109 protein-coding genes and 1 pseudogene (1 of these 110 only partly in view) are annotated in these 112,438 nt (G+C 67.9%); 45 read left to right on the plus strand and 65 right to left on the minus strand.

Going from position 1 to position 112,438, the window contains the following annotated elements; translation table 11 throughout:
• Window positions 1–126: 126 nt before the first annotated feature.
• The 3 genes from BMY69_RS05680 to BMY69_RS05690 all read right to left on the minus strand — a co-directional run bounded on the left by BMY69_RS05680 (window position 127) and on the right by BMY69_RS05690 (window position 2,950).
• The gene (locus BMY69_RS05680; protein ID WP_090175937.1) at window positions 127–1,137 is read right to left on the minus strand and encodes an NAD-dependent epimerase; all 1,011 of its coding nucleotides are present in this window, start codon (window positions 1,135–1,137) and stop codon (window positions 127–129) included.
• Window positions 1,138–1,151: 14 nt separating this feature from the next.
• Entirely contained in the window at window positions 1,152–2,429 is a 1,278-nt protein-coding gene (tviB, locus tag BMY69_RS05685; RefSeq protein WP_090175939.1) for a Vi polysaccharide biosynthesis UDP-N-acetylglucosamine C-6 dehydrogenase TviB, read from the minus strand.
• Window positions 2,430–2,533: 104 nt separating this feature from the next.
• Window positions 2,534–2,950 (minus strand): hypothetical protein, encoded by a 417-nt coding sequence (locus tag BMY69_RS05690; protein ID WP_090175940.1) that lies wholly within the window; start codon window positions 2,948–2,950, stop codon window positions 2,534–2,536.
• A gap of 167 nt (window positions 2,951–3,117) precedes the next feature.
• Here BMY69_RS05690 and BMY69_RS05695 point away from each other — a divergent pair, with 167 nt between their 5' ends.
• The 5 genes from BMY69_RS05695 (at window position 3,118) to mfd (ending at window position 9,739) form a co-directional block, all read left to right on the plus strand.
• The gene (locus tag BMY69_RS05695) at window positions 3,118–3,654 is read left to right on the plus strand and encodes a DUF6630 family protein (RefSeq protein WP_090175942.1); all 537 of its coding nucleotides are present in this window, start codon (window positions 3,118–3,120) and stop codon (window positions 3,652–3,654) included.
• A 50-nt stretch (window positions 3,655–3,704) separates the two neighbouring features.
• Window positions 3,705–4,604, plus strand: coding sequence for a 23S rRNA (adenine(2030)-N(6))-methyltransferase RlmJ (rlmJ, locus tag BMY69_RS05700; protein WP_090175944.1), 900 nt, complete (start codon window positions 3,705–3,707; stop codon window positions 4,602–4,604).
• Window positions 4,605–4,632: 28 nt separating this feature from the next.
• Window positions 4,633–5,139 carry a Slp family lipoprotein gene (locus tag BMY69_RS05705; RefSeq protein WP_090175945.1) on the plus strand — a complete coding sequence of 169 codons (507 nt, stop codon included), beginning with the start codon at window positions 4,633–4,635 and terminating at the stop codon, window positions 5,137–5,139.
• 61 nt (window positions 5,140–5,200) lie between these two features.
• A complete protein-coding gene (locus BMY69_RS05710) occupies window positions 5,201–6,109 on the plus strand; it encodes a cation diffusion facilitator family transporter (protein ID WP_090175946.1) in 909 nt (302 codons plus the stop codon).
• A gap of 180 nt (window positions 6,110–6,289) precedes the next feature.
• Window positions 6,290–9,739 carry a transcription-repair coupling factor gene (gene mfd, locus BMY69_RS05715; protein ID WP_090175947.1) on the plus strand — a complete coding sequence of 1,150 codons (3,450 nt, stop codon included), beginning with the start codon at window positions 6,290–6,292 and terminating at the stop codon, window positions 9,737–9,739.
• A 98-nt stretch (window positions 9,740–9,837) separates the two neighbouring features.
• On the opposite strand, the gene egtD is transcribed toward mfd, so the two are convergent.
• Together egtD and egtB are read right to left on the minus strand one after the other, a co-directional pair.
• Complete coding sequence (gene egtD / locus BMY69_RS05720) at window positions 9,838–10,821, minus strand: L-histidine N(alpha)-methyltransferase (RefSeq protein ID WP_090052669.1); 984 nt, start codon at window positions 10,819–10,821, stop codon at window positions 9,838–9,840.
• Window positions 10,818–12,086 (minus strand): ergothioneine biosynthesis protein EgtB, encoded by a 1,269-nt coding sequence (egtB, locus tag BMY69_RS05725; RefSeq protein ID WP_090175948.1) that lies wholly within the window; start codon window positions 12,084–12,086, stop codon window positions 10,818–10,820. The genes egtD and egtB overlap by 4 nt, the downstream gene beginning before the upstream one ends.
• Window positions 12,087–12,272: 186 nt before the next feature.
• On the opposite strand from egtB, the gene BMY69_RS05730 reads away from it, so the two are divergent.
• Window positions 12,273–12,719: a DUF6491 family protein gene (locus tag BMY69_RS05730; RefSeq protein ID WP_090175951.1), complete on the plus strand. Its 447-nt coding sequence runs from the start codon at window positions 12,273–12,275 to the stop codon at window positions 12,717–12,719.
• 71 nt (window positions 12,720–12,790) lie between these two features.
• Here the strand turns inward: BMY69_RS05730 and BMY69_RS05735 are convergent, their stop codons facing one another.
• The 7 genes from BMY69_RS05735 to BMY69_RS05765 all read right to left on the minus strand — a co-directional run bounded on the left by BMY69_RS05735 (window position 12,791) and on the right by BMY69_RS05765 (window position 21,364).
• On the minus strand, window positions 12,791–14,095 hold the full coding sequence (locus tag BMY69_RS05735) for an adenylosuccinate synthase (protein WP_090175952.1): 1,305 nt from the start codon (window positions 14,093–14,095) through the stop codon (window positions 12,791–12,793).
• 50 nt (window positions 14,096–14,145) lie between these two features.
• Window positions 14,146–15,015, minus strand: a complete 870-nt coding sequence (gene hflC / locus BMY69_RS05740) for a protease modulator HflC (protein WP_090052661.1) — start codon at window positions 15,013–15,015, stop codon at window positions 14,146–14,148.
• Complete coding sequence (locus BMY69_RS05745) at window positions 15,012–16,142, minus strand: protease modulator HflK (protein ID WP_090052659.1); 1,131 nt, start codon at window positions 16,140–16,142, stop codon at window positions 15,012–15,014. Before BMY69_RS05745 ends, hflC begins: the two co-directional genes overlap by 4 nt.
• Window positions 16,143–16,307: 165 nt before the next feature.
• Window positions 16,308–17,615: a ribosome rescue GTPase HflX gene (gene hflX / locus BMY69_RS05750; protein ID WP_090175953.1), complete on the minus strand. Its 1,308-nt coding sequence runs from the start codon at window positions 17,613–17,615 to the stop codon at window positions 16,308–16,310.
• A gap of 97 nt (window positions 17,616–17,712) precedes the next feature.
• A complete protein-coding gene (gene hfq, locus BMY69_RS05755) occupies window positions 17,713–17,973 on the minus strand; it encodes an RNA chaperone Hfq (RefSeq protein ID WP_090052656.1) in 261 nt (86 codons plus the stop codon).
• Between the two features lie 88 nt (window positions 17,974–18,061).
• Window positions 18,062–19,042, minus strand: a complete 981-nt coding sequence (miaA, locus tag BMY69_RS05760) for a tRNA (adenosine(37)-N6)-dimethylallyltransferase MiaA (protein WP_090175954.1) — start codon at window positions 19,040–19,042, stop codon at window positions 18,062–18,064.
• 165 nt (window positions 19,043–19,207) lie between these two features.
• Window positions 19,208–21,364 carry a S46 family peptidase gene (locus tag BMY69_RS05765; RefSeq protein WP_090175955.1) on the minus strand — a complete coding sequence of 719 codons (2,157 nt, stop codon included), beginning with the start codon at window positions 21,362–21,364 and terminating at the stop codon, window positions 19,208–19,210.
• Window positions 21,365–21,522: 158 nt separating this feature from the next.
• On the opposite strand from BMY69_RS05765, the gene tdh reads away from it, so the two are divergent.
• The 3 genes from tdh to kbl all read left to right on the plus strand — a co-directional run bounded on the left by tdh (window position 21,523) and on the right by kbl (window position 27,510).
• Window positions 21,523–22,557, plus strand: coding sequence for an L-threonine 3-dehydrogenase (gene tdh / locus BMY69_RS05770; RefSeq protein ID WP_177191086.1), 1,035 nt, complete (start codon window positions 21,523–21,525; stop codon window positions 22,555–22,557).
• Between the two features lie 83 nt (window positions 22,558–22,640).
• Window positions 22,641–26,231, plus strand: a complete 3,591-nt coding sequence (locus tag BMY69_RS05775; RefSeq protein ID WP_090175956.1) for a DUF748 domain-containing protein — start codon at window positions 22,641–22,643, stop codon at window positions 26,229–26,231.
• A 79-nt stretch (window positions 26,232–26,310) separates the two neighbouring features.
• Window positions 26,311–27,510, plus strand: a complete 1,200-nt coding sequence (kbl, locus tag BMY69_RS05780; protein ID WP_090175958.1) for a glycine C-acetyltransferase — start codon at window positions 26,311–26,313, stop codon at window positions 27,508–27,510.
• 154 nt (window positions 27,511–27,664) lie between these two features.
• Here kbl and BMY69_RS05785 read toward each other — a convergent pair whose 3' ends face one another.
• From BMY69_RS05785 to BMY69_RS05800, 4 genes are all read right to left on the minus strand, one after another.
• Complete coding sequence (locus BMY69_RS05785) at window positions 27,665–28,447, minus strand: pseudouridine synthase (RefSeq protein ID WP_090175960.1); 783 nt, start codon at window positions 28,445–28,447, stop codon at window positions 27,665–27,667.
• Window positions 28,448–28,557: 110 nt separating this feature from the next.
• Complete coding sequence (locus BMY69_RS05790) at window positions 28,558–29,256, minus strand: C40 family peptidase (protein WP_090052646.1); 699 nt, start codon at window positions 29,254–29,256, stop codon at window positions 28,558–28,560.
• A 260-nt stretch (window positions 29,257–29,516) separates the two neighbouring features.
• On the minus strand, window positions 29,517–30,227 hold the full coding sequence (locus BMY69_RS05795) for a YggS family pyridoxal phosphate-dependent enzyme (RefSeq protein ID WP_090175963.1): 711 nt from the start codon (window positions 30,225–30,227) through the stop codon (window positions 29,517–29,519).
• Window positions 30,224–31,666, minus strand: coding sequence for a M20 family metallopeptidase (locus BMY69_RS05800; RefSeq protein ID WP_090175966.1), 1,443 nt, complete (start codon window positions 31,664–31,666; stop codon window positions 30,224–30,226). Before BMY69_RS05800 ends, BMY69_RS05795 begins: the two co-directional genes overlap by 4 nt.
• A 193-nt stretch (window positions 31,667–31,859) precedes the next feature.
• Between BMY69_RS05800 and BMY69_RS05805 the strand changes: the two genes are divergently transcribed.
• The 3 genes from BMY69_RS05805 to BMY69_RS05815 all read left to right on the plus strand — a co-directional run bounded on the left by BMY69_RS05805 (window position 31,860) and on the right by BMY69_RS05815 (window position 33,347).
• Window positions 31,860–32,186, plus strand: a complete 327-nt coding sequence (locus BMY69_RS05805; protein ID WP_090175968.1) for a ComEA family DNA-binding protein — start codon at window positions 31,860–31,862, stop codon at window positions 32,184–32,186.
• Window positions 32,187–32,327: 141 nt separating this feature from the next.
• Entirely contained in the window at window positions 32,328–32,789 is a 462-nt protein-coding gene (locus BMY69_RS05810; protein ID WP_090175970.1) for an SET domain-containing protein, read from the plus strand.
• Between the two features lie 15 nt (window positions 32,790–32,804).
• Entirely contained in the window at window positions 32,805–33,347 is a 543-nt protein-coding gene (locus BMY69_RS05815) for a GNAT family N-acetyltransferase (RefSeq protein WP_090052637.1), read from the plus strand.
• 29 nt (window positions 33,348–33,376) lie between these two features.
• Here BMY69_RS05815 and BMY69_RS05820 read toward each other — a convergent pair whose 3' ends face one another.
• The 8 genes from BMY69_RS05820 to BMY69_RS05855 form a co-directional block, all read right to left on the minus strand.
• On the minus strand, window positions 33,377–33,949 hold the full coding sequence (locus tag BMY69_RS05820) for a hypothetical protein (RefSeq protein WP_143070389.1): 573 nt from the start codon (window positions 33,947–33,949) through the stop codon (window positions 33,377–33,379).
• On the minus strand, window positions 33,918–36,944 hold the full coding sequence (locus BMY69_RS05825) for a hypothetical protein (RefSeq protein WP_143070390.1): 3,027 nt from the start codon (window positions 36,942–36,944) through the stop codon (window positions 33,918–33,920). Before BMY69_RS05825 ends, BMY69_RS05820 begins: the two co-directional genes overlap by 32 nt.
• Window positions 36,944–37,534 carry a hypothetical protein gene (locus BMY69_RS05830; RefSeq protein WP_143070391.1) on the minus strand — a complete coding sequence of 197 codons (591 nt, stop codon included), beginning with the start codon at window positions 37,532–37,534 and terminating at the stop codon, window positions 36,944–36,946. Before BMY69_RS05830 ends, BMY69_RS05825 begins: the two co-directional genes overlap by 1 nt.
• Before the next feature lie 197 nt (window positions 37,535–37,731).
• The gene (locus BMY69_RS05835; RefSeq protein WP_143070392.1) at window positions 37,732–38,157 is read right to left on the minus strand and encodes a hypothetical protein; all 426 of its coding nucleotides are present in this window, start codon (window positions 38,155–38,157) and stop codon (window positions 37,732–37,734) included.
• A gap of 40 nt (window positions 38,158–38,197) precedes the next feature.
• The gene (locus tag BMY69_RS05840) at window positions 38,198–38,719 is read right to left on the minus strand and encodes a hypothetical protein (RefSeq protein WP_143070393.1); all 522 of its coding nucleotides are present in this window, start codon (window positions 38,717–38,719) and stop codon (window positions 38,198–38,200) included.
• A gap of 472 nt (window positions 38,720–39,191) precedes the next feature.
• Window positions 39,192–40,103: a hypothetical protein gene (locus BMY69_RS05845; protein WP_090175986.1), complete on the minus strand. Its 912-nt coding sequence runs from the start codon at window positions 40,101–40,103 to the stop codon at window positions 39,192–39,194.
• On the minus strand, window positions 40,100–42,340 hold the full coding sequence (locus tag BMY69_RS05850) for a M1 family metallopeptidase (protein ID WP_177191087.1): 2,241 nt from the start codon (window positions 42,338–42,340) through the stop codon (window positions 40,100–40,102). The genes BMY69_RS05845 and BMY69_RS05850 overlap by 4 nt, the downstream gene beginning before the upstream one ends.
• Window positions 42,341–42,387: 47 nt before the next feature.
• Window positions 42,388–43,245, minus strand: coding sequence for a 2OG-Fe(II) oxygenase (locus BMY69_RS05855; RefSeq protein WP_090175989.1), 858 nt, complete (start codon window positions 43,243–43,245; stop codon window positions 42,388–42,390).
• A 129-nt stretch (window positions 43,246–43,374) separates the two neighbouring features.
• On the opposite strand from BMY69_RS05855, the gene BMY69_RS05860 reads away from it, so the two are divergent.
• Window positions 43,375–43,773: a DUF3224 domain-containing protein gene (locus tag BMY69_RS05860; protein WP_090176932.1), complete on the plus strand. Its 399-nt coding sequence runs from the start codon at window positions 43,375–43,377 to the stop codon at window positions 43,771–43,773.
• A gap of 11 nt (window positions 43,774–43,784) precedes the next feature.
• On the opposite strand, the gene BMY69_RS05865 is transcribed toward BMY69_RS05860, so the two are convergent.
• The gene (locus BMY69_RS05865) at window positions 43,785–44,033 is read right to left on the minus strand and encodes a GIY-YIG nuclease family protein (RefSeq protein ID WP_090052619.1); all 249 of its coding nucleotides are present in this window, start codon (window positions 44,031–44,033) and stop codon (window positions 43,785–43,787) included.
• 24 nt (window positions 44,034–44,057) lie between these two features.
• Here BMY69_RS05865 and BMY69_RS05870 point away from each other — a divergent pair, with 24 nt between their 5' ends.
• Complete coding sequence (locus tag BMY69_RS05870; RefSeq protein WP_090175992.1) at window positions 44,058–45,128, plus strand: aminotransferase-like domain-containing protein; 1,071 nt, start codon at window positions 44,058–44,060, stop codon at window positions 45,126–45,128.
• Here BMY69_RS05870 and BMY69_RS05875 read toward each other — a convergent pair whose 3' ends face one another.
• Complete coding sequence (locus tag BMY69_RS05875) at window positions 45,129–45,947, minus strand: tRNA threonylcarbamoyladenosine dehydratase (protein WP_090052615.1); 819 nt, start codon at window positions 45,945–45,947, stop codon at window positions 45,129–45,131.
• A 64-nt stretch (window positions 45,948–46,011) separates the two neighbouring features.
• Between BMY69_RS05875 and BMY69_RS05880 the strand changes: the two genes are divergently transcribed.
• The 4 genes from BMY69_RS05880 to cqsA all read left to right on the plus strand — a co-directional run bounded on the left by BMY69_RS05880 (window position 46,012) and on the right by cqsA (window position 50,381).
• The gene (locus tag BMY69_RS05880; protein ID WP_090175995.1) at window positions 46,012–46,401 is read left to right on the plus strand and encodes a cytochrome c; all 390 of its coding nucleotides are present in this window, start codon (window positions 46,012–46,014) and stop codon (window positions 46,399–46,401) included.
• 16 nt (window positions 46,402–46,417) lie between these two features.
• The gene (locus BMY69_RS05885; protein WP_090175997.1) at window positions 46,418–47,827 is read left to right on the plus strand and encodes a sensor histidine kinase; all 1,410 of its coding nucleotides are present in this window, start codon (window positions 46,418–46,420) and stop codon (window positions 47,825–47,827) included.
• Complete coding sequence (locus tag BMY69_RS05890; protein WP_090052608.1) at window positions 47,827–48,864, plus strand: response regulator; 1,038 nt, start codon at window positions 47,827–47,829, stop codon at window positions 48,862–48,864. The genes BMY69_RS05885 and BMY69_RS05890 overlap by 1 nt, the downstream gene beginning before the upstream one ends.
• Before the next feature lie 254 nt (window positions 48,865–49,118).
• A complete protein-coding gene (gene cqsA / locus BMY69_RS05895; protein WP_090176000.1) occupies window positions 49,119–50,381 on the plus strand; it encodes an alpha-hydroxyketone-type quorum-sensing autoinducer synthase in 1,263 nt (420 codons plus the stop codon).
• 18 nt (window positions 50,382–50,399) lie between these two features.
• Here the strand turns inward: cqsA and BMY69_RS05900 are convergent, their stop codons facing one another.
• From BMY69_RS05900 to BMY69_RS05920, 5 genes are all read right to left on the minus strand, one after another.
• Entirely contained in the window at window positions 50,400–50,705 is a 306-nt protein-coding gene (locus tag BMY69_RS05900; protein ID WP_090052604.1) for an Mpo1-like protein, read from the minus strand.
• A 14-nt stretch (window positions 50,706–50,719) separates the two neighbouring features.
• Window positions 50,720–51,601: a pirin family protein gene (locus BMY69_RS05905; RefSeq protein WP_090052603.1), complete on the minus strand. Its 882-nt coding sequence runs from the start codon at window positions 51,599–51,601 to the stop codon at window positions 50,720–50,722.
• Between the two features lie 82 nt (window positions 51,602–51,683).
• Window positions 51,684–52,547, minus strand: coding sequence for an alpha/beta hydrolase family protein (locus BMY69_RS05910; RefSeq protein ID WP_255364472.1), 864 nt, complete (start codon window positions 52,545–52,547; stop codon window positions 51,684–51,686).
• A gap of 97 nt (window positions 52,548–52,644) precedes the next feature.
• Window positions 52,645–52,848 (minus strand): transcription antiterminator/RNA stability regulator CspE, encoded by a 204-nt coding sequence (locus BMY69_RS05915; protein WP_090052602.1) that lies wholly within the window; start codon window positions 52,846–52,848, stop codon window positions 52,645–52,647.
• Window positions 52,849–53,218: 370 nt separating this feature from the next.
• Entirely contained in the window at window positions 53,219–53,428 is a 210-nt protein-coding gene (locus BMY69_RS05920) for a cold-shock protein (protein ID WP_046967385.1), read from the minus strand.
• A gap of 327 nt (window positions 53,429–53,755) precedes the next feature.
• Between BMY69_RS05920 and BMY69_RS05925 the strand changes: the two genes are divergently transcribed.
• Window positions 53,756–54,226 (plus strand): hypothetical protein, encoded by a 471-nt coding sequence (locus BMY69_RS05925; RefSeq protein WP_090176003.1) that lies wholly within the window; start codon window positions 53,756–53,758, stop codon window positions 54,224–54,226.
• Here the strand turns inward: BMY69_RS05925 and BMY69_RS05930 are convergent, their stop codons facing one another.
• Window positions 54,227–55,495 carry a winged helix-turn-helix domain-containing protein gene (locus BMY69_RS05930; protein WP_255364473.1) on the minus strand — a complete coding sequence of 423 codons (1,269 nt, stop codon included), beginning with the start codon at window positions 55,493–55,495 and terminating at the stop codon, window positions 54,227–54,229. It abuts the gene before it with no gap.
• 114 nt (window positions 55,496–55,609) lie between these two features.
• On the opposite strand from BMY69_RS05930, the gene BMY69_RS05935 reads away from it, so the two are divergent.
• Window positions 55,610–56,149 (plus strand): hypothetical protein, encoded by a 540-nt coding sequence (locus BMY69_RS05935; protein WP_090176006.1) that lies wholly within the window; start codon window positions 55,610–55,612, stop codon window positions 56,147–56,149.
• Between the two features lie 237 nt (window positions 56,150–56,386).
• Window positions 56,387–57,397 carry a phospholipase A gene (locus BMY69_RS05940; RefSeq protein ID WP_255364502.1) on the plus strand — a complete coding sequence of 337 codons (1,011 nt, stop codon included), beginning with the start codon at window positions 56,387–56,389 and terminating at the stop codon, window positions 57,395–57,397.
• Window positions 57,398–57,944: 547 nt separating this feature from the next.
• Here BMY69_RS05940 and BMY69_RS05945 read toward each other — a convergent pair.
• On the minus strand, window positions 57,945–58,427 hold the full coding sequence (locus tag BMY69_RS05945) for an FKBP-type peptidyl-prolyl cis-trans isomerase (protein ID WP_090052594.1): 483 nt from the start codon (window positions 58,425–58,427) through the stop codon (window positions 57,945–57,947).
• Window positions 58,428–58,614: 187 nt separating this feature from the next.
• Between BMY69_RS05945 and BMY69_RS05950 the strand changes: the two genes are divergently transcribed.
• From BMY69_RS05950 to BMY69_RS06000, 12 genes and pseudogenes are all read left to right on the plus strand, one after another.
• Window positions 58,615–60,609, plus strand: a complete 1,995-nt coding sequence (locus BMY69_RS05950; RefSeq protein WP_090176012.1) for an acetyl/propionyl/methylcrotonyl-CoA carboxylase subunit alpha — start codon at window positions 58,615–58,617, stop codon at window positions 60,607–60,609.
• A 12-nt stretch (window positions 60,610–60,621) separates the two neighbouring features.
• Complete coding sequence (locus tag BMY69_RS05955) at window positions 60,622–61,521, plus strand: hydroxymethylglutaryl-CoA lyase (protein WP_090176014.1); 900 nt, start codon at window positions 60,622–60,624, stop codon at window positions 61,519–61,521.
• Window positions 61,522–61,584: 63 nt separating this feature from the next.
• Window positions 61,585–62,070, plus strand: a pseudogene (locus BMY69_RS19860) (GNAT family N-acetyltransferase); the annotation flags it as partial.
• 87 nt (window positions 62,071–62,157) lie between these two features.
• Window positions 62,158–62,556 carry a GNAT family N-acetyltransferase gene (locus tag BMY69_RS19750; protein ID WP_255364503.1) on the plus strand — a complete coding sequence of 133 codons (399 nt, stop codon included), beginning with the start codon at window positions 62,158–62,160 and terminating at the stop codon, window positions 62,554–62,556.
• Window positions 62,553–63,122 (plus strand): GNAT family N-acetyltransferase, encoded by a 570-nt coding sequence (locus BMY69_RS05965; protein WP_090176017.1) that lies wholly within the window; start codon window positions 62,553–62,555, stop codon window positions 63,120–63,122. The genes BMY69_RS19750 and BMY69_RS05965 overlap by 4 nt, the downstream gene beginning before the upstream one ends.
• Before the next feature lie 93 nt (window positions 63,123–63,215).
• Complete coding sequence (locus tag BMY69_RS05970) at window positions 63,216–63,983, plus strand: SDR family NAD(P)-dependent oxidoreductase (protein ID WP_090176019.1); 768 nt, start codon at window positions 63,216–63,218, stop codon at window positions 63,981–63,983.
• A 29-nt stretch (window positions 63,984–64,012) separates the two neighbouring features.
• A complete protein-coding gene (gene yeiP, locus BMY69_RS05975) occupies window positions 64,013–64,579 on the plus strand; it encodes an elongation factor P-like protein EfpL (protein ID WP_090052584.1) in 567 nt (188 codons plus the stop codon).
• Window positions 64,580–64,690: 111 nt separating this feature from the next.
• Window positions 64,691–66,760, plus strand: a complete 2,070-nt coding sequence (locus BMY69_RS05980; protein ID WP_090176021.1) for an FUSC family protein — start codon at window positions 64,691–64,693, stop codon at window positions 66,758–66,760.
• Between the two features lie 53 nt (window positions 66,761–66,813).
• Complete coding sequence (locus BMY69_RS05985; RefSeq protein ID WP_090052581.1) at window positions 66,814–67,839, plus strand: amidohydrolase family protein; 1,026 nt, start codon at window positions 66,814–66,816, stop codon at window positions 67,837–67,839.
• A 96-nt stretch (window positions 67,840–67,935) separates the two neighbouring features.
• Window positions 67,936–68,436: a hypothetical protein gene (locus BMY69_RS05990; protein WP_090176024.1), complete on the plus strand. Its 501-nt coding sequence runs from the start codon at window positions 67,936–67,938 to the stop codon at window positions 68,434–68,436.
• 20 nt (window positions 68,437–68,456) lie between these two features.
• On the plus strand, window positions 68,457–69,737 hold the full coding sequence (gene kynU / locus BMY69_RS05995; protein ID WP_090176026.1) for a kynureninase: 1,281 nt from the start codon (window positions 68,457–68,459) through the stop codon (window positions 69,735–69,737).
• Entirely contained in the window at window positions 69,734–70,435 is a 702-nt protein-coding gene (locus BMY69_RS06000; RefSeq protein ID WP_090176029.1) for a hypothetical protein, read from the plus strand. Before kynU ends, BMY69_RS06000 begins: the two co-directional genes overlap by 4 nt.
• Window positions 70,436–70,551: 116 nt before the next feature.
• Here the strand turns inward: BMY69_RS06000 and BMY69_RS06005 are convergent, their stop codons facing one another.
• Window positions 70,552–71,196, minus strand: a complete 645-nt coding sequence (locus BMY69_RS06005; protein ID WP_143070394.1) for an ABC transporter ATP-binding protein — start codon at window positions 71,194–71,196, stop codon at window positions 70,552–70,554.
• Window positions 71,193–72,104 carry a hypothetical protein gene (locus BMY69_RS06010; RefSeq protein ID WP_143070395.1) on the minus strand — a complete coding sequence of 304 codons (912 nt, stop codon included), beginning with the start codon at window positions 72,102–72,104 and terminating at the stop codon, window positions 71,193–71,195. The genes BMY69_RS06005 and BMY69_RS06010 overlap by 4 nt, the downstream gene beginning before the upstream one ends.
• Before the next feature lie 4 nt (window positions 72,105–72,108).
• On the opposite strand from BMY69_RS06010, the gene BMY69_RS19250 reads away from it, so the two are divergent.
• Complete coding sequence (locus BMY69_RS19250; RefSeq protein ID WP_143070396.1) at window positions 72,109–72,327, plus strand: hypothetical protein; 219 nt, start codon at window positions 72,109–72,111, stop codon at window positions 72,325–72,327.
• 251 nt (window positions 72,328–72,578) lie between these two features.
• On the opposite strand, the gene BMY69_RS06015 is transcribed toward BMY69_RS19250, so the two are convergent.
• The 9 genes from BMY69_RS06015 to BMY69_RS06055 form a co-directional block, all read right to left on the minus strand.
• Window positions 72,579–73,835 (minus strand): glutamate-5-semialdehyde dehydrogenase, encoded by a 1,257-nt coding sequence (locus BMY69_RS06015; RefSeq protein WP_090176037.1) that lies wholly within the window; start codon window positions 73,833–73,835, stop codon window positions 72,579–72,581.
• A gap of 11 nt (window positions 73,836–73,846) precedes the next feature.
• Window positions 73,847–74,965 (minus strand): glutamate 5-kinase, encoded by a 1,119-nt coding sequence (gene proB, locus BMY69_RS06020; protein ID WP_090176040.1) that lies wholly within the window; start codon window positions 74,963–74,965, stop codon window positions 73,847–73,849.
• Between the two features lie 61 nt (window positions 74,966–75,026).
• On the minus strand, window positions 75,027–76,322 hold the full coding sequence (locus tag BMY69_RS06025) for an argininosuccinate lyase (protein ID WP_090176043.1): 1,296 nt from the start codon (window positions 76,320–76,322) through the stop codon (window positions 75,027–75,029).
• 18 nt (window positions 76,323–76,340) lie between these two features.
• Complete coding sequence (argC, locus tag BMY69_RS06030) at window positions 76,341–77,288, minus strand: N-acetyl-gamma-glutamyl-phosphate reductase (protein WP_090176046.1); 948 nt, start codon at window positions 77,286–77,288, stop codon at window positions 76,341–76,343.
• A gap of 6 nt (window positions 77,289–77,294) precedes the next feature.
• On the minus strand, window positions 77,295–78,611 hold the full coding sequence (locus BMY69_RS06035) for an acetylglutamate kinase (RefSeq protein ID WP_090176049.1): 1,317 nt from the start codon (window positions 78,609–78,611) through the stop codon (window positions 77,295–77,297).
• Window positions 78,601–79,698 (minus strand): acetylornithine deacetylase, encoded by a 1,098-nt coding sequence (locus BMY69_RS06040; RefSeq protein ID WP_090176053.1) that lies wholly within the window; start codon window positions 79,696–79,698, stop codon window positions 78,601–78,603. Before BMY69_RS06040 ends, BMY69_RS06035 begins: the two co-directional genes overlap by 11 nt.
• A 9-nt stretch (window positions 79,699–79,707) precedes the next feature.
• Entirely contained in the window at window positions 79,708–80,913 is a 1,206-nt protein-coding gene (locus BMY69_RS06045) for an argininosuccinate synthase (protein WP_090052558.1), read from the minus strand.
• A 43-nt stretch (window positions 80,914–80,956) separates the two neighbouring features.
• Window positions 80,957–81,988, minus strand: coding sequence for an N-acetylornithine carbamoyltransferase (locus tag BMY69_RS06050; protein ID WP_090052557.1), 1,032 nt, complete (start codon window positions 81,986–81,988; stop codon window positions 80,957–80,959).
• Between the two features lie 367 nt (window positions 81,989–82,355).
• A complete protein-coding gene (locus tag BMY69_RS06055; protein ID WP_090052555.1) occupies window positions 82,356–82,913 on the minus strand; it encodes a glycine zipper 2TM domain-containing protein in 558 nt (185 codons plus the stop codon).
• A 224-nt stretch (window positions 82,914–83,137) separates the two neighbouring features.
• On the opposite strand from BMY69_RS06055, the gene cysS reads away from it, so the two are divergent.
• On the plus strand, window positions 83,138–84,517 hold the full coding sequence (cysS, locus tag BMY69_RS06060) for a cysteine--tRNA ligase (protein ID WP_090176057.1): 1,380 nt from the start codon (window positions 83,138–83,140) through the stop codon (window positions 84,515–84,517).
• The gene (locus BMY69_RS06065; RefSeq protein WP_090052551.1) at window positions 84,514–84,948 is read left to right on the plus strand and encodes a SufE family protein; all 435 of its coding nucleotides are present in this window, start codon (window positions 84,514–84,516) and stop codon (window positions 84,946–84,948) included. The genes cysS and BMY69_RS06065 overlap by 4 nt, the downstream gene beginning before the upstream one ends.
• Window positions 84,949–85,078: 130 nt before the next feature.
• Here BMY69_RS06065 and dksA read toward each other — a convergent pair whose 3' ends face one another.
• Complete coding sequence (dksA, locus tag BMY69_RS06070) at window positions 85,079–85,567, minus strand: RNA polymerase-binding protein DksA (protein ID WP_090052550.1); 489 nt, start codon at window positions 85,565–85,567, stop codon at window positions 85,079–85,081.
• A 748-nt stretch (window positions 85,568–86,315) separates the two neighbouring features.
• Between dksA and yidD the strand changes: the two genes are divergently transcribed.
• Genes yidD through BMY69_RS06085 form a run of 3 tightly spaced genes read left to right on the plus strand, consistent with a single transcriptional unit; the run spans window position 86,316 to window position 88,643 of the window.
• A complete protein-coding gene (yidD, locus tag BMY69_RS19865) occupies window positions 86,316–86,522 on the plus strand; it encodes a membrane protein insertion efficiency factor YidD (RefSeq protein WP_255364504.1) in 207 nt (68 codons plus the stop codon).
• Window positions 86,515–87,855, plus strand: coding sequence for a dihydroorotase (locus BMY69_RS06080; protein WP_090052548.1), 1,341 nt, complete (start codon window positions 86,515–86,517; stop codon window positions 87,853–87,855). The genes yidD and BMY69_RS06080 overlap by 8 nt, the downstream gene beginning before the upstream one ends.
• Complete coding sequence (locus BMY69_RS06085) at window positions 87,852–88,643, plus strand: M23 family metallopeptidase (protein ID WP_090052546.1); 792 nt, start codon at window positions 87,852–87,854, stop codon at window positions 88,641–88,643. The genes BMY69_RS06080 and BMY69_RS06085 overlap by 4 nt, the downstream gene beginning before the upstream one ends.
• Before the next feature lie 108 nt (window positions 88,644–88,751).
• Here the strand turns inward: BMY69_RS06085 and folE2 are convergent, their stop codons facing one another.
• The 6 genes from folE2 to efp form a co-directional block, all read right to left on the minus strand.
• Window positions 88,752–89,678, minus strand: a complete 927-nt coding sequence (gene folE2 / locus BMY69_RS06090; RefSeq protein WP_090052545.1) for a GTP cyclohydrolase FolE2 — start codon at window positions 89,676–89,678, stop codon at window positions 88,752–88,754.
• A gap of 97 nt (window positions 89,679–89,775) precedes the next feature.
• The gene (locus BMY69_RS06095; protein WP_090176062.1) at window positions 89,776–90,612 is read right to left on the minus strand and encodes a squalene/phytoene synthase family protein; all 837 of its coding nucleotides are present in this window, start codon (window positions 90,610–90,612) and stop codon (window positions 89,776–89,778) included.
• A complete protein-coding gene (locus BMY69_RS06100) occupies window positions 90,609–91,289 on the minus strand; it encodes an HAD family hydrolase (protein ID WP_090176066.1) in 681 nt (226 codons plus the stop codon). Before BMY69_RS06100 ends, BMY69_RS06095 begins: the two co-directional genes overlap by 4 nt.
• Window positions 91,286–91,990 (minus strand): bifunctional 2-polyprenyl-6-hydroxyphenol methylase/3-demethylubiquinol 3-O-methyltransferase UbiG, encoded by a 705-nt coding sequence (gene ubiG / locus BMY69_RS06105; RefSeq protein ID WP_090052539.1) that lies wholly within the window; start codon window positions 91,988–91,990, stop codon window positions 91,286–91,288. The genes BMY69_RS06100 and ubiG overlap by 4 nt, the downstream gene beginning before the upstream one ends.
• Before the next feature lie 23 nt (window positions 91,991–92,013).
• Window positions 92,014–93,351 (minus strand): TRZ/ATZ family hydrolase, encoded by a 1,338-nt coding sequence (locus BMY69_RS06110; protein WP_090176069.1) that lies wholly within the window; start codon window positions 93,349–93,351, stop codon window positions 92,014–92,016.
• A gap of 93 nt (window positions 93,352–93,444) precedes the next feature.
• Entirely contained in the window at window positions 93,445–94,026 is a 582-nt protein-coding gene (efp, locus tag BMY69_RS06115; RefSeq protein ID WP_090052535.1) for an elongation factor P, read from the minus strand.
• An 87-nt stretch (window positions 94,027–94,113) separates the two neighbouring features.
• On the opposite strand from efp, the gene epmB reads away from it, so the two are divergent.
• Window positions 94,114–95,139, plus strand: coding sequence for an EF-P beta-lysylation protein EpmB (gene epmB / locus BMY69_RS06120; RefSeq protein ID WP_090176072.1), 1,026 nt, complete (start codon window positions 94,114–94,116; stop codon window positions 95,137–95,139).
• Window positions 95,140–95,239: 100 nt separating this feature from the next.
• Window positions 95,240–97,306: an EAL domain-containing response regulator gene (locus BMY69_RS06125; RefSeq protein ID WP_090176075.1), complete on the plus strand. Its 2,067-nt coding sequence runs from the start codon at window positions 95,240–95,242 to the stop codon at window positions 97,304–97,306.
• A gap of 127 nt (window positions 97,307–97,433) precedes the next feature.
• On the opposite strand, the gene rplS is transcribed toward BMY69_RS06125, so the two are convergent.
• The 5 genes from rplS to ffh form a co-directional block, all read right to left on the minus strand.
• A complete protein-coding gene (gene rplS / locus BMY69_RS06130; protein WP_090052532.1) occupies window positions 97,434–97,835 on the minus strand; it encodes a 50S ribosomal protein L19 in 402 nt (133 codons plus the stop codon).
• A 48-nt stretch (window positions 97,836–97,883) separates the two neighbouring features.
• Entirely contained in the window at window positions 97,884–98,627 is a 744-nt protein-coding gene (gene trmD, locus BMY69_RS06135) for a tRNA (guanosine(37)-N1)-methyltransferase TrmD (protein ID WP_090052531.1), read from the minus strand.
• 20 nt (window positions 98,628–98,647) lie between these two features.
• Complete coding sequence (rimM, locus tag BMY69_RS06140; RefSeq protein WP_090176079.1) at window positions 98,648–99,163, minus strand: ribosome maturation factor RimM; 516 nt, start codon at window positions 99,161–99,163, stop codon at window positions 98,648–98,650.
• Window positions 99,163–99,414 carry a 30S ribosomal protein S16 gene (rpsP, locus tag BMY69_RS06145; protein WP_029213716.1) on the minus strand — a complete coding sequence of 84 codons (252 nt, stop codon included), beginning with the start codon at window positions 99,412–99,414 and terminating at the stop codon, window positions 99,163–99,165. Before rpsP ends, rimM begins: the two co-directional genes overlap by 1 nt.
• Window positions 99,415–99,546: 132 nt before the next feature.
• Window positions 99,547–100,926, minus strand: coding sequence for a signal recognition particle protein (ffh, locus tag BMY69_RS06150; RefSeq protein WP_090052526.1), 1,380 nt, complete (start codon window positions 100,924–100,926; stop codon window positions 99,547–99,549).
• Window positions 100,927–101,039: 113 nt separating this feature from the next.
• Here ffh and ccsA point away from each other — a divergent pair, with 113 nt between their 5' ends.
• Window positions 101,040–101,837 (plus strand): cytochrome C assembly family protein, encoded by a 798-nt coding sequence (gene ccsA, locus BMY69_RS06155; protein WP_090052525.1) that lies wholly within the window; start codon window positions 101,040–101,042, stop codon window positions 101,835–101,837.
• A gap of 183 nt (window positions 101,838–102,020) precedes the next feature.
• On the opposite strand, the gene radA is transcribed toward ccsA, so the two are convergent.
• From radA to BMY69_RS06200, 9 genes are all read right to left on the minus strand, one after another.
• The gene (radA, locus tag BMY69_RS06160; protein WP_090176082.1) at window positions 102,021–103,412 is read right to left on the minus strand and encodes a DNA repair protein RadA; all 1,392 of its coding nucleotides are present in this window, start codon (window positions 103,410–103,412) and stop codon (window positions 102,021–102,023) included.
• A gap of 68 nt (window positions 103,413–103,480) precedes the next feature.
• Entirely contained in the window at window positions 103,481–104,569 is a 1,089-nt protein-coding gene (gene alr / locus BMY69_RS06165; RefSeq protein WP_090176085.1) for an alanine racemase, read from the minus strand.
• 109 nt (window positions 104,570–104,678) lie between these two features.
• Complete coding sequence (locus BMY69_RS06170) at window positions 104,679–105,647, minus strand: CsgG/HfaB family protein (protein WP_255364474.1); 969 nt, start codon at window positions 105,645–105,647, stop codon at window positions 104,679–104,681.
• A 160-nt stretch (window positions 105,648–105,807) separates the two neighbouring features.
• Window positions 105,808–106,563 (minus strand): SGNH/GDSL hydrolase family protein, encoded by a 756-nt coding sequence (locus tag BMY69_RS06175; protein WP_090176088.1) that lies wholly within the window; start codon window positions 106,561–106,563, stop codon window positions 105,808–105,810.
• Window positions 106,564–106,713: 150 nt separating this feature from the next.
• Entirely contained in the window at window positions 106,714–108,129 is a 1,416-nt protein-coding gene (locus BMY69_RS06180; protein WP_090052515.1) for a replicative DNA helicase, read from the minus strand.
• 171 nt (window positions 108,130–108,300) lie between these two features.
• Window positions 108,301–108,747 (minus strand): 50S ribosomal protein L9, encoded by a 447-nt coding sequence (gene rplI / locus BMY69_RS06185; protein ID WP_090052513.1) that lies wholly within the window; start codon window positions 108,745–108,747, stop codon window positions 108,301–108,303.
• A gap of 106 nt (window positions 108,748–108,853) precedes the next feature.
• Window positions 108,854–109,084 (minus strand): 30S ribosomal protein S18, encoded by a 231-nt coding sequence (gene rpsR, locus BMY69_RS06190; RefSeq protein WP_045830959.1) that lies wholly within the window; start codon window positions 109,082–109,084, stop codon window positions 108,854–108,856.
• Window positions 109,085–109,099: 15 nt separating this feature from the next.
• Window positions 109,100–109,519 carry a 30S ribosomal protein S6 gene (gene rpsF / locus BMY69_RS06195; RefSeq protein WP_090052511.1) on the minus strand — a complete coding sequence of 140 codons (420 nt, stop codon included), beginning with the start codon at window positions 109,517–109,519 and terminating at the stop codon, window positions 109,100–109,102.
• A 136-nt stretch (window positions 109,520–109,655) separates the two neighbouring features.
• The gene (locus tag BMY69_RS06200) at window positions 109,656–109,982 is read right to left on the minus strand and encodes a HesB/IscA family protein (RefSeq protein ID WP_090052510.1); all 327 of its coding nucleotides are present in this window, start codon (window positions 109,980–109,982) and stop codon (window positions 109,656–109,658) included.
• 121 nt (window positions 109,983–110,103) lie between these two features.
• Here BMY69_RS06200 and asnS point away from each other — a divergent pair, with 121 nt between their 5' ends.
• The 3 genes in view from asnS to BMY69_RS06215 are tightly spaced (at most 15 nt apart) and all read left to right on the plus strand, a layout consistent with a single transcriptional unit that may run on beyond the window.
• Window positions 110,104–111,507, plus strand: a complete 1,404-nt coding sequence (gene asnS, locus BMY69_RS06205) for an asparagine--tRNA ligase (RefSeq protein WP_090052508.1) — start codon at window positions 110,104–110,106, stop codon at window positions 111,505–111,507.
• A gap of 15 nt (window positions 111,508–111,522) precedes the next feature.
• Window positions 111,523–112,335 carry a MalM family protein gene (locus tag BMY69_RS06210; RefSeq protein ID WP_090052506.1) on the plus strand — a complete coding sequence of 271 codons (813 nt, stop codon included), beginning with the start codon at window positions 111,523–111,525 and terminating at the stop codon, window positions 112,333–112,335.
• A 9-nt stretch (window positions 112,336–112,344) separates the two neighbouring features.
• Window positions 112,345–112,438 carry the 5' end (the start) of a hypothetical protein gene (locus BMY69_RS06215; protein WP_090052504.1) on the plus strand. 239 nt of this gene lie beyond the right edge of the window, so only the first 94 of its 333 coding nucleotides appear in the window; it begins with the start codon at window positions 112,345–112,347; its stop codon lies beyond the right edge, outside the window.

Here is a 112,438-nt window from a genome sequence, read left to right on the forward strand (position 1 = left end):
AAAGCTGTCGCGGCCGGGTCCGCTCCCACAAGCTACCTGTTGGAGCGGCCCTGGCCGCGACGCCGTTGGAGCCGTGGGCCGCAGGGCCTGATGCGGCCGGGTCCGCTCCCACCAAAGCATGCCGGGTCAGGCCTTGTAGTAATCGCGGTACCAGCGGACGAAGCGATCGACGCCCTCTTCCACCGACACCTGCGGCGCGTAGTCGATCGCGCGTTGCAGCTCGCTCACGTCGGCCGCCGTGTCGGGCACGTCGCCGGGCTGCAGCGGGAGCATCTCCAGGATCGCCTCGCGGCCGAGGCACTGCTCCAGCCGGCGGATATAGTCGAGCAGCTCGACCGGCTGCTCGTTGCCGATGTTGTAGAGCCGGAACGGCGCCACGCCGCTGGACGACGGATCGGGCGAGGCGCCGTTCCAGTCGGTGTCGACGGTCGGCGGCCGATCGAGGCAGCGGATCACGCCTTCGACGATGTCGTCGACGTAGGTGAAGCTGCGCCGATGCCGGCCGTGGTTGAACACGCGCAGCGGTTCGCCGGCGAGGATCGCGCGGGTGAACAGGAACAGCGCCATGTCGGGACGGCCCCAGGGGCCATACACCGTAAAGAAGCGCAGCCCGGTGCTCGGGATGCCGTAGAGGTGCGCGTAGCTATGCGCCATCTGCTCGTTGGCTTTCTTCGTCGCGGCGTACAGCGTCAGCGGATGCTCGGCCGAATCGTGCTCCGAGAACGGCATCGTGCGGTTGGCGCCATAGACCGAACTCGTCGACGCGAACACGAGGTGTTCGACGCCGAGGTCGCGGCAGCCTTCGAGCACATGCAGGAAGCCGGTGACGTTGCTGGACACGTAAACATGCGGATTCTGCGCGGCGTAACGCACGCCCGCCTGCGCCGCGAGGTGCACGACCCGTCGCGGCCGGTGCGTCGCGAACACCCGGGCGACGGCCTCGCGGTCGGCGAGGTCGGCATGCACGTGGGTGTAGCGCGGATGATCGCGGAAACGGTCGAGGCGCGCCTGCTTCAGCGTCACGTCGTAGTAGTCGTTGAGGTTGTCGAGGCCGATCACCTCGTCGCCCCGCTCGAGCAGCCGCATGGCCACGTGCGACCCGATGAAGCCCGCCGTGCCGGTGACCAGTACCTTCATCGATCCGCTCCGCTTCAGAGTCTGCCGTCCACCGCGTCGCGCGGCAGCACGTATTTGACGTCGTAGATGACCGCGCCCGGCTTGCCGAAGGCGCGGATGCCCTCGGCGCCCAGCGCGTGGAACTGCCGGTGTGCCACGGCGACGACGATGGCGTCGTACGCGCCGGCGTCCGGCGCCGCGACGGTCCGCAGGCCGTACTCGTGCTCGGCCTCCGCGGCATCCACCCAGGGGTCGTGGACGTCGATCGTCGCGTTATAGGTTTTCAGCGACGCGATGATGTCGACGACACGCGTGTTGCGCAGGTCGGGGCAGTTTTCCTTGAAGGCCAGGCCCAGCACGAGCACGCGCGCGCCGACGGGGTTGAGTCCCTTGCAGACCATCAGTCGGATCAGCTCACCGGCGATGTACGGACCCATGCCGTCGTTGGTGCGACGACCGGCGAGGATGACGTCCGGATGGTGGCCGACCTCCTGCGCCTTGTGCGTGAGGTAATACGGATCGACGCCGATGCAATGGCCGCCGACGAGGCCCGGTCGGAACGGGAGGAAATTCCACTTCGTGCCCGCGGCTTCCAGCACTTCCAGCGTGTCGATGCCGAGCTTGTTGAACAGGATCGCCAGGTCGTTGACCAGCGCGATGTTGAGGTCGCGCTGCGTGTTCTCGATGACCTTGGCGGCCTCGGCGACCTTGATGGCGCTCGCCTTGTACGTGCCCGCGTCGATGATGCTGGCGTAGAGGGCGTCGACGAACTCCGCGGTCGCCGGCGTCGATCCGGACGTGACCTTGCGGATCGTCGTGACGCGATGCTGCCGGTCGCCCGGGTTGATGCGTTCGGGGCTGTAGCCGACGAAGAAATCCTCGTTGAACACGAGACCCGACTCGCGTTCGAGGATCGGGACGCAGACCTCTTCGGTGCACCCGGGATAGACCGTGGATTCGTAGACCACCACGTCACCGCGCTTGAGCACTTTCCCCAGCGTCTCGCTGGCACGCGTGAGCGGGGTCAGGTCGGGGCGCTTCGCCCTGTCGATCGGGGTGGGCACGGTGACGATGTAGACCGTGCACTCGCGCAACGCGTCCAGGTCGCTGGCGTAGGTCAGCCGGGCCGCGGCGTCGAGCGCGGCCTTGTCCACCTCCAGGGTGCGATCGGTGCCGGCACGGAGCTCCTCCACGCGGGAGGCGTCGATGTCGAACCCAAGGGTCGGATAGCGCTTGCCGAACTCGACGGCCAGCGGGAGCCCGACGTATCCGAGGCCGATCACCCCGACCCTTACCTTGTCCAGCTGCTGCATCGGGCATCCGTTGGCGAAAACGGCGCGACCGGGCTCGAACCCGGCATGGCCGTGGAGCCCGGAAGCCTAGCGGATCGTCCGTGCGGCGCGCCAGCGCCGCACGGTCAGCCGCCTTCCGCGGCCGGCAGCTCGTTGACGTCGCGCACGCTGTAGACGTCGATCCCGTAGGGCGCCTTCGCGTCCCCGGTGGCCTTGAAGCGCCCGAAGACGGTGGCATCGGCCCTCACGCCCTTCTCGCCGACGGTCCGGCGGAACGCCGACACGTCGCGTTTCTTGCTGGCGTTGTCGTCCATGCTCAGGCTGAGCGAGGCGGCGCACTGGGTGTCCGAGAGCGTGGTGACCTTGCCCTCGGTGCTGGCGACGCCCCTGACCGTGACCGTGGTCCCGACGTAACGCTGGGCCGTGCCGACGACGCTGCAGATCGAGTCCGGCGGCGTGTCGTCGGACCGGGCCGCGGCGACGCCGCTGGCGAACAGCAGGATGGCGACGCCCGTCGCCCGTGCGAAAGTGACGGCTTTCATAGGTATTCCCCCTTGATACCGGCCCTGCGCGGACCGAGCCGAATGGATGGCTAAACCAAGGACACCGCGTTTTCGGCAAGGGGTCAATAAGAAAAATGGGTAGACGGAGGGCCCGCGCCGGTGCGGTTGCCACATAATGGGCGTCCCCACCCGATCACTGGAACGCCATGGCCTCCTGGGAAGACGACGACTACGACGACCGCTTCGACCACGACGACGACGAGGATGCCGAGGACACCGTCGAGAAGCAGGTCTGGCAGTTGCTGCTGCTCATCAATCCGGGCGACGAGGACGGCGCGCTCCAGCAGTTCAACGCCTACCGCGAGACGGCGGAGGAAGAAGGCGACGACGACCCGATGCACATCGTGGCGCGGGTGACGGACTGGCGCTCGGGGTTCGAGGTCGACGAAGACGACACCCGCACGCTGGTGGAGGCCATCAACGAGCTGGTCAGCCGCTGGAACCTCACGATCGACTGGGACGGGGACCCGGACGACGACGAGTTCCACGAGGACCTCGATGGCGCCGAGGTGTTCGCGCGCGCGTTCGATCAGCTGAACCAGCACGGCTACACCCTCTGGTCCCGCGAGGCCGACGACGAGGTGCTGGCCGGCTGGATCACGTCGTCGCGCGACGACGAAGCGATGCGGATCGTCGCCACGCGGCTCGGCATCAACCTGCGGTTGGGCAGCCAGCTGGGCTGAGCCGCCCTTCCGGGGCGGCGGGCGGGAGTGGCGCCCGCTATACTCCGCCGATGAACTACCGCCACGCGTACCATGCCGGCAACTTCGCCGATGTCCTCAAGCACATGGTGCTCGTGGCCCTGATCGACTCCCTCGAGCAGAAGGCCTCGCCCTTCTGCTACATCGACACCCACGCGGGCCGGGGCCGCTACGACCTCAAGGGCTCCGAAGCCCGCAAGACGAACGAAGCGGATGCGGGATTCGGCGTCCTCCGGACCGCGACCGGCCTGCCGCCCCTGTTGTGGAAATGGCTGGAAATCGTCCGCGCCTGCAACGAAGGCGACGAGATGCGCTTCTACCCGGGCTCGCCGTGGATCGCCGCGCACCTGATGCGACCGACCGACAGCGCGCAGTTGTGCGAGCTGCACCCCGAGGAGGCCGGCGCGCTGCGCCAGCTGTTCCACCACGACAAGCGCGTGCACGTGCACCAGCGCGACGGATACGAGGCGCTCAACGCGCTCGTGCCGCCGAAGGAGAAGCGCGGGCTGGTGCTGATCGACCCGCCGTTCGAGGCGCAGGAAGCCGAGTTCCGAACGATCGAGAAATCGCTGAAGGCGGCCATGGCGAAATGGCCCACCGGCGTGTTCGCCGTCTGGTATCCGATCAAGCTGCGCAGCCACGTGCAGCCGTTCCACCGCTGGCTCGGCAAATGCGGCGCGAAGCGCGTGCTGGCGGTCGAGTTGCTGTTGCGGCCGGACGACTCCCCGCTGCGCCTCAACGGCACGGGCATGGTGATAGTGAACGCCCCGTGGAAACTCGATGACGCCCTTCGCGACTCGCTGCGCCTGCTGCCGAAGCTGCTCGGCACGCCGGGCGAATCCGAATACCGGCTGACCTGGCTGGTGGAAGAAGGCAAGGATGAAGCTCCCGCCCACGGTCCGCACGCGCCGCATTCAGTCCGGAGGCGCTAAAGTCGCTCCACACGCCAGGAGTCGACCCATGCGCCCGACCAACGCCCGTCTCGCCCTGTCCGCCGCCGTCTTCGCGGCCGCGCTCGCAGGCTGCGCACCCGCCCCCATCTACAAGCCCACGCCCAACAACGCCGCGGTGCCGCCGGCACAGGTCGCGCGCGAGCCGGAGCGCTACGCCTCGGCCGACGTGATCTGGGGCGGCCGTATCGTCAACGTCCGCAACTTCGCGGACCACAGCGAGATCGAAGTCCTCGCCTATCCGCTCGACGGATCGCAGCGGCCGCAGTCGAACGACACCGGCAACGGCCGCTTCATCGCCGCCATGCCGGGTTACGTCGAAAGCCTCGACTACCCGGCCGGCGGCCTCGTCACCATCGCCGGCCGTCTCAACGGCACGCGTACCGGCAACGTCGGGCAGGCGCAGTACACCTTCCCGCTGGTCTCGGTGAACCAGTCGCACGTCTGGACGGCCAAGGAGATGTCCGGCGGCCATCCGAACGTGAGCTTCGGCGTGGGTGTCGGCGTCATACGGTAAGATCCTGCGGATCGGCCCGCGCGGAAGATGCCGCGGGCCTTCCTTCGACGCTAGGAACCTCATGTCCGGACATGCCGACTCGAAGCGCGCGATCTTTCTCGCGCTCGGTGCCAACTTCGCCATCTTCGTCGCCAAGCTGGTCGCGGCGATCTTCACGGGCTCGGGCGCGATGCTGGCCGAGGCGGTCCACTCGCTGGCCGACTGCGGCAACCAGGGCCTGCTGCTCCTCGGCATGCGACAGGCGAAGCGGCCGCCCTCGCCGGATTATCCGCTGGGCTGGGGTCGCGCGCTGTATTTCTGGTCGTTCCTCGTCGCCATTCTGCTCTTCAGCGTCGGCGGCATGTTCTCGGTCTACGAGGGCATCCACAAGCTGACCCACCCGGAGCCCCTGCGTTACGCATGGCTGGCCGTGGGCGTGCTCGCCTTCTCGATCGTGACCGAAGGCATCTCGATGCACGGCTGCATGCAGGAGGTGAACAAGGCGCGCGAGGGCCGGCCCCTCTGGCAGTGGTTCCGCGAGACCCGCGCCAGCGAGCTGCTGGTGATCTTCGGCGAGGACCTCGCCGCGCTCGTCGGCCTGTGCCTGGCGCTGGTCGCCGTCCTGCTGACCATGCTCACGGGCAACCTGCTCTTCGACGCGCTGGGCACCATCGCCATCGGCGTCCTGCTGATCGTGGTCGCCGTCGCCGTCGCCCGTGAGGTGAAGGCGCTGCTGATCGGCCAGGGCGTCGAGCCGAAGCAGCGGGCCGCGATGCTCGCGTTCCTCGAGGCCCGCCCCGAGATCGACACCGTCTACAACGTCCTCACCCTGCAGATGGGTACGGACGTCATGGTGGCGATCAAGGCGAAGATGGCGCCCACACCCACGGCCCGCGCCATGGTCGAGGCCATCAACATCGTCGAGGCCGATTTCAAGGCGAAGTTCCGGGACGTCCGCTGGAGCTTCTTCGAGCCGGATATCGCCGACTGAGGGAAGTCTTCCTATCGCCGATGCGATCGGCTCCCACCCCTCCGGTAGATGGCTTGCTACCGGAGGGGTGGGAGCCGATCGCATCGGCGATGGCCGCGCAGCGGCCTTCCCCGAGTGCCGGGACCTTCACCTCCGGGTAGTACAATCGACGACTTGTCCGCAAGGCCGTCGCCCGATTCCATGCCCGTAGCGCTTCCCCGCCCTCCGCTCCCCGTCAACGCCAAGACCCGCCGCTACTGGGCCGCGCCGCACGGCTCGTCCTGGGCGCTGGAAATCGCCGAGGCGGCGCGCGCCCACGACGGCCTGCTCGTCGTGGTGGTGCGCGATACCCGCAGCGCCGACAACCTCGAGAGCGAGCTGGCGGTCTTCGCGGGCGAGCTGCCCGTGCTGCATTTCCCCGACTGGGAAACCCTGCCCTACGACGTCTTCAGCCCGCATCCGGAAGTCGTCTCGCAGCGCGTCGCCACCCTGTACCGCCTGCCGACCACGCGCCGCGGCGTGCTCGTCGTGCCGGTCGCCACGCTGATGCAGCGCATCGCGCCGCGTACGCACATCACCGGGTCGGGCCTCGTGCTGCGCAAGGGGCAGAAGCTCGATCTCGCCGCCGAGCAGCGCCGCCTGGAGGCCGCCGGCTACCGCAACGTGCCGCAGGTGACCGAGCCGGGCGACTTCGCGGTGCGCGGCGCGCTGATCGACATCTACGCGATGGGCGCGAGCGAGCCCTACCGCGTCGAACTGTTCGACGACGAAGTGGAGTCGATCCGCACCTTCGACACGGAAACGCAACGCTCGCAACAGCAGGTCGACGGCGTGGACCTCCTGCCCGCCCGCGAATTCCCGCTGACGGAAGACGCCGCGAAGAACTTCCGCGCCAACCTGCGCGAACGCTTCCCGATCGACATCCGCCGCTGCCCCCTCTACCAGGACATGAAAGAAGGCATGACGCCGGGCGGCATCGAGTACTACCTGCCGCTGTTCTTCCCGGTGACGGAAACGCTGTTCGACTACATCGCGGGCGACGCGCTGTTCGTCCTCGGCGAGGGCACGCTGGAGTCCTCCGAACAGTTCTGGACCCAGACCGCCGAACGCTACGACCAGCGCGCGCACGACATCGAGCGCCCCGTGCTTCCCCCGGCGGAGATCTACCTGCCGCCGGAACAGTTGCGCGAGCGCCTGAACCGCCAGGCCCGCGTCGACGTCGTGGCGAAGGGCCACGAGCACGCCGTCGACCTCGGCACGCAGCCCGCGCCCGAGGTGCCCCTCAACCGCAAGGGCGAGGAACCCGGCACCGCCCTGCGCCATTTCCTCGCCAGCTACCCGGGACGCGTGCTGATCGCCGCCGACTCCGCCGGCCGTCGCGAGGCGCTCATCGAGCAGCTGGCCGGCGCGGGGCTGAAGCCGGTCATCGTCGACGGCTGGAAGGATTTCCTCGCGAGCGGCGAGGCGCTGGCCATCACCGCCGCGTCGCTCGAACAGGGTTTCGCCCTGACGGAGCCGGCGCTCACGGTGCTCACCGAGCGCGAACTGTTCGGCGAGCGCGTGCGCACCGACCGCAAGCGCCGCGCCGGCGCCGCGCGCGATCCCGAGAGCATCATCAAGGACCTGACGGAGCTCTCCGTCGGGTCGCCGATCGTTCATATCGATCACGGCGTGGGCCGCTACCAGGGCCTCGTCTCGCTCGACGTCGGCGACATGCCGGGTGAATTCCTCACCATCGAATACGCCAAGGGCGACAAGCTCTACGTCCCCGTGGCCCAGCTCGGCCTTGTCAGCCGCTACACGGGCACCGCGCCGGAACTGGCGCCGCTGCATTCGCTCGGCGGCGACGCGTGGGAGCGTGCCCGCAAGAAGGCCGCCGAGAAGGTGCGCGACGTCGCCGCCGAGCTGCTGGCCATCTACGCCCAGCGCGAAGCGCGCCAGGGCGAGTCGCTGCCCGTCGACCGGCAGATGATCGAAGAATTCGCCGCGACGTTCCCGTTCGAGGAAACGCCGGACCAGCAGGCGGCCATCGATTCGGTGATCGTCGACCTGGCCGCGCCGCGCGCCATGGACCGCGTGGTGTGCGGCGACGTGGGCTTCGGCAAGACCGAGGTCGCGCTGCGCGCGGCGTTCGCGGCCGCCACGGCCGGAAAGCAGGTGGCGGTGCTCGTGCCCACCACCCTCCTCGCGCAGCAGCACTACCGCAACTTCGCGGACCGCTTCGCCGACTGGCCGGTGCGGGTCGACGTGCTGTCGCGCTTCAAGTCGAAGAAGGAAGTCGACGCGGCGCTCGAACGCCTCGCCGACGGCCAGGTCGACGTCATGGTCGGCACGCACAAGCTCCTGCAGCCGGACATTCGTTTCAAGAACCTCGGCCTCGTCATCGTCGACGAGGAACAGCGCTTCGGCGTGCGCCAGAAGGAGCAGCTGAAGAAGCTGCGCGCCGAGGTCGACCTGCTCACGCTGACCGCCACGCCCATCCCGCGCACGCTGAACATGGCGATGAGCGGTTTGCGCGATCTGTCCATCATCGCCACGCCGCCGGCGCATCGCACCGCCGTGCGCACGCTGATCTCGACCTGGCAGCCCGCGCTGATCCGCGAAGCCGTCCAGCGCGAGCTCGCGCGAGGCGGCCAGGTGTACTTCCTGCACAACGAGGTGGAGTCCATCGAGCGCACGGCGCGCGAGCTCGGCGAACTGGTGCCCGAGGCGCGCATCCGCGTCGCGCACGGACAGATGCCCGAGCGCGAACTGGAACAGGTGATGGCGGACTTCCACCGCCAGCGGTTCAACGTGCTCGTGTCGACCACGATCATCGAGTCGGGCATCGACATTCCCACCGCGAACACCATCATCGTCAATCGCGCCGACCGTTTCGGCCTGGCGCAGTTGCACCAGCTGCGTGGCCGCGTCGGACGCTCGCACCATCGTGCCTATGCCTACCTGATCGTGCCGGACCGCAAGGCGATGACGGCCGACGCGGAGAAGCGCCTCGAAGCGCTCGCGTCGCTGGAGGAACTGGGCGCCGGTTTCACGCTCGCCACGCACGATCTCGAGATCCGCGGCGCGGGCGAGATGCTGGGCGAGGAGCAGTCGGGTCAGATCCAGGAGATCGGCTTCGGGCTCTACACCGAGTTGCTCGATCGCGCGGTGCGTGCGCTGAAATCGGGCAAGGTGCCGGACTTCGACCTCACCTCGGAACACGAGACCGAGGTCGAACTGCATCTGCCGGCGCTGATTCCCGAGGATTACCTGCCCGACGTCCACACGCGCCTGACGCTGTACAAGCGCATCGCGAGCGCACGAAACGAGGAAGGGCTGCGCGAGCTGCAGGTGGAGATGATCGACCGCTTCGGCCTGCTTCCGGACCAGACCAAATGCCTGTTCGCCGTGGCGCAGCTGAAGCTGATGGCGACGCCGCTGGGCATCCGGAAACTCGACTTCGGCGCCAATGGCGGACGCGTCACCTTCCGCGAGAAGCCCGACATCGACCCGATGGCGCTGATCAAGCTGATCCAGCAGCAGCCGCGGGTGTTCAAGATGGACGGGCAGGACAAGCTGCGCGTGATCCTCGATCTGCCGGGTTCGGCGGAGCGGGTGCGCACGGCGCAGGATCTGCTGGTGTCGCTGGGGGCGCCGAGGCCGGGCTAGTCCCCCGGGTCACCTGCTCCCATCGCCGATACGATCGGCTCCCACCCTTCGGTAGGGAGCTCTTCGAAGGCCTTGATCGCATCGGCGATTACGCTAGCTCAAGCCACCGGGCTGGACCGCACCAGGTACTGCACGCTGAAGCGGCGGTCCTCGTCCATCCAGACCTTTTCCACCGCGAGTCCGGCCTTGCTGGCCATCTGCGCGAAATCGTCGAGCGAGTACTTGCAGCTGTATTCCACATGCATGGCTTCGTCCTCGCGGAAGGCGAAGGTCTCGCCGCCCACGCGCACGTCCTGCCGCTTCGTGCTGACGAGGTCCGTCTCGATGCGACCGGCGAGCGCGTTGTAACGCGCGCGGTGGCGGAACGATGCCACGTCGAAGTCGGCGCCGATCTCGCGATTCAGCCGCACCAGCATGTTGAGGGTGAAGTCGCGCGTGACGCCCGCGGCGTCGTTGTAGGCGGCTTCGATCTGCGCCGTGTCCTTTTTCAGGTCCACGCCCACGACCACGCCACCGCCGTCGCTCATCTCGGCGCGCATCTGGCGCAGGATCCGGATGGCGTCCTTCGTCTCGAAGTTGCCGATGGTCGAGCCCGGGAAATAGATCACGGTGCGACGCGGTGAGCGCGACGCGACCGGCAGGCGCAGCGGCTGCGTGAAGTCGGCGCACACCGGCTGCATCGGCACGTCCGGGAAACGCGTCGCCAGTTCCGCGACGCTCTCCATCAACGCCGAGCGGGAGATCTCCACCGGCACGTACGCGACCGGCGTCTCGAGATGCTCCAGGAGCATGCGCGTCTTGATGCCGCTGCCGCTACCGTACTCCACCAGGCGGACATCCGGACCGAGCGTCGCGGCGATGTCCGCGGCATGGTCGCGCATGATCGCGATCTCGGTGCGCGTGAGGTAATACTCCGGCTGTTCGCAGATCGCCTCGAACAGGGCCGATCCGCGTTCGTCGTAGAAGAGTCGCGACGGCAGCCGCTTCGGCGTCGCCGCCAGACCGCGACGGACGGTTTCGAGGGTGTCCTCGACATCCGGATGACGGTCGTCGACGCGGATGTCTTTCGGTTGAGCGCTCATCGATCGGTTCCCAGTCGTATCCCCGTGAACTGCCAGCGGGCATGGGGAGGAAAAAAGTTGCGGTACGTCGGGCGGACATGATCGGCGGGCGTGGCGCAGGATCCCCCGCGAAGCACCCACTGGCCGTTCATGAATTTTCCGTTGTACTCGCCGAGGGCGCCGGCCAGGGGACGGAAACCCGGATAACTGACATAAGGGCTCATCGTCCATTCCCAAACGTCGCCATACATCTGGCCCAGGGATGTCTCGAACGATGTCGCGCGCGGGTGGAACAGGCCCGATTCCTGGAAGTTGCCCTGAACGGGAATGCCGGCGGCCATCGTTTCCCATTCGGCTTCCGTCGGCAGCCGCGCGCCGGCCCAGCGCGCGAAGGCATCGGCTTCGAAATAGCTGACGTGGCAAACGGGGGCGTGCGGGTCGATGGCACGGCGCCCGTGCAGGGTGAATTCGGTCTCGCAGGCCTCGTCCCAGTACAGGGGCCGCGACCAGCCCTCCGCCTGCACCGTCGCCCAGCCGTCGGAGAGCCATAGCGTCGGCTCGCGATAGCCGCCGTCCTGGATGAAGGCCAGGAACTCGGCGTTCGTCACCGGACGATTGGCCAGCGAGCCCGCCTGCCGGTAGGTGCGGTGACGCGGGCCCTCGTTGTCGAAATGGAAGCCATCGCCGGCGTAACCGACCTCGACCACGCCCTCATCGAACGGCACGTAGCCCAGGGCCGGCGCCGCCATCGACAGGGCCCGCGGCGCGTCCGGAGCGAAGGCCGGCTCGAGCGGATTCTGCGCGAACGCGTGCTTGATGTCGGTCAGCAGCAATTCCTGATGCTGTTGCTCGTGCTGGCAGCCCAGCTCGATGAGCGTCGCCAGTTCCGGATCGCCATGGCGCACGATGCGTTCCGCGATCGCCTCGTCGACGCGCGACCGATAATCCCGCACTTCGTCGAGCGTGGGCCGGGTGAGCATGCCGCGTCGCGGCCGCGAGTGCATCGGCCCCACCGACTGGTAGTACGAGTTGAAGAGGAAGTGCCATTCCGGATTCGGCGATACGTAGGCCGGATCGCGTTCGAGGATGAACTGCTCGAAGAACCAGGTGGTGTGGGCGAGATGCCACTTCGTGGGACTGGCATCCGGCATCGACTGCACGACCGTGTCTTCCGGTCGCAGGTGCGCGGACAGCTGCACCGTACGTTGGCGTACGCTGGAAAAACGATTCAGAAGCTCCGTGCTGGCCGATGGGTGGGGGGACGTGCCAAGCGGGCGGACGGTCATGACGCTACGGTTCCGGTGCCGCCGGGGACGCGACGGCCAATGCGCGAAACGATGCCGGAGGAAACGTTCAACGGACGTGAGCGGAGCCGTCCGCCACCTTAACGAGCGGTGCACCCAGGCCGCATGGATACTCGCAACCTCGCCGATTCAGGCTTAACGTGGGACACCCCACGAAAGGACAGCGCCATGAACGTCCGACATCTTCTTTCCGCATCCCTGCTCGCCCTGAGCGCCCTCTCCGCCGGTTGCGCCTCGTCGGGCCTGCAGGCGCGCGACGAGCTTCCCTACGCCGACTGCATGCGTGCCGACCAGATCAACCGCTGGGCGGTCGTCGACGGCAGCACCTTTGCCGTGGCGAACGGTCCCAACTACTACCGCATCCGCACCACGACGGATTGCCCGCGCGCCGATCTCGGTGGCGGCATCCGCTTCCGCCAGTCGAACAGCGACAAGGCGGTGAGCGGCCCTGACATCCGCATGTGCGGCGGCATCAACGAGCAGATCGTCCGCCGCGACGATCCGCCGTGCCAGATCAAGTCCATCGAGAAGGTCGACAAGGGCATCTTCGACAAGATGCTCGACGCGGCGCAATCCAAGGGCTCGGGCGCCGGCCCGACCGGCGCGGTGCCGTAACCCGGTCGATCCGCTCCAATGAAAAACGCCAGCCTTTCGGCTGGCGTTTTTTTTCGCTTACCGCTGGAATATCAGCAGTCGTCGCCGCCGAACGGGTCGTCGAGGACGATCGTGTCGTCGCGGTCGGCGCCCGTGGCCACGAGGGCGAGCTTGCAACCGGAGAGTTCCTCGACGGCGCGGAGGTACGCGCGCGCGGCCGGCGGCAGCTTGTTCCAGTCGCGGATGCCGGCGGTGGATTCTTCCCAGCCCGGGAACTCGAGGTAGACCGGCTTGCACTCGGCCCAGCCGTCGGCGTCCAGCGGCGCGAGCTCGCGACGCTTGCCGCGGTACTCGTACGCGATGCAGACCTTGATGGTTTCCAGGCCGTCGAGGACGTCGAGCTTCGTGATCGCCAGGCCGTCGATGCCGTTGATCTGCACCGCGCGCTTCAGCGCCACGAGATCGATCCAGCCGCAGCGGCGCGGGCGGCCCGTGCTGGCGCCGAACTCGTTGCCCTTCTTGCGCAGGAGCTCGCCCATGTCGTCGTTGAGCTCGGTCGGGAACGGACCGCCGCCCACGCGCGTGGCGTACGCCTTGCAGATGCCCAGCACGTAGTCGATGTCGCGCGCGCCGACGCCGGTGCCGGCGAGCGCGCCGCCCACCGTCGTGTTCGACGAGGTGACGTACGGGTAGGTGCCGTGGTCAATGTCGAGCAGCGCGCCCTGCGCGCCCTCGAACAGGATGTTGCCGCCTTCCTGGCGGACGTCGTGCAGGATCGTGGCGACGTCGTCGACCATCGGGCGCAGGTACTCGCCCCAGGTCAGCGCTTCGTCGAGGACGGTCTGGTAATCGACCGGCTCGGCCTTCAGCCACTGGGTGAGCACGAAGTTATGGAACTCGACGGCGGCCTGCACCTTCTCGGGCAGCTCGTGCGGGTACATCAGGTCGGCGACGCGGATCGAGCGGCGGGCAACCTTGTCCTCGTATGCCGGACCGATGCCGCGGCCGGTGGTGCCGATGGCCTTGGCGCCGGAGGCGACTTCGCGCGCCTTATCGACGGCGATGTGGTACGGCATGATCAGCGGCGTGGCCGGGGAAATCTTCAGGCGCGGGCGGACGTCGACGCCCTGCTCTTCCAGCTCGGCGATCTCGCTCATCAGCGCCGCGGGCGAGAGCACCACGCCGTTGCCGATCAGGCAGAGCGCGTCGTCGCGCAGGATGCCCGACGGGATCAGGTGCAGGACGGTCTTCTTGCCCTTGATCACCAGCGTGTGGCCGGCGTTGTGACCGCCCTGGAAACGAGCGACGGCACCGACGCGCTCCGTCAGGAGGTCGACGATCTTGCCCTTGCCCTCGTCGCCCCATTGCGCGCCGAGAATGACGACTGACTTACCCATGTGATGGTTCTCTTCGTTGCGGTTGCCCTTGCGGGCGATGTGGATCGGGATCAGCGCTGGCGGCCGGGGCCGTCGTTGAGATAGCGCAGGAATTCGGAGTCGGGCTTGAGCACGAACGTGCCCTTGCCGTCGGCGAAGGCCTTCCGGTAAGCGGAAAGGCTGCGGTAGAAGGCGAAGAATTCGGGGTCCTGGCTGTACGCCTGGGCGTAGATGGCCGCGGCCTGCGCGTCGCCGTCGCCCTTGACCTTCGTCGCGTCGCGATTGGCGTCGGCGAGCAGGACGAGCTTCTGCCGATCGGCGTCGGCGCGGATCTTCTCGGCGCTCTCCTGTCCCGTGTAACGCAGCTCGTTGGCGAGCTGGAGGCGCTCGGCGCGCATGCGCTTGTACACCGAGCCGCTGACTTCGTCCGGGAGGTCGATGCGCTTGATGCGGACGTCGACCACGGCGATGCCGAGGTTCTTGCGCGCCACGGTGTCGGTCTGCTGGCGCACGCGCTCGGTGATGTCCTTGCGGCCGCCGGCGATGAGGTCTTCCAGCGGACGGGCGTTGAACTCATAACGCAGGGCGTCCTTCACGATCGGCGTGAGGCGCTGCGTGGCCTGCAGCTGCTCGCCCGACGTGGCGCGATAATAGGCGGCGTTGTCGGCGATGCGCCACTTCACGTAGAAGTCGACGTTGACGCTCTTCTTCTCGAGCGTGAAGTAACGCTCGGGCTGGGAATCGAGGCCGAGGATGCGGTTGTCGAAGCGCATCACCTGCTGGACGACCGGGATCTTGAAGTGCAGCCCGGGCTTGTAATCCGCGCGCACGATGCGCCCGAACTGCAGGAGCAGCGCGTTCTCGCCTTCCTTCACGATGAAGGCGCTGTTGAAGCCGAGCAGGACGAGCGCGACGACGATGAGGCCGGAAACGATCTTCACTGGGCGCTCCCCTGCGGATTCGGATTGGCGTCGGTGGTCGCGGACTGGATGACGGTGCCGACGCCCGGCACGTTGCGGACGGTGCCGTTGTTGGGCTCCACCGGGAGCTGGACGATGTTCTTGCCGTTGCTGCCATCGACGACCTTCGGATTGCCGGCCATGACTTCCTCGACGGTTTCCAGCCACAGGCGCCGGCGCGTGACCTCCGGCGCGGCGCGGTATTCCTTGAGCAGCAGGCTGAAGCGCTCGACGTCGCCGTTGGCGCGCGCGATGCGCTCGACGCGTTCGGCGTCGGCTTCCGCCGCGATGCGCGCGGCTTCGCCGCGGGCCACCGGGACCACCTGGCTTTCGTAGGCGCGGGCCTTGTTCTCTTCGCTCTGCTTGTCCTCGCGCGCGGCGTTGACGTCGTCGAAGGCGTCCTTCACCTGCGCGGGCGGCGACACGTTCTGGAAGCTGACGCCCGTCACCAGGATGCCGGCGTCGTACTTGTCGAGCGTGGCCTGGAGGATGTCCCGCGTCTGCTGCTGCAGCGTTTCCTTCGCCGCGGGCGCCACGCCGGCCACGGGGGCCTGCGCCGGTGCCGGCGTGTCCACGCCGGGCGTCGTCAGGATGTTGTCCATGATGTTCGCGCCGACGACGGAGCGAACGGCCGCCTCGGCGGCGTTGTGGATGGTGGTCTCTTCGCGATCGGCGTTCGAATACAGGAACTTCCGGGCATCGGAGACCTGGTACTGCACGTTGAAGTCGATGGCGATGATGTTCTCGTCGCGCGTGAGCATCGAGACGTTGTCGGACACCGAACGCACCTGCGTGGTCTCGACCTTGGTGACCGTCTCGACCGGGCTCGGCGCCTTGAGATGGAAGCCCGGCGGGAGCACCCGCGAGAACTGGCCGAAGCGCAGAACCACGCCGACCTGGCGGGCGTCGATCACGGTGTAGCTGGACACCAGCAGCCAGGCCACGATGAAGACCACGACGATGGCGAACACGCCGCCGCTGCCTGCGCCGAACCGGCCGAAACGCGCCTTCAGGTTCTTGATGGCGGCATCGATGTCGGGCTTGCGCCCGCCCGGCCTGTTGCGGTTCCAGGGATCCTTCTGGCCGTTGCCGGGTTCGTTCCAAGCCATGGGCGACAGTCTCCTTCGGGGACCGGAGGGTGGGCGGCTGGCAAGCCAATGGGGGTGAACCCGCGACGGTGGGGGTAGGCTCCGGACGCGCGAGCGCCCGGGACCGCGCCGTTGGGGCACGCAAACGATGTGAATTCTACCAGATGGGTACCGCCGAGTGGTCGCTCAGAACTCGGCGTGCGGGGGATCGATCAGGTCGCGCAGCGGCCGGGCGTGCACATCGTCCCCCAGCAAGGGGGCCAGCACGGAGCGCGGCGCGTCGATGTCGAGGTGCCAGCCGTGCTCGTCCACGGCCTCGCCGGCGATGGCCCCGGCCGCCTTCAGACGGGCATGCAGGCGCCCGGCCGTGAGAGGAAGCTCAAGGCCCGCCCGGATGCGGTCGCCGCCCAGCAGCTCGCCGAGCGCCTCGCGCAGGCCGTCGATGCCGAGGCCGGTCGCGGCGGAAAGCCAGACCTGGCGGGGCTTGCCATCGTCGCCGCGGTCGACGCGCGGGGCGGTGTCGACCAGGTCGATCTTGTTCATCACCGACAGCTGGGGCACGTCGCCCGCGCCGATTTCCTCGAGCACCTCGTTGACGACGCGCTGGAGCAGCTCGCGCTCCTCGTCGGCGGCGTCGCTCACGTGGATCAGAAGATCGGCGTCGCGCGCCTCGGCCAGCGTCGCGCGGAAGGCGGCCACCAGGTCGTGCGGGAGCTCGCGGATGAAGCCGACGGTGTCGGCCACCACGGCCGGGCCGCACGCGAGCCCGTCGATCTTGCGGACCGTCGGGTCGAGCGTGGCGAACAGCTGGTCGGCCGCGTAGACGCCGCCGGTGGTCAGGGCATTGAACAGCGTCGACTTGCCGGCGTTGGTGTAACCGACCAGCGCGACGCGCGGCACGGTGTTGCGCAGACGGGCGCGACGCTGCTGGTCGCGCTGGACCTGCACCTTCTCCAGCCGCTTCGTCAGCATCTTCACGCGTTCGGCGAGCAGGCGGCGGTCGGTTTCGAGCTGGGTCTCGCCCGGGCCGCGGTTGCCGATGGCACCGCCGCGCTGGGCGTCGAGATGGGTCCAGCCGCGGACCAGCCGGGTGGCGATGTGCTTGAGCTGGGCCAGCTCGACCTCGAGCTTGCCTTCGTGCGAACGGGCGCGCTGGGCGAAGATGTCGAGGATCAGCCCGGCGCGGTCGACCACGCGGGCCTTCAGATGCTTCTCGAGATTGCGCTCCTGGACCGGCGTGAGCACGTGGTCGACGAGGACCAGGTCGGCCTCCAGCGCGCGGACGGCCTCGGCGACCTCGTCGGCCTTGCCGCTGCCGATGTAGAAACGGGGGTTCGGCTCGGCCACGCGAGCGGAAATGCTGGTGAGGATCTCGGCACCCGCCGAGGACACCAGTTCGGCGAATTCCTCGCCACGGCGGATCGCGTCGCCCTCGCCCCGCGAATGCGGAAGCACCAGGATGGCGCGGTCGCCTTTCTTTTGTCTATCGAACACTTAGTGGTGTGACCTCATGGATGAGAAACGGGGCGCGCGCAGCGGAAAGCATACGCGCCCCCGTCCTTGTTCCATATGGGACTCGACGAAGGGCCCCTCAACCCTCGCCGTCACCCGACGACGCGTCCGAATGATTCTCGTGACCGCCGACCCGGACGTTCCGGCTCGGCACCACGGTCGAGATGGCGTGCTTGTAGACCATCTGGCTGACCTGGTTGCGCAGCAGCACGACGAACTGATCGAACGACTCGATCGTGCCCTGCAGCTTGATGCCGTTCACCAGGTAGATGGCGACCGGCACGCGCTCACGACGCAGCGCATTCAGAAACGGATCCTGCAACGATTGCCCTTTGGACATTTCTTGTTCTCCCCTACGCCTCTCGAGCGGGTCCGGGAAAAAACGCCTGACGGCGCCCCGGCCCAAGTGTCTTGAATCTTAACTGCATTTAAATGCCCGCTGGAAGCGCCGAGCGTGACGCCCTCGGCATTCCCAGGAACTGCTCCACCGCGCGCTCCACCTCGGGCAACGGATCCCCCCGGTCCGGGTCGAACGTGCGGGCGTCGAGCTCGGCCCGGAGCCACGTGATCTGGCGCTTCGCGAGCTGACGCGTTGCATAGATACCACGGTTGCGGAATTCCGTGGCGTCGCCGTCGCCATCGAGGTACTCCCACGCCTGTCGGTACCCCACCGCGCGTATCGCCGGGAGGTCCGGATGAAGGTCGCCGCGCTCGCGCAGCCCACGCACTTCGTCGAGGAAGCCGTCCGCCAGCATCGCGTCGAAGCGTGTGGCGATGCGCGCGTGCAGCGTGGTCCGGTCGGCGGGAAGCAGCGCCAGCTTGAGCGCCCGCCAGGGCAGGCGCTCGCGACTCCCGCCCGTCTGCAGTTCGCTCAGGGTGCGCCCGCTGAGCGTCATCACCTCGAGCGCCCGCTGGATGCGCTGCGCATCGCCTGGCCGGATCCGCGCACCGGCGATGGGATCGAGTGCGGCCATGCGGGCATGCATCGCCTCCCAGCCGATCGTCGCGGCTTCGGCGGCCAGCGTCTCGCGCAGCGCCGGATCGGCTTCGGGCAGATCGGAGAGGCCGCGCTGCAACGCGCGGAAATACAGACCGGTGCCACCGACGAGCAGCGGCACCCTGCCCTGCGCGGTGATCCGCGTCATGGCGGCCAGCGCGTCGGCGCGGAAATCGGCGGCGGAATACGGTTGCGACGGATCGCGGATGTCGATCAGCTCGTGCGGATAGCGCGCGAGCGTCGCCGCGTCGGGCTTCGCCGAACCGATGTCTAGCCCGCGATACACGAGCGCCGAATCGACGCTGACCAGACCCACGGGAAAGCGATCGGCCAGTTCGCAGGCGAGCGCCGTCTTGCCCGAGGCGGTCGGGCCCATCAGGAAGATGGCGAGGGGGCGTGTATCGAGACTCATGACGGCACTGCGCTGGCGAACGGCCGCAAGGGTAGCGCATGCGCGCTGGTCAGATACTGACCAGCGCGACGCAAGTGCGTGCCACGCAAGGGCGAAACGGACTTGTCCACACGGTTATGCAGGCGGTATCCACACCGGTTGTGGATAAGCGACGGACGCCTGCGCTCAACGCGACGCGGGGACGCCAAGCTCCTTCAGCAGCGCGGGCGACGGATACACCTTGTCGATCAGCCAGCGCATGTAGCGCATGTCGACATGGATGGCGCGCTTGTACCGCGGGTCGTACATCCAGCTCGCGCTGACCGCCTCCCAGTTGCTGTCGAAGTTCAGGCCGACCAGCTCGCCCTTCGCGTTGAGCACCGGAGAGCCGGAGTTGCCGCCGGTCGTGTCGAGGTTGCTGAGGAAGTCGACGGGCATCGCGCCGGTCTTCGGGTCGGCGTAGCCGGCGAAGTCACCCTTCGCGATCGCGTCGAGCAACGGCTTCGGCGCGTCGAACGGCGCCTTGCCGGTGTTCTTCTCGACGATGCCGGCGACGGTCGTCAGCGGCGCGTAGGTGACCGCGTCGCGCGCGACGAGCGGCGTGACCTTGCCGTAGCTGACGCGGAGCGTGGAGTTGGCGTCCGGATAGACCGCCTTGCCCTGCGACTCGCGGTAGCCGATCAGCGCCTGCATGTACGCCGGACGCAGGCGCAGCAGGTCGCCCTCGCGTGCCTTGCGCTCGTCGTCGAGCCGCAGCAGCGCCGGGCGCAGCGTGCGCGCCGCGACCAGCAGCGCGTCGTCGCTCTTGCCGACGTCCGCCGGGCTCGCCGCGAACAGACGCATGCGCTCCGCCTCGTCGCCGAGCTTCGTCGATCCGTAGATGCGGTCGAGCGCCGACGCCAGCTCGGCGGGCGTGCGGCCGAAGACCTTGTCGAACTCCGGCAGGTGCTGGACGGCCGGCAGCGCCTGGTAGCGAAGCATGAGCGAGGTCACCAGCGCTTTTTCCACGCGCGGATCGTAGCGGCGCTGCGCCTGCTTCAGCTGGCTCTTGATGAGCTCCTCGTCGCGCGTCTGGTAACCCGTCTCGCGCGCGGCGTCCGGCTTCGGCCGCTCGACCGAGAGGCGATCGATGGCGAGCGCGCCGCGCATCAGCTGCGTCTGGCTGGCCAGCAGCGCGAGCACCATGTCGCGATCGCGACTGTCCTTGCCCTGCGCGATGAGCGCCATGACCTGGTCGATCTCCGGCTTCAGGGCGGCGCCGTCGGGTTGTTTCGCCAGCCACGCCAGCATGGCGGCCTCGTCCTGGCGGCGCACGTCGACGGCATCGCTGCGGCGCAGGCCCTCGAGCTCGCCTTCGAAGCGCTTGATGCCGTTCTTCAGCGACTGCAGCTGCGAGGCATAGCGGATGCCGGCCTCCTTGTCCGTCCTGCCCTGTGTCTCGATGACGTCCTGCAGCGCCTTCATCGCGGCGACGTAGGTCGGCAGGCGCCACTCGATCTGGTCGGCGAACTCCGCGGCGGTCCGGTGACGGTAGGTGATGCCGGGATAGCCCGCGAGCATCACGAAGTCGCCCTCCGCCACGCCGGCGGTCGCGAGCGTCAGGTGCGACGGTGGACGATAGGGTTTGTTTTCCGGCGAGTAGTCGGCCGGCTTGCCGTCCGGTCCGACGTACGCGCGCAGGATGGTGAAGTCGCCGGCGTGACGGGGCCAGACGAAGTTGTCGATCTCGTCGCCGTAGTTGCCGATGGCCCGCGGCGGCGCGTAGACGAGGCGCAGGTCGCGAAGCTCGAGCTGCTTCACCAGATAGAAGTCGCGCCCGTAGAACATGTTGGCGACGCTGCAGCGGATGCCGTCGCCCTTCTCGCACTCGGCCACGAGCGCCTTGCTCGCGGCGTCGACCGCGTCGTAATAGGCCTTGCCGGTCTTGCCGCGCGCGGCGGCGAGCACGGTGTCGGTCACCTTGTCGAAGCCGACCGTCACGCGCAGGCGGTAGTCCGGGTTCGCCGGGAGCTCGCCCGCCCGGTCGGGAGCGACGTAGCCGTTCGCGATCAGATCGCGGTCGGGCCGGGAGTTGTACTGGATGACGCCGAAGGCCACGTGGTGGTTGGTGACGACCAGGCCCTCGGCGGAGACGAAGGCGCCCGTCCCGCCACCGATCCGGACGACCGCGTTCAGCGGCGCGCGGGTGAGGTCGGCGAGGTCCCTGGGATCGCCCCGGAAGCCGGCCTCCTTGAGATTCTTCGCAATCGAAGGCAGCTGCGAGGGCATCCACATGCCCTCGTCGGCCTTCGCGTCGATCGTCAGCGCCATGGCGGCTCCCAGCATCATCGAGCGGATTCGCATGTTTCTCATGTCCCCTGTGGGTCGTGCAGAGCGGTCCGACCATAGAGGGCCTCCCCGCCGCTGGCAATGGCGCGACGCACCACGAAAAGCACCCGCCCCGGCATATAATGGCGGTTTGGGTCCGCGCCGCGGGCCGCTCGCAGGAACCCCCGATCCCCATGCAGCAGACGATGAAGGCGCTGGTCAAGCGCAAGCCCGAACAAGGCATCTGGATGGAAGAAGTGCCGGTGCCGCAGGTCGGCCCGAACGAAGTCCTGATCAAGGTCGAGAAAACCGCCATCTGCGGCACCGACCTGCACATCTACAAGTGGGACGAGTGGTCCCAGCGGACGATCACACCGGGCCTCACGATCGGCCACGAGTTCGTCGGCCGCATCGCGGAGATCGGCCCCGGCGTCACGGGCTACAAGGTCGGCGACCGCGTCTCGGCCGAGGGCCACATCGTCTGTGGCCACTGCCGCAACTGCCGCGCGGGCCGCCAGCACCTGTGCCCGAACACGATCGGCATCGGCGTGAACCGCAACGGCGCGTTCGCCGAGTACATGACCATGCCGGCCTCGAACCTGTGGCCGATCCCCGACCAGATCCCGTCCGAGCTGGCCGCGTTCTTCGACCCCTACGGCAATGCCGCGCACTGCGCGCTGGAATTCGACCTGATCGGCGAGGACGTCCTGATCACGGGCGCCGGCCCGATCGGCGTGATCGCCGCGGGCATCGCCAAGCACGTGGGCGCCCGCAACGTGGTGGTGACGGACGTCAACGACTACCGCCTCAAGCTCGCCGCCGACATGGGTGCCACGCGCGTGGTGAACGTCGCCAACCAGTCGCTGCGGGACGTCGTGAAGGACCTGCACATCGAGGGCTTCGACGTCGGCCTGGAGATGAGCGGCAACCCCCGCGCCTTCGCCGACATGCTCGACTGCATGTACCACGGCGGCAAGATCGCCATGCTCGGCATCATGCCGCGCGGCGCCGGCATCGACTGGGACAAGGTCATCTTCAAGGGCCTCACCCTGCAGGGCATCTACGGCCGCAAGATGTACGAGACCTGGTACAAGATGACCCAGATGGTCCTCACCGGCTTCCCGCTGCAGAAGGTGCTGACCCACCAGATCGCCATCGACGATTTCCAGAAGGGTTTCGACCTCATGGACGCCGGCCAGAGCGGCAAGGTCGTCTGTTCCTGGACCTGAATAACCGGCGTTGACGCCACGCTCACGAAGGCCTCCGCCGGGTAGACTCCGGCGGGGGCCTTTTTGATTGCGGGAGCGGCGGCATGGAATCGCTGAGAGAGAGAAGCAGGGCCCACTGGCGCCGGGCGCGCGCGCATGGGATGACGGTCTACCGGTCACGTCGCGCACGCCGCATCGCGGCATGGTGCGCCGGCGTCGTGCTGGTCTTCGCGCTGCTCGGCTTCCTCGCCGCGCCGCCGCTGATCCGCGCGCAGGCCGAGAAGCACGCCAGCGCGGCACTTGGCCGGCCCGTCACGATCGGCGACATCGACCTCAACCCGTTCACGCTCGACCTGACCGTCGAACGGCTGCACATCGCCGAGGCCGACGGACGCACGCCGTTCGTCGACGTCGACCGCATCGACGCCAACGCCTCGTGGGCGTCGCTGTTCCGCGCGGCGCCCATCCTCGACGCGCTGACGATCGACCGCCCGCGCATCCACCTGCGCCGCGACACGGCACGACGATTCAACATTTCCGACATCCTCGACCGCTTCGCCGGCGATCCGAAGGCACCCGACACGGGTCCGGCGCGCTTCGCGCTGTCGAACATCGCCGTCCACGACGGCCGGATCGACTTCGACGACCGCGTTCTGGACGCGACGCATCGGGTCGATCGCATCGAGCTCGGCATCCCGTTCATCGCCAGCCTGCCGAGCGCGACGGACATCTTCGTCGAACCGCTGCTGGCGATGACCGTCGACGGCAGTCCGCTGCGCGCGCAGGGACACACCAAACCCTTCGCCAGCAGCCGCGAATCGAGCGTCTCGTTCCGGCTCGACCATCTCGACCTCTCCCGCTACGTGGGCTTCGTCCCGGGCCCCCTGCCCGTCCGTGTTCCTGCCGGTAAGCTCTCCGGCGTGCTCGACCTGCGCTTCCTGATGGCGGAATCCCATCCGCGCATCGTGCTCGGGGGACGGCTGGTGCTGGACGACCTGCGCATCGAGGACGCGCAAGGCAAGCCGTTCGTCGCGCTGGCGCACGGCGATGTCGCGCTGACCGCGCTCGAGCCACTGACCTCGCGCTACCGCTTCGGCACGATCGCCCTCGACGGACTCGACGTGCGCTACGCCCGGCTGCCTGGCGGAAAGAGCAGCATCGACGCCCTGCTCCCGGCCCCCGACGCGACGCCGGCCGCCGACGCCCGGCCGACCGACGTGCGCGTGGACGGCCTGGTCGTGAAGGGGTCGCGGCTCGAGTACGCCGACCTCGCCGCGCCGGCGCCGGCTCGCCTCGTGCTCGACGACCTCGCCGTGAACCTGCGCGGCCTGAGCACCGTCAAGGCTCCCGTCGCCACGCTCGATGCCACCGCGCGCATGGCGGGCGGCAGCCTTGCCACGCAAGGCAAGCTCGACGTCGCCGCGAGCCGCTACCTCGGGCGCCTCACGCTGAAGGACATCTCGCTGGCCGCGCTGATGCCACTGGCACCGCCACTTCTCGATGCCGACATCACCGGCGGCACGCTCGGCGCCAACGGCGACCTCGCGCTCGAGTGGCACGACGCCGCCACGGTCCGCGTCACGACGGCGAAGGCGAGCCTCGACGGGTTCCGCCTCGTGCCGCGCGACGGCCGCATCTCGCCCGTCAACTGGCGCTCGCTCGCCGCCGACGTCGCGTCGCTCGACCTGGCCACGAGCGAAGCACGGCTCGACCGGCTGACGCTGGACGGCCTCGCGGTCGACCTCCGACGGCTCGCCAGCGGCGACCTCGACCTGCCGGCGATCCTGCGCACCAGCGCGCCCCCCGCCACGCCCGCGCCCGCCGCGACGCCATGGCGCTGGAGCATCGGCCACCTGGGACTCGGCGACGGCATGGTCACGCTGCGCGACGCGGGCGCGGCGAAACGCCGGCCCATCGCACTGCGGGCGACGGCGTTCGGCATCGACGGCCTGTCCGACGACCTGACGAAGCCGCTGCGCCTCGACCTCGCCGGCGAACTCGGCAAGGGCGCCGCGTTCGCGATCGCCGGCCAGGTCACGCCGCGACCGCTCGGCGCCGACCTCACCGTCAAGGCGACGCGCCTCGACCTCGCGCCGTTGCAGGCGCTGGTGACCGTCCCGCTCAACGTGCGCATCGCCAGCGCGCTGCTCAGTCTCGACGGGCGCCTGCGCGCCGTGCTGCGTGGAAACGCGCCGGCGCGGATCGATTACCAGGGCGACGCGACGCTCGGCCGCGTGCGCATCCTCGACAAGCTCACCGACGCCGATTTCCTCCGCGTAGGTTCGCTCTCCGCCAGCGGCATGGGCGTGCATCTCGGCAACGGCGCGCCCAAGGTCGACATCGCCGGTATCGCGCTGGACGATTTCTACGCCCGCGTGATCGTCAACGCGAGCGGCCGGCTGAACCTGCAGGACGTCGTCGCCAGCCCCGAGGCGCCTCCAGGTGCCGTGTCCGTCACCGAAGCCCGCGGCACGACGGCGCCACCCGCCGAAGCCGCACCGTCCGACACCGCGCCGTCCGGGCCGGCGCCCGAGATCCGCATCGGCCGCGTCAGCCTGACGCGGGGACGACTCAACTACACCGACAATTTCATCAAGCCCAACTACACGGCCGACGTCACCGGCCTCACCGGCAACGTGGGTGCGTTCGGCACGACGGGCGGCGCGGCGCCGGCCGAACTCACCCTGCAGGGCCAGCTCGACGACAACGCGCCGGTCGACATCCGCGGCACCATCAATCCGCTCACGCCGGTGGCCTTCCTCGACATCGCCGCGAAGGCCGAGGGCATCCCGCTGGCGAACCTGTCGCCCTACTCCGGCAAATACGCGGGCTACCCGATCACCCGCGGACGCCTCAACGTGGACGTCCACTACCTGCTCGACCAGCGCAAGCTCACCGCCGAGAACCATATCTTCATCGACCAGCTGACCTTCGGCGACCGCATCGAAGGCCCGGGCATCACGCACCTGCCGGTGAAACTCGCCGTCGCGCTGCTGAAGGACAGCCAGGGCCGCATCGACGTGCGGATACCGGTCTCCGGCTCGCTCGACGATCCGCAGTTCAGCGTCGGCGGGCTGGTCTGGCGCGCCATCGGCAACCTCATCGTGAAGGCCGTCACCTCGCCGTTCCGGCTGCTCGCGTCGATCGGCGGCGGTCGCGAGGACCTCGGCTACATCGGCTTCGCGCCCGGCTCCGCCGAACTCGACGCCGGCGCGCAGGCGAAACTGGCGGACGTGGTCAAGGTGCTGAACGACAAGCCCTCGATCAGCCTGGACATCGTCGGCCGGATCGATCCGGCGAAGGACGAAACCGGCCTGCGCCAGGTGATGGTCGACGACCTGATCCGCCAGGAACAGGTCAACGACAAGGGCGACGACCCGGCGCCGCCCACGGACGAGGAACGCGAGAAGTACCTCGAACGCGCCTACCGCCACGCCTCGTTCCCCAAGGCGAAGAACCTGATCGGCCTGACGAAGTCGCAGCCGCCGGAGGACATGCGCCGCCTGCTCGAGACGAACATGCCCGTGGATGCCGACGCCCTGCGCCACCTCGCGGAACGACGCGCCAACGCCGTGCGCCAATGGCTCCAGGGGAAGGTGGACGACAAGCGGGTCTTCGTCGTCGCCCCGAAGACGGACGCCAGCGGAATCGACGACGGCGGACCCACGACACGGGTGGATTTCGGCCTTCATTGATACGGGGCGATATCGAGGTTTTCTCACTCGCCCAAAGGCCTCACAATCGGGGGCTTCTCCGTCCCGGAAGCTCCCCGCCATGACTTACCCCGGCCAGAACCGCTTCGCCAGCGAACTCGAATCCATCCGCGAACAGGGTCTGTTCAAGCAGGAGCGGATCATCGTCTCCCCGCAGTCGGCCGAGATCGAACTGGCCGACGGTCGAAAAGTTCTCAATTTCTGCGCGAACAACTACCTTGGCCTCGCCGACCACGCCGACGTCATTCAGGCGGCGAAGGACGCCCTGGACACCCACGGCTTCGGCATGGCGAGCGTGCGCTTCATCTGCGGCACGCAGGACCTGCACAAGGCCCTCGAAAAGCAGATCGCCGAGTTCTTCGGCACCGAGGACACGATCCTCTACGCCGCCTGCTTCGACGCCAACGGCGGCCTGTTCGAGCCGCTGCTCGGCGAAGAGGACGCGGTCATCTCCGACGCGCTGAACCACGCGTCCATCATCGACGGCATTCGCCTGTGCAAGGCGAAGCGCTTCCGCTACGCCAATTGCGACATGGCCGATCTCGAGGCGCAGCTCCAGGCGGCCGACGCCGCGGGCGCGCGCACCAAGCTCATCACGACCGATGGCGCGTTCTCGATGGACGGCTTCATCGCCCCGCTCGACGAGATCACCGCGCTCGCGAAGAAGTACAACGCGCTCGTGCACATCGACGAATGCCACTGCACCGGCTTCCTCGGCGACACCGGCCGCGGCTCAGCCGAACACCATGGCGTGATGGACAAGATCGACATCTTCACCGGCACGCTGGGCAAGGCGCTCGGCGGCGCGCTCGGCGGCTTCACCACCGGTCGCAAGGAAGTGATCGAGATGCTGCGCCAGCGTTCGCGCCCCTATCTCTTCTCCAACTCGCTGCCGCCGCACGTCGTCGCCGCGGGCAGCAAGGTGTTCGACATGCTCGCGTCCGCGGGCGACCTGCGCGAGCGCGTGAAGGAGAACACCCGCTATTTCCGCGAGAAGATGACGGAGGCCGGTTTCGACATCCGCCCGGGCGAGCATCCGATCGTGCCCGTCATGATCTACGACGCGAAGCAGGCGCAGGCCATGGCCAGCCAGCTTCTCGAGGAAGGCATCTACGTCACCGGTTTCTTCTTCCCCGTGGTCCCACAGGGCAAGGCGCGCATCCGCACCCAGATGAGCGCCGCGCACACCCGAGAGCACCTCGACCGCGCCATCGCCGCGTTCACGAAGGTGGCGAGGAACCTGGGCATCCTGAAGGCCTGACCAACCCGGGCATCGGGGCCTCGGCGCCCCGCGAAAAGATGTCGCGCGCAGGGCGCGCTCCTACGAGGGGCCATCGGCGGCACAATGGTTCACGGGATGCCGCCGTGGCCCCGGTAGGAGCGCGCCCTGCGCGCGACATCTTTTCGCGAAGAGCTCACTTCCGCCGCTGCGCCTGACGTCGCCGCAACATCGCCACTTCCGCCTCGGTCAGGGGCCGCCAGTGGCCTTTCGCCAGTTCGCCCAGTGGCAGATCGCCGATCGCCACGCGCACGAGGCGCTGCACGTCGAAGCCAAGCGCGGACATCAATCGGCGGATATGGCGGTTCCGGCCCTCGTCGAGCGTCACTTCCAGCCAGGCGTTCTTCTCGCCCTGCCGCAGCAACGACGCCGCGCCCGCGCGGAGCGTCTCGCCCGCGTCGACGACGCCCGTGAGCATGGCGGCAAGCGTGGTCTGGTCCGGCTGCCCCGCGACCTGCACGTGGTAGGTCTTCGGCACATGCGTCGCCGGATCGGTGATGCCCGCCGCCCACACCGTATCGTTGGACAGGAGCAGCAACCCCTCGCTCGCCTTGTCGAGGCGGCCCACGGGGCCGAGCCAGGGCAAGCCCGCGTCGGCGAGCAGCGAATACACCGTGTCGTGGCCGCGCTCGTCGGACGCGGAGACCACGATGCCGCGCGGCTTGTTCATCGCCACGTACACGGGCGCGGCCGCCTGCGCGGCACCACCGTCGATCTCGATCCGCTCCGGACCCGCGATCGGGAACTCGGGATCGCGCACGATCTTTCCGTCCACCCGAACCCTGCCCTCCCGCGCCAGCTTCTCGCCCTGGCTGCGCGAACAGAGGCCGCGCTTCGAGAGAACGCGGGCCAGGCCGAAGACGGGAACGGAGGGACGGCGCGATCGCGTGGCGGGCGCACGAGGAGGCTGACGGGGCATGGCGCATAGGATACATGCGCCACCGACAGCGCCACCGCCCCTGGAAACGCACAAAAAAAAACGGCATGCCGGAGCATGCCGTTTCGGAAATATACGTTGAAGGGCTTCCGTCAGATCTTGGCGATGCCTTCGGGGCGCTTGGCGCCGACGAAGTGCTTGGACCAGTAGGCCTCGTTGAGGCTATCCACGCGGACGGTCTTGCCGGCCGACGGCGAGTGGATGAACTGGCCGTTGTCGATGTAGATGCCGACGTGCGAGATCGCCTTGCCGCGGGTGCGGAAGAACACGAGATCGCCCGTCTTCATTTCGTTGCGCTTGACCTTGAGGCCGGCGAGGAACTGGCTGGCCGAGTTGGTCGGGAGGTCGAGACCGATGCTGTGCATGAACACGTAGCGGACGAAGCCGCTGCAATCGAAGCCGGTGGACGGTGCGCGGCCACCACGGCGGTAGCGGATATCGCGGAGCTTCATGGCGAAGGCCATCAGGGCCTCGCGGGCGTGACCGTCGACATGACCGGCCAGCTTGTCGGTCGCGGCGGCGACCAGGCTGTCGTCTTCATCGTCGGCATCCGGCGCGGCGGCGTCGTTCACGGCGACGGCGGCGGTCTGCGGGGCGATGAGCGAAGCGACATCGGGGATGGTGGACTGCGCGAGACCCGTGGCGGGCGCGAAGACCGGGAGATCGGTGAGCAGGAGCGTGGCGGACTGGTCGAGACCCTGTGGAGCGGTGATCGTGTCGGCGACGGCGGGTGTAACGATGGCGATACAGCAGGTGGCTAACGCGAGAGCGGTCAGTCGCTTTAAGTGCATGAGCGAGAAGGCCTATTCATCGTGGAGTTAAGCCGCCGTGAAGGTGAGACGACCGTGAACGAGTGGTGAAGTTACCAAACCCGTTTGGTCCTGTTGTTGGCATAAAGTTAAAAAACGCCGTTCCTAGGAAACATTCAGACATCTCGCAGAAACCTGCGGGCTGTGGGACGAAATCCTGAACGGATTGAGCCACTTGCCTTCACAAACGTGAGGCCGCGACCGTGTCCGGGCGTCTTTTCCTTGCCGAAAATGTGTAGGGGTTACCGCGCGGGCTTGTAAGCCCTTGCCCCGAAGATCGAACTGCCGATCCGCACCTCGGTACTGCCCTCGGCGATGGCCAGAGCGAAGTCCCCGCTCATGCCCATGGACAGCCGGTCGACGGCGTGGCCGGCCTGCCGGGCACTGTCACGCAGCCGATACAGGGTACGGAAACAGGCCCTCACCCGGGCTTCGTCCTCGCTCGCCTCGGCCAGCGTCATCAGACCCCGCACGCGCAGGCTGGAGAACGCCCGTAGGGCGTCGAGGAAGGCGGGAAGTTCGTCCGGATCGAGGCCGGACTTGGTCTCCTCGGGCGAGGTCTTCACCTGCACCAGCACGTCGATCCCCCGCCCCGCCGCCTGCAGCGCCTTGTCGAGCGCCACGGCGAGGTCGAGCCGGTCGAGCGACTGGACCTCGTTCGCGAACTTCGCGACCGCCTTCGCCTTGTTGGTCTGCAGGTGGCCGATGACGACCCAGTCCAGAGCCTCGGCGGCGAGGGCCGTGGCCTTCGCCTGGATCTCCTGGACCTTGTTCTCGCCGAAGCGGCGCAGCCCGAGCGCCACCGCCTCGCGCACCACGTCCTCGCCGAAGGTCTTGCTGACGGGCAGGAGCGTCACCTCCGCGGGATCGCGCCCGGCGAGCCGGCAGGCCTCCGCGATCGAGGACCGCACGGCGGCAAGGCGCCCCGCGAGGGTGTCCTGCCCGGCCGTCATGCCTTCGACGCTTCCTGGAAGTGACGGGCGACGACGTCGGCGACCACCATGCTCACGCGCTTGCCGGTGGGAATGTGCAGGAACTCGTTCGGGCCATGCGCGTTGGAATGCGGGCCGAGCACGCCGGTGATCAGGAACTGCGCCTGGGGGAACTTCTCGCCCAGCATGCCCATGAACGGAATGCTGCCGCCTTCGCCCATGTAGGCGGCGGGAGCGCCGAAGTAGTGCTGCGACGCCTGCGCGACGGCGTCTTCGAGCCACGGCGAAAGGGCCGGCGCGTTCCAGCCGCTGCCGTCCTTCTCGAGATCGAAGGTCACCTTCGCGCCGTACGGCGGATCCTTCTCGAGCAGCTGCTTCAGGAACCGGCCGGCTTCCGCGCCCGACAGCGTCGGCGGCACGCGCAGGCTGAGCTTCACCGCCGTCTTCGGACGCAACACGTTGCCGGCGCTGTCGAGCGGCGGCATGCCGCCGATGCCCGTCACCGCGAGCTGCGGGCGCCACGTGCGGTTGAGCACCAGCTCGGAGAGGTCGTCGGTCACGGGCTTCATGCCTTCGACGAACGGGAACTTGTCGTAGACCGCCGTGCCGAGCACCTCGGCCGAACGACGCGCCTGCTCCACGCGCTGCGGCGGGATGTCGACGTACAGCTCGCGCGGGAGGATGGTGCCGGTCTTCGGATCCTCGAGGCGACCCAGGATGTCGCGCAGGATGCGGAAGCTCGACGGGACCACGCCCGAGGCGTCGCCCGAATGCACGCCCTCTTCCAGCACCTGGACGGTGAGGTTGCCGCCGGTCATGCCGCGCAGCGAGGTGGTCAGCCACAGCTGGTCGTAGTTGCCACAGCCCGAATCCAGGCACACGACGAGCGCCGGGTTGCCGATGCGGTCCGCGAGGTGGTCGACGTAGTACGGCAGGTCGTAGCTGCCGGACTCCTCGCAGGCCTCGATCAGGATGACGCAGCGCGCGTGCGGCACGCCCTGGTCGCGCAGCGCGAGCAGCGCGGCGAGCGAACCGAAGATGGCGTAGCCGTCGTCGGCGCCGCCGCGGCCGTACAGCTTGTCGCCCTTGATCACCGGCTTCCACGGACCGAGGTCCTCGGCCCAGCCCGTCATCTCCGGCTGCTTGTCGAGATGACCATAGAGCACGACGGTCTCATCCGTGCCCTTGCCCTGGACGCCCTGCGCCGGCACGTCGATGTAGATGAGCGGCGTACGGCCTTCGAGGCGGACGACCTCGAGCGTCGCGCCTTCGAACGCCGAAAGCTTGCCGCGCGCCCAGGTCTCCATGAGCGTCACGGCCTGGTCCATGTAGCCGTGTTCCCGCCACTGCGCGTCGAACATCGGCGACTTGTTCGGGATGCGGATGTATTCGACCAGCTGCGGGACGATTTCCGCGTCCCAGAGGCCGCTGACGAAGGAAGTGATGCGGGAGGTATCCATGGGGAACGGACTCGTGGGGGACAAAGACCGATTGTAACAGCGCCGACAGCCGCGCCCGTGGCGCCGTGGGTGCCGGCGAGGCGCCGGCGGTGCGCGCGCCCACATGGGACGGCGCGCGCCGCCGGTTCGCGAAAACCGCGGCGCGCCGCAGAGTGCCCCGGCGTCATTCGACGCGTCGATGAGGAGTACCACCATGAAACGCCACCTCGCCGCGCTCGCGGCACTGCTTTTCGCGCCGCTCGCCTTCGCCTCCACGCCGGTGAACATCAACACCGCGGACGCTTCCACCCTCGCGGAATCGCTCGACGGCGTGGGCCTCTCCAAGGCGAAGGCCATCGTCGCTTACCGCGAGGCGCACGGCCCGTTCGAGTCGGCCGACCAGCTGACCGAGGTCAAGGGAATCGGCGCCGCGCTGGTCGACCGCAATCGCGACGCGATCCAGGTCGACGGCGGTAAACCGGCCAAGAAAGCGAAAGCGCCTCGCGCGGCCAAGGCGAAAGCGGACGCCGACGAGGGCTGACGAGGCCGTCCGGCCGTTCACGACCCCGCCTGGCGCCGGGCGGGGTCCTCCCCTCTTTCATTACCGGACGATCGCGCTACACTCGCGCCCCATGCCGGGCAGGCACTTGCCTTCCCGCGGGTAGAGGGGCGTCATGCAGCAATGATCCTTCCGCGTTACCGCATCGCCGATTCCGCCATCCCCGGCGCCGGCAAGGGCTTGTTCGTCGACGAATTCGTGGCCGCCGGCCAGATCGTGACCGCCCCCGACGGCATCGATGCCACCTACAGCTGGCAAGACATCACGTCGTCGCCCGAGCTCTCCGCGAACCTCTTCGCCGTCGCCCGCTGGTTCGGGGACCGCTACACCGTGTCGCCGGACTGGCCCGACGAGTGCTACGTGAACCACAGTTTCGAGCCGACCGGCCTCTGGCACCTCGGCTTCATCTTCGCGGCGAAGGACCTTCCGCAAGGCGCTGAAATCACAGTCGATTATCGCCACCTTCTCGCACCGGGCCAGGAAGAGAGCTTCCAAGACGCCGCCACTGGTGGGAAAATAACGGGCTTGTCCTGGCAGGACAGCCTCGCGCAGAGCACCCGCGCCCTGGCGCGCCTGCTCGGCTGACACCTGGTCACTTCGATGCCATTTGCAGACATTCCCGTTCTCGAAACGCCGCGCCTGCGGCTCACCGCCCTCACCGAACGCCACTTCGACGATTACGCGGCCATGCTCGCGGACGCCGACAGCACGCGCTGGATCGGTGACGGCCAGCCGCTGGATCGCATGAACGCATGGCGTTCGATGGCGATGCTGCTCGGTCACTGGGCGCTTCGCGGTTGCGGCATGTGGGCCATCGAGCTGAAGGACACCGGCGAATTCATCGGCCGCGCAGGTCTGATGAAGCCCGAAGGCTGGCCCGACCTCGAACTCGGCTGGATGCTCAAGCCCGAGCATCGCCACCACGGCTACGCGACCGAGGCCGGCGAAGCCATCCTCGACTTCGCGTGGAAGGAGATGCACGCGCAGCGCGTGATCAGCCTCGTGCGTATCGGCAACGAGGCGTCTGACCACGTGGCCGAACGCCTCGGTGGCGAACACATCGACAACATCGATTTCCTCGGCGGTGCGACGCACCTGTTCGCTTACTACCCGCCGCACCGCGAAGTGCGCCGCGCGGGCTGAGCGCCGCCGACGGTGTCACGGCTCGTCGGCTACTTGCGCAGCTCGACGAGCCGATAGTCCTTCTTCTCCCCGAAACGCGCGCCGCCTTTGACGATGCGCGCGCACAGCCGCCCGTCGCCGCACGGTGCGACGTCGGCTTCGTCCACCGTTTTCAGGTACGCCACCTCCTCGATCAACCGGGAGTACTCCTGCCGGTAATGCCCGAAGAGCACCTGATACACGATCACGAGACTGACGATCGCCAGGATGAGAAGACTGCCGATACCAACGTAGAGGCGCCGGCGGAAGCGGAAGAACGTGTCGTGCGACGCCTCCACCTTGCTTACAGCGGCCTTCAGTTGCCCGAGAACGACCTGCTGCTCGTCGCGTGCCGTCCTGAGCGATGCCGCGACCTGCACGTCGAAGAGTCGCGCGGCCGCTTCCGCCTCGTTGCGGATGGTCCGCTCCAGCCGCATGATCTGGCTGTCCGCCATTTTCTGCAGCGCGACGATTTGCATGGCCGGTGCCATCGCGCCCCGTTCGTTTCGATAACCGTCCATTGAAGACCTCGCTCCCTCGCCACTGAAAAACTCAACCGCCGCCGTCGCCGCCGCCGAACGCACCGCCCATGTCCGCCGCCGTCAGGGGCTGCAGGTCGAGCGTGAGTACCTTCCCTCGCGGCCCGTGCTGCAGCGACTCGGCCTCCTGTTGCGCGCGTATCATCTCGTCGATCCTGCGTTGCTCGGCGAGCTCCGCCTCACGCTGCGCGGCCAGTTCGACGCGCTCGCGCTCGATGATGTCCGCCGCCTCCTGCAATAGCTGCTGGACCTCGGGCCGCTCACCCAGCTTGTCGAACGCCTTATCGATCGCCTGGGTGTCATTGGACTGCAACGCCAGCCACATGTCGGCCATGTCCTTGTCTTCCTCGGGCATGCCGGGAAGATAGGGGTTGTACGAAAACGGGTCGGACGGATCGAGGTTGGCGTAGGGATCGGGCGCGGGCGGGCCGACGAGATAGTGCATCGGCGTCGGAAAGGGGTCCTCATAGGTCCTGCCGCGGCCATGACTGTCACTGGTGTCCCGGTGAAACACGATGCTCTCGGCCTCCCGGGCGTCGTCCCAGCGTGGCGTGTCGAGGCTCATGAACCATGCATCGTGGATCGTCGAGGGATCGTGTGATGTTTCGGCGTTTCGTGCGTCGTGCATCAGCGGATCGTGCCCGGACGTATGGGCGTTCTGCCATGGAGGCGTGTTGTCCCATGAGCGATCCGCGGATGGACTACTCTCGATCCCGTCGTGCTCCCGTTCGAGATGCGACGCGTGGCGCCATGCGTCGTCATGCGCGAATGGCGGGCTGTGGGTCGCCGAATGTGCACTTCGCGCCGCCTCGTTCTCGCCACGCAGGCCATGCTCGTCGGGCGGACCCGGGGCGAATCGCTCATCGTCGTGTCGTCGCTCACGCTCCGACGCCTCGCGATCCTCCCAGTACCTTTCTTCATGAACGCGCGCGCGATCGGCCCGTGCGCGTTCGTCGATGACGCGATCATTCTCGTGTCGCCTTTCGTCGCGTGCTTCCCGCGCACGTTCCACCGCCTCCGCCTGCTCTTCCCGATGGCGATTCATCGCTTCGCGGAACAAACGGTGGTGTTCCGCTGCGTCGAAAATGGGAAAACCTTCAGGAAGGCCCGATGCGTCATGGGCTTCATGAAGCGGCGACACGCGCCTGTCGCGGGCGGATGCGGATTCAGCAGCGCGCACGTCGCCACCACGGCCGACGCCCCGCCCTGCCGGTCCGATAAACCGATGCGCGACGACGACGTTATCGATCGATGCGCCACGCTTCGGCACCAAGGCGCCGATGGACGCTCCGTTACCCGAATCGCTCGAGCCGGATGCCGTGGACTCATCGTCCGCCGCGGCAGACGGCCGCTGGAGACGTTCGTACGCCACGTCCAGCTGGTGCTGGAGGCCCACTTCGGCCGGATTGCGACCGAAGAGCGCGCCGGGCGTAGTCCACCGGCCGTCGTCACCGCGCGTGTAAGCGTGGCCATCGGAAGCGAGCAGGCGCCCGGGATGCTGGATGGCGTCCTGGACCGCGGGCGGCAAGTCGCCATGCCGCGACCAGCCGAACCGGTCGTAGGCCGTCTTGTATTGCGTGGCTATCGCTATCGGCGTCGTTTCGAGGTTCGCCGCGACGATGTCCTGCGCCTGCCGGTCCAGCGCCGCGGCGCGCTCGCGCGACGCGATCTCGACCCCGAAGCGCTGCATGCTCAACCCGACATGGCTATCGGTCACCTGACGCGACCATCGACCGCTCCGCGCGTCGCGCTGCCAGTCGCCTTCGTAGACGTTCGCCGGCCGATGATCCTCCGGCGTCGAGGCGACGCGGTACGGATTCACCGGCGCAGGCGGCGACGCGAGCGCCAGTTCCACCGCCCGGCTGGACGCCTGGTAGTTGAGCCGATCGGCCAGCTCGGGTGCTGCCGTCAGCGTGCGCGAGGTGTAGATGGGGACGCCACGGTCCACGGTGGCCTGCGCATCGAGTTCGCCGTCGACGCGACGCGTCCAGCCCTGCGCCGGGTGCGCGGGATCGAACGCCCAACGATGTCCTCGCTCATCGGTCTGATGGTTGATGCGATGTCGATCGATCCACGCCGCCAGCCGGTCGCCAGCGACCGCAACCGCGATACCGCCGATGGCACCGCCGAGAAACGCACCCGGCCCGGTCTCGGCCGTGAGCGCCGCGCCTGTCGACGCGCCCAGCGCGGCACCGCCCCACCCACCGACATTGCGCGCCACCGCCCCGACGATGTGCGACTGCGCGCCGATGTCGTTACCCCGGTCGCTTAGCTGCATCGCCTCGCGAACCGATGCCACGCCGTCGTAGACCGTGGTCGCCGCTCCAAGCGCCTTGGTCGCGACCTGCCCCACATGGAACGTCGCGCCCGGCGCGCGGCGCACGCCAGCCACCGGCGCGGCAGCGGGCGTCGACAGCAGGCCAGCAAGGGACGCTTCCCTGACATAGGAAGCCTGTACCTGCGGAAGCACACCTTCCACGCCATGCCGCGCATACGTCTCGCGCAGCAACTCCACCGGCACACCACCAAGGCTGCGCACAGCGGGATTGCGCAACGCCGTGGGAACTTCCACCTGCGCGAAGACCCGCTGCGGATTCGCATTGACGGCGATGACTTTTACATCGCCGCGAAGCGACGAGGCGAAGTCGCGCGAGGCTTCGCACCAGAGGCAGTTCTGGATGCTGGCGGGGCTGTATGCCGGCGCATTTGCATCGCCATAAAGAAAGGCCCCTACGATTTCCTTCGCAAGCCGATCGGGCACGCCCTGAGATTGAAGAATTCGCTTTGCCGACGACTTTATCGCCTCGTCGACCTGAGCGTTCGCTAAGAACTGGCCGCGCGGCGTAGCATCGATAATCGAAGCAGGCGCGATCCTGGCGTACTCGATAGCGAGAGCATTCGACGACTTTTCTCCCACCGAGCCGCTGTATAAAGCTGCGGCCCGCCCGGATGACGTCGCCGGATACGCACGCACGACTGCCTGAATCTCGTCTAAGGTAACTGCTCGTTCAATGCGCGATATGTCGGATCTGATATCCACTAGATCCGGTTCTCGTCCCGGATAAGTGCCCAACCATCCCGGAAAATTAACTCACCCATGAAACGAGCCTCGAAGAACTCGCTCAGCAAGGATGGGCGATCTTCAAGGCTGCGCCATACCGGAACTGCCTGACAAAGAATGGCCTGAACTTCTTCGAGATCCTTCACTGTGAACGCTGCGCAATACTTCGCGTTCGGCTCGGTGCCGAGCCAGTCATGCTTGGTCCATCCGAACGACACGATCTCCAGGTTGTAGCGATTCCCATCAGCCAGGTGCAGCTGAGTAATCTCTCCGTAGTAGACTCGCCCGCGAAGTTCTACGGCGAACGTATCGATAGGCGGTTCGTCCCTCCCGCGCCTCCCGCCCGCATAACGAACCCTTCCCTGCGGAAACTCGATCCATTCGAATGTTTTGCTGTAGTCGCCCACGAAACTCTCCTTGGCGGCAAAGCGAGTCGTCGCGAATGCCGCAAATCCATGAAGCAAGACAGGCACGGACGTCGCAAACACATAGATCTCGATCCCGTTGCGTCGTGGCGGCAGCGAAAGCAACGCTTCACCGTGTCGCCGACAATGCGGAGTGTGCCTCATGGCAACCAGTTCGTGCGCGGCAGGATCAACTTTTCAGAAAACTTCTATGTTTCGTGCCCCTGACACGCACCGACCATTCACCCGTGCCTGCGCATCCAATTCTCCGCGGTCCGACTGCGCAGTATTCAAACGCTCGACGTCCAGCATCTGGATCCCAGCGCGCTTGATGCGATCAACATCCTGTAACAGATCCACTACTACGAACCGTTCTCCTCCTTGAGCAGAGCCCAGCCAACCTGAAAGACGACGTCGCCCGTGAAGCGCGACCTTGTGCTAAACAAAAAGCTAGGCTTGTCTTCCAGTTCGTTCCAAGCAGTAATGCCCTGACATATCAGTGTTTGCGCATCCTCCAATTGCGACGGGAGGAAGGAAGCACAGAAACGCGGATCCGGCTCCGATCCGTACCAGTCCTTCTCAAGCCGCCCAAATGACACGACCCGAACGAAGTAGGTCTTGGCATCAGGCAAGAAATCTCTTCGTATCTCACCGTAGTAAGTCGAGCCAAAGGCCTCTATGGCGAACACTTCGATTGGAGGTTCGTCCCTTCCTCGCGCCCGTCCTTCATAGCGAATCCTTCCTTGCAAGAAGTCGAACCAATCGAACGTTTTTACGTAGTTAACCAAGAAAGTGCTCTCCGCCGCGTCTGGTCCAGATTGGCGCGATTCATCGGACGCCGCCCTCTTCACTGATCAAAGCCCATCCATCTCTAAAAACAATCTTGCCAGTAAAGTGAGTTTGAAGAGACTCGTACAGAATGGCTGGCCTGTCCTCAAGCCTTCGCCAGATCGACACCGCCGCACAAAGCAAAGACTGTACGTCGTTCAGATCGTTCAGAGTAAAGGACGCGCAATGCTCGGGGTCTGGCTCATTGCCAGACCAGTCGTGCTTTATCCACCCAAACGAAGCGACTTCCATGCTGTAGTCGTTCTTCTCAGGCGGGAATACTTCACGAATTTCGCCGTAATAGACAGCTCCGCGAAGCTCAACAGCGAACGTCTCTATCGATGGCTCATCCCTGCCCCGCATCCCTCCTGCGTATCGAACCCTCCCCTGCGGGAGATCAATCCATTCGAATGTTTTGCTGTAGTCGCCCACGAAACTCTCCTTGGCGGCAAACCGAACCATCGCGAATGGCGCGAATCCTTGAAGCAGGTCGGGCACGATCCTCGCGAACATATAGATCACGACGGCATTGCGTCATGCCAGCCATCAACGCAGCGCATGACGGCGTTGCCGAGGATGCGGAGTGTGCCTTATGGCAACCGATTCGTGGGCGGCGACGGCAACTTTTCAGAAAACTTCTATGTTTTCGGTTGACGGCGTTGTGGGGCGGGTGCCGTGCGGTGTGGGGTGATTTGTAGGTGATGTTTGGCGGCTCATGCTGCGTCGCCTCGCGCCGGCGCTGAGGGCGCGGAGATCTCGGGGCTTCACTCGTGGGGTGCCCGCTGCGTGGGATCGCCGATGCGATCGGCTCCCACCGTTCCGTAGGGGGATGCCCGCGAGATTGCCCGCTGCGCGATCGCCGATGCGATCGGCTCCCACCGTTCCGTAGGGAGATGCCCGCGAGATTGCCCGCTGCGCGGGATCGCCGATGCGATCGGCTCCTACCGTTCCGTAGGAGGATGCTCGTCTGCGATCCCGCGCGGGGAGGCCTTCGTCACAGCGCCGGGGCGAAGTCCGTGCGGCGGCGGCGGTGGGGGCTGATCGCGGCGAGGCCAGCGAGTGCGAGAAGGCGTGCGGTGCGCATCCACGCCGTGACGATCACGCCGATCTGCACGATCAGGAACCCGGTCCAGAAGCCGGAGCCGGTCGCGGTGGTGTGGCCGCGCCACGATGCGATGGTGACGAGGAGGACGCTGCCGACGAGCGTGATCACGAGATAGACGAAGAGCGTCGCGAACGGTCGGCGCAGGCATTGCGCGAATCCACGACCCAGCGCGACGAATGCGGAGCGCAGGCCGATGTCCGCGATGAACTGGGCGCGTGCCGATTCGACGATCGCCTGAGCGACGACGAACAGCAGGACGGCGACCGCCAGCGCGCCGTGCTCGTACATCTCGGCACGCGATGCCAGCAGGCTCGTCTCGACCCGGTCGTCGGCCAGCGACGTCACGCCGTACGCCGCGGCGATGAACAGGCCATACGGAATCAGGGCCAGGATGCCGAGGCGGAGCATGCGGCCGTACTCGGTCGCCCCGCCCTGCAGCAGCCCGCCAAAGCCGAGTGCGCGGTTGGCGCGTCCGCCGGCGACGACCATGCCGGCGAGGAACGGCGCGAACACCAGTGTGACCAGCGTGCCGGCGACGAGCGCCATGCCGGTCCATGGATTGTCCGTGGTCAGTGCCGTCCAGGTATCGCCGAACATCAGCCCGTCGAAGTGCGACGCCCAGGCATCGGCGTGCACGGAGTGGCCGAGGAGGCCATCCAGCACGCGCCACAACGGCAGCGCGACGACCGCGGCCGGCAGTAGCGTCACGAGGATCCACAGCAGCGCGAGGCGCCATTGCAGGCCCCCGAGCGCACCCTGCGCCAGCGCGCCCAGCGACGAACGTTTGCGATCGGTGTTCATAGCGTCCCCAGCAACGCGTAGAAGCCCTGCAGCAGGGCGGCGAAATCCGAACCCCAACGGCGCGAGGCCGCGTGATTTTCCTCGACCGTGCGGCTGTCGTTGAGCTTGTCGAGGTCGAGGTAGATCTTCCGCTCGGGATCCAGTTCGGCGGACTTCGCCTTCACCGAGCCGGTGAAGGTGAAGCGCGCCCAGCGGCGATCGTCGTCCCAGCGCACGGTCCGCTCCGAGCCATCCATGAAGGTCACCTTCAGCGTCTGCGGCACGCGGGCGCCGTCGCGCCAGACCGTCACGGTGGTCTTCCAAGGAAACGGCCCCGTGCCGGGAGCCGCGTCCTTGTGCGCTTTCTTCCAGTCCGCACGCTGCTTCTCGACGGAGGCATCGATCGACTCGCCATCGACTTCACCGCGGCGCCCGTCCTTCACGACGGTGCCAGCCAGCGGCAACACCTCTTCGCTGACGATGTCGCTCACGCGGTCGTCGATGCGGTCGGTGCCGAACACGAACTGGTTGAACACCTGCGCGACGACCTCCGGCTTGCCGGATACGTCGCTGAGCGTCGCCTGCAGGTCGGCGATGGACGGATGACGGAAGTGCCAGGTCGCGTAGTACTGGCGGAAGGCCTTTTCCATGACGTCCTTGCCCAGCCGCTCCTCGAGATCGTGCATGGCCGTCGCCGTGCGCGAATAGACGGTGGCGTAGTTGGCGCTGGAAAGCCGGTTCCACGCGTTCTGACCGAGCGGATCGGCCGGGCGGCGCAGCCTCGCCAGCATGCGTTCGAGCTGGAACGGAGCGATCGGCGCCTCGACGCCGAAGAACTTCCATAGCGGCGTGGTGAGGTACACCGACTGGTTCCGCTCGCGCAGCATGCGATCGTCCCAGTATTCGTTGAGCCCCTCGTCGAGCATCGGCTCCTCGAATTCGTTCGACGCGAGCAGTCCGTAGAAGTAGCCGTGGCCGAACTCGTGGATCGTCACGAAATCGAGCAGGAACTCGTCGAGCGTCTTCGGCGCCACCTTGCGGTAGCTGTCGGCCGTGAAGAACGTCGGATATTCCATGCCGCCCGCTTCCGTCGCGTTGAACGGGGGAATGATCGCCGTCAGCGTCTTGTACGGGTACGGCCCGAGCGTCGAGGAGAAATACGCCAGCGAATCGAGCGACGCCTTCAGCGCCGGCGCGGCGCTCGCCTCGTACTCCGGCGGGTAGATCACGCGCACCTTGACCTTCGGGCTGCCGGGGCCGGTGTATTCGCCGTCGAGCGTCGCGTAGCCCGGGGCCGCCATCCACGCGAAGTCGTGCACGTCGCCCTGGATGAAGTGCCAGGTGAGCTCGTTGCCCTCGGGCGTCGGTTCGCCCTGCTGCTCGCCCACCGCGCCGACCACGTAATCCTTCGGCAGCGTCATGCGGACGTCGTACTCGCCGAAATCGGCGTAGAACTCGCTGTTGAAATGGAACTCGTGCACGTTCCAGCGTGGCTCGGTGGCACCGCGCTCGCCCGGCAGTTCCAGTACGCCGATCTTCGGGAACCACTGGGCCACGAGATGGAAGCGGCCGACGTAGCCGGTGCGTTCGATCACGCGCGGCAGCTGGCTGTGGAAGTTCATGTCGAGCGTGACGCTCGCGCCCGCGGGCACGGGCTGCGCGAGATCGACGCGAACGACGGTGTGGTCCGTCTCGGGGCCGCCGTCGGGATGTACGTAGCGCCACTTCAGCGGCGCGCCGTCCTGTTCCACGTCGCCCAGGTCGATGTAGCCCCACTCGCCTTTCTTCACGGCGTCGGTGCCGCGCGAACCGCCATGCGCGGCGAGCGTGCGGCGCTCGGTGAAGAACGTGCTGCCCTCCCCTTCGAAGGCGTTCAGATACAGGTGGAGGAACACCGCCGATACGGGGCGGTCGCTTCGGTTGCGCCACGTCAGCTGCTGCTGGCCATCCACCGTGTGCTTCTCGGGATCGAGCCGCGCCTGGATGCGGTACGACACCACGCGATCCGACAGCGTCGCCTCGCTACCGGTGCGCGGCCCGCCCCATGCATCGGGCGCGCTGGGCGTCGATACCCAGGCGGCATCGCGCGATGCGAAGGGAATCTCGACGGGCGGCGGAGGCGGAGCCGCGGAAGTGGCGGGCGCGGGAAGCGTCGCCGGTGGCACGGACGGCGGCGCCTGTTGGCCCCACGCGGCGTGAGCGCACAGCAGGCATCCCGCCGCGACGAAACGAACGACCCTGGCAGCCTCGCGGCGCATTGTTCCCCCTTCCCCCTGGACGACGAAGCGTCGACCTTACACCAACGTCAGCCGGGAAAGGCGTGCTCGCGCATCCATTTCGTCAGGATCCACTTCTCGCCCCGGAGCACCGGCGCGCCGCCATGCAGCGACAGCGGATCGAGCGCGCCTTCGGGCGTGGTGTACTCGAAATAGAGCGCCTGCCCCAGGCGTGGGACGTAGCTGAAATCGATGCGCGGGAAGATGGTCTCGCCGCCCGCTTCCACGTCGTTGAGGTACATGATGAGCGTCGACACGCGCTGCCCGCCGCTCGCCAGATGCGCCCTGCTGCCGGGGTCGTCGGGCGGGAAGTAATCGTAGTGGGCGACGTATTCCGCGCCGACGCCGTAACGCATCGCCTGCAGGCCTTCGCCGTGCTCTTCGCCCAGTCGCATGAGGAGCGCCGCGCGCGCGTCGACGCGCGCGATCAGTTCGTTTTCGGAACGGCCGAAGTTGGCCCCCTCGCTGGTGCGGATGGACTGCACGACACCCTGCCCCGTGCCGGGGCTGACGACCTGCGAGCGCGCGAGACGCGACGTCGCCATCTCGCGCAGCGCCGCGCACTCGTCGGCGTCGAGCACGCCATCGAGGATGGCGATGAGCGGACGCGCTACCCGCGCGAGGACGCGGACGCGGCGATCGCCGGCGTCGAGGACGTGCCCCTCGCCCAGGCGGCTGCGGAAGGACGCCGGCACCGCGTCGGACGCCTCGCGCGGCGCGGCCCCGCCGAACACGGCGTCGGCGATCGCGTCGCGCGCGGCGCGCTCGTCGAACCGGTGCTCGCGCATCGTGGTCAGGAGATCCGCGGGACCGTGGCCGGCGGCCAGCGACTCGCCGATCCAGCGATGCCAGTCGGGGGTGATCTTCGTATGGGGGCGGGCTTCCATGGCAGTATCTTCGTCGACGGTGGAAGCCGTAAGGGCTCCATTTTCCGACCGGAGGACGTCATGCGTTTCCTGCGCCGGAGCGTGCTTGTCGCGCTCATCCTAAGTCACTCCATCGCCTACGGGTACCCTATGTCACAGCAAGCGCACGGTTCGTTCGACGTCACCATGACGCCTTCCGGCAAGCCGGACGAGCGGGACGGGTCGGCACTCGGGGCGATGACCCTGACCAAGGTCTTCCACGGCGACCTCGATGGAGCTTCCGCCGGCACCATGCTGACCGCCTCCAGCACGGCGACCCCGGGCTCCGCGGCCTACGTCGCGGTCGAACGCTTCGAGGGCACGCTGGGCGGCAGGAAGGACGCGTTCGCGCTCGTCCATCGCGGCGTCATGTCCGCCGCGGGCCGCGACCTGTCCATCACGATCGTGCCGGACTCAGGCAGCGGCGACCTCAAGGGGATCAGCGGGACGCTGACGATCGACATCCGCGACGGCAAGCACTTCTACGACCTGAGCTACGCGTTGCCCTGATCCACGCCTGGTCACGCAGGCTGCGTCCCGAGCCACGCGAGCTTGCGTGCCTTCGGCAGCCGCTTGACCTCGTGCTCGGCCTTCGACGCGGCCGAGCGATCGGGGAACGGGCGCGAACCGAGCAGGCGCACCGGCGGATTGGCGCGCGTGTAGCGGGCACCCTTTCCGGCGACGTGGGCGGCGTAGCGCGCCTCCAGGTCGTTGGTGATGCCCGCGTACCAGGCGCCGTTACGGCATTCGATGAGATAGACGCACCACATGGTGGGCAAGCCTACAATGCCCGCATGGCGCCGAACTACGATCTTGCCGTCAACCTGCCCCTTCGCCTGAACGCGGCGACGCTGCTCAACGCGCGACTCGCCCGGACCACGGTGGACGCCGACGCGCTGGCCTATCCCGATCTCGCCGGTCCCCTCGACGTCCGCGAAGCGATCGCGCGCTGGCTCGCGCGGGCATCGGGGCACGCGGGGGTCGATCCGGCGCTGATCGCGCTGACCATCGGCGCGCGGCATGCACTGGGGCTCACCCTGCTCCACGCGGCAATGCCGCGGAACCGGGTCGTGCTGGTCGAGGAGCGCACGTACCACGGCTTCCGGACCGCCGCGCGGGGCATGGGCATCCAGTGCGTCGACGTCGCGGCGGACGAGCACGGCGCCCGGCCCGAGGCGCTCGCCCAGGCCGCGCGCCGTCACGCCGCGCAGGTCTTCTACGTCCAGCCCACGTATCAGAACCCCACGACGGTCACCATGCCGCTCGCGCGGCGCCAGGCGATCGTCGCCACGGCGCGGGAGCTCGGACTGATCCTCATCGAGGGGGACGTCTATTCGCCGCTGGCGACGTTCAGCGGCGAGGCGCTGCCGTCGCTGGCGTCGCTCGCGCCCGACCGCGTCTTCCACGCGGGCGGCATCGGCAAGATCCTCGGCCCCGGCCTGCGGGTCGGCTGGCTGCTCCACCCGGACCGCGAATCGCACGCGTCGACCACCGCGTTGATCCAGCGGGAGCAGGATGGACTCCCCACCCTCTGGCCGCGCATCGTCGCGCGTTGCATGGACGACGGCAGCCTCGACGCGCACCTGCAGGGGCTGGCCGGAAGCATGCGCGAACGCGGACGGCTCGCCCGGCGCATCGTCGGTGACGATCTGATCGTGAACGGCGCGTGCCTGCATGCCTGGCTTCCGGCGACGGATCCCTTGGGCGTGGAGCGTCGCCTGCTCGCTCGCGGCGTGCGCGTGGCGCGCTCGTCGAACTTCGTGTCGCGGCCCCGACGGCCGCAGGGTGTCCGGCTGTCGCTCGGCGCCGAGGAAGACGTCGGCCGGCTCGAAGAGGCGCTGTCGATCGTCGCCGAGGCGCGCTGATCAGGCCTTCGGTTTCGCGGTCAGTTTCTCGAGCGCCTTGCCCACCGCCGCGAACGCGAAGGCACCGGTGACATGCGTCGCCGCGCCCAGGCCGCCGCCGCAGTCGAGCTTGAGCGCATCGCTGCCCGGCGGACGCACGCCGCATACCGTGCCGTCCGCCTGCGGGTACTGCACGTTCTGCATCGAGTACACGGCCGACACGCCGAAGAAGCGATCCGGATTCCGCGGGAAGCCATGCTCCTGGCGGAGCTTCTTGCGGATCATGCTGAGCATCGCGTCGTGCTCGGTGCGCGAAAGGTCGCGCACGCGGATCTGCGTCGGATCGGTCCGGCCTCCCGCCGCGCCCACGGTGACGAGCGGCACCTTCCGGCGGCGGCACCACACGATGGTCTCCAGCTTGACCTTGAGCGCGTCGCAGGCGTCGATGACGACGTCGTAGCCGCGGTCGAGCAGTTCGTCGAGCGTCGACGGGGTGAGGAAACGCTCCATCGCCTCGAGCCGGATCGTCGGGCTGATGGCATGGGCGCGCTCCGCCACGACGCCGACCTTCGGCTTGCCGTACTGACCGTCCAGCGCGTGCATCTGGCGGTTCGTGTTGGAGAGGCACACGTCGTCGCCGTCGATCAGCGTCAGCCGGCCGATGCCGCTGCGTGCCAGCGCCTCGGCCGCCCACGAGCCCACGCCACCCACGCCGATCACGCAGACGTGCGCATGGGCGAGGCGGTCGAGGGTGCCGCGACCGTACAGTCGCTCGATGCCGGCGAAACGTTCGGCCTGGGCCGTGCTCACGGGGGACTCGCTGGGGGAATAGGTGCTCATTGTCTCATATTGAACAAACGTGACCGTGGGCTATGCTGGCGTCCTCGTATGCGATGGACCACCAATGCGCCCGCTGCTACTCGTCATCCTCGGCCTCGTGACAGGCGCGATGGGGGCGACCTTCGCCCTGTCCGCCCTTCACCAGGGCACCCCTTTCCATCGGGGCGTGATGGCCGTGATGCAGCACCACATGGGCGTACTGCGCGCCAACGTGCGGGCGAACCAGTGCGATGCCAAGGCCTCCGTGCTCCGGTTCGGGCGGATGCGCTCCGCGGCCACGGACGTGCGCGACGCCTTCCCGGACATGGACGCGGCGTTCTATGCGGCGGCCGACCATCTCGGCACGGCGCTGGACGCCGCCGTGGCGGCGGCACCCGCGAACTGCGAGGCGCTGACGGCCACGCTCGCGCCGGTCGGCGAGGCGTGCCAGTCCTGTCACCGGCAGTACCGATGAGCGGCGGTGCCCAGCCGTGAGCGACGACCGAACGACGGACGCCTTGCCGGGCACCGCCGCGACGCCGGACACCACCCGGCCCCGGCAGTTCTTCCGGCTGCAGTTGTGGCTGCTGATGCGCGCGCTCGAGCGCTTCGAAACCACGATGTTCCTGCGGACGCGGTACTCGCAGCCCAAGATGGTGGCCATCGGCGTCGTCGGCAGCTTCTGCCTGGCCGTGTACTACCCCATCTGGGCGTACCTCTTCCCGCAGCCGTACGAAAACCTGCCCATGCGGCTGATCTGCAGCGCCACGTTCATCCCGCTGGCCCTGCTGCCCTGGTGGCCGCGGCGGCTGCGGACGCACCTGCCCACCTACTGGTACTTCGCGATGACCATCGCGATGCCCTTCTTCGTCGGTTACATGACCCTGCGCAACGCGACGCCGGCCTGGCTGATGACGCACCTGGCGTGCGTGATGCTGCTGATGATGCTGTTCGACATCGCCAGCTTCCTCGTCGTCTTCACCATCGGCAGCGCGCTGGCCGCGCTGGTCTTCGCGCTGTCGCCGGAGGCCCACCTGCACGCGCGGACGATGCTCGAATACATCCCGCTGCTGATGTTCGGCATGGTCGGCGGCGCGACGTGCACGGTCTCGGCCAACATGGCGGAACAGTCGCGCATCGACGCCCTGACGGCCGCATCCAACAACATCGCCCACGAGCTGCGCACGCCGCTGGGGTCCCTGCGCATCGCCGCCCGCGCCGTGGCCCGGTTCATGCCCGACCTGATCCGCAGCCACCGGCTCGCGGAATCCGAGGGGCTGCCGGTGCCGGAAGTCCGCGCGCAGAACCTGCACGCACTGGAGCGCAGCATCGGGGTCATGGAGCGCGAGGTCACCTACGCGAACACGATCATCGACATGCTGCTGCTGGCGGCCCGGCCGATCGGCGAGGTGCCGCTCAGCCCCCTCGCGGCCCGCGAACTGGTGGACCAGGCGCTGCGACGCTTCCCCTACGGCTCCCGCGCGGAGCGCGAGCGCATCACCCTCTCGGTGGCGGGCGACTTCCGGCTGCTCGGGGAGGAGGCCCTGGTGGTCCACGTCCTCTTCAATCTGCTGCGGAATGCACTTTTTCATACCGATCGGGCCGGCAAGGGCGACATCCGGGTCTTCGTCGAGCCGGGCGAACTGGTCAACCGGATACGGGTCCACGACACCGGCCCGGGCATCCCTCCGGACGTTCTTCCCCGCATTTTCAACCGGTTTTACTCCCACGCCAGCGACAGCGCGGGGACGGGCAACGTGACCGGCCTCGGCATAGGACTCGCTTTTTGTCGCGAGGCGATGGAGCATATGGGCGGAGGCATCTCGTGCCGTACCAATCTGGGGGAATTCACGGAGTTCACCCTCTCCTTTCCGCATCCGGAGACCGGGGACCGGCAGTGATGACGTTGAACTCGCAGGGCGACATCCAGCCCTTCCATTTCCCGACCACCACCGTGCTGGTCGACGACCACGAGGAATACCTCGACGTGGTCCCGTTGCTGCTCGACCCGATGATGCGGGTGCGGACCTTCAGCTCGCCGCGCAACGCGCTGGCGACGCTGGGCAACAACGGCAGCCGGCCCGTTCCCGGCGGCGGCTGGCTCTACCGCTGGAAGGACCGCCCGTCCGAGACCCAGGAACTGGTCGCGCTGGACATCGATTCCATCCACCGCGTGGTCTACGATCCGGAGCGCTTCGCCGAGATCTCCGTCGTGGTGGTCGATCAGGCGATGCCCGAAATGGACGGCATCAGCTTCTGCAAGCGCCTGCCCAACCCGCACATCGGCAAGATCCTCCTGACCGGCCGCGCGGACGACGCCACCGCCATCGACGCCTTCAATTCGGGCGTCATCGACCGCTTCATCCGCAAGAACGATCCCGAGGCGATCTCCAAGCTGCAGACGGCCATCACGGAACTGCAGCGCCGCTACTTCGAGCGCGCCAGCGCCTTCGTCGCCGAAACGCTGGCCCTCGGCAATTTCCGCTTCCTGCGCGATCCCGCGTTCCGCGAGGTCCTGCAGTCGGTGACCGCCACCTTCCAGCCCGTCGAGTGTTACGTGCACTGCAATCCGACCGGCCTGCTGCTGGTGGACGCCTGGGGCATCGGGCGCTTCCTCCTAGTCCAGACGGACGAGGACCTGCGCACCCACTATGAAATTGCGGCAGATCTCGGGGCGCCTCCGGCCGTCCTCGAGGCGCTTCGCCAGGGTGCGGCCCTGCCCTGGTTCAACTCCCGCGACGGCTTCTACCACCGGGGCGTCCGCGATCCCGAGTCGCAGCTGCACCCCGCGACTGCCGTCTCCGGCGAACAGTGGTACTACTACGCCCTCATCGACGATGTGGAGCGTTTCCGGCTGCAACACGTGAAGTCGTACCGCACGTGGCTGCGCGAACAGGATCTCAGCCTGGCCGCGGACAGCCGTTCACACCGCATCTAGGGCCTCTATCCCAGGCTCGCCACTCTCATGCGCCGGCGGGATCGGCGCAGCGGCGTCCTGTCGCCCGTGAAATCCAACCGGTGCGGCCCCTGGCCGTGCCCTCTCTGTCTCAAAGCCATGGGGTGCGGCAGGCCCTCGCGGGCGGTCGTTCGCGTACCTCTGTGACGATTTCGCGCCTGGCAGGGCGAGGCCGGCGTGCGTGCGCCGTCCGTCGGGCGGCGGCGAAGTTCGCCCGCTGACAGAGAGAGAAGACCATGGAAAACGTTTCCATCCTCCACCCGATCGTCAAGGCGCCGGAGCTTCCGGCATTCGTCGCACGCAGGGTCGATCGATTTCACAATGAACGGGTGGCCATCGACTGGGGTGGCCGTCACATTTTGCGCGGCCGGCGTCCGTCCGACGGCGACCTGATGCTCCAAAGCAATGATTACCTCGCCATCGCCGGCCATCCGGACATCGTCGAGGCCCAGCGCGACGCGCTCGCGACGGGTGGCCTCGGCATGATGATGTCCGCCCTCTTCCAGCAGGATGCCGATCAGCCCCTGCATCGGGCCGAGGCCGAGCTCGCCCGTGCCGTGGGCAGCGAGGACGGCATCCTCGCCCAGTCGGGCTTCGCCGCGAACGTCGGGCTGATCCAGTCGCTGGCCGGGGAGCGTATTCCGGTCTACATCGACATGCTCGCGCACGCCTCGCTATGGGAAGGCATACGCAGCGCGGGAGCGAAAGCGGTGCCGGTGCTGCACAACGACGTCGCGCACCTGGAAAGGCAGGTGCTGCGCAACGGCGCCGGCGTGATCGTCGTCGACGCCGTGTACAGCACGAACGGCAGCCTGGCGCCGCTCACGGACATCGCCGCCGTGGCGGAAGCGCACGGATGCGTGCTGGTCGTCGACGAATCCCATTCGCTCGGCACGCATGGCGCGCGCGGCGAAGGCCTCGTCGCCAGCCTCGGCCTCAACGACCGCGTGCACTTCATCACGGCGAGCCTCGCGAAGGCGTATTGCTCGCGCGCCGGTTTCATCGCGTGCACGACGCGCTTCAAGGATTACTTCGGTTGCGAGGCGTTGCCGGCGATCTTCAGTTCGTCGTTACTCCCGCATGAGCTCGCCGGTCTCTCGGCGGGGCACCGCGTGATCCAGACGGAGGGCTGGCGCAGGCAGCGGCTGCGCGCCGTCACGCGACGCGTGCGCCACGAGCTGACCGAGCTCGGCTATCCCATCGGCGACGGCACGGAGCAGATCATCGCGTTCGAGGCGGGCCAGGAAATCCTCACCGGCCACGTGCGCGACGTGATGGAGCGGCATGGGATCTTCGGCTCCGTGTTCAGCGCGCCGGCGACGACGGTCAACCGTTCGCTGCTCCGCCTCACGCTGAATGCGGGCATGAGCGACGGCGACGTCGAGCGGCTCCTGCACGCGTGCCGCGTCGCGCGCGACGACATGGCGCTGCCGACGTGGAGCGCGGCGCGCAGGGAGCAGCGCGAACAGGGCAAGGCGGCAGCCGCGGAAGTCGCGTGACGGATCGCGTGGACGCGTTCAGCGCAGTGAAACGCGTCCACGCAGGATGTCCCGGAACATCGCCCAGTCGCCCATGAAGCTGTAGAACGGATGCCGGAACGTCGCCGGCCGGTTCTTCTCGAAGACGAAGTGACCCACCCATGCGAAACCGTAGCCACCGACCAGGGCCGCCAGGAGCCACCAGGCCTGGCCGGTGGCCACGAGCATCGCGAGCGCGACGAGCACGACCCAGCTGCCCGCGAAATGGAGGCGTCGGCAGCGCACGTCCGCGTGCTCGCCGAGGTAATAGGGATAGAACTCGCGGAAACTGGCGAACCGGGCCATGACGCGCCTCGTCTTCAGTACGTGGGCAAGGGAATGCGTTCGTATTCGTCGCCGGGCACGATCGGGAAACGGCCTTCCGACCAATCGGCCTTGGCCGCCTCGATGAGCTCCGGGGAGCTCGCGACGAAGTTCCACCACAGGTGGCGCTCGCCATCGAGCGGTGCGCCGCCGAACAGCATGATCAACGAATCCTCGTGCGCGACGAGTTCGGGCGGGTCGCCGTCGTGCGCCACGGCCATGTCCAGCTTGCCGAGTTCCACGTCGCCGAAGCGCGCGGCACCCTCGACGACGTAGGCGCCCCACTCGGCGTGCTGCGCCGGCATCGCGACACGTGCGCCCTTCCGCAGCCGCGCCTCGACGAAGAACATCGGTGCGAACACGCGTACCGGCGATCGTTCGCCGAACGCGTCGCCCGCGATCACGACGAGCCGCGCACCGTCGCGCTCCACCACGGGCAGTTCGCCCGCGGCGTGGTGGTGGAACTCGGGCTCGATGCGTTCGTGGCTCTTCGGCAGCGCCACCCATACCTGGATGCCGTGCAGATTCCCGTTGTGCGCCTCGCCGGCGGGGCGGACCTCCGGCGGCGTGCGCTCGGAGTGCACGATGCCCCGTCCGGCAGTCATCCAGTTGACTTCGCCGGGACGGATGTCGACGGCGCTGCCGAGGCTGTCGCGGTGGCGGATGACGCCATCGAACAGCCACGTGACGGTGGCCAGACCGATGTGCGGGTGCGGACGCACGTCGAGACCGGCGTCGTCCTCGAACGACGCAGGCCCCATCTGGTCGAAGAAAACGAACGGGCCGACGTGACGCGCTTTCAGATGCGGAAGCATGCGGCGTACGACGAAGCCGCCACCGAGGTCGCGTTGCTTGCCGTCGATGGGAATGGTGGTCATGGGCTTCTCCCCGGGAAACAGATGAGAGCCTAGCAAACGTGGGGGTGGACGGATGGTACGCGTGTGTCGCCGTGCGTGCCGCTCAGCCTTGCAACATGCCGTTCGCGAGGCGGCGTGCCACGCTGGCCGGCTGTTTCATCCAGGCGAAATGATCGGCGCGTTCGCCGCCGAGCTCGTCGGGCGTCACGACACCCGTGTCGCGCGGCGCGTCGGGCATCTTGTCGAGCAGGAAATCCAGCGACGACGCCGGCGCCAGCCAGTCGTCCTGGAGCCTCAACGCGCGCACCGGCGCACGCTGACGACCGAGCGCCGCCTCGAGGTCCACCGCGAGCCCCACCGCGGCGTAAACGCCACGGCGGCCGCTACGGGACCAGTCGGCGATCACGCCGCGCGCCTCGTTGCCGCCGAACCCGATCCGCCTGCCGGGCAGACGGCCGACCATGTGGGCGAGCATCGGCGCGGCGACGTACGCGAACAGCACCCACGGGGGGAAGCGCCGCCAGTACGGGGCGCCGCTGGCGACGAGCGCGACGCCGGCCAGCTCGTGCGGCGTCATGCCGGCGAGCAGGCAGGCGAGCTGTCCGCCAAGGCTATGGCCACCCACGTGCAGCGGGACATCCGCGACGGTGGTGGCGAGCGTATCGAGGCTACGCGGCAGGTCGTAGGTGAGCAGTTCGCGGTAGCCCCAGTCGCATCGGCGACCAGCCCGGCGGTCGCTCGATCCGTGGCCACGCCATTCGTGGATGCCCACGGTGATGCCGTGCGCGGCGAGCGCCCGGGCGAACGGTTCGTAGTGGCGTGCCGCCACGCCAAGCGCGGGAACCCAGAGCAACGCCGCGAGGGAGCGCTCGCGGGGGCAGAAGAAGAGCAGATCGGCGGTCGCCCCGTCGTCCATCCGGAGGTGGATGGTTTCCCGTGCGACCCGTTCGTCCGTGGCGTCCGTCATGCGGTATCCGTCGTGCGCGCAAAAGCTCCTCCGGCGCAGGGCGCCGGAGGAGCGGAAGTCGTGCAATATCGGGCGGCCGAAGGCCTGCCCGCAAGACTCACTTGGGAATGACGTTGTCCGCCTGCGGGCCCTTCTGGCCCTGGGTCACGGTGTATTCCACCTTCTGACCCTCGGCAAGCGACTTGAAGCCGTTGCCCTGGATCGAACGGAAGTGCACGAACACGTCCGGGCCGCCCTCATCCTGAGTAATGAAGCCGAAGCCCTTGGCGTCGTTGAACCACTTAACAGTACCAGTTGCCATCACACACACCTCTATCCAACACACGAATAACCCGGCTCGCGTGAGCCGGCGACTTACTGGGCATGCAGGACCGGGTGAGGCGATGGAGCGTCGGATTACTCGCTTACATCGGGTCACTCTCGTGACCGCGCAGACACAGTAAGTCGGATGATAACCACATTTCGCCAAAGTTCTGTAGGGGAATGCCTACACAGGTCGATTTTTTGACGCCGATCACGCCAATGAAGGCGATTAAAGCCTTATCCGGCTTCACAAATAAGAAAATGGCCTAGGAATAAAGGCGCCGACCCGCGAAGTCCGCACGACCGCCGGGCAAAAAAAAACCGGGCGTTTCCGCCCGGTCTTTTCACGAAGCTTGTCGCAAGACGTATCAGGCCTTGTTGACTTCTTCGGCCTGCAGGCCCTTCTGGCCGTTCACGACCTTGAAGGAGACCTTCTCGCCTTCGGCGAGCGACTTGAAGCCGTTACCCTGGATGGCGCGGAAGTGCACGAACACGTCCGGGCCGTTCTCACGGGAAATGAAGCCGAAGCCCTTGGCATCGTTGAACCACTTGACGGTGCCGATCTCACGATCCGACATAGAAACACTCCAATTTTTACGAATGAAACCAGCGACTTGACGTAAGTCGCTGCGTTACTGGTGTGCAAGGAAACGCGAGGAGCGAAGCGATGTTGCGGATACGTGATCAGCTGCATCGGGTCAACGTAACTCTATGACCCCGGCAAACACAGTCCGCCGACTATACTCGCGCTCGACGCAAATAGCGATGGGCGCCGATCGAACCGCCCCGCGCTGACGCGGTTTTCACCCCGTGTGGGAACATGCTTGCGCCGCGTCGCACCCGGTGTGCGACTCGACTGTCCGTTTTTGCCACCGTCACCGTTACCGAAAGGGGGACCGCCGACCATGAACCGCCACACGCTCCGACTGATTCCTTTCCTCGCAGGCGCCCTCGCCCTGGCCGCCTGTTCGGACCACTCGACGAAGCCGGCCCCGACCACCACCCGCACCGTGACCACCACGGCGACGCCGGCGTCCAGCGGCACGAAGTCCACCGGCAGCACCAGCACGACGACCACGCGCACGACCACCCGCACAAGCGTCAAGGACGCCCCGCTGCCCGAGAGCACCGGCATCGCGTCCTGCGACGAGTATCTCGCCAGCTACAAGACCTGCCACCTGGCCGCCGGCATCTACGCCCGCGACCAGATCGACACCCGCTACGACATGATGCGGACGAGCCTGCTGAAGCAATCGCAGGATCCGGACATGCGCGACCAGCTCGGCAACCGCTGCACGTCGCTCGCGAACCAGCTCAAGGAAGCCCTGCACGGCAAGTCCTGCGCGGACGTGCCGGCGCCCGCCTCCACCCGCTGATCAGGCGTCCAGCGCCGCCTGGAACAACGCGGCCAGCCCCCTTGGCTGGCCGCGTTCGACGACCACCCTCGGGGTGCCGTGCCACGCGGCGCACGTCGATATCGCTTCGGCCACGCCCTGCACGACCGGCACGGACGCCTGCACGCCGTCTTCGAGCCATATCCCGATCACCTGAAACATGCCCGACTGCCGGTGCGCCTTGGCGTCGACGCGACCGATGAGCCTGCCTCGATGCAGGATGGGCAACGCGTAGTAGCCGTATTTCCGCTTCGCCGCCGGCGTGTAGCACTCGATCGTGTATTCGAACCCGAACAGCTCGAGGGCCCGGGCCCGGTCCCACACGACCGGATCGAACGGTGACAGCAAGGTGGTCCGGGAAGCACGCAGCGCGTTGCGCGCGCCCTCTGCAAGAAGATCGCCGTGCTCCCGGTGCACGTACGCGGCGTCGCTCCACCCATCGACCTCGACGCGTGACAGCGTGCCGTCCGCGACGAGCGGCGCGAGCTCGTCGTCGGTGACGCGCGGCCTCAGGCGAAAATAATCGGCGATCCAGCGCGCCTTCGCGATGCCGAGCGCACGCACGCTTTCGACGATGAAATGCCGCCGGACGGTCGCCTCGTCGAGCGTTCCCGAAGGTGGCGGCTCCGGCCAGCCGGCGACGACGCGCTCCGAAAGGTCGTAGACACGCTGGAAGCGATCGCGCCGGGCGACCATCAGCCTGCCCAGCGCGAACCATGCCTCGAGCCAGCGCTTCTCGGGTTTCCAGCCCCACCATCCTTTCGTGCCGGTGCCTTCGCGCTCGAAGTCGGCCGCACGCAATGGTCCTTCGCGGCGGATCCGGTCGAGCAGCGCCTCCATGTCGATCCGCGCCTCGGCGTACGTGCGCTCCGCGCTTCGATGCGCCCAGTGCCCCGCGCGGCCGGAACGGTAATCGCGATGCCAACGGAACTCGGTCGACGGAACGAAACATGCCTCGTGGGCCCAGCACTCCGCGATGCGTCCCTCGGCGAGCGCGTCGTCCAGCCAGTCGTTCGTATAGGGTCCGAGGCGCGAGAAGAGCACCATGTAGGGGCTACGCGCGACGACGTTGATCGTGTCGATCTGCAGCACGCCCATGCGTGCGATCGTGGGCACGACATCGCCGCGACGCGCCCTGCGCGTGCTTCGTCGCAGAAGGCCTTGCGCACCCAGGTGGATCAGCTGGGCGGACCGCGGAGACAGCCGGATCACGGTGCCCGTCGAAGGCACGTCGGTTGCACGTGACGCCACGGTAGAGGCCTTCTCGCAGTTGGGTCGCCATTAAATCGTTCCTTGCTAGCGTCGGCAACGATGCCGTCTTATCCACTCGACGGCACCCCCACCGCTGACGAAAGGAGGCCATCCATGAAGTACCGTGCACGCGCCATCGGCTTTGGCGCATCGCTGCTGCTGGCAGGCGCGGCGTTCGCCCAGAACCCGCCCTCATCCCCCAATCAGGTTCCGCCACCGCCGCCCGGCGAAGCCACCCCGCTTCCGCCTCCGCCGCCGGGCAACGTGCCTCCGCCGCCTCCCCCGACGGACGCCCTGCCTCCGGATCCGGCCGCGCCGCCGCCGGCCGCCCAGGCCCCGCCGCCGCCTCCGCCGCCGCCCGGTGCACCGATGCCTCCGCCGCCAGCCGCCGGCATGGAGGCGGGCTCCACGGGCGCGACAATGCCCACGCCCCAGGGCCAGGTCACGGTGAACAGCAGCCCCGCTCCGGCGACGAAGGCAGGCCCGCCGCCGTCGTTCGAGACGCTGGCCAAGGGCAAGAAGTCGATCACCAAGGAAGACGCCAAGGCCTATCCGCTGCTCGCCAACGACTGGCTGTACGCGACCAAGGGCGAAACGCTGAGCAAGTCCGCGTATGAGAAGTGGGTGCGCCAGTCGGGTGCCGGCGGTCAGTAATCGCCGCTAGCCGAAGCCGTTCGGGGGCGAGGTGTTCCGCGCTCGCCCCCGAAATGGCTGAACCGACGCGCCGCATGAACGCGCGCATGACGGCGATCGCGCTCCACGATTCGCAGACATTTGCGGCGGCTACACTCCCGGGTCGCCGGCCCCATGCCGGACCGCAGGGAGTCGAAAGCCATGAAATCCATTCGCGCCGTTGGCGCCGCAGGTGTCTACGCCTGCCTGCATGCGGGGATGGCCTTCGCGCAGAACCCCAGCCCCACCGACATCCGCGCCTGCGCCGGTATCGAAACCGATGCGCAGCGCCTGCTCTGCTACGACAAGGCCGTGGGCCGCGACCGGCTTCCGCAGGCCGCGAAGAAGGAAGACCCGGCCGCGCGATCGCCCAGCGTCGACCTTGCGACACGCAATTCCGGAGAGGTCGCCCGCCCGCTGTCGCTGCTCGACAGCCGCTGGGAACTGTCGCCGGAATCGAAGCTCGGCACGTTCAACCTGCGCGGCTACAAGCCCACCTACGCGCTGCCGATCTTCGCCAGCTCGAAACAGAACACGCGCCCGCACAGCCCTGCGCCCGACCACACGGTGACTACGCCGCAGAAGCTGGACAATGTCGAGGCCAAGTTCCAGATAAGCCTGAAGACCAAGGTCGCGGAGAACCTGTTCGACGACAACGGCGATGTGTGGGTGGGCTATACGCAGTCGTCCCGCTGGCAGGTCTACAACAAGGACAACTCGCGGCCCTTCCGCGAAACCAACTACGAGCCCGAGGCGATGCTGGTGTTCAACACGAACTACCAGATCCTCGGCTGGACGGGCCGCCTCGCCGGCATCGGCGTCAACCATCAATCGAACGGCCGCGCCGATCCGCTGTCGCGAAGCTGGAACCGCGTCATCGCGGACATCGGCTTCGAACGCGAAGGCTGGACGGTGATGCTTCGTCCGTGGTGGCGCATTCCCGAGGATCGCAAGGACGACGACAATCCCGACATCCAGGATTACATGGGTCGCGGCGAGATCCAGGTGGTGCACGAGGTCGGGCGCCAGGAATTCGGCCTCACGGCACGGCACTCGTTCCGCTCCGGCGATCGCTCGCACGGCTCGCTGCGCGGAACGTGGAGCTTCCCGGTCGCGGGGAACCTGCGCGGCTACCTCGAGGTGTTCAACGGCTATGGCGAAAGCCTGATCGACTACAACCACCGCGCCACGTACCTGGGCCTGGGTGTGTCGCTGCTCGATTGGTACTGAGTTAGCCGAGGGCGATTCCGGGTGCAGACCCGGCCGCGCCAGCTCCTGGTCACGGCCTCAAAAGATGTCGCGCCCAGGTGCGCTCCCACAGGTGCGATGGTGGGAGCGGACCTGGCTTTTCGCCTCGGTCCCCAAGGTGGCGCGCCAGCTCCGGGGCACGGCCTCAAAAGAGGTCGCGCCCAGGTGCGCTCTTACAGATGCGATGGTGGGAGCGGACCTGGCCGCGACGGCTTTTCGCCTCGATCCCCAGGCTGGCGCGCCAGCTCCGGGTCATGGCCTCAAAAGATGTCGCGCGCAGGGCGCGCTCCTACAGGTGCGATGGTGGTGGGAGCGGACCTGGCCGGTCCGCAGGCTGGCGCGCCAGCTCCCGGTCACGGCCTCAAAACATGTCGCGCGCAGGGCGCGCTCCTACAGGTGCGATGGTGGTGGGAGCGGACCTGGCCGCGACGGCTTTTCGCCTCGATCCCCAGGCTGGCGCGCCAGCTCCGGGTCACGGCCTCAAAAGATGTCGCGCCCGGGTGCGCTCCCACAGGTGGCTCGCCGGCGCTTAGTGGTGGTGACCGCCGGCGCCGTGGACGTGGCCGTGCGACAGTTCTTCCTCCGTCGCCTCGCGCACGTCGGTGATCTCGACCGCGAAGTGCAGCGTCTGGCCGGCGAGCGGGTGGTTGCCGTCGACGGTGACGTTGTCGCCCTCGATCTTGCTCACGGTGACGTTGATGCTGCCCTGGTCGTTGCGACCCTGGAACTGCATGCCCGGCTGGAGGTCTTCCACGCCCTGGAACGCCGCGCGCGGAACCACCTGCACGAGTTCGTCGTGGCGCACGCCGTAGCCTTCCTCCGGCACCACGTCCACCTTGAACTGGTCGCCCGGCTGGCGGCCTTCCAGCGCCTTCTCGAGGCCCGGGACGATATGGCCTTCGCCATGGATGTAGGCCAGCGGCTCGCGGCCTTCCGAGCTGTCGATGACGTTGCCCTGGTCGTCGGTCAGCGTGTAGTGGAAGGAGACGGCGTGGCGGTTGGCGATCTGCATGGAATTCTCGCTCTGGAGGAGATAAAGGACGGCGCGACGCGCCATCCGGGCCCCCAAGGCTAGAAGACCCGCTCCGCGACTGCAAATCACGAAGCGTTCGCGATGCTGCGGCGCAACCCGCCGACATCGCGCGATCTGCTAATTTTCCCGCCTTTCCCCTCCGCCCCTGACCCGTGCCGGGAGTCGCATGTTCGACCGCATCCTGATCGCCAACCGCGGCGAAATCGCCTGCCGCGTCATCCGGACCTGCCGCCGCCTCGGCATCCGCACGGTCGCCGTGTACTCCACCGCCGATGCCGATGCCCAGCACGTGCGCCTCGCGGACGAGGCCTGGCCCATCGGCGGCCCGCGGCCCGCCGAGTCGTACCTGCGTGGCGACGCGATCATCGAGGTGGCGCTCCGCAGCGGCGCGCAGGCGATCCACCCCGGCTACGGCTTCCTCTCGGAGAACACGGACTTCGCGCGCGCCTGCGCGGCCGCCGGCATCGCCTTCATCGGCCCGCGACCGGAAAGCATCGACGCGATGGGCTCCAAGGCCGCCGCCAAGGCGCTGATGGAGCGCCACGCCGTGCCGCTGGTGCCCGGCTACCACGGGGACGACCAGGATCCGGCGCATCTCGCCGACGAAGCGAAGCGCACGGGCTTTCCGCTGATGATCAAGGCCGCCGCCGGCGGCGGCGGCAAGGGCATGCGCATCGTGCGCGATGCCGACGGATTCGCCGAGGCGCTCGCCTCCGCGCAGCGTGAAGCGGCGAACGCGTTCGGCGACACGCGCGTGATCCTCGAGCGCTACGTGGAGCATCCGCGGCACATCGAGTTCCAGGTGTTCGGCGACACGCACGGCAACATCATCCATCTGAACGAGCGCGAATGCTCCGCGCAGCGCCGCTACCAGAAGGTTCTCGAGGAGACGCCCTCGCCGTTCCTCGACGAGGCCCGACGCGAACGCATGGGAGCCGCCGCCGTCGCGGCGGCCCGCGCCGTCGACTACGTCGGCGCGGGCACCGTCGAATTCATCGTCGCGCAGGACGGCGAGTTCTTCTTCATGGAGATGAACACGCGCCTGCAGGTGGAGCACCCCGTCACCGAGGAAACGCTCGGGCTTGACCTCGTGGAGTGGCAGTTGCGCGTCGCCGCGGGCGAGCCGCTGCCGCTGGCCCAGGACGCGATCCGCGCGACCGGCCACGCCATCGAGGTGCGGCTGTACGCGGAAGATCCCGAGGCGAACTTCCTCCCCGGTTCGGGGCGCCTCGTTTCGCTCGACCTGCCCCGCCCGTCGGCGCATGTGCGGCTCGACGGCGGCGTCGTCGCCGGCGACACCGTCACGATCTTCTACGACCCGATGATCGCGAAGCTGATCGTCCACGACCGCGACCGCACCCAGGCGCTCGAACGGCTGCGCGCCGTGCTCGCCGACACGGAAATCGTCGGACCGAAATCCAACGTCGCGTTCCTCGAACGCCTCGCGCGTCACCCGGTCGTGGTCGAGGGCCGCATCGACACCGGCTACCTCGACCGCCATCTGGACGAATTCCTCACCGGCGACGCCACGCCCACCGATCTGGACCGCTTCGCGGCGGCGACGGGGTTCCTGCTCGGCGACGAGGCGACCCGCCACGTGCCCGCCGCGGATCCGCACTCGCCGTGGGCCGCCTCGGATGCCTGGCGCCTGGGCCATCCGGGCAAGCGCGTCGTCGCGCTCATGGAAGGCGCCCGCCGCCACGAGATCGATGCCCATGGGCACGGTGGCGATTACATCCTCCACCTCGGCGACCGCGCGTGCACGGTGTCCGGCGCGCGGCTTGGCGACGGCGTGCTCTCCGCCCGTTTCGACGGCCAGGCCCGGCGTGTGCCGATCGCCGTCCACGGGTCGCACATCCGCCTGCACGACGCCGACGAACGCCGCTGGACCTTCGAACGCGCGCCCGCGTTCGCGTGGACCGGCGAGGAGACCGCCGGCGCGCGCCAGCTGGTCGCGCCGATGCCGGGACGGATCGTCCTCGTCCGGGCGGCCGTCGGCGACAGCGTCGAGGAAGGACAGGAACTGCTGGTGATGGAAGCGATGAAGATGGAGCTGGCCTTGAAGGCTCCGCGCGCCGGCACCATCGAATCGATATCGGCCGCGCAAGGCGATTTCGTGGACGCGGACGCCGTGCTCGTGCGCTTCGCCGAAACGGCCTGACCGGAGAGCGCATTGAACACGTCCAGCCATGTCCGCATCGTCGAAGTCGGTCCGCGCGACGGCCTCCAGAACGAAAAGGCCCTGCTTCCGGCCGCGGTGAAGATCGAACTGATCGACCGCCTCTCGGCCACCGGTCTCGCCACGATCGAAGCCACCAGTTTCGTCAGCCCGAAGTGGGTGCCGCAGCTCGCCGACGCCGCCGAGGTCTTTCGCGGCATCCGCAAGGCGCCCGGCGTGGTGTACCCCGTGCTGGTGCCCAACCTGCAGGGGTACGAGCGCGCGCTCGAGGTCGGCGCGACCGAGGTGGCCGTGTTCACCGCCGCGTCGGAAGCCTTCAACCGCGCGAACATCAACGCGTCGATCGACGAGTCCATCGATCGCTTCGTGCCCGTGATGGAACGCGCGCGCGCCGATGGCGTGGCCGTGCGCGGCTACGTCTCCACCGTGCTCGGCTGCCCCTACCAGGGGGAGGTTCCCATCGCGGACGTCGTCCGCGTCGCGCGCCGGCTGCATGAACTGGGCTGCCACGAGGTGTCGCTGGGCGACACCATCGGCGTCGGCACGCCGGCGAAGGCGCGCGCCATGCTGCGCGCCGTGGCGGCCGAGGTGCCGATGGACGCGCTCGCCATCCACTTCCACGACACCTACGGCCAGGCGCTCGCCAACATCCTCGCCTGCCTCGAGGAAGGCGTGCGCGTGATCGACAGCGCGGTCTCCGGCACCGGCGGCTGCCCGTATGCCAGGGGCGCCACCGGCAACGTCGCCAGCGAGGACGTCGTCTACATGCTGCACGGCATGGGCATGACGACGGGCGTCGACCTCGACCGCCTCGTGGAGACGGGCGCGTGGCTGGCGGCCCAGCTGGGCAAGGAGACGGCGAGCCGGGTCACGCGGGCGCGTACGGCCGCGTAACGCGTCGGCAGCGCCGCCCAAGGACGCCTTGGCGCGCGTGGTCGTGCGTGGCAGCATCGACGCATGCCTGCCGACTTCCTGATCCGCCCGATCGAACCCCGCGACGATGCCGACATCGCCGCCGTGATCCGCACCGTGATGCCCGAGTTCGGCGCGGACGGGCCCGGCTTCGCGATCCACGACCGCGAAGTGGACACGATGTCCTCGGCCTACTCGACGCCGCGCTGCGCGTATTTCGTGGTCGAGATGCACGGCCGCGCCGTGGGCGGCGGCGGCATCGCGCCGCTCGAAGGCGGCGACGACGAAACCTGCGAGCTGCGCAAGATGTACTTCCTGCCGGAAGCGCGCGGCACCGGTGCCGCGACGCAGCTGCTCCGCCGCTGCCTCGACGCGGGACGTCGCGCCGGCTTCTCCCGCTGCTACCTCGAAACGCTGACCGGGATGGACGCGGCGCAGGCGTTGTACCTGCGCCTCGGCTTCACGCGCATCGACGCCCCCATGGGCGGCACGGGACACTTCAGCTGCGACCGCTTCTTCCTCCGCAGCCTCAACGACGGCGACCTGATCGTGCCGCCGACGCCGCCGTCACTCGTGTTCGCCATCGACGATCCCGGCCGCGCCGACGTGCTCTCGCTGATGGAGGAACTGCACATCTACCTGTCCGACCTCGATCGCCCGGTGCCACCGCCGGCGATCAGCGTGCCCGCGCTGCGGCAGCCGCAGACGACGTTCATGACCGCGCGTGTCGACGGCACACCGCTCGCCTGTGGCGCGGGTGTCGACCACGGCGACTACACCGAGCTGAAATACATGTACGTGCTGCCGGCCTGCCGTGGCATGGGTCTCGGCAAGCAGATGCTGGAGGCACTCGAACGCGAGATCCGCGCGTCCGGCGGACGCATGGTGAAGCTGGAGACGGGCACGGCGCAGACCGAGTCGATCGAACTCTACGAACGCGCGGGCTATCGCCGCTGCCGCCCCTTCGGCGACCATCACGCCTCCCCGTCCAGCATCTTCATGGAAAAGCCCCTGTGATCCGTATCGCCGTCGACACCGACGCCGCCGCCTGCCACGCCATCTACGCGCCGATCGTCGAGAGCAGCGCCATCACCTTCGAAACGGAACTGCCGGGCGACGACGCCATGGCCGGCCGCATTCGCATACGACTCGCCCATCACCCATGGCTCGTCTGGGAGGAAGACGGCGAGGTGCTCGCGTACGCCTACGCGGGCCGCTTCCGCGAGCGTGCGGCGTACGACTGGATCGCGGAAACCTCGATCTACGTGCACGAGAAAGCCCGCCGCCGCGGCATCGCCCGCCGCCTCTACGGCACGCTGCTCGACGCCATGCGCCTGCAGGGCATCAACCAGGCGGTCGGCGTCATCACCCTGCCCGGCGATACCAGCGTGGCGATGCACGAGGCCATGGGTTTCGCCCCCGCGGGCGTCTGGCCCAAGGCGGGCTACAAGCTGGGCCGCTGGTGGGATGTCGGCGTGTGGAGCCTCTTCCTCTCCGAACCCGCGAATCCGCCCCGCCCGGTGGTCCCGTTCGCGCGACTGGCGCAGTCGCGCGAACTCCGCGACCTGCTGGCCACCGTGTAATCCGTAACTACCACAACCCGTGTGCTGCCGCGGAAAGCATCCGCGGGCCCCCTCGGCTAAGATGCGCTTCTTTGCCAGATTTCCGGAGTTCCCATGCAGCTCGAACAGGTCAGGGCCGTCATCACCGGCGGCGCATCCGGTCTGGGTCATGCCGTCGCGCAGCGACTCGTCGCCGCGGGCGCGAAGGTCGCGCTCTTCGACGTCAACGAGGAGAAGGGCCGCGCCGCCGTCGCCGCGCTCGGCGGGAACGCCTCGTTCCAGCGCACCGACGTCACCTCCGAGGATGGCGTCGCCGCGAACGTCGCCGCCGCCAGCGAGGCGATGGGCGGCCTGAACGTGGTCGTGAACTGCGCCGGCATCCTGGGCGCGGGCCGCGTCCTCGGCAAGGACGGCGCCATGCCGCTGTCCACGTTCTCCACCACGGTGATGGTCAACCTGGTCGGCAGCTTCAACGTCGCCAAGGCGGCCGCGCAGCTGATGCAGTCCAATAGCGCCGGCGACGACGGCGAGCGCGGCGTGATCGTCAACACCGCCTCGGTCGCGGCCTACGAAGGCCAGATCGGACAGGCCGCGTATTCGGCATCCAAGGGCGGCGTGGTGGGCATGACGCTGCCGATGGCACGGGAACTCGCCCGCTTCGGCATCCGCGTGAACACGATCGCGCCGGGCATCTTCTGGACCCCGATGGTCGACGGCATGCCGCCGCAGGTGCAGGAATCGCTGGCGGCCTCGATCCCCTTCCCGTCCCGCCTCGGCAAGCCGGACGAGTTCGCCGACACGGTCGCCTTCATTCTCACCAGCCGCTACCTCAACGGCGAGACGATCCGCCTCGACGGCGCCGTGCGTCTCGCGCCGAAATAATCCAACCACGACATCGAAGTCGAACACCCATGAAAGCATCCGAAGTCAAGAAAGGTAACGTCGTCGAGAACGACGGCACGGTCTACCAGGTCCGCGACATCGAGCGCAGCTCGCCCACGGCACGCGGCGGCAACGTCACGTTCCGCTTCACGCTCTACTCGATCCCGGGCAACCGCAAGTTCGACCTGAGCCTGCGCGCCGACGACGACCTGAAGGAAGTGGAGCTCGCGCGCCGCGCGGCGAAGTTCTCGTACATGGATGGCGACGCGTTCGTCTTCATGGACGACGAGGATTACACGCAGTACACGCTCGACGCCTCGGTCGTCGGCGACAACGCCGGCTACATCGTCGAAGACCTCGAGGGCTACTACGTGCAGGTGATCGACGATGCGCCGGTCGGCCTGCAGGTGCCGACCTCGGTCGTCCTGACGGTGACCGACACCGCGCCCGAACTCAAGGGTGCGAGCGCCACCAAGCGCACCAAGCCGGCGACCCTGAGCACCGGGATCGAAGTGCAGGTGCCCGAGTACATCACCACCGGCGAGAAGGTCACCGTGAACACGCTGACCGGCGATTTCGCAGGTCGCGCTTCGTGATGCACGGGGACGGAAACGCGGCCGCGTTCTCCGTCCCCCTCGTCCCGCTTGCCCTCCAGTCAGGCAGGTTTGGGCAGAATGGTCGGCTCAATGGATGAGCCCTCCCGAACCATGAGCAACGGCTACTCGTTACGTGCCAGCGTCATCGAAACGCTGATCCGCACGAAGCGTCCCGACGTCCCGATGCGCGTCGCCCTGCGCAACACGGCGGCGGTGATCCTGCCGCTCGCCCTGGGCATCTGGTCCGGCCATCCGCAGGTCGGCATCGGCATCGCCGCCGGCGCGCTCGACACCATGTTCTCGGACCAGCCCGGTCCCTACCAGCAACGCCTCAGCCGTCTGTTCCTCGCCGCGCTCGCGGCGGGCGTGGCATCGCTCGTCGGCTTCCTCATCGGCAACTACGTCGCGCCGATGGCCCTCGCCTGCGCCGTCTGCGGTTTCGCCGGCGGCATGCTCGGCGTCTTCGGCCCCGACATCGCCCGCGTCGGCATGACCAGCATGCTGCTGCTCGTGATCACCGCGGCGACCCCCACCGATCTGCGCGGCGCCTTCGCGGGCGGCGGCCTGATCTTCGCGGGCGGCATGTTGCTGGCCGTGTTCTCCATCGCCGCGTGGCCGCTGCAGCGCTACCGTCCCGAGCGCGCCGCCCTCGCGGTCGTTTTCCGCGGGCTGGCGGACCTCGCGCGCAAGCCACAGAAAGACGGCGAGGCTCCCGGCCTCACCGACGCGATGAACACGCTGCAGGTCACCCTGCTCGGGCGGCACCACGCGCATGGGCGCGCCATGGAAGCCTTCCGCGTGCTGCTCGAACTGGCGGAGCGCATCCGTCTCGAACTCGTCGCGATCGCCGAACTGGAATCGGGCCGGCACGGCGTCGGCGAGATGTTCCGCAACGACGCCTCGCGCGTGCTGATCGCCGCGGCCGACGCCCTCGATGCCGCCGAGCCGCCGCAACGGGCCGAACGGGCGCTCGCCACCCTGCAGGCCAGCGAGCGCGCGTTGCTGTCGGGCGCCCCGCCCATCGGCATCGGCGCGCACATCCAGGCGTTGTCCGGCCAGCTCGCCGCCGTGGTGCGCAACACGAACTGGGCCGGCTCGCGAGGCGAGGAACGCGCGCAGCGCGCGGAAACCGCGTTGCCCAAGACGCTGCGCAGCGCGTCGGCGCTGTCGATCCTGCGTGCGAACGTCACGCCGGGATCGGTCGCCTTCCGTCACGCCGTGCGTTGCGCGGTGGTGCTCACGGTGGCGTTCGTGGTTTCACGTCACTTCGCCCTGCCGCATGGCTACTGGTTGCCGATGACGGCGGCGATCGTGCTCCGCCCCGATTTCGCCGCGACGTTCAACTTCGGCCTGCTGCGCGTCGTCGGCACGGTGCTCGGCCTCCTGCTGACCACCTTCGTCCTGCGCATCACGCCGGATGCCGTCGTCGCGCATCTCGCCGTCATGGCCCTGCTCTGCGTGATCTTCCGCTACCTCGCCGGCGCGCATTACGGCATCGCGGTGGCCGCGCTGACGGGCACCGTCGTCGTGTTGCTCTCGTTCGAAGGCGTCGATCCGTTCTCGGCCATGTCCGACCGCGTTCTGAACACCGCGCTAGGGAGCGCGCTCGCGCTGCTCGCCTACCTCCTCTGGCCGTCGTGGGAGCGGCACCAGGCCCGCTCGGCTCTCTCGGAGATGCTCTGCGCCTATGCGGACTATCTAGACGCCCTCGTCGCGCCCGCCGACGTGGCGACCCGGTACGAGGTCCGCACGCGCACGCGCACGGCGCGCACGAACGCGCAGGCGTCGGTCGACCGCATGCGCGCGGAACCCGGAACGCCCGCCGTGCTGCTCGAGCTGGCCGAAACGCTCTACGCCAACGGCAACCGCCTTGCACGAACGTCGATGGCGCTCGAATCGCTGATCGACGACGCCTCGGCGGCGCAGGCATGGCCGCATGTCGGCGCGTTCATCCGCGAGGCCTCGGCGGCGCTGCGCGCGCAGTCCGGGGCGCTCACGCGCACCGAGGCCGTCGCGCCCCCACCGGCCCTGCGCGAGCACCAGCGCGCCCTGGCCGAGGCGCTGGCGCGCGGCGTCGACCGCGAGCTGGCCGACGCCGTGGAGCGGCTGACCGATCGCCTCACCGATAACGTCGACACCATCGCCCACGTCGTCGCCCGCCGCTCGACCGCCCCGGCCTAGGCTTGCTGCACCGCGAGAGGCTCCGTCATGCGCCCGGCGCTACACTCGGGCGCATGCTGAAGATCGATACGCACGCGCACATCCTGCCCCGTGACTGGCCCGATCTCGCGGCCCGGTACGGCGACGACCGCTTCCCGGTGATGACCCACACCAGCGGTCACCACCGGATCTACAAGGACGGCCGGTTCTTCCGGGAGGTCTGGGAATCGGCGTTCGACGCGGAGGCGCGCATCGCCGACTACGCGCGCTTCGGCGTCGCCGTGCAGGTGGTGTCCACGGTGCCGGTGATGTTCTCGTACTGGGCGAGGGGCCACCAGGCGCTCGAGCTGCACACGCACCTCAACGACAGCATGGCGCAGGTGTGCGAGGCGCATCCCCGGCATTACGCGGGCATCGGCACGGTTCCGCTGCAATCGCCCTCCCTGGCGATCCGGGAAATGGAGCGCTGCATCGACGAGCTCGGATTGCAGGGCGTGCAGATCGGTTCGCACTGCAACGAATGGAACCTCGACGCGCCGGAGCTGTTCCCGTTCTTCGAGGCCGCGGCCGACCTCGGTGCGGCCGTGCTCGTCCATCCCTGGGACATGATGGGCACCGACACCATGCCGAAGTACTGGCTGCCCTGGCTCGTCGGCATGCCAGCCGAGCAATCGCGCGCCGCGTGCGCGCTGATCTTCGGAGGCGTGCTGGAGCGATTGCCGTCGCTGAAGATCATGCTCGCCCATGGCGGCGGCAGTTTTCCGTACTCCATCGGCCGCATCGAGCATGGGTTCCGCATGCGTCCCGACCTGGTCGCCACCGACAACGCGCGCAATCCACGCGAGTACCTGTCCCGCCTCTACTTCGATTCCTGCGTGCACGACGACGCGGCGCTGCGCTACCTGCTCGCCACCGCCGGCACCGACCGGGTCATGCTCGGCACCGATTACCCGTTCCCGCTCGGCGAGCAGGAGCCGGGCGCGGGCATCGAAGCGCTGGGCCTGTCCGACGCCGACCGCGCCCGGCTCTTCCACGGCACCGCGCTCGAATGGCTGGGCATGCCCATGGCGCGCTTCCAGCCCGTCGCCGCGGTGGCGTGACGCGCCTCACGGCCGCCAGGCGAACGCGTCGCGTCCGCTGTGCCAGAATGCCGCCGTTACGCGGCATGCGCCGCGATCCATTGGGGAACCCACACCGTGAACCGCACCCTGCGCGTCCTTCTGACCGCCCTCGCCTTCGCCAGCCCCACCCTGGGCGCCACCGACGTCGCCATGGCCGACGGCAAGATCCGCTTCGCCGTTCCCGACGCGTGGGTGCCGATCATGCAGTCGCAGGATCGTGACAGCGAAAGCCAGGTCTTCCAGGTGCCGGGCTCGACGCAGGCGGACGCGACGCTCGCACGCGTGTCGATCACGCTGCAGCTGGTGCCCAACCTCAATGGCTTCCAGCAATTCGCCGGCACCCTGCGCAGCCGCGCCTCCGGCCTCAAGGACTACGCGCCGAGGAAGGCTTCCTCGCCAACCGAGAATGCCTACACGGCCAAGGAAGGTCCGGTGAAGCAGGATTACTACGAGCGCTACTTCTACACGGGCGGCTACGCGATCCAGCTTCGCTGCGTGCGTCCGGCGGACGACGCGAAGTTCGCCGCCGCTTTCGACAAGGGTTGCGCCGAGGTCGCCTCGCGCATCCCGTCCTGATGCTTCCGGATACCCGATCCATGACCGACTTCGAAGCGACGCGCGCCTGGGCCGACGCCCAGGACGCCGCCGATCCCCTGCGCGCCTTTCGCGACGAGTTCCATATCCCGCCGCACGACGGACGCGACAGCCTGTATTTCTGCGGCAACTCGCTGGGCCTGCAACCGAAGATCGTGCGCGCGGCGATCGAGGCCGAACTCGACGACTGGGCCGGCCTCGCCGTGGAGGCGCACTTCCGCGGCCGCTCGCCGTGGATGCACTACCACGAGTACGTGCGCGACGCGATGGCCGAGGTCGTGGGCGCACGCCCCGGCGAAGTCGTCGCGATGAACAGTCTGGGCGTGAACCTGCACCTGATGATGGTCAGCTTCTACCGGCCGACCACGGAACGCCCCGCCATCCTGATGGAAGCCGGAGCGTTCCCCACCGACCGCTACGCGCTCGAATCGCAGGTCCGCTTCCACGGTTTCGATCCGGCGACCGACCTCATCGAGATCGAGCCCGACGGTCCGGGCGGCACCCTGTCGATGGATGCCATCGAGCGCGCCATCGCCACGCACGGCCGACGCGTCGCGCTGGTGCTGCTGCCCGGCGTGCAGTACCGCACCGGCCAGGTGTTCGATCTCGCCACCATCGTCCGCCTCGGACACGCGCAAGGCTGCGTCGTCGGCTTCGATCTCGCCCATGCGGTGGGCAACCTTCCGCTCGCCCTGCACGACAGCGGCGCGGACTTCGCCGTCTGGTGCACGTACAAGTACCTCAACGCCGGACCGGGTGCCGTCGCGGGCGCCTTCGTCCACGAACGCCATGCACGCGAGGACGTCCCGCGTTTCGCTGGCTGGTGGGGCCACGACAAGACGACACGGTTCCAGATGGGGCCCACGTTCGTGCCGACGCCCGGCGCGGATGGCTGGCAGCTGTCGAACCCGCCGATCCTGGCGCTCGCGCCGCTGCGCGCATCGCTCGACGTCTTCACGCGCGCGGGCATGCCGCGTCTCGCGACCAAGAGCCGTCGCCTCACCGCTTACCTCGACTGGCTGATCCGCACGCGCCTCGACGACACGCTGGACATCGTGACGCCGGCCGACCCGGCGCAGCGCGGCGCGCAGCTGTCCGTGCGTGTACGCGCGGGCCGCGACGCGGGCCGCGCGCTCTTCGCCCATCTCGAGCGCCACGGTGTCGTCGGCGACTGGCGCGAACCGGATGTGATCCGCCTCTCGCCCACGCCGTTGTACAACCGCTACGCGGACTGCCTGGGCGCGGTGGAAACCATCGAAGCGTGGCGCGGAGCGAACGCATGAGCGAGCAGGAACTGTTCCCCGCGCCGTACAGCGAACGCGGCAACGGTTTCGTCATGCAGGGCGTGACGCACTGGCTGCGCACCGCGCCCGGCCGCGTGATGTTCGGCCTTCGCGCCGGTGGCCTCCCCGTGGCGCTTCCGGAACGACCGGCACACGTATCGCATGCCGGCGTCGAGGCGAAGGTGGACGGCCACGTCACCGCGATCGACGACGTCAGCAGCGTGTGGCTCCGCGAGCATGCGGATGTCACGGACCGTTACGTGGCCGCGTTGCGCGACGTGCTCGCCCACCCGCGCCTCCGCCTCGACGGCTACGCCACGCACGCCATCTTCACCGGTTCGGTCGAGCTGTTCGTCGGGCCACGCATGGACCGCGTCGACCTCTACCTCGACGACGAGGATGGTTCGTACGAACGAGCCCTCGATCTGTTGCGCAAGGCACCGGTCGATGCCCGCACGGCCTTCGCCATGCCACCCGAGCCGGGCACCGCCGCGTTCGAGGATCCGTCGTTCCTCGCCGGCGAACAGGCATGGATCGACGGTCACCGTGTGCTGATCGAATACGTGCCCGACGAAGGCGGCCGTGCGGAAACCGTCGCCCTCGACCGTGCCGAACTCGCCGACGCGCTGGAGCGCGCCTGGGCCGCCATGCTGTCGGTCTCGACACGCATCCGCACGGGCCTCGGCACCATCGCCTGACCGCGCTCCGTTGGAGCGGACCCGGTTGCGATCGAAGTGGACGCTCGAATCGCACCCAAGTGCGCTCCAACTAGCTGTTGGAGCGCACCTGGGCGCGATCGGCGCGTCCCGCAAGCCTACGATGACGCGTGCCGCAACACCGATCCGGTCGGCGACGGACAAAGCACATGCCTGCCGGCCCACGGTAGATGAAGTGCGGACGGTTCGTGGCAGGTAACGAGGGCGATACCGCGTCGCCGAATCAGCCACTCTCGCAAGACGTCTATCGAGGGGACATCGAGTCCGACAGTCGGCTCGTCGAGTATCACCAGCTCGGCCGACGAGCCGAGAACCATGTGAAGGATCACGCGCTTTCGCCAGCCGAGGGATAGTTCGCCGAAGCGTGCGTCCATGACCGAATCGAGGAGAAACGGATCCTCGCCGAGCATCGTGGATCGATCTACCGGATCACCGCGAAGAGCGCAGTGCAATCGTATGGCTTCCGCAACCGTCACACCCTCGAAAAAGGCGGGCTCGGCGGCGGAGAACGCGATCGCCCTCCGGGAAGCACGTGTCCGGCGCGACACGTCATGACCATCCAGGATGATCGAGCCAGCTAGCGGCTGCGACATGCCCGCCACCATGCTCATGAGGGTGGACTTTCCCGCGCCGTTCGGCCCTTCCAGCAAATGAGCCCCCTCTTCAAGCCGCGCAGAGGCATCCCGGATCACACACCGCGGCCCGAAGCCCTTCTTTACACGATCCATGGACAGCGACGTCATGGCCACCACCACGACAGCCCGGTGGAAACCGCCCCGATTCCGAGCCAGTCGAACACTTTAGGCATTCCGAACGATCTCGTTCCACAAACGACGAGCCCATTCGCCATCGTGGATGCCAGTAGCGGCGCGCCCATGGGCAAATCTCCAGCACCAGCGCCAAGGACGAGAACGACCTCCATGGCGACGACGAACCACGCACCGACGAGGACCCGCGCGGCGGAGAGCCATTCAACGCGCGGCGCGATAGCGAGCATCGGAGCCACCCCGAGCATACGTTCGCGCGCAGCCTCAGCCATGCCACGGATGGGAATCACCGCTACGGCACCCGAAGCGACCAGCACCAGCGTCGACACAGCCATCCCGTCGTCGGATGCTGCGAAATGCATGCTCCACGCCACGACGCCTCCGACGGACGCGTACCGCACGAGATTCCCGGCGTGACGCGCTGGACTCATGTCGGTGCACGCGCTGCGCAGAAGCACGGTGGCCATCCGCTCGCTCGATCGAAGGTCGTGACGCGCATGGAACCGCATTTGCCAAGGCCACCACGTTCTTGCGCCGCCGGCGACCCGTGCTGAGCCAACTGCCAGCAAGGCAGTCAGGGCCGCTCGCAGGTCGCCAAGAGCCATCAGGCCGATGGTCAGCAACATGACTGGCCAGGATGCGACAAGGGCGCCGACCGCTCCACTAGCGCGAAGGAACCACGGCGAAGCACAGGTCACGAGCACATGGAACATCGAGACATCCGGCGAGAAAGGCCTTTGGGACGCCATCCACGTTCTGTAAGTCAAAACGATCGCAGCGAAGTCGAGCCCACGAAGCCAAGGGTGCACGGAAGCGTCGCCTGGAACCGAGAAAATCGCCGGAATCACTTCGGGCACCGCCGCAATCGGCGCGAGAAGGACCATGGCGATGAAGAACCTCGAACGCGACGCTTTGAAAAAACGGCGCGATTTCCACCAGTATGTTTTCGATGTCGCAAGCGACATCATCCAAAGGGACGAGACGGCGCTGGCCCTCGTCACGGCAGCCATTTGCTCGAACGCATGTACGCCCTCCAACGATGTATTGACGACTTCCCTGCTGGCCGCCCTTCCAAACGGCCGGATGATTTTCTGTTGCCAAGCCTAGTTCTGCTGTAGTCCCGTGCTTGAGGGCGCGTAGGTAAGTTCCTCGCAGCACATTGAATGCTTCTGTGTCATCGACGGGACTGAATTCAATGACCTGGAACAGTCATCCGAGGGTATTCGCTGCGTACATGAGCCTGTAAGTACGACATCCTTTAGAAGAGAGGCGCAGGGCCTGTTGCTCATGGCCTCAAAGGATGTCGCGCCCAGGTGCGCTCCAACTGGCTGTTGGAGCGCACCTGGGCGCGATTCGGGTCAGGTCGGGTGGCGGGTCTGGCCTTCGCCGCGGACGACGAAGCGTTCGATCGTCAGGGATTCGGCGCCCATGGGGCCGTAGGCATGCAGGCGCGTCGTGGAGATGCCGATTTCCGTGCCCAGGCCGAGTTCGCCGCCGTCGCTGAAGCGCGACGACGCGTTGACCATGACCACGGCCGAACGCAGCGCGTGGACGAAGCGGCTTGCCACCGCGGTATCCGTCGTGGCGATGACTTCGGTGTGATCCGAGCCATGGCGCCGGATGTGCGCGATGGCGTCGTCGATGTCGTCGACGATACGGACGGCGAGGATCAGCGCCAGGAATTCCGCGGCGTAGTCGTCCTCGCTGGCCGGCGACAGGCCGGGGACGAGCGCGCGGGTCGCGTCGTCGGCGCGGATCTCGACACCGAGTTCGCGCAAGCGCGCGATGGCCGGCGGCAGGAACGCCGGGGCGATGTCGCGATGGACCAGCAACGTCTCGAGCGCGTTGCACACACCGGGTCGGCTCGTCTTGCCGTCGACGAGCAGGCGCAGCGCGAGCTCGGGGTCCGCCGCGCGGTCGACGTAGAGGTGGCAGACGCCCTTGTAGTGCTTGATCACCGGCACGCGCGCGTGCTCCGTGACGAAGCGGATGAGGCCTTCGCCGCCGCGGGGAATCGCGAGATCGACGATGTCGGCGAGCTGGAGCAGCTCGACCATCGTTTCGCGGCGCGGATCGTCCAGCAGGGTGATGGCCGCTTCCGGCAGGCCCTCCTCGCGCAGCGCGCGCCGCAGCGACGCGGCGATGGCGAGGTTCGACCGCATGGCGTCCGATCCGCCGCGCAGGATCACGGCATTGCCCGCCATCAGGCAGAGCGCGGCGGCATCCGCCGTGACGTTGGGGCGCGCTTCGTAGATCATCGCGACCACCCCGAGCGGAATGCGCACGCGCTCGACGACGATGCCGTTGGGTCGCACGTCGCGACGCGTGACGACGCCGACCGGATCGGGCAACGCGGCGACGTCGCGGATGGCCGCGACGATGCCGTCGATCCGCGACGGATCGAGGCGCAGGCGATCGAGCATGGCGTCGCTCGTCCCGTTCGCGCGGGCCGCCTCCATATCGAGCGCGTTCGCCGCGACGACGAGCGACGCGTCCTCCGCGAGGCACGACGCCATCCGGTGCAGCAGGCGACGCTTCGCCGCGGTGTCCAGCGCAGCCACCGCGGCAGAAGCTTCCCTGCAGGCCAGTGCGCGTTCGCGAAGATTCGATGTCATGGCGCGCTCCCTCAGCCGGGAAGGACGACGAGGTCGTCGCGGTGGATGATCGTCTCGCCGTAACTGTAGCCGAGCACGGCCTCGATCTCGCGCGTGTGCTTGCCGGCGAGGCGGCGGATGTCGCCCGCCGCGTACTGCGCGATGCCGCGCGCGGTGACGCGGTCGCCCTCGGCCACCTCGACGACGTCGCCCCGTGCGAAGTCGCCCGTGGCGCTCGTCACGCCGCCGGGCAGGAGCGACGCCCCGCGCGAACGCAGCGCGGCGGCCGCCCCCGCGTCGACGTCGATACGTCCAGCTATCGGCGCGTGGCGCAACCAGGACGTACGCGCGGCGACACGGCCGCCCTGCGCGCGGAAACGCGTGCCGGACAGCAATCCGGTAGCGAGCCGGCCCACGACGGCCGCGTTCCGGCCGTCGAAGATGACCGTCTCGATGCCCGCCGAGGCGGCCTTTTCCGCCGCTTCGAGTTTCGTACGCATGCCGCCCGTGCCGGCCCGACTGCCGGCGCCGCCGGCGCTGGCCAGGAGCGCGGGCGTGACGGCCGCGACATCGTCGATGGCCATCGCGTCGATGACCGCGCGCGGGTCCGCGCTGTACAAGCCGGCCACGTCGGACGCGATGAGCAGGAGGTCCGCGTCGACGAGCGCCGCGACGATGGCCGCGAGGTTGTCGTTGTCGCCGACCTTCAGCTCGTCGACCGCGACGGTGTCGTTCTCGTTGATGACCGGAATGGCGCCGAGGGCCAGCAATTCACGCAGCGTGGAGCGCGCGTTGAGGTAACGGCGCCGGTGGCGCAGGTCGTCGTGCGTGAGCAGCACCTGCGCCACCGCCGCGTCGTCGAAGAACCCCTGCCAGAGCGCGACGAGGCGCGTCTGTCCGAGCGCGGCGAGCGCCTGGCGTCCGACCAGTCCGCTGCCCCGCTGTGGCGCGGCGAGCCCACGGCCCGCCGCCACCGCGCCCGAGGAAACGATCACCACCTCGCGTCGCTGCGCGCGGGAGGCCGCCACGAAGGACGCGAGCGCGACGGCGTGGGCGCCGGTCAAGGCGCCCTCCGGCGTCGTCAGCAGGCTGCTGCCGACCTTGAGGACGGCGCGCCGCCAGGGTGGCAGCGCTTGTTCGGTGAACGCCATCGATCCTCCCCCGTCATACCCCCTACGGCCAAGCGGACCGCCGCCCGCCGGCGACCGGGCGTCAGCCAGCCAGCGCCGCGAGGCGCGCGCGCAACGTGTCGAGCATCAGGTCGTTGCCCGCGCCGGGCGACGTGCGCGCGGCGAGACTCGATTCGGGCGAGCGCCCCTCGCCCGCCGACGCCGCCGTCTCCGCAGCCGCCCGATACGCGTCGCGGAACGGCACGCCGGCCACGGCCTGCTCGATCGCGACGTCGGTCGCGTACATCGCCGGCTCGATGGCCGCGCGCATGCGGTCGGCCTTCCACTCGAAACGGGCGAGCATGTCCGGCAGCAGTTCCAGGGCGCCGAGCCCCATGGTGAAACCATGGAACAGCGAGCCCTTGGAGAACTGCAGGTCGCGCTGGTAGCCCGACGGCAGCGAGAGCAGTTGCTCGATCTCGGTACGCGCCGCCGCCACGCTCGCGTAGCTGGCGCGCAGCAGTTCGACGACGTCGGGATTGCGCTTGTTCGGCATGATCGACGAGCCCGTCGTGTACTCCGCGGGCAGCTTCACGAAGTCGAACTCGGCGGTGGTGAACAGCGAGAGATCCCACGCGAGCCGGCGCGTGTCCAGCAGCGCCGTGCCGACGGCGTCGAGCGCCGCCATCTCGAACTTGCCGCGCGACAGCTGCGCGTAGATCGGCGACACCTGCATGCGGCCGAAACCGAGCGCCTGCGTCGTATGCGCGCGGTCGAGCCCCACGTTCACGCCGTAGCCCGCCGCGGTGCCGAGGGGATTCGCGTCGATCAGTTCCAGCGCCTGGCGGGCGCGCAGCGTGTTGTCGATGAACGCCTCCGCGAACGCGGCGAACCACATGCCGGTGGACGAGACCACCGCGCGCTGGATGTGCGTGTAGCCGGGCATCGGCAGCGCCTCGCCGGCGGCCCGCTCGAGGCAGACCTCCGCGACGCGCCGGCACAGGGCCTCGAGCGTCGCCAGCTTCTCCTTCAGCCACAGACGCGTGGCCACGAGGATCTGGTCGTTGCGGCTACGCCCGGTGTGAACGCGGCGCCCGGCGTCGCCAAGGCGCTCCGTCAGACGCGCCTCGATCGCCGAGTGCCCGTCCTCGAAACGCTCGTCGAGCACGAAGCTGCCCGCGGAGAAGTCGGCGGCCAGCGCGTCCAGTTCGCGCTTGAGCGCGTCGCGCTCGTCCGGGCTGACGACCCCGATGTTGGCGAGGCCTTCGACGTGCGCCTTGCTCGCGGTGATGTCGTGGAGGAAGAACTCGCGATCGAGCACGACGTCGTTGCCTGCGAGGAACCGCATGATGCGCGCGTCGACCTGCGTGTCGGATTTCTGCCAGAGCGGCTGGGTCATCGATGATTCCTTGGTGCGCTACAGCGGGATGGCGGTGAGCTCGTCGAAGCCGAGCGCGCGATTGACGTTCTGCATGGCCTGGGTCGCCGCGCCCTTGAGCAGGTTGTCGAGGGTGGCCACGACGACCACGCGACGGCCATCCGTCGACAGGGCGAAGCCGCCGACCTCGAGATGGTGACGGTTCGCGATCCGGCTGACCCACGGCGCCTCGTCGACGACATGGATGAGCTTCTCGTTCTCGAACCGGGCCTCGTAGCGGCGCACGATGTCCTCGCGCTTCGCCGGTTTCGCCAGATACAGGTTCGTGGTGACGGTGAGGCCGCGGAAGTGCGGCGCCACATGCGGCATGAATTCGACGGGCAGGCCGAGGTGGCGGCTCGCTTCCTTCTCGTGCATGTGCCCCGTCAGCGAGTACGGCATCAGGTTGTCGCGCAGCTTCTCGGGATCATTGCGGTCGGACGGCGTGGTTCCGGCGCCCGAGTAACCCGACACGCCGAAGGACACCGGGGGTGCCGCCAGCAGGTCCTTGATCGGCGCGATGGACACCTGCACGGCCGTCGCGTAGCAACCGGGATTGCTGATGCGCTTCTCGCCGCGCCAGCGGTCGCGGTAGAGCTCGGGCAGGCCGTAGTACCAGCGCTCGTCGAAGCGGTAGTCGGCCGAGAGGTCGACGATCACCGTGGATCCCCCCGCCTTGTCGATCGCCTCCACGTAGGGCGCGGCCTTGCCGTTGGGCAGCGCGAGCACCACCACGTCGGCGCCGGCGGCCGCCACGGCGGCCGGATCGAGATTGCTGAAGAGGAGCTCGCCCGCGTAGGCGTCGCTGTGATCGGCCAGGCGCTGCCCGTCGAGTTCGCGCGACGAGACGAACGCGAGATCGAGGCCCGGATGACCGACGATGAGTTTGATCAGTTCCGCGCCCGTGTGGCCACGCGCGCCGACGATGCCGATGGTCTTGTTCGCCATGACCGTTCAGTCCTGCAGGGTGGGTTCGCGCGTGGCGCTGTGCGCGACGCAACGTTCGATGTCGGCGAAGCTGTCCAGGCCGTACCAGAACACCTTCCAGCGCGTCTGCTTGAAGCAGCCGTCCGACTCCGCGTAGTAGAAGTGGTTGATCACGTTGCCGTGGCGCGAACGCCAGAACAGCTTCGGGTTCTCGTCGCGCATCACCTGCCATACGGCGCGACCGAGGCCTTCGCCCTGCGCGTCGTCCAGCACCGCGAACTTGTCGAGATACGCGAAGCCTTCCTCCTGCGTGAGGATCATCGCCGCGCGGTAGTTCTCCGAGACATAGAGGCGATACAGCTTCGTGCGTTCGAAGTAGTTACCGACGAGCGTGCGGCCGAAGCTCGATTCGATGAGCTGGCGCATGCGGCCGAGATCGACGTCGTTCCACGAATCGAAGCGCAGCACGCGCTCGCCGCGCCGGACCAGCGTGCCGGAACCCTTGTGCGTGAACAGTTCCTTCGCCAGTTCGGCGGGCCGCGTGATCGACACCGACGAGGTCAGCGGCAGGTCGTCGAGCAGGTCCTTGATCTGCTCGATCTTCAGGCGCATGCCCGAATGCAGCCATGGCTGCTGCAGCAACTGGTCGTATTCGGTCGACAGGTTGATCGAATCGATCACGTTGCCGTCGCCGTCGAGCAGGCCGCCCGTGCCAGTGAGGAAAACGATCTTGTACGGCTGCAGCACGCGCACGAGCTCGTTCGCGGCGAAGTCGGCGTTGATGTTGAGGATCTGGCCGGCATCGGTTTCGCCGAGGCTCGCGATCACGGGAATGGAACCCGCGCGCAGGCTCGCCTCGATCGGCGCGAGGTTGATGTCGCGCACGCGCCCCACCAGGCCGAAGGTGTCCTGGTCGAGGTAGTCCGCGGTGAACACGCCCGACGGCACGGACGTGGCGCGCGTATCGACCTCCTGCAGGGCCTCGACCAGTCGCAGGTTCTGCGCCTGGAACACGCGGCGCACGATCGCCAGGGCTTCCGGCGAGGTGACGCGCAGGCCGTTGACGGTCTTCTTCTCGATGCCCGCCGCCGAAAGTTCTTCGTCGAGCTGCGGACCCGCGCCGTGCAGCACGATCGGCGTCAGGCCGACCTGCTGCAGGAACGACAGCGACGACGTGAGGTCCGGCAACTCGTCGCGCAGGACCGCGCCGCCGACCTTCACCACGGCGAAGCGGGCGGCGTCCACCTGCGAGAAGCGCTTGAGGTACTGCTGGATTTCGCGCGCGCTGCCCATCGACGAGAGCAGGCGGACGATCGTTTTCCTGGTGTGCTTATTAGAGTCCACTGTCCACGATCCGATGGATGGTCTGGGCGTAATGCGCGAGCTGGTCGAGGGCGACCCATTCGTCGGCGCTGTGCGCCTGCGCGATGTCGCCGGGGCCGTAGACGAAGCAGGTGTAACCGGCCTTCGAGAACAGCGCGGCCTCGGTCCAGAAGTCGACGGCGTTGCCGACCGGGATGCCGAGTTCGTCCGCCAGGTCGCGCGCGGCGAGGCGGCGGGCCTCCGCCGTGGCGGTGTCGCCCGCCGGCAGGGAGTCGCCGCGGAACGTTTCGCCGTACTCCACGGGGTGCGGCGCGACGAGCGTGCGGAACGTCTCGAGGAGACGGTCGGCATCCATCGACGGCAGCGGCCGGAAGCCGAAGCGCACGTCGGCGGTGGGGGCGATCACGTTGGCCTTGATGCCGCCCTCGACCTTGCCGATGTTGAAGCGCAGGCCGGTGAGGCCACCGAAGCGCTCGTGCGACTGCGCCTGCACGTGGTCGAGCGCGGCGGCGCCCCAGCGGATGGCCTGGTGGAGCGCGCTGTCCGACGGCTTCTGCTCGCCGGACGCATGCCCCGCCCTGCCCTGGAAACGCATCTGCACCGAATGGATGCCGCGATGCGCCAGCACCGCCTCACCCTTCGTCGGCTCGGCGACGATCACCGCCTCGTAGTCGCGCGGCGTCGCGAGGAAGCCGTCGATGCAGCGCGCATCGTTGGCTTCCTCGTCGGTCGACAGCAGCAGCGCCATGTCGCCCTGGCTCGCGTTGGCGACGGCCACGAGCGCGGCCGCGGCGCCCTTGATGTCGCAGGCGCCGAGGCCGATCGCGCGATCTTCCGTCACGCGCAGCTCGTGCGGGCTCGCCGTCCAGTGCGGCGAGTCCGGCACGGTGTCCAGGTGCACGTTGAACAGGTATTTCGGCGTGCCGCGCACGGCGTAGAGGTTCACGGCACCGGCACCGAAATCCGTGACCTCCACCTGGAACCCCGGAAGGTTCGCGCGGAGGTAGTCGAAGATCCCGTCGGTGCCGATGGTTCGTGGCGGGTTGCGCGTGTCGTATCCGACGAGCGCGCGCAGGTGCGTGAGGGTGTCCTGAAGAAGCGTGTCCATGATTCCGGATCAGTTCCCGTTCGCGCGGTCGACTTCCGCCCAGATCGTCGAGCTCATGCCGTAGAGCTTGATGAAGCCCTCGGCCTCGGCGACGCCCCAGTCGGCGGCCTGCGCGTAGGTGGCCTTCTTCGAATGCAGGATGTTCTTCGATTCGACCTTCACCGCGTAGACGGTGCCGCCACGCGTCTCGATGACGACCTTGCCGTCGACCTTGCGCTGCGTCGACACGAGGTAGGCCTCGAGGTCCGCCTTGATCGGGTCGTTGAAGAAGCCCTCGTACGCCACCTCGGTCCACTTGCGGCCGATTTCCGGCTTGAAGCGGTTCTGCTGCTTCGACAGCACGGTCTCCTCGAGCGCGCGATGCGCGGTGAGCAGCGCGGTCAGCGCCGGCGCCTCGAACACGATGCGGCCCTTCAGGCCGATGTTCGTGTCGCCGGTGTAGAGGCTGCGGCCGACGCCGTACTTCGCCAGCTCGCGGTTGAGGAAGCCGAGGATCTCGGGGCCCGACGCGGCCTTGCCGTTGAGCGACACGGCCGTGCCCTTCTCGAAGCCGAGCTCGATGCGCAGAGGTTCCACCGGCCATTCGGAGCGCGGCGCGCACCAGGCGACGGCGCCCTCTTCCGGAATCTCCCATGCGTCGATCTCGCCGCCCGAGATGGTCACGCCCAGCACGTTCTCGTTGATCGTGTAGTGCTTGGTCTTGGCGCGGACTTCGAACCCCTTGTCCTCGAGGTACTTCTGCTCGTACGCGCGCACCTGCGTGTGCTCGCGCTGGATCTCGCGGATCGGCGCCACGATGGTGTAATCGCCGAGGGCCTTCACGGTGAGGTCGAAGCGCACCTGGTCGTTGCCCATGCCGGTGCAGCCGTGCGCGAACAGCTTCGTGCCGAGTTCGTCGCAGCGCTCCAGCGACGCCTTCACGATCAGGTAGCGGTCCGAGACCAGCAGCGGGTACTGGCCCTGGTAGAACTCGCCGGCCCAGATCAGCGGCGTGACGAAGGTGTCCCAGATCGCCTGGGCGGCGTCGACGGTGCGATGCGACGCGGCGCCGAGCTCGTGGGCGCGCTGCTCGATGTACTCGCGCTCCTCGGCCGACACGCCGCCCGTGTCCACGAAGACGGTGTGCACGGCGTAGCCGCGCTCGATCAGGTAGGGAACGCAGAAGCTGGTGTCGAGGCCGCCCGAGAAGGCGAGGACGATATCGTTGCTGGACATGCGGGCTCCGGAGGAAAAGGGTGGGCTTGGCGGATGGGAAGGATCAGAAACCGAGGCCGGATGTCGTGCCCGGCTGGGAGATGAGGGACGCCATGACCGCCTTCTGCACGTGCAGGCGGTTCTCGGCTTCGTCGATGGCGATGCAGGCCGGGGAATCCATCACCGCGTCCGTCGCCTTGACGTTCCGGCGCAGCGGGAGGCAATGACTGAAGAGGCCGTTGTCGGTCAGGGCCATCTTGGCCTCGTCGACGATGAAGTGCTTGTTCGCGTCGCGGATCGCCTTTTCCTCGTCCCAGCGGCCGAAGTACGGAATGGCGCCCCAGCTCTTCGCGTAGATCACGTGCGCGCCGCTGTAGGCCGACTCGATGTCGTGCGACACCTGCAGCGAGCCGCCGTTTTCGCGGGCGTTGGTCCGGGCGAATTCCATGTAGCGCTCGTCGAGGATGTATTCGGGCGTCGGACACAGCAGCGTGACGTCCATGCCCATCTTGGTCGCGATCAGCAGCGCCGAATTCGCCACCGCCGTGTTCAGCGGCTTCGGATGGTACGTCCAGGTCAGCACGTATTTCTTGTTCTGCAGATCCCCGAGATGCTCCTTCAGCGCCAGCGCATGGGCGAGCTCCTGACAGGGATGGGTGATCGTCTCGAGGTTGATCACGGGCACCGTGGCGTACCGCGCGAACGCGTTGAGCACCTTGTCCTGGCGATCGACGGACCAGTCGACGAACTTGGGAAACGCGCGGACCGCGATCAGGTCGACGTAGCGCGACAGCACGCGCGCCACCTCGGCGATGTGCTCTTCCGTGTCGCCGTCCATCACCGAACCGACCTCGAACTCGATCGGCCAGGCGTCCTTGCCCGGGGACAGCACGATCGCATGACCGCCCAGCTGGAACGCGCCCAGCTCGAAGCTCGTCCGCGTCCGCATCGACGGGTTGAAGAACATCAGCGCGATCGACTTGCCGGCCAGCTGCTGGCCCTGCGGCGACCGCTTGAACGCGGCGGCCTGCTCGAGCAGCGCGTCGATCTCGGCGCGGCTGTAGTCCTGGGTGGAGAGGAAATGGCGAACGGTCATGGCGGTCCAGATCGGTCGGTGGCCCGGGGGCCGTGATGGAAAGGAGGAATCGGAAACGAAAAAACCCGGCGCATGGCCGGGTTTTTTAGTCGGTACGAATGAAACGCGCGCGACAGCCTACCCGGCCGAGTATCCGATGTACGGTCGACGAGCACGCGACGTCATCCCCGCGGCCATACGGGCGCTGGTCAGGACGATCGCGGTGTAGACGGTGTGGGACACAGGGTCGGAGCCTTGAAAGGAACGCTGATGATGCCGGGTATTGGTGCGGCGCGCAATGGGTGGGCGGCGGGCGGGGCGTGCGTCCCGCCCCAGAAACGAGAAGGCCACGGTTTCCCGTGGCCTTCGTCACACCCCTACGCCGGTCTCAGTCCGCCGGCGAGACGTTCACCCGGACCCGCAGGCGCTCGCCCGGATCGTAGTTCAGGCGGGATACGTAGACCTCGCCGCGGTAGCGGTACTCGACATCGTAGCCTGCGATGCGGCGCTGCTCGGAGATCGAGCTGACGTCGCGGCAGCGGGTTTCCGTGCTCTCGTACGTGCGATCGCCGCTGCGGGAAATGTTGTTGCCGACGGCGCCGCCGGCGACCGCGCCGACCACGGTCGCGGCCTTGCGGCCGTCGCCCTTGCCGACAGTGTTGCCGAGCACGCCGCCCACGACGGCGCCCAGGATCGTGCCGGCCGTGGAGTTACCACTGGATTCGCGGCGGACCACCGGCTGGTCGTAGCACTCCTGGCGCGGCGTTTCGACACGCGCGACGCCGTACACCGGATCGACGCGCAGCACGTCGGCCCAGCCGAAATGGGTGTTGTCGTCCGGACCGGCCGGCGGCGGACCCGGCGGCGGGCCATAGCGTCCGTCCTGGGCGCTGGCACCGGTGGCGAAAACCGCGAGGATGAGCGCGGGGATGAGCAGGCGAGACATGTAGGTAGACCTCCAGGCAGGTGCACAGGCGCGCCCGCTGGCGAGCATTTCATCAAGATCACGCTGAATCCACGCTTAGAAGGCCCTGAGAAAAAGGGCGTCCTCCATGTCAACCGATTCGCCCCCCGCGCGTGCGAGGCAGGCCGACCCGCCCCAGAACGGGGCCATCCCTTGCTACTATCTCCGGCCGGTCACCCGAAGCGCGCTGCCCCCACGGAACCTCGATGCCGATCTCGCTCTACAACACCCTTTCGCGCCGCACGGAGGCGTTCGCCCCCCTGGATCCGCAGCGGGTGACGATGTACGTCTGTGGGCCGACCGTCTACAACTACATCCACATCGGCAACGCGCGGCCTCCGGTCGTGTTCGACGTCCTGGTCAAGCTGCTGCGCCGGCATTTCCCGCACGTGGTCTACGCCCGCAACATCACGGACGTCGACGACAAGATCAACAAGGCGGCCGCCGCCGCGGGCGTGCCCATCGCCCAGATCACCGAGCGCTTCGCCCAGGCGTACCGCGAGGACACCGCCCGCCTCGGCGTGGCGCCCCCGGACGTCGAGCCACACGCCACGGACCACATTCCCCAGATCGTGGCGATGATCGAGCGCCTGATCGCCACCGGGCACGCGTACGAGGCCGAAGGGCACGTGCTGTTCCACGTCGAGTCCTTCCCCGCTTACGGCGCGCTGTCGGGCCGCGATCCCGACGAGCTCCTCGCCGGCGCGCGCGTGGAGGTCGCCCCCTACAAGAAGAGCCCGGGCGACTTCGTGCTCTGGAAGCCGTCCGACGACACCCTGCCCGGCTGGGACAGCCCGTGGGGCCGTGGCCGCCCAGGCTGGCACATCGAGTGCTCCGCCATGAGCGAGGCGCACCTCGGCGAGACCATCGACATCCACGCCGGTGGCGTGGACCTCACCTTCCCGCACCACGAGAACGAGATCGCCCAGAGCATGTGCGCCCACGGCGGCAAGACGTTCGCCCGCTTCTGGCTGCACAACGGCATGCTGACCTTCGACGGCCGCAAGATGTCGAAGTCGCTCGGCAACGTGCTCCAGCTGCACGAGCTGCTCGGCAAGCACCCCGGCGAGGCCCTGCGCCTGATGCTGCTGCGCGGCCACTACCGCCAGCCGCTGGACTGGTCGGACGCGGCGATGACGCAGTCCGTGCGCACGCTCGACGGCTGGTACGGCGTGCTGCGCGACATGGCCGACGTCGTTGCGGGCGATCCCGTCGTGCCGGCGGCGGTCGAGGCCGCGCTGTGCGACGACCTGAACACGCCCCAGGCGCTGGCCGAACTCTCGCAGCTCGCGGACGCGGCCCGTCGTGCCACGGGCGACGACCGCGCGGCCGCCAAGGCCGCCCTGATCGGCGGCGGCGCGCTACTGGGCCTGCTCCAGCAAGACCCGGAAGCCTGGTTCCGGCAGGGCAATACGGGCGAGGAGATCGACGCCTCCGCCATCGAGGCGCTGCTCGAGGAGCGCCGCGCGGCCCGCGCGGCGAAGGATTTCGCCCGTTCGGACGCCATCCGCGATCAGCTCAAGGAGCTGGGCATCGCGATCGAGGACGGCGCGCAGGGCACCCGCTGGAGCGTGGTGAAGGCATGAGCACGCCACTCGAACCCACCGCCCTCGACGCCCAGGCCGCCATCGCCGAGGAGTTCGCCTTTTTCGGCGACTGGACGGAGCGCTACCAGTACCTGATCGACCTTGGCCGGCAGCTGCCGCCCTTCCCGGACGATCGCAAGACCGAGGAGAACCGCGTCCACGGCTGCCAATCGATGGTGTGGCTGATCCCCTCGGGCGACGCATCGAAGATGCACTTCGATGCAGCGAGCGATTCGGCGATCGTTTCCGGCCTCATCGCGCTGGTCCTGCGGGTGTACTCCGATCGCCCCGCGCAGGAGATCGTCGACACGCCGCCGGATTTCATCCAGCAGATCGGGCTGGCCAAGCATCTGTCGCCGACGCGGTCGAACGGGCTGGCAGCGATGCTGGCGAGGCTGAAAGCGTACGCGGCGGAGGCGCTGGGGCACTGACGGTTTCGCTCGACCGCTCCGTCGGCCCGCTGCCGCGGGATCGCCGGTGCGATCGGCTCCCACCCGGCTTACGGCAGTTAAAAAAAAGCCCCGCGATGCGGGGCTTTTTCATGGCGACGCCGGAAAGGCGTCAGTCGCCCATCTGCTTCTGCAGGTGCTCGCGGCGCTCCTGCGCATCGAGCGAGAGCGTGGCGATCGGACGCGCGTCGAGACGGTCCACGCCGATTTCCTCGTCGGTTTCCTCGCAGAAGCCGTAGCGGCCTTCCTCGATGCGGCGCAGCGCCTTGTCGATCTTGGAGATCAGCTTGCGGTAGCGGTCGCGTGTGCGCAGCTCGAGCGAGTTTTCCGTCTCGCGGGTGGCGCGCTCGGCTTCGTCGCCCACGTCGCGGACTTCCTCGCGGAGGTTGTCCATCGTCTGGCGCGACTCCTCGACGAGCTGCTCGCGCCAATCCTTCAGCTTGTTGCGGAAGTAGGCGAGCTGGCGAGGATTCATGTACTCCTCGTCGTCGTTCGGGCGATAGCCCTTCGGCAGGTCGATGATGGTGGAAGCGGGCAGCGCGTAGCGGCCGTCTTCGCGCGTGATGCCGTTGTCGGCGGAATTGGGGGCAGTGCTGTTCATGCTGGCTTGCGCGGACTTCTCGGTTCTGGATGAGGATTCGCCACCCACCGCGGACGCCGTCCGGGGCGGTGTGGCGGCAACGGCCGATGCCTTGCGACCCGTGTCGGGCGCGGGTACGGCCGCCGCGGCGGTCTTGGCCGCCGGCTTCGGCGCCGGGGCGGGTGCGGCCTTCGGGGCCGCGGGTGTCTTGCTGGCGGACTTCGCGGGTGCCGCCTTGGTCGTGGCGACCGGTGCGGCCTTGGCCGGCGCCGGCTTCGCCGTGGTCTTGCTGGTGGCCTTCGGCGCTTCCTTCTTCGCGGCGGTGGCCTTCTTCACCGGAGCCGCCTTCGCGGCCGGCTTCTTCGCGGCGGCCTTCGCCGGCGCGGCAGCGGCCTTCTTCGCGGGCGCGGCCGCCTTCTTGGCAACCGGCTTCGCGGCGCTCTTCGTGGCGGGCTTCGCCGCGGCGCGCACGGCGGTCTTCGCCGGCGCCTTCGTCGCCTTCGCCCCGGCCACGACTTTCCCTGTCTTCTTCACGTCGCCTGCCCCGCCCTTCTTGGCGGCGCCTTTGGCGGCTGCGGAACTACGAGCGTTTTTCGCCATATCCTTCACCTCGGTAGCCGTGGCGGCGGGGTGTTATAGCCCAGATGCGTTACCCCAGCAACCTATCTTCTGGGATACTGTGCATTGGCCTACGCCGGTCGACACCGGACCCACAGTGACCCGCCTCCTCCTATTCCTGTTGTCCTTCTACAAGCGGTGGCTGAGCCCGATGCTGGGAGCCCGCTGCCGCTTCCACCCATCCTGTTCCGATTATGCACGCGTTGCCATAGCGCGCTTCGGTCCGTTGCGCGGCGGCACCCTCGGCGCCTGGCGCCTGCTGCGCTGCCAGCCGATGTGCGCCGGCGGCGACGATCCCGTTCCCGATCACTTCGTCCTGCGCCGCTGCGGCGCCCAAGGAGCACATACCCATGACTGATGCCTGGCTCATCAAGAACGCCGAACTCGTCAACGAGGGCAAGCGGTTCGTCGCCGACCTCCGCGTCCGTGACGGAAAAATCGCGACCATCGCGCAGAACCTGGAAAAGGAACGTGACGAGCAGGTGATCGACGCCACGGGCCTGTGGCTGCTTCCCGGCATGATCGACGACCAGGTGCACTTCCGTGAGCCGGGCCTCACCCAGAAAGCCGACATCGCGCACGAATCCCGCGCCTGCGCCGCCGGCGGCATCACCAGCTTCATGGAGATGCCCAACACGAAGCCGCCCGCGCTCGACCGCGAATCGCTCGAGAACAAGTACGACATCGCGGCCGGTTCGTCCGTGGTCAATTACGCGTTCTACATGGGTGCGAGCAACGACAACCTCGAGGCGATCCGCGCGCTCGATCCGAAGGCGGCCCCGGGCGTGAAGGTGTTCATGGGTGCGTCCACCGGCAACATGCTGGTGGACAACCCGGAGACGCTCGACGGCATCTTCCGCGACACCCCGGTGCCGATCATCACGCACTGCGAAGACACCCCGATGATCGACGCGAATCTCGCGAAGGCCCACGAGAAGTACGGCGAGGACATCCCGGCGTGGGAGCACCCGAACATCCGCTCGCGCGAGGCCTGCATCAAGTCGACGCGTCTCGCGATCTCGCTCGCGAAGAAGCACGACACCCGCCTGCACGTGCTGCACATCTCGACCGCCGACGAGCTCGCGCTGTTCGAGCCGGGCCCGATCGAGGGCAAGCGCATCACGGCCGAGACCTGCGTGCACTTCCTCCATTTCGGCGGCAAGGCCGATTACGACGAGAAGGGCTTCCTCATCAAGTGCAATCCCGCGATCAAGGAGGAAGCCGATCGCGAGGCCATCACGAAGGCGCTGGCCGAGGGCCGGCTCGACGTGCTCGCCACGGACCATGCGCCGCACCTGCTCGAGGAAAAGGAGCAGAAGTACGACAAGGCTCCCTCCGGCCTGCCGCTCGTGCAGTTCGCCCTGCAGGCCGCCCTGCAGCGCGTGACCGAGGGCAGGCTCACCCTGGAGCGCATCGTCGAGACGGTCTGCCACAACCCGGCGAAGCTCTTCAACGTCGAGAACCGCGGCTTCCTCCGGGAAGGCTATGCCGCGGATCTCGTGCTCGTCGATCCGAACAAGCCGCACACCGTGACGCGCGAAGAGGTGCTGTCCAAGTGCGGCTGGTCGCCGTTCGAGGGTTACACCTTCAGCAGCAGCATCGCGTCGACGTTCGTCAACGGGCAGCGCGTCTTCGACGGCAAGACGGTGGACGGAAACGTTCGCGGCCAGCGCCTGACCTTCGATCGATGAGAAGAATCGTAGCGGCGCTCGCCGCGGCGGCGATGGCTGGCACGGCGCTCGCCGCCGTGCCCGACCTTCCCGCCACCGTCTCGCAAGGCGCGCTGGTGATCGGCCACGTGGCGCCCGGCACGAAGGTGGCCGTCGCCGGCAAGCCGGTACACGTCGGCGACGACGGCGTCTTCGTCTTCGGCGTGGGCCGCGACGAGCAGGGTCCGGTGGCCGTGACGCTCGGCACGACGACGCGAAGCGTGGCCGTCACCCCTCGCGACTGGCCCATCGAGCGCGTGGAAGGCGTGCCGCCGAAGACGGTCAATCCGCCGCCGGCCATCGCGGCGCGCATCGAACGCGAGCAGGCGTCGGTGGTGGCCGCGCGCAACCGCGACGACGACCGCGAGGACTTCGCGAAAGGCTTCGTCTGGCCGGTGACGGGGCGGATCAGCGGCCGCTTCGGCAACCAGCGGATCTACAACGGCGATCCGAAGGCGCCGCATTCGGGCATGGACATCGCGGTACCGGAAGGCACGCCGGTGAAGGCGCCCGCGGCGGGCGTGATCACGTTCGCGAACCCCGACCTCTACCTGACCGGTGGCACCGTGCTGCTCGATCACGGCTTCGGCCTGTCGTCGAACTTCCTGCATCTTTCGCGGATCGACGTGAAGGTCGGTCAACGCGTCAGCCAGGGCGAGGTGATCGGTGCGGCCGGCAAGACGGGCCGCGCGACGGGACCGCACGTGCACTGGGGCTTCAACTGGTTCGGGGTGAGACTCGATCCCTTGCTGTTGCCGGGGATCAGGTAGGAGCGCGCCCTGCGCGCGACATCCTTGAGAGCCGTGAGCTGCAGAGTCTGAGCTCCTAGCGAAAAGATGTCGCGCGCAGGGCGCGCTCCTACGGTCCTGCGGTTCGCTTTAGCGCTGCACCTTCGAAGCGAACGCCACCGCGTCGTGCGGGTGCAGGCTTTCGTGGTGCGCCACGCGAAGGTGGAAGTCGGCGATGTTGCCGTCGTCCGAAAGGGCCTTCTGGATGCGGCGAGCGGCGTCTTCGCAGAACATAAGGTTCTGGCCGTTGGCCAGCGCGAAGGCCTGCTCGTCGGCACGCTTCACGGCGGTCTGCACCGGCGTGCCGAGCGCGTTCTCGACGTTGTCGATCATGCCGATCAGGTTGAACACGCCCTCGCCCGTCGGCTTGACGCGGATCGTCGCCGTGCTGCGCTGCGCGTGCGGCGTGGCGACGATGCCCTGCTCCGTGCCGAGCCAGGCGAGGATCGTCTCGCGGTCGAGCGGCTGGTCGGCGGCGAAGGTTTTCGCGAAGTTGTCCTGGATCAGCTGGCGCGACAGCGCGGCCGACGCCGGACACGTGGACGAATAGACGACGTCGGTGGTGATCTGCAGGCAGAACTCCGACCCGCTCAGGGTGGCGTCGATGGTGATCGGGTAGGCGCGCCATCCGCTGTTGTCGCTCCGCAGCGACTTGCGGCGCACCAGGTGCTCGAAACCGATGGTGATGCGCGCATGGTCGGACAGGCCTTCATGCGACGACAGGAACGATTCCAGCAGACCCCGCACGCCCGCGACCGTCAGCGGTCCCGCCGAGAGGGCGTCCGAGACCAGCAGGTACAGGCGCGACATGTGGATGCCGCGCGCTTCCGGCTTGGTGAGGTTCACGAACGCACCGACGCGGGCGCCCGTCGAGCGGACGTCGCCGTCACCGGCGTCGAACGCGACGGGCATCTCCATGCCGTCCATGCCCACCCAGTCGAGCGTGCCGATGGCCAGGGCGTGTTCCTGCGAGGCGACATCGGGCAGCAGGCGGGTGGGGGAATCGTGGATGTACATTGGGGAATATCCTTGGGACGAGCCGTCGGCCGGCTTACGGTGACCGAGATGGGGGTCGCGTTGATTGGCTCAATGGCTCGCCGTGGAAACGATCCGTTCAGCCGAACCGGCCGGCATGCCGGGCGGCGAGCCAGGCGCGGATCGCCGTGGCGGGACCCGTGCGCGCCTGGCGCCGGTGCAGCTCGGCGAACGGCTCGGAGGCGCGGGAGGCGGACTTCGCGGTGGCGAGCGCCGTGCGTCCTTCGACACCCCGGAAGGTACTCAAGGGTTCCGCCAGGGCGAGCGCCTCGCGCAGACCTTGCGCCAGCTCGGCGAGCTGCGCGCGGATCGCGTCGCGGCGCGCGGGCGAGTCGGCCTTGAGCTGCCTGCGGGACAGGCCATGCCGCGCCAGTCGCGACATCGGCAGGGGGAGTCGCTCGCGCTCGGCGTCGAGCTCGAGCCGCGACAGCGCGAAGACGAGGTGCGCCAGGGTGGCCACGCGCGATGCGGATTCCACCGGCGCGTCGACACCGAACCACCAGGCGTTCTCCAGCGCCGCGAGCGCCCCGTGCAATCCGCGCGACGCGGCGACCTGCGCGGCGAAGTCCGACGAGGTGCCCTGCTCCAGTTGCGCCATCGCCGCGAGCACGGGAGCGATCCACAGCGCGGACGGCACCTGCTTCGCGCGCTGACTCGCGAACAGGGCCTTGGTGAGCGGATGGCGACCGCCGCTGGCCGTGGCGCCCGAAAGTTCCTCGGCCCACCACTGCAGCTTCGCGGCGGCCACCTGTGGCTCGCGGATGCCGTAGGCGGACGATATCAGCTCCTGTTCGAGCGCCGCCAGCGCGACGCGTTCGTCGCGCGAGGCCTCGTCCACGAAACCGAGCGCGATCCGCTGCTGCGGCTGTACGGCCAACCACTTGTCGACGAAGTTCTGCGTGGCGCCGTCGCTCATGCCGCGACCTCCTTCAGGCCGAGCAGCGCGGCGAGATCCGCGACGCCGTCCACGACGACATCGGCACCCCAGGTATCGGGATCGCCGCCGTCGAGATACCCCCAGCGCACGGCCACCGTGTACAGGCCCGCCGCGTTGCCGGCGAGTACGTCGCGGCGGTCGTCGCCGACGAAGACGGAGCGCGCCGGGTCGCAGCCCGCGGTCGCGCAGGCGTGCAGCACCGGCGCAGGATCGGGCTTGCGGACGGGCAACGTATCGCCCGACACGACGGCCACCGGCTTCCAGTGCGGCACCGCGCGCGGCAGCAGCGCGTCGGTGAGGAAGCCCGGCTTGTTCGTCACGATCCCCCAGCGGACGCCGGCCGCGTCGAGCCCGGCCAGCATGGCCTCCACGCCGTCGAACGCCGTGGTGTGGCTCGCCATGTCCGCTTCGTAGACATCGAGGAAACGCGGCACGAGCGCCACAATCGCGTCCTCGTCGGCCGCGGGGAACGCCACGCCCAGCATCGCGCGCGACCCGCGGGAAACGACCTCGCGCACGCGCTCGAACGGCGGCGCGTCGACGCCCTGCTCCGCGCACAGCACGGTCAGCGCGGCATAAAGATCGCGCGCGCTGTCGAGCAGCGTGCCGTCGAGGTCGAAGAACACCCCGTCGGGCTTGAACGGCACCGCCTTCATCCCACCTTCCTCGCCGCGAGCACGTAGTTCACGGAAGTGTTCCGGGAAAGGCTCGCATTGCGCGTGATCGGGTTGTACGCCAGACCCTGGATGTCCTCGAGCTCCAGCCCGAAACGACGCAGCATCGCGGCCAGCTCGGAGGGCTTGAGGAACTGCGCGTAGTGGTGCGTGCCACGCGGCAGCAGGCGCATGAGGTACTCCGCGCCGACGATCGCCGCGCCGAACGCCGCCGGCGTGCGGTTGAGGGTCGAAAGGAACACCTGCCCGCCGGGCTTCACCATCGCCGCGAGGTCGCGCACGATCGCCAGCGGATCGGGCACGTGCTCGATCATTTCCATGCAGCAGACGGCGTCGAACGACGCCGGCTCGGCCTCGGCGAGCTCGGTGGACGACTGCACGCGGTAGTCGACCTGGAGGTTCGACTCGAACAGATGCAGCTTCGCGATCTGGATCAGCTTCTCGCCGAGGTCGATCGCGGTGACCTTCGCGCCGGCGCGCGCCAGCGCCTCGCTGAGCAGGCCGCCGCCGCAGCCGATGTCGGCGACCTTCGCCCCGCGCAGCTCGACGCGCCCGCCGACGTAGGCCGCACGCACGGGATTGAGATCGTGCAGCGGGCGGGATTCACCGTCCGGATCCCACCAGCGCGCGGCGAGTTTTTCGAAGCGCGCGATCTCTTCCGCGCTGACGTTGGCGTTCTGCATGGTTGGGGACTCCATCGGTTCGTTCATGCCGGATCCGCCGCCGCGATGCGTTCGCGCCACGCGCGGGCTTTGGCGCGGATCGCCGCGCTGTCGATGCCCACGAGCTCGCCCGCGGACAGCTTGCGCACGCCGTCGATCCAGACGTCGCTGACCTGGTGGCGCCCGGTGGCGTACACCAGCTGCGAGGCGACGTGGTACAGCGGCTGGGTTTCCAGCGCGTCGAGCCGCACGGCGACGAAGTCGGCGCGCTTGCCCGGCTCGATCGAGCCGATGCGGTCGCCCAGACCGATCGCCTTCGCGCCGTTGAGCGTGGCGGCACGCAGCGCGTAGGCGGCGTCGAAGGCGGCCGCGTCGCCGGCCACGGCCTTGGCGAGCAGCGCCGCGGTACGCATTTCGCCGAACATGTCGAGGTCGTTGTTCGACGCGCAGCCGTCGGTGCCGATGCAGACGTTGACTCCCGCGGCGCGCAGCTTTTCCGCGGGACAGAAGCCCGAGGCGAGCTTGAGGTTGGACTCCGGACAATGCGCCACCGACGCGCCGGCTGCCGCGCACGCGGCGATCTCGTCGTCGGTCAGCTGGGTCATGTGAACCGCGACGAGGCGCTCGTTGACGAGTCCCAGCTTCTGCAGGCGCGCGAACGGACGGATGCCGTCCTTGGCTACGGCCTCCTCCACTTCCTGCGCGGTTTCGTGCGTGTGCAGGTGGATGGGAATGTCGAGTTCGGCGGCGAGATCGCGGATGCGCACGAAGTTGTCGTCGGACACCGTGTACGGCGCATGCGGCACGAACGCGGTGGTCAGCAGCGACTCGCCGTGCAGGGACGCATGGACCTCGAGCGCGCGGTCGAAGTATTCGTCGGACGTCTTCGCCCAGGCGGTCGGGAAGTCGATCACCGGCAGGCCGATGACGGCGCGGAAACCCATCGAACGATACGTGGCCGCGATGACGTCCGGGAAGAAGTAGTTCTCGTTGGCGCAGGTGGTGCCGCCGCGGATCATCTCGGCCACGGCGAGTTCCACGCCGTCGCGGATGAAGTCCGGCCCCATCACGCGGCCTTCGGCGGGCCAGATGTGCTCCTGCAGCCAGGTCATCAGCGGCAGGTCGTCGGCGAGTCCGCGCAGCAGCGTCATCGGGTTGTGCGTGTGCGCGTTGACGAGGCCGGGAATCACCGCGTGCTCGGTCAGCTCGACGCGCTCGCGCGGCGCGAACGCGGTGCGCGCCTCGGCGATCGGCAGCACGGCCACGATCTGCCCGTCGCGCACGGCGACCGCGTGGTCGTCGAGCACGACGGCATGCGGCTCGACGGGGACGACCCAGCGGGCTTCGACGAGGAGATCGATCGGGGTGGGGCTTTCGCTCATGGGGGCCTCGGTGGGGAAGTCGGGAGCCTCATACAAGAACGGCACGGCGCCTTGGGCTGCCGTGCCGCTCCTGTCGGTCGAACGTGCGGAACCTTACTTGACGCGGCTGTCGTACTCGCCCGTGCGGGTATCGACCTTGATCACTTCGTCCTGGTTCACGAAGAGCGGCACGCGCACGACGGCGCCGGTCTCGAGCGTGGCCGGCTTGCCGCCGCCGCCCGAGGTGTCGCCACGGACGCCCGGATCGGTCTCGACGATCTTCAGCTCGACGAACTTCGGCGCCTGCACCGCGATGATCTGCGTTTCGTTGAAGAGCGTGATCTGGCACTCCTCGTCGCCCTTGAGCCACTTCCAGGCGTCGCCCATGGCGGCCAGGTTGGCGCGGTACTGCTCGAAGGTTTCCGAGTGCATGAAGACCCACTCGCGATCGTTGCCCGTACCTTCGATGTACGAGAAGGTGGCGTCGGTGTCGACGGCGTTGGCCTCTTCGTACGAATCGCTCGACTTGAGCGTCAGCTCGGTGGTGCGGCCGTCCTTCAGGTTGCGCACGCGGATGCGCGTGAACGCCTGGCCCTTGCCCGGCTTGATGAAGTCGGCCTCGGTGATGACCCAGGGATCGCCGTTGTGAAGGATCTTCTTGCCCGTTTTGACGTCATTGAGGCCAAGGGTCGCCATGCGCTTTCTGCTCCAGAGTTAAATCCGCCCCGCTGGGCGGCTAAAATGGGGTCGTCACGGGCCCGCGGGCCCGATCCAAGGCCGCCAATGATAACCGCAAGCCCCACTTCCCGCCTATCGCCGCCCGTCCGGGACTGGCGCGAGCTCTGGCGGGAATCGTTCACGGACGCCACCGCCCTGCTCGCGGCCGTCGGCCTCGCCGACCGCGCCGACCTGCTTCCGCCGGACGACGCCGGCTTTCCGCTGCGCGTGCCGCGCGGCTTCGCGGCGCGCATGCGCCACGGCGACCCGGGCGATCCGCTGCTGCTGCAGGTGCTGCCGCGCCGCGCCGAGCACGATGACGCTCCCGGCTACTCGACCGACGCCGTCGGCGACATGGCGTCGAAGGCCGGCCATGGGATCCTGCACAAGTACGATGGCCGCGCCCTGCTCATCGCGAGCGGCAGCTGCGCCGTCAATTGCCGTTACTGCTTCCGCCGTCATTTTCCCTACGGCGAGGAAATCGCGGCGGCGGGCCAATGGCGGGAGGCGCTCGCGCGCGTTCGCGAGGACACCTCGATCCGCGAGCTCATCCTGTCCGGTGGCGATCCCCTTTCGCTGGCGACCCACAAGCTCGAGGAACTGACCCGCGGCCTCGCGGAACTGCCCCACGTCATCCGGCTGCGCATCCACACGCGCCTGCCCGTCGTGCTTCCCGAGCGCGTCGACGACGCCTTCACGGACTGGCTCGCGGCGATTCCGCTGCAGAAGGTGGTCGTGCTGCATGCCAACCACGCCAACGAATTCGACGCGGCGGTCGACGCCGCCTGTGCCCGCCTGCGCGGGGCGGGCGCCACGGTGCTCAACCAGGCGGTCCTGCTGCGCGGGATCAACGACGAAGTGAAGACCCTCGCCGCGTTGTGCGAGCGATCGTTCGCGGCCGGCGTCCTGCCGTATTACCTGCACCAGCTGGACCGCGTGCAGGGCGCGGCCCATTTCGAAGTGGACGACGACCGGGCGGTCTGGCTCGTCGACGCCCTGCGTGCCCACTTGCCCGGCTACCTCGTGCCCCGGCTGGTCCGCGAACTGCCTGGCGACCCGTCGAAGCGCCCTATTGCCGATTTCGCGCGTTAGTATGGTGACCTTCCGGTCAGCATGATCCGACCGGACCGCGCTGGGGGGAGCGGGCCGGCAAGCCGGTTCGCGGGATGGGCAAGCGGCAATTCGGAACGGCATGAAACACGACAACGTCATCAGGATTCTCTTCATCGAAAACTCGGTGGAAGACGCCGAGCTTTTGATCAATGTCTTGCGGAACGGCGGCATCGCCGTCCGCCCCGCGCGGGCGACCACGCCCGACGACATCCAGGCGGCGCTCGACGAGAGCATTCCCGACCTCGTGCTGATGAATCCCGGCGTGCCGGGCATCGACACGACGACCACCATGCGCCAGCTCGACGCGAGCGGCCGCGACCTCGCGATGATCGCGGTGGTCGACAGCCTCGACGACGACACCATCGCCGACCTCTTCGCCGCCGGCGCACGCGGCGTGGCCCTGCGCAAACGCTCGGACCAGGTGCTCGCCGTCGTCCAGCGTGAATTCGAAGCGCTCTCCACGCGGCGCCAGGTGCGCCGGCTGGAAACCGCGCTGCGCGAGACGGAGCGCCGTTGCGACGCCCTGCTCGATTCGTCGCGCGACGCCATCGCCTACGTGCACGAAGGCATGCACGTCCGCGTGAACCAGGCGTACCTCGAAGCGTTCGGCTTCGCCGAGTTCGACGACATCATCGGCCTACCGATCCTCGACCTCGTCGCCGGCACGCATGCGGACGACTTCAAGAACACGCTGCGCGGCCTGTCCAAGGGCGACAGGATCCCGCCGCCGATGGAGCTGCTCGCGCGGCGCGACGATGGCGGCACGTTCAAGGCGTCGGTCGAATTCGCGCATGCGACCTTCGAGGGCGAGGCCTGCCTGCAGATCGTCTTCCGTCAGCAGATGGTCGATGCGGCCCTTGTCGCGCAGCTCCAGCGCGACCCCGTCACCGGCCTCTACAACCGTTCGCGCACGCTCGAGTGCATCGATGAAGCGGTCGCTGCGGCGGCGGCCGGTCGCGCCGGCCAGGCCGTCCTGCTGGTGGAACCGGACAACTGGAAGGAGATCGTGGCCAGCGCGGGCATCGGCAACGCCGATCACCTGCTCGCCGCGCTCGCCGCCAAGGTCACGGAATCCATCGACCCCGACGAGGACGTCGCCGGCGTGCTCGGCGACCACACCCTCGGCCTGATCCTCTCCCCGCGCGGCGATCTGGAGCACGCGGCGCTCACGGAGCGCCTGCGCACGACCATCGCGGAAACCATCTTCGACGCTGGCTCGCGCTCGCTCACCGTCACGATCACGATCGGCGGCACCCTGATCGCCGAGAAGAACGCCAATACGGAAGCCGTGCTGGACCAGGCCAGCGCCTGCCTGCGCGCGGCGCAGAACCAGGGCGGCAACCGGGTGGAACTGCACGACCCGAGCGCCCGCGAGAAAGCCGACGCCGAACGCGAGCAGTACTGGCTCGACCTCGTGCGCGAGGCGCTGGCGCAGGACGGCCTGCGCCTCTACCACCAGCAGATCATCAGCCTGCAGGACGCCGCGGGCGAGTTCTACGAGATCCTCGTCCGCATGCGCGGCCCGAAGGGCGACGTGCTGCCGTCGTATTTCTTTCCGGTGGCGGAACGCAACGGCCTGCTCCCCGCGATCGACCGCTGGGTGCTGGGCCATGCCATCGACGCCCTCGCCCACCGCGAGAACGACGGCCTGACCACGACCTACTTCGTGAAGATGACGCTGCAATCGCTCGAAGACCCCGAGCTGCTGCCCTGGCTCGTCCGCCGGCTCGAGTCGGCGAAGCTACGCCGCAGCAGGCTGGTCATCGAGATGCCGGAGTCGAAGGTGCTCACGAGCCTGCGCCCCACGCAGGAATTCGTCGCGGGCTGGCGCAAGGCGGGTGGCGGCTTCGCGATCGAGCAGTTCGGATCGGGCCTCAACTCGTTCCAGATGCTCAACCACGTCGAGGCCGACTTCCTGAAGATCGACCGCAGCTTCATGACCGACCTGCCGCAGCATCCGGAGAACCAGAAGCGGATCGCCGAGATCTGCAAGGAAGGCCACGCGTCGGGCAAGCAGACGGTCGCCGAATGGGTCGAGGACGCGGTGAGCACCTCGCTGCTCTTCGCGGCCGGCGTCGACTTCATCCAGGGCAACTTCCTGCAGGAACCCGCGAAGGTGCTGGCCGAGGAATACATGCCAGTGTAGGAGCGCACCTGGGCGCGATGGGTGCTTGCGGCAAGCACCCATTCGCGCCCAGGTGCGCTCCAACGACGGCGAAAACAAAAAAGCCCGCGATCGCTCGCGGGCTTTTTCGTGACCTTGCGGCGACCGATTACTCGGCGGCGGCAGCGGCGGCAGCCTTCTTCGCGACCTTGGCGGCAGCGGCGGCGGCGACGTCTTCCTTGATGCGGGCAGCCTTGCCTTCGAGGCCACGCAGGTAGTACAGCTTCGCGCCGCGGACCTTGCCCTTGCGCTTCACTTCGACCGAGTCGATCGCACGGCTGTGCGACTGGAACACGCGCTCGACGCCCGTGCCGTGCGAGATCTTGCGCACGGTGAAGGCGGAGTGCAGGCCGCGGCTGCGCTTGGCGATGACGACACCTTCGAACGCCTGGACGCGCTCGCGGTTACCTTCCTTCACCTTGACGTTGACGATCACGGTGTCGCCAGGACCGAAATCCGGCAGCTGGCGGGTGATCTGCTCGGCTTCGAACTGTTGGAGGAGTTTGTTCATGGCGCACCTGTCAATTTTTATTACGGCGGTCGATATCGGCCGCACCGTTTAACCGTGAAACTCACGGCGGAATTCATCCAGCAATGCTCTCGACTCATCGTCGAGCGCACGCTGCGTTAGCAGATCCGGCCGGCGCAGCCAGGTACGACCCAGCGACTGCTTGCGACGCCAGCGGCGAATGGCCGCGTGATCGCCGGAAAGCAGGACCTCCGGCACGCCACCCCATACATCGTGCTGCACGGGACGGGTGTAATGCGGGCAATCCAGCAGGCCATCCGAGAAGGAGTCCTGCTGGGCGGACTGCACGTCGTTCAACGCGCCTTCCTGTAGACGACCCACCGCATCGATGACCACCGCTGCGCCGAGTTCCCCGCCAGACAGCACATAATCGCCGATTGAAAGCTCTTCGTCGACCTCGTGCTCGATCAGGCGTTCGTCCACACCCTCGTAACGTCCGCAGATCAGGGCGATTCGCGGCATCTTCGCCAGCGCTTCCACCCGTTTCTGCGTCAGCCGCGCACCTTGCGGGCTGAGGTAAATCACATGCACCGGCTCCGGTGCCGCCGCCCGAACCGCGGCGAGCGTGGCTCGCAGGGGATCGATCAGCATCACCATGCCCGGTCCGCCCCCGAAGGGCCTGCCGTCCACGGTGCGATAGTTGTCGGTGGCGTAGTCGCGAGGGTTCCAGGCTTCCACCTGCAACAGTTCGCGCTGCTGCGCCCTTCCAACCACCCCGATCGCGGCCGACTGGCGGACGAAATCGGGAAACAACGAAACCACGTCGATGCGCATGAGCGTCCAGGCTTCGTCGATCAGAACTCGGGGTCCCAGTCCACCACGATGCGCCCGGCGACCAGATCGACCGAATGCACGTAGGGGCCCTGGATGAACGGGATCAGGCGCTCCTTGTCGCCGTCCTTCGCCACCATGACGTCATTGGCGCCGGTGGCGAAAAGATGACTTACCCGACCCAGGCCGATGTTCTCCGTGGTGACGACCTCGAGGCCCTCGAGATCGGTCCAGTAGAACTCGCCTGGTGCGGGCGGCGGCAGCACGTCACGCGAGACCGTGATCTCGCAGCCGACGAGCGCCGCGGCCTGGTCGCGGTCCTCGATGCCCGGCAGGGTGGCGACGATGCCCTTACCCTGCGCGCGCCCGCGGACTCCGTTCATTTCCCGCTGCACGCCCGGCGCGGTGAGCAGCCATGGCTGGTAGCGGAAGATCTGGATGCGGGGCTCGGTCCAGCTTTCGAGCTTGACCTGACCCTGCACGCCATGAAGTCCGACAATGCGCCCGACCCGGACGCGTTTACCGGACTCCGTCGACATCAAGCAGCCAGCTTGCCGGCTTCCTTCACGAGGGCGCGGACCTTGTCGGTCAGCTGGGCACCCTTCGCGACCCAGGCCTGGACCTTGGCGACGTCGAGCTCGAGACGCTTGTCAGCGCCCGAAGCGACCGGGTTGTAGTAGCCGACGCGCTCGATGTTACGACCGTCGCGCGGGCTGCGCTGGTCGGTAACGACGACGTGATAAAACGGACGGCCCTTGGCGCCACCGCGCGAAAGACGAATCTTGACCATAAGTTACGAGCTCCAGAATGCCGCAGACCGGCAAGGCGCGCGCGAGAAGCGGGCGCGGTAAAGCCGGACATTTTAGCGAAAGTTTAGAAAAATGGAAGGGGTATCAGCCCCTTCCCTACTCATCGGGCCGCGTCAGCGCGGCGGCATCATCCCGCCCATGCCGCCCATGCCCTTCATGGCGCCCCGCATCTGACGGAGAAGGCCCTTGCTGCCGCCCTTGGACAGCTTGGACATCATCTTCTCCATCTGCATGAACTGCTTCAGCAGGCGGTTCACATCCGCCGGCTGCGTGCCGGAACCGCGCGCAACGCGGGCCTTGCGCGACCCGTTGAGGAGGTCGGGATGGCGGCGCTCCTTCTTCGTCATCGAGCCGATGATCGCGACCATGCGCTTGAGCTCGTTGTCGTTGACCTTCGACTTGACGCTGTCCGGGATGCTCGACATGCCCGGCAGCTTGTCCATCAGCCCCGCGAGACCGCCCATGTTGCTCATCTGCTCGAGCTGGTCGCGCATGTCGTTGAGATCGAAGCGCTTACCCTTGATGACCTTCTCGGCCAGCTTCTGGGCCTTTTCCTGGTCGACCTTGCGCTCGACTTCCTCGACCAGCGACAGGACGTCGCCCATGCCGAGGATGCGCTGGGCCACGCGGTCCGGGTGGAACGGCTCGAGGGCGTCGGTCTTCTCGCCGGCGCCGAGGAACTTGATCGGGCGGCCGGTGACGTAGCGCACCGAGAGCGCGGCGCCGCCGCGGGCGTCGCCGTCCGTCTTGGTCAGCACCACGCCGGTCAGCGGCAGGGCTTCCGAGAACGCCTTGGCGACGTTGGCGGCGTCCTGGCCCGTCATGGAATCCACGACGAACAGGGTCTCGATCGGATCGAGCGCGCCGTGCAGCGCCTTGATCTCGGTCATCATCGCGTCGTCGACGTGCAGGCGGCCCGCCGTATCGACCAGCAGCACGTCGATCACCTCGCGGCGAGCGGCGACCACGGCGGCCTTCGCGATCTCGACCGGATCCTGCCCGGCTTCCGACGGGAAGAACGACACGTCGACCTGGCCGGCGAGCGTGCGCAGCTGCTCGATGGCGGCGGGACGGTACACGTCGCAGCTGACCACCATCACGCGCTTCTTCTTGCGCTCCTTGAGGAAGCGCGCGAGCTTCGCGACCGTGGTGGTCTTGCCCGCGCCCTGCAGGCCGGCCATGAGCACGATCGCCGGCGGCTGGGCTGCGAGATTGAGCTCGGTGTTCGCCGCGCCCATCAGCGCGGTCAGCTCGTCGCTGACGACCTTGACCAGCGCCTGGCCCGGCGAAAGGCTCTTCAGCACTTCCTGGCCGACGGCGCGGACCTTCACGCGCTCGACGAGGGCTTTCACCACCGGCAGGGCCACGTCGGCCTCCAGCAGGGCGATACGCACCTCGCGCAGGGTTTCGCGGATGTTTTCCTCGGTCAGCCGGCCGCGACCACGCAGGCGGTTGACGGTGTCGGACAGGCGTTGGCTGAGCGATTCGAACATGGGGAATTCGGCATGAGATGCGGTGAATTCCGGATTATAGCTGGATAGCGGGCACGGCGAATGCCATCGTGTCGCATTCACGGTCGCGACCCGCTATGCCACACTGCGCGTCCATGATCGTCACCGCGCTCACCCTGGCCGCCATCGCGCTCTACCTGTCCGCCGCCGGCGTGCTCGCCCGGCCGCTGGCGACGGGCGGGCAGCCGCTCGCGCGCGTCGGCATGACGCTCGCCACGGGGGCCGCGCTGGCGCACGCCGCCGTGCTGCTGACCGCCCATCGGGGCACCCTCGACCTGCACTTCTTCGCGGCGCTCTCGCTCGTCGCCTGGATCGCCTCGGCGCTGACCCTCGTGGTCAACCTGTCGCGCCCCGTCGCGGGGCTGGGGATACTGATCTTTCCGCTGTCCGCGGCCCTCGTCGCCATCGACGCGTTCCTGGCGCCACGGACGGCGCCCGAATCGATGAGCTGGCAGATCGAGATGCACGTGACGATCGCGGTGTTCGCGTTCGGCATCCTCTCGATCGCCGCGGCGCTGGCCATCCTGCTCGCGATCCAGGAGCGGGCCCTGCGACGCAGCCGCTTCGGGCACTGGCTGCGCGCCCTGCCCCCGCTGACCCTCACCGAGGTGCTGCTGTTCCGGCTGATCGCCGTGGGCTTCGTGCTGCTGACACTGACGCTCGTCACCGGCGCCCTGTTCGTGGGCGACCTGTTCGGCCAGCACCTCGTGCACAAGACCGTGCTCTCGATCATCGCGTGGATCGTGTTCGGCGTGCTGCTCTGGGGCCGCTGGCGCCACGGGTGGCGCGGCATCCGCGCCGTGTACCTGACGCTCGTGGGCATGGGCATCCTGCTGCTAGCGTTCTTCGGCACCAAGGCGGTGCTGGAACTGATCCTGCACCGGACGCCCTGAAGCGCCCGCCCCCAAGACCTTCCCGTGGGCCGCGACAGCCCCTGTGGGAGCGGACCTGGCCGCGATCGCTCTTGTGGGAGCGGACCTGGCCGCGACAGCCTTTCGCGACCGGGTGACAGGTCCTGCGGCGTGTCGCGAGGAGCCGTCGCGGCCAGGTCCGCTCCTACCGCGCGGCGCGATTACCTACGCGTCGCGACTGGCGTCGATCGCCTGCCCCAGCCGTTCCACGCCGATCACTTCCATGTCGCCGACGCGGCCGCGCTTCGGCGCGTTCGCCGCCGGCACCACGGCTCGGCGGAAACCATGCGTCGCGGCCTCCTTAAGGCGCTCCTCGCCGTTGGGTACCGGGCGGATCTCGCCCGAGAGGCCGACCTCGCCGAAGGCGATCGTCTTCTCCGGCAACGGCCGATCGCGGAGGCTCGAGAGCACGGCCATGAGCACGGGAACGTCGGACGCGGTTTCCTGCACGCGGATGCCGCCGACGACGTTGACGAAGACGTCCTGGTCGTAGGCCGCCACGCCACCGTGCCGGTGCAGCACCGCGAGCAGCATGGCTAGGCGATTCTGCTCGAGGCCCAGCACCACGCGGCGCGGGTTGCCCAGCGACGACTGGTCGACCAGCGCCTGGACCTCCACCAGTAGCGGACGGGTGCCCTCGCGCGTGACCATCACGGCGCTGCCCGGCGTCGGGCCCGCATGCGCCGAGAGGAAGATCGCCGACGGGTTCGGCACTTCGCGAAGCCCCTTTTCGGACATCGCGAAGACGCCCAGCTCGTTCACCGCGCCGAAGCGGTTCTTGAACGCGCGCAGCACGCGGAAGCGGCTGCCGGACTCGCCTTCGAAATACAGCACGGCGTCGACCATGTGCTCGAGCACGCGCGGACCGGCGATGCCGCCCTCCTTGGTGACGTGACCGACGAGGAAGACGGACGTGCCGGTCTCCTTCGCGAAACGCGTGAGTTTCGCCGCCGATTCGCGTACCTGGCTGACGGAGCCCGGTGCTGCCGTCAGCATCTCGGTCCAGATCGTCTGGATCGAGTCGATGACGAGCACGCGTGGGCGTGCGGACGACGCCTGTTCGAGGATCCGCTCGATGCAGGTTTCGGCCAGCGCGTGCAGCGGCCCGAGCGGCAGGTCGAGGCGCTGCGCGCGCTGCGCCACCTGACCGAGCGACTCCTCGCCCGTGACATAGAGGCTGGGCAAGGTCGCGCCGAGCGTGCCGAGCATCTGCAGCAGCAACGTCGATTTGCCGATGCCCGGATCGCCGCCGATGAGCACCACCGAGCCGTCGACCAGGCCGCCGCCGAGCACGCGATCGAGTTCGCCGATGCCCGTGTTCGTGCGCGCCTCCGCCGTCAGCAGCACCTCGGTGAGCGGCGTGATGCGCGGCGCGCCTGCCGCCTCGCCGGCGTAGCCGCCGCGGCGCGTGCCGGTCGCCACGGCGTTGGGCTTGGCCGGCTGCACCACGAACTCGGAAAGCACGTTCCATTCGTTGCATTCGGCGCACTGGCCCTGCCACTTGCTGTGTTCGGCGCCGCACTGCGTGCAGACGTAAGCTGTCTTGGCCTTGGCCATCGATGCGTGGATTCCGGGAAGTGATGCGTCTTTGTATCGCGAAGGCGTCGCAGGAGACGATACGGCCTTCAGGACTCGTCTTCGACGAAGAGTACGCGACGGGTCATGCCGCAGGTCAGGTCGTACGAGATCGTGCCCGCGGCGGCGGCGACCGTTTCGACGGGCAGGCCCTCGCCCCATAGCGTCACGCGATCGCCCGGGCGCGCATCGGGAACGGCGCGCAGGTCGATCGTGATGAGATCCATCGAGACACGGCCGACGAGCGACGCGCGGTGGCCGTTGACGAGAAGCGGCGTGCCCGGGGCGGCGCTGCGCGGGTAACCGTCGCCGTAGCCGATGGCCGCGACACCGACGTCCATGTCCTCGGGGCACTCGTAGGTACCGTTGTAGCCGACGCGCTCGCCCTTCGCGAGGCGATTGATCGCGACGAGCCGCGTGGACAGGGTCATGGCCGCCCGGAACCCGAAGTCGGCGCCCGAGCGCCCTTCCACCACCGACAGCCCGTAGAGCAGCCCACCGGTGCGGACCCAGTCGCCACGGGCGTCGGGCCAGCCGAGCACAGCCGCCGAATTGGACATCGCCCGCGGTCCGGGCAGCCCGGCGGTCCCTTCCCTGAATCGCAGGATCTGCAGCGCGGTCTCCCTGCCGCCGAACTCCTCCGACGAGGCGAAATGCGTCATCAGGCCGATCTCGGCATCGATCGCCGGCATGGCGCGGAGGGCCGCATGCACGTCCCTCGCGCGTGCCGGGTCGAAGCCCAGGCGGTGCATGCCGGTGTCTACCTTGATCCACACGCGAAGCGCGCCGCGCGCCGGATCCGCCTTCGCCAGCCACGGCAGCTGGGCGTCGTGGTGGATCAACGCTTCCAGCCGCAGTCGTTGCATTTCGGCGATGTCCGAGGCGGTATCCGGCCCCGAAAGCACCACGATGCGCTGGCGATGCCCCGCCGCGCGCAGGCGCAGGCCATCGGCGATCGCCGCCACGGCGAACGCCTCGGCCTCGCCGTCGAGCGCGCGTGCGACCCGCTCCAGCCCGTGTCCGTAGGCATCCGCCTTGACCACCGCCATCACCCGGGCGCCCTCCGCGAGCGTGCGAACGCGGGCGAGGTTGTGGCGCAGGGCACCGAGATGGATGGTGGCGACGGTGGTGCGGCTCATGGGCTCGGAGTGCGGGACGCTGGCTGGCAGGCCGCCCAGTCTAGCCGCAATGGGCGGGCACCCGGATGACCAGGAAAGGGCGAACCGCGGTCGCGGTCCGCCCTGCCCGTCACTTCGCGAGGTCGAAGTTCGCGGACGAAACCCAGCCGCGGTTGCCGTGCTCGTCTTCCACCTGCCAGTTCACGCCGGCCTTCTCGCCAGTCGGGTAGACGGTCATGCCGGGGTCGAGCGTGCGTACCGCTTTGCCTTTCATGGTCGAGTTCTCGAACATGCGCGTGGCGACACGGATGCGGCCCGACTGACGGCTGTTCGCCGCCGAAGCGTTGCCCGGCATGCCACCCATCTCGTCCACGAGTTTCGTGTAGGCGTCGAGATAGGCCATCGTGATGACCTGGCCGATGGTGGTGTTCTCGTAGCCGCCGAGGCCGGCCCCCATGCCACCGCTAGCACCACGGAAGAGTCCGGAAGCGCCGAAGCCGATGTCGTTCTTCTCGCCATGGCCTTCCGTCAGCGCGACCTGCTCCGACGAGCGCACATCGGTGATCGTCAGCGTGACGTCGGCCGTCTTCGAATTGATGTTGAGAGAGCCTGCCAGGCGCCCCACGTTGCCCCCGATCAGCCCGCCCGCGATCGCGCCGAGCGCGCTGCCGCCGGCGTCGGCGTTCTTCGAGACGAGGTCGGGCACCAGGACATAGTCGGCCGCCTTGACCTGACCCTTGCCGACATTCGCGCCGCCACGCAATTCGCCCCCCGCGGCCAGCTCGCGCTCGCGCATCGCGGCGCTCATGCCCATGCCGCGGTCGAGCAGCGTGAAGCAGCCCGACTTGCTGACGAATACCTTGATGAGCTTCGTGGGCGAAGGCAGCTGCTGCTGGGTCCACCAGTGCACATCGCCCTCCGGCTCGATGACCGAAATCGTGCCGAGCTTGCGCGTGCATTTCGGGATGGCGGCGACCTTGGCCTCGTGCTCCTTCTGCGAGCGGGTCACCATCGGGTTGCCGGTCGTACAGCCGGAAATCGCCATTACGCAGGCAAGCGCGAGCGTCGCCGAAGCGGCGCGTCGGAATGTGGTTTGCATGATCGATCCTGTCTATGACGTGCGCCCAACGGCTCGCCTCGCGCGCAGTCGGGCGCTCCCCACGCGAAGGCATCACGGGGGCGTCATGCTAGGAATCGTGGTCCTGACGGTCTTTAGGTCGTGACCCCGAAAAAGACTTCGGAGCGCCCGCGGCGCGCTGTCAGGGGCGCCCGTGCAAGGCCTGGTCGATCGCCTTCTGCGCCAGAGGCGCCATCACCTCGTAACCTGCCGCGTTCGGGTGCAGGCCGTCGTCGCTCAGCCCTTTCCTGAGCATGCCGTCCTTGTCGACCATGGCCGCGTGATAGTCGAGATAGACGACGTGGTGGCGCGCCGCATAGGCGCTCATCCACGCGTTCAGCTCGCGAATCGACGCGGGCGGCCGCTGCGTCGTCTGCTTCGGATTCTGCACGTCGTTCACGGGCAGCAGGGACGCGAGCACGACGCGGATCCCGTTCGCGCGCGCCAGGTCCAGCATGGACGACAGGTTGTTCTCGATCGCTCCGACGGTGGAGGGACCGGTGTTGCCGGAGAGATCGTTCGTGCCGGCGAGGATCACGACCACCGCCGGCTTGAGCTCGATGACGTCGGGTCGAAAGCGGATCAGCATTTGGGGTGTCGTCTGCCCGCTGATCCCTCGGTTGATGTAACCGCGGCCGGGAAAAAACTCGCCGACCTCCCTGCCCCAGCCATCGGTGATCGAATCGCCCATGAAGACCACGCGCTTCTCACCGGGACGCGGCGCAGGCAGCGACGCGTTCTCCGCGGCGTAGCGCGCGAGGTCGGGCCAGTCGTTGAGGCGGCGCTCGATGTCCGCGCGCTGTTCAGGGGTCGGCGTTTCGGGGAGCACGATGCGCTCGGCGGCGATCGCGGCGGTCGCGCAGAAGAGAAGCGGGAGCATCAGGGCGATACGGCGCATCGGAGCATCCTTTTCGACAGGTCCGTCGCATCCTAAAGCGTCCGGTCATCCCGGAGCGAGTAGCGGTTCGCTCTACCGACACCTGGGGCGAGCTTGCCCGCTGCCGCGGGATCGCCGATGCGATCGGCTCCCACCGGTCCAGCCCAGCCGCTAGTCGAACGTACCGACGTACGAATCCGGCGCCCAGTTCTCGAACTTCGTGTAGTGGCCGAGGAAGGCCAGCTTCACGGTGTCGGTGGGGCCGTTTCGCTGCTTGCCGATGATGATTTCGGCGAGGCCCTTATCGGGCGATTCCTTGTTGTAGTACTCGTCGCGGTAGATGAACATGATGACGTCGGCGTCCTGCTCGATAGCGCCGGATTCGCGCAGGTCGGACATCATCGGGCGCTTGTCGGCGCGCTGTTCCAGCGAGCGGTTGAGCTGCGACAGCGCAATCACCGGCACATTGAGTTCCTTCGCCAGCGCCTTCAGGCCGCGCGAGATCTCGGAGATTTCCGTCGCGCGGTTTTCCGAGTTACCGGGTACCTGCATCAGCTGCAGGTAGTCGATGACGATCAGGCCCAGGCCGTGTTCGCGCTGCAGGCGGCGGGAGCGCGAGCGCATTTCCACCGGCGACATCGCGGGCGTGTCGTCGATGAAGATCTTCGCGTCGGCGAGCATCGTGATCGCCGAGGTGACGCGCGGCCAGTCCTCCTCGGCGAGGTCGCCGTTGCGCAGGTGCTGCGCGTGGACGCGGCCGAGCGACGAGATCAGACGGAACGCCAGCTGCGACGCGGACATTTCCATGGAGAACACCGCCACGGATTTCTTCCCGCGCATCGCCGCGGCCTCGGCGAGGTTCAGCGCGAACGCCGTCTTGCCCATCGACGGACGCGCCGCGATGATCACGAGGTCGGACGGCTGCAGGCCGGAGGTCAGTTCGTCCAGGTCGGTGAATCCGGTCGACAGACCCGTGAGCTGGCCGCGCTTCTCGTAACGCTCCGAGAGCATGCGGAACGCCTCGCCCGCGGCTTCGCGCACCGAGACGATGTCCTTCTTGCCACGCGCGCCCGACTCCGCGATGCGGAACACGCGCTGTTCGGCGAGCTCCATCACTTCCTGCACGCTCTTTCCCTCGGGACGGAAACCGTCCTCGGTGATCGCGGTGCCCGCGTCGATCAGCTGGCGCATCACCGACTTCTCGCGAACGATGTCGCCGTAAGCCGCGATGTTCGCCGCGCTGGGCGTCGAGTTCGCCAGTTCCATGAGGTACGTGGCGCCACCGACCATTTCCGCCATCTCGTTCGCGACGAACCAGTCGCCCAGCGTGATGGCGTCGCAAGGCATGCCCTTGTTCGCCAGCTCGTTGATGGCGCGCCAGATCATGCGATGGTCGCGGCGGTAGAAGTCGTCGTCGGTGAGCTTGTCGGCCACCTTGTCCAGCGAATCCGGCGAGAGCATCAGGCCACCGAGCACGGCCTGCTCGGCCTCGATGGAATGGGGCGGGATGCGCAGCGAGTCGATGGCGGATGGCTCGCGACGGCGCTTGCGGTCGCCGCGCTCGCCACGCTCGGGATTGAAGGACATGGATTACCTCGTGTTGCGGACGGCGCCCACACCGGATCGGCTGGCCGTGGGGACGATCATACGCGCAGACGTCTCACGCGTTGAGAGGATAAGTCTGTGGATAACTTGTGGACGGAAACGAAAACGGGCGCCTTGCGGCGCCCGTCGTCGTGGATCGCGGTGAATCGGGGCTTACGCGCCGACGACCTTGACCTTGACCGTCTGCTGCACGTCGGCGTGGAGGACGACGATGACATCGTACTCGCCCACGTTGCGGAAGGGGCCTTCGGCCTGGATCACTTCGCTCTTGTCGACTTCCAGACCCTTGGCGGTCAGGGCTTCGGCGACGTCGCGCGGCGTGACCGAACCGAACAGCTTGCCTTCCGGCGAGGCGTTCACTTCGATCGTGACCTCGGCGCCTTCGAGCTTGGCGGCACGACCCTCGGCACCGGAGAGCTGCTCCTTGGCCTTGGCTTCGTACTCGGCGCGACGGGCTTCGAACGCTTCGAGGTTGGCGGCGGTCGCGCGAGCGGCCTTACCGGTCGGGAGGAGGAAGTTACGACCGTAACCCGGCTTGACGTTGACCTTGTCGCCGAGATTACCGAGGTTCTTCACCTTCTCGAGGAGGATGAGTTCCATGGGATGTTCCTTTTCGTTAGCACGGAATGGGCCCCGTGCAGCCAGGACGGTTGTCCGAAATATCTGCAGGTGAGCGCCCCGGCCTCATGGCGAGGGCGCCCGACGATCAGACGTCGTGGTTGTCGGTGTACGGCAGCAGCGAGAGGAAGCGAGCGCGCTTGATCGCGGTCGCCAGCTGGCGCTGGTAGCGTGCCTTCGTGCCCGTGATGCGGCTCGGGACGATCTTGCCGTTCTCCGTGATGTACTGGCGCAGGGTGTTAAGATCCTTGTAATCGATCTCTTTCACGCCTTCGGCGGTGAAACGGCAGAACTTGCGGCGGCGGAAGAACTTGGACATGTCTGTGATCCCCGATTAGTCGTCGCTGTCGCGATCGTTGTCGTTATCGCGGCCAACGCGGCCTTCGCCGTCGTTGTCGTCGTCACGGCGACGCGAACCCTTCTGCTCGTCCTTTTCCTTGCTCTTGAGGATGAAGGACTGCTCGACGTCGGCTTCGTCGCGACGGATCACGAGGTGGCGCAGGACGGCGTCGTTGAAACGGAAGCCCGTCTCGAGCTCGTTCAGGGCGTTCTGCGAAACCTCGATGTTCAGCATCACGTAGTGAGCCTTGGCGAGGTTCTCGATCGGGTAAGCCAGCTGGCGGCGGCCCCAATCTTCCAGACGGTGGATCTTGCCGTTGTCGCCTTCGATCAGCGTCTTGTAACGCTCGATCATGGCGGGCACCTGTTCGCTCTGGTCCGGATGGACCAGGAACACGACTTCATAATGACGCATGGTGGCTCCTTGTGGATGCACCCCTCGCGGGGATGGCAGCCTCCCGGCGGGCCGGTGAGGCAAGAAACCCCTCCGGACGGAGAGGTAGCCGCGCATTGTAAGGAGATTGGGGCGCCCAGGGCAAGCGGGCGCGCGGTCAGGAAACCGTGAAGCTCTCGCCGCACCCGCATTCGCCGGTGGCGTTGGGGTTGTGGAAGACGAACGAGGCGTTCAGGCCCTGGCGCTGGAAGTCGATCAGGGTGCCCTCCACCAGGGGCAGGCTTTTCGGATCGACCACCACGCGGATGCCGTCGATGTCCAGCACCCGGTCGTCCGCGGCGATGTCGCCCGCGAGGTCGACGACGTAGCCGAACCCGGAGCAGCCCATGCGCTTGACGGAGAAGCGCACGCCGCTGGCCTCGGGGGCTTTCGCCAGGAAGGCGCGCATGCGGTCGGAAGCGGCGGGAGTGATCTGGATGCTCATGAAAACGTTTTCTGGCCGTGGTATATCGATGAACGGTGCCGTTCACGCGACCCTTACATTATCATGCCGGGTCGCGTCCCTTGCGCCTCAACATGCGGCGCCCTTTCTGGAGTTTCAATCGATGACGGTGGTAAGCGTCAAGCAGGCCCTCGCCGGCGGTGCATCCGCGGGCGAACACGAGGTGACGGTCCGCGGCTGGGTCCGCACCCTGCGCGAGTCCAAGGGTGGGCTTTCCTTCGTGAACGTGAGCGACGGCTCCTGCTTCGCCCCGATCCAGGTGGTGGCCACCGCCGATCTCGCGAACTACGAGACGGACGTGAAGCACCTTTCCGCGGGCGCCGCGGTCATCGCCACGGGCAAGCTCGTGCCGTCGCAGGGCAAGGGCCAGGCCTTCGAGATCCAGGCGACCCGCATCGAGGTCACCGGTTTCGTCGAGAACCCCCTCACCTACCCGATCCAGCCCAAGCAGCACTCGATGGAGTTCCTGCGCGAGGTCGCCCACCTGCGTCCGCGCACGAACCTGTTCGGCGCGGTCACGCGCGTGCGCCACACGATGATGACGGCGATCCACCGCATCCTGACGGAGCAGGGCTTCTTCTGGATCAACACGCCGATCATCACCACGTCCGATGCCGAAGGCGCCGGCGACATGTTCCGCCTGTCGACGCTCGACCTCGCCAACCTGCCGCGCGACGACAAGGGCAACATCGATTTCCGCAAGGATTTCTTCGGCCGCGAGGCGTTCCTGACCGTGTCGGGCCAGCTCAACGTGGAGGGCTACGCCCTGGCGATGAGCAAGGTCTACACGTTCGGCCCGACCTTCCGCGCCGAGAACTCCAACACCACGCGTCACCTGGCCGAGTTCTGGATGGTCGAACCGGAGGTCGCCTTCGCCGACCTCAACGACAACGCCGATCTCGCCGAGCTGTTCCTCAAGGGCATCTTCAAGGCCGTCCTCGACGAGCGTCCGGACGACATGGCGTTCTTCGCCGAACGCGTCCAGCCCGACGCCATCACGCGCCTGGAAGCCTTCATCGCGAAGCCCTTCGAGCGCATCGACTACACCGAGGCCGTGTCGATCCTGCAGAAGTCGGGCAAGAAGTTCGAGCACCCCGTCGCCTGGGGCGTCGACCTGCAGACCGAACACGAGCGCTATCTCGCCGAGGAACATATCGGTCGCCCGGTGGTCGTCATGAACTACCCGGAGCAGATCAAGGCGTTCTACATGCGCCTGAACGACGACGGGAAGACGGTCGCGGCCATGGACGTGCTGGCGCCGGGCATCGGCGAGATCATCGGCGGCGCCCAGCGCGAGGAACGCCTGGACTACCTCGACCGCCGCATGGACCAGTTCCATCTCGACAAGGCGACGTACGACTGGTACCGCGACCTGCGACGCTACGGCACCGTCCCCCACGCCGGCTTCGGCCTGGGCTTCGAGCGCCTGCTGGTGTACGTCTGCGGCCTGTCGAACATCCGCGACGCCATCCCCTACCCCCGAGCGGCCGGGAGTGCCGACTTCTGAACCCCTGAGACGATCATGCCCCCTTCCCTACCCCGTCTCCTGCTCCTTGGCGCGGCCCTCGTGGCGCTCGGCGCCTGCCGGAGCATCGTGCCGCCGAACTTCCGCCCGCCGGAGAATCCGACGAACACGATCGACATCGCGCGGAAGACGCTCGAAGGCGCGGCACCCTGCTGCGGCAGCTTCGCCGACCTGTCCTACCAGGACATGCTGCCGTGGCAGCCGCAGCGCTTCGAGCTCAACAAGGACAGCCCGGTCGCCAACCTCAATGGCGACCGCAGTTACTTCCTCGCGTTCCGCCTGCCGCAGGGCGCCGCGCTGCCGTACACCATCGCGATGAAGTCCGAACTCAACGGACGCTGGCTGAGTTCGAGCTATCTGTTCGCACCGACGGTGGTGCTGCTCGACGACGCGTTCCAGCCGCTGCATTCCGAAGACATCCAGCTGTGCGAATACATCGGGTGGACGAGCGAGACGACAGGCGCCTTCGGCAAGTTCAAGGTCGTGGACGACAAGGCGCGCTACCTCGTCGTGTATTCCTCGGCGAAGCAGCAGCAGGGCCAGACGTACTGGGAGCAATCGCCCACCACGTTCTCGGCCGAAGCACCGGTGAAGATGAACCCGGCCGGCAGCTTCAAGATCGCCCACGGTCCGGACGGCGTGCTCTTCGTCGGCGTCCAGAACGACACCTACAAGCGCGCGATCAACAACGCGGTCTGCAAGCAGCCGCAACAGGGCGACGGCGTGATCCAGACGATCCGCAGCGTGGTCACCACCGACCTGCTGCGCCAGGAGCCGGACACGAAGAAAGACAAGGACAAGGGAAGCTGAGCCGACGCCATGGTGACCGCCGTCTATCTCTACCTGCTGCTCCTGCTCGGCGCCGTGGCGTTCTTCCTGGTGCACTTCGTCGCGCAGTGGCGCTTCACCGTGC

The sequence above is a fragment of the Luteibacter sp. UNC138MFCol5.1 genome, from assembly GCF_900110505.1.
Lineage (GTDB): Bacteria > Pseudomonadota > Gammaproteobacteria > Xanthomonadales > Rhodanobacteraceae > Luteibacter.

Bases quoted from the DNA above. Each gene is read 5' to 3' on its own strand.
- BMY69_RS05680 (WP_090175937.1), bottom strand. From the start codon at position 1,137: ATGAAGGTACTGGTCACCGGCACGGCGGGCTTCATCGGGTCGCACGTG.
- tviB (WP_090175939.1), bottom strand. From the start codon at position 2,429: ATGCAGCAGCTGGACAAGGTAAGGGTCGGGGTGATCGGCCTCGGATAC.
- BMY69_RS05690 (WP_090175940.1), bottom strand. From the start codon at position 2,950: ATGAAAGCCGTCACTTTCGCACGGGCGACGGGCGTCGCCATCCTGCTG.
- BMY69_RS05695 (WP_090175942.1), top strand. From the start codon at position 3,118: ATGGCCTCCTGGGAAGACGACGACTACGACGACCGCTTCGACCACGAC.
- rlmJ (WP_090175944.1), top strand. From the start codon at position 3,705: ATGAACTACCGCCACGCGTACCATGCCGGCAACTTCGCCGATGTCCTC.
- BMY69_RS05705 (WP_090175945.1), top strand. From the start codon at position 4,633: ATGCGCCCGACCAACGCCCGTCTCGCCCTGTCCGCCGCCGTCTTCGCG.
- BMY69_RS05710 (WP_090175946.1), top strand. From the start codon at position 5,201: ATGTCCGGACATGCCGACTCGAAGCGCGCGATCTTTCTCGCGCTCGGT.
- mfd (WP_090175947.1), top strand. From the start codon at position 6,290: ATGCCCGTAGCGCTTCCCCGCCCTCCGCTCCCCGTCAACGCCAAGACC.
- egtD (WP_090052669.1), bottom strand. From the start codon at position 10,821: ATGAGCGCTCAACCGAAAGACATCCGCGTCGACGACCGTCATCCGGAT.
- egtB (WP_090175948.1), bottom strand. From the start codon at position 12,086: ATGACCGTCCGCCCGCTTGGCACGTCCCCCCACCCATCGGCCAGCACG.
- BMY69_RS05730 (WP_090175951.1), top strand. From the start codon at position 12,273: ATGAACGTCCGACATCTTCTTTCCGCATCCCTGCTCGCCCTGAGCGCC.
- BMY69_RS05735 (WP_090175952.1), bottom strand. From the start codon at position 14,095: ATGGGTAAGTCAGTCGTCATTCTCGGCGCGCAATGGGGCGACGAGGGC.
- BMY69_RS05745 (WP_090052659.1), bottom strand. From the start codon at position 16,142: ATGGCTTGGAACGAACCCGGCAACGGCCAGAAGGATCCCTGGAACCGC.
- hfq (WP_090052656.1), bottom strand. From the start codon at position 17,973: ATGTCCAAAGGGCAATCGTTGCAGGATCCGTTTCTGAATGCGCTGCGT.
- miaA (WP_090175954.1), bottom strand. From the start codon at position 19,042: ATGAGTCTCGATACACGCCCCCTCGCCATCTTCCTGATGGGCCCGACC.
- BMY69_RS05765 (WP_090175955.1), bottom strand. From the start codon at position 21,364: ATGCGAATCCGCTCGATGATGCTGGGAGCCGCCATGGCGCTGACGATC.
- tdh (WP_177191086.1), top strand. From the start codon at position 21,523: ATGCAGCAGACGATGAAGGCGCTGGTCAAGCGCAAGCCCGAACAAGGC.
- BMY69_RS05775 (WP_090175956.1), top strand. From the start codon at position 22,641: ATGGAATCGCTGAGAGAGAGAAGCAGGGCCCACTGGCGCCGGGCGCGC.
- kbl (WP_090175958.1), top strand. From the start codon at position 26,311: ATGACTTACCCCGGCCAGAACCGCTTCGCCAGCGAACTCGAATCCATC.
- BMY69_RS05785 (WP_090175960.1), bottom strand. From the start codon at position 28,447: ATGCCCCGTCAGCCTCCTCGTGCGCCCGCCACGCGATCGCGCCGTCCC.
- BMY69_RS05790 (WP_090052646.1), bottom strand. From the start codon at position 29,256: ATGCACTTAAAGCGACTGACCGCTCTCGCGTTAGCCACCTGCTGTATC.
- BMY69_RS05795 (WP_090175963.1), bottom strand. From the start codon at position 30,227: ATGACGGCCGGGCAGGACACCCTCGCGGGGCGCCTTGCCGCCGTGCGG.
- BMY69_RS05800 (WP_090175966.1), bottom strand. From the start codon at position 31,666: ATGGATACCTCCCGCATCACTTCCTTCGTCAGCGGCCTCTGGGACGCG.
- BMY69_RS05805 (WP_090175968.1), top strand. From the start codon at position 31,860: ATGAAACGCCACCTCGCCGCGCTCGCGGCACTGCTTTTCGCGCCGCTC.
- BMY69_RS05810 (WP_090175970.1), top strand. From the start codon at position 32,328: ATGATCCTTCCGCGTTACCGCATCGCCGATTCCGCCATCCCCGGCGCC.
- BMY69_RS05815 (WP_090052637.1), top strand. From the start codon at position 32,805: ATGCCATTTGCAGACATTCCCGTTCTCGAAACGCCGCGCCTGCGGCTC.
- BMY69_RS05830 (WP_143070391.1), bottom strand. From the start codon at position 37,534: ATGAGGCACACTCCGCATTGTCGGCGACACGGTGAAGCGTTGCTTTCG.
- BMY69_RS05845 (WP_090175986.1), bottom strand. From the start codon at position 40,103: ATGAACACCGATCGCAAACGTTCGTCGCTGGGCGCGCTGGCGCAGGGT.
- BMY69_RS05850 (WP_177191087.1), bottom strand. From the start codon at position 42,340: ATGCGCCGCGAGGCTGCCAGGGTCGTTCGTTTCGTCGCGGCGGGATGC.
- BMY69_RS05855 (WP_090175989.1), bottom strand. From the start codon at position 43,245: ATGGAAGCCCGCCCCCATACGAAGATCACCCCCGACTGGCATCGCTGG.
- BMY69_RS05860 (WP_090176932.1), top strand. From the start codon at position 43,375: ATGTCACAGCAAGCGCACGGTTCGTTCGACGTCACCATGACGCCTTCC.
- BMY69_RS05865 (WP_090052619.1), bottom strand. From the start codon at position 44,033: ATGTGGTGCGTCTATCTCATCGAATGCCGTAACGGCGCCTGGTACGCG.
- BMY69_RS05870 (WP_090175992.1), top strand. From the start codon at position 44,058: ATGGCGCCGAACTACGATCTTGCCGTCAACCTGCCCCTTCGCCTGAAC.
- BMY69_RS05875 (WP_090052615.1), bottom strand. From the start codon at position 45,947: ATGAGCACCTATTCCCCCAGCGAGTCCCCCGTGAGCACGGCCCAGGCC.
- BMY69_RS05880 (WP_090175995.1), top strand. From the start codon at position 46,012: ATGCGCCCGCTGCTACTCGTCATCCTCGGCCTCGTGACAGGCGCGATG.
- BMY69_RS05890 (WP_090052608.1), top strand. From the start codon at position 47,827: ATGACGTTGAACTCGCAGGGCGACATCCAGCCCTTCCATTTCCCGACC.
- cqsA (WP_090176000.1), top strand. From the start codon at position 49,119: ATGGAAAACGTTTCCATCCTCCACCCGATCGTCAAGGCGCCGGAGCTT.
- BMY69_RS05900 (WP_090052604.1), bottom strand. From the start codon at position 50,705: ATGGCCCGGTTCGCCAGTTTCCGCGAGTTCTATCCCTATTACCTCGGC.
- BMY69_RS05905 (WP_090052603.1), bottom strand. From the start codon at position 51,601: ATGACCACCATTCCCATCGACGGCAAGCAACGCGACCTCGGTGGCGGC.
- BMY69_RS05910 (WP_255364472.1), bottom strand. From the start codon at position 52,547: ATGACGGACGCCACGGACGAACGGGTCGCACGGGAAACCATCCACCTC.
- BMY69_RS05915 (WP_090052602.1), bottom strand. From the start codon at position 52,848: ATGGCAACTGGTACTGTTAAGTGGTTCAACGACGCCAAGGGCTTCGGC.
- BMY69_RS05920 (WP_046967385.1), bottom strand. From the start codon at position 53,428: ATGTCGGATCGTGAGATCGGCACCGTCAAGTGGTTCAACGATGCCAAG.
- BMY69_RS05925 (WP_090176003.1), top strand. From the start codon at position 53,756: ATGAACCGCCACACGCTCCGACTGATTCCTTTCCTCGCAGGCGCCCTC.
- BMY69_RS05935 (WP_090176006.1), top strand. From the start codon at position 55,610: ATGAAGTACCGTGCACGCGCCATCGGCTTTGGCGCATCGCTGCTGCTG.
- BMY69_RS05940 (WP_255364502.1), top strand. From the start codon at position 56,387: ATGGCCTTCGCGCAGAACCCCAGCCCCACCGACATCCGCGCCTGCGCC.
- BMY69_RS05945 (WP_090052594.1), bottom strand. From the start codon at position 58,427: ATGCAGATCGCCAACCGCCACGCCGTCTCCTTCCACTACACGCTGACC.
- BMY69_RS05950 (WP_090176012.1), top strand. From the start codon at position 58,615: ATGTTCGACCGCATCCTGATCGCCAACCGCGGCGAAATCGCCTGCCGC.
- BMY69_RS19750 (WP_255364503.1), top strand. From the start codon at position 62,158: ATGGAGGAACTGCACATCTACCTGTCCGACCTCGATCGCCCGGTGCCA.
- BMY69_RS05970 (WP_090176019.1), top strand. From the start codon at position 63,216: ATGCAGCTCGAACAGGTCAGGGCCGTCATCACCGGCGGCGCATCCGGT.
- yeiP (WP_090052584.1), top strand. From the start codon at position 64,013: ATGAAAGCATCCGAAGTCAAGAAAGGTAACGTCGTCGAGAACGACGGC.
- BMY69_RS05980 (WP_090176021.1), top strand. From the start codon at position 64,691: ATGAGCAACGGCTACTCGTTACGTGCCAGCGTCATCGAAACGCTGATC.
- BMY69_RS05985 (WP_090052581.1), top strand. From the start codon at position 66,814: ATGCTGAAGATCGATACGCACGCGCACATCCTGCCCCGTGACTGGCCC.
- kynU (WP_090176026.1), top strand. From the start codon at position 68,457: ATGACCGACTTCGAAGCGACGCGCGCCTGGGCCGACGCCCAGGACGCC.
- BMY69_RS06000 (WP_090176029.1), top strand. From the start codon at position 69,734: ATGAGCGAGCAGGAACTGTTCCCCGCGCCGTACAGCGAACGCGGCAAC.
- BMY69_RS06005 (WP_143070394.1), bottom strand. From the start codon at position 71,196: ATGACGTCGCTGTCCATGGATCGTGTAAAGAAGGGCTTCGGGCCGCGG.
- BMY69_RS06010 (WP_143070395.1), bottom strand. From the start codon at position 72,104: ATGGTCCTTCTCGCGCCGATTGCGGCGGTGCCCGAAGTGATTCCGGCG.
- BMY69_RS19250 (WP_143070396.1), top strand. From the start codon at position 72,109: ATGAAGAACCTCGAACGCGACGCTTTGAAAAAACGGCGCGATTTCCAC.
- BMY69_RS06015 (WP_090176037.1), bottom strand. From the start codon at position 73,835: ATGACATCGAATCTTCGCGAACGCGCACTGGCCTGCAGGGAAGCTTCT.
- proB (WP_090176040.1), bottom strand. From the start codon at position 74,965: ATGGCGTTCACCGAACAAGCGCTGCCACCCTGGCGGCGCGCCGTCCTC.
- BMY69_RS06025 (WP_090176043.1), bottom strand. From the start codon at position 76,322: ATGACCCAGCCGCTCTGGCAGAAATCCGACACGCAGGTCGACGCGCGC.
- argC (WP_090176046.1), bottom strand. From the start codon at position 77,288: ATGGCGAACAAGACCATCGGCATCGTCGGCGCGCGTGGCCACACGGGC.
- BMY69_RS06040 (WP_090176053.1), bottom strand. From the start codon at position 79,698: ATGGACACGCTTCTTCAGGACACCCTCACGCACCTGCGCGCGCTCGTC.
- BMY69_RS06045 (WP_090052558.1), bottom strand. From the start codon at position 80,913: ATGTCCAGCAACGATATCGTCCTCGCCTTCTCGGGCGGCCTCGACACC.
- BMY69_RS06050 (WP_090052557.1), bottom strand. From the start codon at position 81,988: ATGACCGTTCGCCATTTCCTCTCCACCCAGGACTACAGCCGCGCCGAG.
- BMY69_RS06055 (WP_090052555.1), bottom strand. From the start codon at position 82,913: ATGTCTCGCCTGCTCATCCCCGCGCTCATCCTCGCGGTTTTCGCCACC.
- cysS (WP_090176057.1), top strand. From the start codon at position 83,138: ATGCCGATCTCGCTCTACAACACCCTTTCGCGCCGCACGGAGGCGTTC.
- BMY69_RS06065 (WP_090052551.1), top strand. From the start codon at position 84,514: ATGAGCACGCCACTCGAACCCACCGCCCTCGACGCCCAGGCCGCCATC.
- dksA (WP_090052550.1), bottom strand. From the start codon at position 85,567: ATGAACAGCACTGCCCCCAATTCCGCCGACAACGGCATCACGCGCGAA.
- yidD (WP_255364504.1), top strand. From the start codon at position 86,316: ATGCTGGGAGCCCGCTGCCGCTTCCACCCATCCTGTTCCGATTATGCA.
- BMY69_RS06080 (WP_090052548.1), top strand. From the start codon at position 86,515: ATGACTGATGCCTGGCTCATCAAGAACGCCGAACTCGTCAACGAGGGC.
- BMY69_RS06085 (WP_090052546.1), top strand. From the start codon at position 87,852: ATGAGAAGAATCGTAGCGGCGCTCGCCGCGGCGGCGATGGCTGGCACG.
- folE2 (WP_090052545.1), bottom strand. From the start codon at position 89,678: ATGTACATCCACGATTCCCCCACCCGCCTGCTGCCCGATGTCGCCTCG.
- BMY69_RS06095 (WP_090176062.1), bottom strand. From the start codon at position 90,612: ATGAGCGACGGCGCCACGCAGAACTTCGTCGACAAGTGGTTGGCCGTA.
- BMY69_RS06100 (WP_090176066.1), bottom strand. From the start codon at position 91,289: ATGAAGGCGGTGCCGTTCAAGCCCGACGGGGTGTTCTTCGACCTCGAC.
- ubiG (WP_090052539.1), bottom strand. From the start codon at position 91,990: ATGCAGAACGCCAACGTCAGCGCGGAAGAGATCGCGCGCTTCGAAAAA.
- BMY69_RS06110 (WP_090176069.1), bottom strand. From the start codon at position 93,351: ATGAGCGAAAGCCCCACCCCGATCGATCTCCTCGTCGAAGCCCGCTGG.
- efp (WP_090052535.1), bottom strand. From the start codon at position 94,026: ATGGCGACCCTTGGCCTCAATGACGTCAAAACGGGCAAGAAGATCCTT.
- epmB (WP_090176072.1), top strand. From the start codon at position 94,114: ATGATAACCGCAAGCCCCACTTCCCGCCTATCGCCGCCCGTCCGGGAC.
- BMY69_RS06125 (WP_090176075.1), top strand. From the start codon at position 95,240: ATGAAACACGACAACGTCATCAGGATTCTCTTCATCGAAAACTCGGTG.
- rplS (WP_090052532.1), bottom strand. From the start codon at position 97,835: ATGAACAAACTCCTCCAACAGTTCGAAGCCGAGCAGATCACCCGCCAG.
- trmD (WP_090052531.1), bottom strand. From the start codon at position 98,627: ATGCGCATCGACGTGGTTTCGTTGTTTCCCGATTTCGTCCGCCAGTCG.
- rimM (WP_090176079.1), bottom strand. From the start codon at position 99,163: ATGTCGACGGAGTCCGGTAAACGCGTCCGGGTCGGGCGCATTGTCGGA.
- rpsP (WP_029213716.1), bottom strand. From the start codon at position 99,414: ATGGTCAAGATTCGTCTTTCGCGCGGTGGCGCCAAGGGCCGTCCGTTT.
- ffh (WP_090052526.1), bottom strand. From the start codon at position 100,926: ATGTTCGAATCGCTCAGCCAACGCCTGTCCGACACCGTCAACCGCCTG.
- ccsA (WP_090052525.1), top strand. From the start codon at position 101,040: ATGATCGTCACCGCGCTCACCCTGGCCGCCATCGCGCTCTACCTGTCC.
- radA (WP_090176082.1), bottom strand. From the start codon at position 103,412: ATGGCCAAGGCCAAGACAGCTTACGTCTGCACGCAGTGCGGCGCCGAA.
- alr (WP_090176085.1), bottom strand. From the start codon at position 104,569: ATGAGCCGCACCACCGTCGCCACCATCCATCTCGGTGCCCTGCGCCAC.
- BMY69_RS06170 (WP_255364474.1), bottom strand. From the start codon at position 105,647: ATGCAAACCACATTCCGACGCGCCGCTTCGGCGACGCTCGCGCTTGCC.
- BMY69_RS06175 (WP_090176088.1), bottom strand. From the start codon at position 106,563: ATGCGCCGTATCGCCCTGATGCTCCCGCTTCTCTTCTGCGCGACCGCC.
- BMY69_RS06180 (WP_090052515.1), bottom strand. From the start codon at position 108,129: ATGTCCTTCAATCCCGAGCGTGGCGAGCGCGGCGACCGCAAGCGCCGT.
- rplI (WP_090052513.1), bottom strand. From the start codon at position 108,747: ATGGAACTCATCCTCCTCGAGAAGGTGAAGAACCTCGGTAATCTCGGC.
- rpsR (WP_045830959.1), bottom strand. From the start codon at position 109,084: ATGTCCAAGTTCTTCCGCCGCCGCAAGTTCTGCCGTTTCACCGCCGAA.
- rpsF (WP_090052511.1), bottom strand. From the start codon at position 109,519: ATGCGTCATTATGAAGTCGTGTTCCTGGTCCATCCGGACCAGAGCGAA.
- BMY69_RS06200 (WP_090052510.1), bottom strand. From the start codon at position 109,982: ATGAGCATCCAGATCACTCCCGCCGCTTCCGACCGCATGCGCGCCTTC.
- asnS (WP_090052508.1), top strand. From the start codon at position 110,104: ATGACGGTGGTAAGCGTCAAGCAGGCCCTCGCCGGCGGTGCATCCGCG.
- BMY69_RS06210 (WP_090052506.1), top strand. From the start codon at position 111,523: ATGCCCCCTTCCCTACCCCGTCTCCTGCTCCTTGGCGCGGCCCTCGTG.